128 protein-coding genes and 1 tRNA gene (2 of these 129 cut by a window edge) are annotated in these 108,111 nt (G+C 61.0%); 61 read left to right on the plus strand and 68 right to left on the minus strand.

Going from position 1 to position 108,111, the window contains the following annotated elements; genetic code table 11:
• Positions 1-192 carry the 3' end of a 3-mercaptopyruvate sulfurtransferase gene (sseA, locus tag E9677_RS12330; protein WP_136558404.1) on the plus strand. Its footprint begins 1,233 nt before the window's first position, so the window shows 192 of its 1,425 coding nt (coding positions 1,234-1,425); its start codon lies beyond the left edge, outside the window; the stop codon is at positions 190-192.
• Between the two features lie 20 nt (positions 193-212).
• On the opposite strand, the gene E9677_RS12335 is transcribed toward sseA, so the two are convergent.
• Positions 213-1,133: a DUF4344 domain-containing metallopeptidase gene (locus E9677_RS12335; RefSeq protein WP_136558405.1), complete on the minus strand. Its 921-nt coding sequence runs from the start codon at positions 1,131-1,133 to the stop codon at positions 213-215.
• 163 nt (positions 1,134-1,296) lie between these two features.
• Between E9677_RS12335 and E9677_RS12340 the strand changes: the two genes are divergently transcribed.
• The 3 genes from E9677_RS12340 to E9677_RS12350 all read left to right on the plus strand — a co-directional run bounded on the left by E9677_RS12340 (position 1,297) and on the right by E9677_RS12350 (position 3,584).
• Positions 1,297-1,794: a DUF1203 domain-containing protein gene (locus E9677_RS12340; protein WP_136558406.1), complete on the plus strand. Its 498-nt coding sequence runs from the start codon at positions 1,297-1,299 to the stop codon at positions 1,792-1,794.
• A gap of 76 nt (positions 1,795-1,870) precedes the next feature.
• The gene (locus E9677_RS12345; protein ID WP_136558407.1) at positions 1,871-2,422 is read left to right on the plus strand and encodes an OmpA family protein; all 552 of its coding nucleotides are present in this window, start codon (positions 1,871-1,873) and stop codon (positions 2,420-2,422) included.
• Positions 2,423-2,642: 220 nt separating this feature from the next.
• Entirely contained in the window at positions 2,643-3,584 is a 942-nt protein-coding gene (locus tag E9677_RS12350; protein WP_235882939.1) for a DMT family transporter, read from the plus strand.
• A 116-nt stretch (positions 3,585-3,700) separates the two neighbouring features.
• On the opposite strand, the gene ald is transcribed toward E9677_RS12350, so the two are convergent.
• A complete protein-coding gene (gene ald / locus E9677_RS12355; protein ID WP_136558408.1) occupies positions 3,701-4,819 on the minus strand; it encodes an alanine dehydrogenase in 1,119 nt (372 codons plus the stop codon).
• Between the two features lie 159 nt (positions 4,820-4,978).
• Here ald and E9677_RS12360 point away from each other — a divergent pair, with 159 nt between their 5' ends.
• From E9677_RS12360 to E9677_RS12370, 3 genes are all read left to right on the plus strand, one after another.
• Complete coding sequence (locus E9677_RS12360) at positions 4,979-5,440, plus strand: Lrp/AsnC family transcriptional regulator (RefSeq protein WP_006728606.1); 462 nt, start codon at positions 4,979-4,981, stop codon at positions 5,438-5,440.
• 91 nt (positions 5,441-5,531) lie between these two features.
• Positions 5,532-5,867 carry a PilZ domain-containing protein gene (locus E9677_RS12365; RefSeq protein WP_136558409.1) on the plus strand — a complete coding sequence of 112 codons (336 nt, stop codon included), beginning with the start codon at positions 5,532-5,534 and terminating at the stop codon, positions 5,865-5,867.
• Between the two features lie 169 nt (positions 5,868-6,036).
• A complete protein-coding gene (locus E9677_RS12370; RefSeq protein ID WP_136558410.1) occupies positions 6,037-6,366 on the plus strand; it encodes a PilZ domain-containing protein in 330 nt (109 codons plus the stop codon).
• A 15-nt stretch (positions 6,367-6,381) separates the two neighbouring features.
• On the opposite strand, the gene E9677_RS12375 is transcribed toward E9677_RS12370, so the two are convergent.
• A complete protein-coding gene (locus tag E9677_RS12375) occupies positions 6,382-7,179 on the minus strand; it encodes a hypothetical protein (protein WP_136558411.1) in 798 nt (265 codons plus the stop codon).
• A gap of 200 nt (positions 7,180-7,379) precedes the next feature.
• Here E9677_RS12375 and E9677_RS12380 point away from each other — a divergent pair, with 200 nt between their 5' ends.
• Positions 7,380-9,368 (plus strand): bifunctional 2',3'-cyclic-nucleotide 2'-phosphodiesterase/3'-nucleotidase, encoded by a 1,989-nt coding sequence (locus E9677_RS12380; RefSeq protein ID WP_136558412.1) that lies wholly within the window; start codon positions 7,380-7,382, stop codon positions 9,366-9,368.
• Positions 9,369-9,434: 66 nt separating this feature from the next.
• On the opposite strand, the gene E9677_RS12385 is transcribed toward E9677_RS12380, so the two are convergent.
• On the minus strand, positions 9,435-10,373 hold the full coding sequence (locus E9677_RS12385) for a LysR family transcriptional regulator (protein ID WP_136558413.1): 939 nt from the start codon (positions 10,371-10,373) through the stop codon (positions 9,435-9,437).
• A 129-nt stretch (positions 10,374-10,502) separates the two neighbouring features.
• Between E9677_RS12385 and E9677_RS12390 the strand changes: the two genes are divergently transcribed.
• Positions 10,503-11,117 carry an FMN-dependent NADH-azoreductase gene (locus tag E9677_RS12390; protein WP_136558414.1) on the plus strand — a complete coding sequence of 205 codons (615 nt, stop codon included), beginning with the start codon at positions 10,503-10,505 and terminating at the stop codon, positions 11,115-11,117.
• Positions 11,118-11,176: 59 nt separating this feature from the next.
• Here E9677_RS12390 and amt read toward each other — a convergent pair whose 3' ends face one another.
• Positions 11,177-14,419, minus strand: coding sequence for an ammonium transporter (gene amt, locus E9677_RS12395; protein ID WP_235882940.1), 3,243 nt, complete (start codon positions 14,417-14,419; stop codon positions 11,177-11,179).
• A gap of 99 nt (positions 14,420-14,518) precedes the next feature.
• Complete coding sequence (locus E9677_RS12400) at positions 14,519-14,839, minus strand: HlyU family transcriptional regulator (RefSeq protein WP_136558415.1); 321 nt, start codon at positions 14,837-14,839, stop codon at positions 14,519-14,521.
• A gap of 117 nt (positions 14,840-14,956) precedes the next feature.
• Here E9677_RS12400 and E9677_RS12405 point away from each other — a divergent pair, with 117 nt between their 5' ends.
• Positions 14,957-15,946 carry an alpha/beta hydrolase gene (locus E9677_RS12405; RefSeq protein ID WP_136558416.1) on the plus strand — a complete coding sequence of 330 codons (990 nt, stop codon included), beginning with the start codon at positions 14,957-14,959 and terminating at the stop codon, positions 15,944-15,946.
• Here the strand turns inward: E9677_RS12405 and ilvA are convergent.
• A complete protein-coding gene (gene ilvA / locus E9677_RS12410) occupies positions 15,939-17,153 on the minus strand; it encodes a threonine ammonia-lyase (RefSeq protein ID WP_408014730.1) in 1,215 nt (404 codons plus the stop codon). The two genes, E9677_RS12405 and ilvA, sit on opposite strands and share 8 nt — an antisense overlap.
• A gap of 132 nt (positions 17,154-17,285) precedes the next feature.
• Between ilvA and E9677_RS12415 the strand changes: the two genes are divergently transcribed.
• Together E9677_RS12415 and E9677_RS12420 are read left to right on the plus strand one after the other, a co-directional pair.
• On the plus strand, positions 17,286-18,740 hold the full coding sequence (locus E9677_RS12415) for a TrkH family potassium uptake protein (RefSeq protein WP_136558418.1): 1,455 nt from the start codon (positions 17,286-17,288) through the stop codon (positions 18,738-18,740).
• 96 nt (positions 18,741-18,836) lie between these two features.
• Positions 18,837-19,436: a hypothetical protein gene (locus E9677_RS12420; protein WP_136558419.1), complete on the plus strand. Its 600-nt coding sequence runs from the start codon at positions 18,837-18,839 to the stop codon at positions 19,434-19,436.
• Between the two features lie 30 nt (positions 19,437-19,466).
• Here the strand turns inward: E9677_RS12420 and E9677_RS12425 are convergent, their stop codons facing one another.
• The 3 genes from E9677_RS12425 to E9677_RS12435 all read right to left on the minus strand — a co-directional run bounded on the left by E9677_RS12425 (position 19,467) and on the right by E9677_RS12435 (position 22,272).
• A complete protein-coding gene (locus E9677_RS12425) occupies positions 19,467-20,285 on the minus strand; it encodes an ABC transporter permease (protein WP_136558420.1) in 819 nt (272 codons plus the stop codon).
• On the minus strand, positions 20,282-21,070 hold the full coding sequence (locus E9677_RS12430) for an ABC transporter ATP-binding protein (protein ID WP_168801199.1): 789 nt from the start codon (positions 21,068-21,070) through the stop codon (positions 20,282-20,284). Before E9677_RS12430 ends, E9677_RS12425 begins: the two co-directional genes overlap by 4 nt.
• Positions 21,071-21,237: 167 nt before the next feature.
• A complete protein-coding gene (locus tag E9677_RS12435) occupies positions 21,238-22,272 on the minus strand; it encodes an ABC transporter substrate-binding protein (protein WP_136558421.1) in 1,035 nt (344 codons plus the stop codon).
• Positions 22,273-22,481: 209 nt separating this feature from the next.
• Here E9677_RS12435 and E9677_RS12440 point away from each other — a divergent pair, with 209 nt between their 5' ends.
• On the plus strand, positions 22,482-23,516 hold the full coding sequence (locus E9677_RS12440; RefSeq protein WP_136558422.1) for a bifunctional helix-turn-helix transcriptional regulator/GNAT family N-acetyltransferase: 1,035 nt from the start codon (positions 22,482-22,484) through the stop codon (positions 23,514-23,516).
• Here E9677_RS12440 and E9677_RS12445 read toward each other — a convergent pair.
• Positions 23,485-23,569, minus strand: a tRNA-Leu gene (locus E9677_RS12445). The genes E9677_RS12440 and E9677_RS12445 overlap by 32 nt on opposite strands.
• A gap of 195 nt (positions 23,570-23,764) precedes the next feature.
• Between E9677_RS12445 and E9677_RS12450 the strand changes: the two genes are divergently transcribed.
• Entirely contained in the window at positions 23,765-24,139 is a 375-nt protein-coding gene (locus tag E9677_RS12450; protein WP_136558423.1) for a hypothetical protein, read from the plus strand.
• Between the two features lie 181 nt (positions 24,140-24,320).
• Here the strand turns inward: E9677_RS12450 and E9677_RS12455 are convergent, their stop codons facing one another.
• The 5 genes from E9677_RS12455 to E9677_RS12475 form a co-directional block, all read right to left on the minus strand.
• Positions 24,321-25,082, minus strand: coding sequence for a hypothetical protein (locus tag E9677_RS12455; RefSeq protein ID WP_136558424.1), 762 nt, complete (start codon positions 25,080-25,082; stop codon positions 24,321-24,323).
• A gap of 630 nt (positions 25,083-25,712) precedes the next feature.
• Positions 25,713-26,045: a hypothetical protein gene (locus tag E9677_RS12460; RefSeq protein ID WP_136558425.1), complete on the minus strand. Its 333-nt coding sequence runs from the start codon at positions 26,043-26,045 to the stop codon at positions 25,713-25,715.
• Positions 26,026-26,487: a hypothetical protein gene (locus tag E9677_RS12465; RefSeq protein WP_136558426.1), complete on the minus strand. Its 462-nt coding sequence runs from the start codon at positions 26,485-26,487 to the stop codon at positions 26,026-26,028. The genes E9677_RS12460 and E9677_RS12465 overlap by 20 nt, the downstream gene beginning before the upstream one ends.
• Entirely contained in the window at positions 26,484-27,014 is a 531-nt protein-coding gene (locus E9677_RS12470) for a 3TM-type holin (RefSeq protein WP_136558427.1), read from the minus strand. Before E9677_RS12470 ends, E9677_RS12465 begins: the two co-directional genes overlap by 4 nt.
• A 37-nt stretch (positions 27,015-27,051) precedes the next feature.
• A complete protein-coding gene (locus tag E9677_RS12475) occupies positions 27,052-27,999 on the minus strand; it encodes a glycoside hydrolase family protein (protein ID WP_136558428.1) in 948 nt (315 codons plus the stop codon).
• Between the two features lie 128 nt (positions 28,000-28,127).
• Between E9677_RS12475 and E9677_RS12480 the strand changes: the two genes are divergently transcribed.
• Both E9677_RS12480 and E9677_RS12485 read left to right on the plus strand, forming a co-directional pair.
• A complete protein-coding gene (locus tag E9677_RS12480) occupies positions 28,128-29,123 on the plus strand; it encodes a hypothetical protein (RefSeq protein ID WP_136558429.1) in 996 nt (331 codons plus the stop codon).
• Between the two features lie 178 nt (positions 29,124-29,301).
• Positions 29,302-31,332, plus strand: a complete 2,031-nt coding sequence (locus tag E9677_RS12485; RefSeq protein ID WP_136558430.1) for an acyltransferase family protein — start codon at positions 29,302-29,304, stop codon at positions 31,330-31,332.
• A 48-nt stretch (positions 31,333-31,380) separates the two neighbouring features.
• Here the strand turns inward: E9677_RS12485 and E9677_RS12490 are convergent, their stop codons facing one another.
• From E9677_RS12490 to E9677_RS12570, 18 genes are all read right to left on the minus strand, one after another.
• A complete protein-coding gene (locus E9677_RS12490; RefSeq protein WP_136558431.1) occupies positions 31,381-32,136 on the minus strand; it encodes a hypothetical protein in 756 nt (251 codons plus the stop codon).
• On the minus strand, positions 32,136-32,933 hold the full coding sequence (locus E9677_RS12495; protein ID WP_136558432.1) for a hypothetical protein: 798 nt from the start codon (positions 32,931-32,933) through the stop codon (positions 32,136-32,138). Before E9677_RS12495 ends, E9677_RS12490 begins: the two co-directional genes overlap by 1 nt.
• A 1-nt stretch (position 32,934) precedes the next feature.
• The gene (locus tag E9677_RS12500; RefSeq protein ID WP_136558433.1) at positions 32,935-33,750 is read right to left on the minus strand and encodes a hypothetical protein; all 816 of its coding nucleotides are present in this window, start codon (positions 33,748-33,750) and stop codon (positions 32,935-32,937) included.
• Between the two features lie 62 nt (positions 33,751-33,812).
• A complete protein-coding gene (locus E9677_RS12505) occupies positions 33,813-35,912 on the minus strand; it encodes a phage tail protein (protein WP_235882941.1) in 2,100 nt (699 codons plus the stop codon).
• Positions 35,912-36,316: a DUF6950 family protein gene (locus E9677_RS12510; RefSeq protein ID WP_168801200.1), complete on the minus strand. Its 405-nt coding sequence runs from the start codon at positions 36,314-36,316 to the stop codon at positions 35,912-35,914. The genes E9677_RS12505 and E9677_RS12510 overlap by 1 nt, the downstream gene beginning before the upstream one ends.
• Positions 36,301-36,867: a hypothetical protein gene (locus E9677_RS12515; RefSeq protein ID WP_136558434.1), complete on the minus strand. Its 567-nt coding sequence runs from the start codon at positions 36,865-36,867 to the stop codon at positions 36,301-36,303. The genes E9677_RS12510 and E9677_RS12515 overlap by 16 nt, the downstream gene beginning before the upstream one ends.
• Positions 36,867-37,586, minus strand: coding sequence for a hypothetical protein (locus E9677_RS12520; protein WP_136558435.1), 720 nt, complete (start codon positions 37,584-37,586; stop codon positions 36,867-36,869). The genes E9677_RS12515 and E9677_RS12520 overlap by 1 nt, the downstream gene beginning before the upstream one ends.
• Positions 37,577-39,541, minus strand: a complete 1,965-nt coding sequence (locus E9677_RS12525; protein WP_136558436.1) for a phage tail length tape measure family protein — start codon at positions 39,539-39,541, stop codon at positions 37,577-37,579. Before E9677_RS12525 ends, E9677_RS12520 begins: the two co-directional genes overlap by 10 nt.
• On the minus strand, positions 39,531-39,695 hold the full coding sequence (locus E9677_RS25175) for a hypothetical protein (protein ID WP_168801191.1): 165 nt from the start codon (positions 39,693-39,695) through the stop codon (positions 39,531-39,533). Before E9677_RS25175 ends, E9677_RS12525 begins: the two co-directional genes overlap by 11 nt.
• 2 nt (positions 39,696-39,697) lie before the next feature.
• Positions 39,698-40,111, minus strand: a complete 414-nt coding sequence (locus E9677_RS12530) for a gene transfer agent family protein (RefSeq protein WP_136558437.1) — start codon at positions 40,109-40,111, stop codon at positions 39,698-39,700.
• A complete protein-coding gene (locus tag E9677_RS12535; RefSeq protein ID WP_136558438.1) occupies positions 40,111-40,560 on the minus strand; it encodes a phage tail tube protein in 450 nt (149 codons plus the stop codon). The genes E9677_RS12530 and E9677_RS12535 overlap by 1 nt, the downstream gene beginning before the upstream one ends.
• Positions 40,561-40,579: 19 nt before the next feature.
• A complete protein-coding gene (locus E9677_RS12540) occupies positions 40,580-41,008 on the minus strand; it encodes a DUF3168 domain-containing protein (protein ID WP_136558439.1) in 429 nt (142 codons plus the stop codon).
• On the minus strand, positions 41,009-41,434 hold the full coding sequence (locus tag E9677_RS12545) for an HK97-gp10 family putative phage morphogenesis protein (protein ID WP_136558440.1): 426 nt from the start codon (positions 41,432-41,434) through the stop codon (positions 41,009-41,011).
• Positions 41,418-41,603 (minus strand): hypothetical protein, encoded by a 186-nt coding sequence (locus tag E9677_RS12550; RefSeq protein ID WP_136558441.1) that lies wholly within the window; start codon positions 41,601-41,603, stop codon positions 41,418-41,420. The genes E9677_RS12545 and E9677_RS12550 overlap by 17 nt, the downstream gene beginning before the upstream one ends.
• Before the next feature lie 9 nt (positions 41,604-41,612).
• On the minus strand, positions 41,613-41,972 hold the full coding sequence (locus E9677_RS12555) for a head-tail adaptor protein (RefSeq protein WP_136558442.1): 360 nt from the start codon (positions 41,970-41,972) through the stop codon (positions 41,613-41,615).
• Positions 41,973-41,979: 7 nt separating this feature from the next.
• Entirely contained in the window at positions 41,980-42,309 is a 330-nt protein-coding gene (locus E9677_RS12560; protein ID WP_136558443.1) for a head-tail connector protein, read from the minus strand.
• Complete coding sequence (locus E9677_RS12565) at positions 42,309-43,169, minus strand: hypothetical protein (RefSeq protein ID WP_205910137.1); 861 nt, start codon at positions 43,167-43,169, stop codon at positions 42,309-42,311. The genes E9677_RS12560 and E9677_RS12565 overlap by 1 nt, the downstream gene beginning before the upstream one ends.
• Complete coding sequence (locus E9677_RS12570) at positions 43,169-44,515, minus strand: phage portal protein (RefSeq protein WP_136558444.1); 1,347 nt, start codon at positions 44,513-44,515, stop codon at positions 43,169-43,171. Before E9677_RS12570 ends, E9677_RS12565 begins: the two co-directional genes overlap by 1 nt.
• A gap of 152 nt (positions 44,516-44,667) precedes the next feature.
• Between E9677_RS12570 and E9677_RS12575 the strand changes: the two genes are divergently transcribed.
• A complete protein-coding gene (locus E9677_RS12575) occupies positions 44,668-44,880 on the plus strand; it encodes a hypothetical protein (RefSeq protein WP_136558445.1) in 213 nt (70 codons plus the stop codon).
• A 144-nt stretch (positions 44,881-45,024) separates the two neighbouring features.
• On the opposite strand, the gene E9677_RS12580 is transcribed toward E9677_RS12575, so the two are convergent.
• The 5 genes from E9677_RS12580 to E9677_RS12600 form a co-directional block, all read right to left on the minus strand.
• Positions 45,025-45,306 (minus strand): hypothetical protein, encoded by a 282-nt coding sequence (locus E9677_RS12580; RefSeq protein ID WP_136558446.1) that lies wholly within the window; start codon positions 45,304-45,306, stop codon positions 45,025-45,027.
• A gap of 62 nt (positions 45,307-45,368) precedes the next feature.
• Positions 45,369-47,363 (minus strand): phage major capsid protein, encoded by a 1,995-nt coding sequence (locus E9677_RS12585; protein ID WP_136558447.1) that lies wholly within the window; start codon positions 47,361-47,363, stop codon positions 45,369-45,371.
• A gap of 34 nt (positions 47,364-47,397) precedes the next feature.
• Positions 47,398-49,098 carry a terminase large subunit domain-containing protein gene (locus E9677_RS12590; RefSeq protein ID WP_136558448.1) on the minus strand — a complete coding sequence of 567 codons (1,701 nt, stop codon included), beginning with the start codon at positions 49,096-49,098 and terminating at the stop codon, positions 47,398-47,400.
• Positions 49,085-49,573: a helix-turn-helix domain-containing protein gene (locus tag E9677_RS12595; RefSeq protein WP_136558449.1), complete on the minus strand. Its 489-nt coding sequence runs from the start codon at positions 49,571-49,573 to the stop codon at positions 49,085-49,087. The genes E9677_RS12590 and E9677_RS12595 overlap by 14 nt, the downstream gene beginning before the upstream one ends.
• A 72-nt stretch (positions 49,574-49,645) precedes the next feature.
• Positions 49,646-49,906 carry an HNH endonuclease gene (locus tag E9677_RS12600; protein ID WP_235882942.1) on the minus strand — a complete coding sequence of 87 codons (261 nt, stop codon included), beginning with the start codon at positions 49,904-49,906 and terminating at the stop codon, positions 49,646-49,648.
• 186 nt (positions 49,907-50,092) lie between these two features.
• Here E9677_RS12600 and E9677_RS12605 point away from each other — a divergent pair, with 186 nt between their 5' ends.
• Positions 50,093-50,632 carry a hypothetical protein gene (locus E9677_RS12605; RefSeq protein ID WP_136558451.1) on the plus strand — a complete coding sequence of 180 codons (540 nt, stop codon included), beginning with the start codon at positions 50,093-50,095 and terminating at the stop codon, positions 50,630-50,632.
• A 151-nt stretch (positions 50,633-50,783) separates the two neighbouring features.
• On the opposite strand, the gene nusG is transcribed toward E9677_RS12605, so the two are convergent.
• The gene (gene nusG / locus E9677_RS12610) at positions 50,784-51,434 is read right to left on the minus strand and encodes a transcription termination/antitermination protein NusG (RefSeq protein WP_136558452.1); all 651 of its coding nucleotides are present in this window, start codon (positions 51,432-51,434) and stop codon (positions 50,784-50,786) included.
• Positions 51,421-52,647, minus strand: a complete 1,227-nt coding sequence (locus tag E9677_RS12615; protein ID WP_136558453.1) for a hypothetical protein — start codon at positions 52,645-52,647, stop codon at positions 51,421-51,423. Before E9677_RS12615 ends, nusG begins: the two co-directional genes overlap by 14 nt.
• A gap of 125 nt (positions 52,648-52,772) precedes the next feature.
• Here E9677_RS12615 and E9677_RS12620 point away from each other — a divergent pair, with 125 nt between their 5' ends.
• Positions 52,773-53,948 carry a pentapeptide repeat-containing protein gene (locus tag E9677_RS12620; RefSeq protein ID WP_136558454.1) on the plus strand — a complete coding sequence of 392 codons (1,176 nt, stop codon included), beginning with the start codon at positions 52,773-52,775 and terminating at the stop codon, positions 53,946-53,948.
• An 89-nt stretch (positions 53,949-54,037) separates the two neighbouring features.
• Here the strand turns inward: E9677_RS12620 and E9677_RS12625 are convergent, their stop codons facing one another.
• The 4 genes from E9677_RS12625 to E9677_RS12640 are packed head-to-tail and all read right to left on the minus strand — an operon-like array spanning position 54,038 to position 56,476.
• The gene (locus E9677_RS12625; RefSeq protein ID WP_136558455.1) at positions 54,038-55,519 is read right to left on the minus strand and encodes a hypothetical protein; all 1,482 of its coding nucleotides are present in this window, start codon (positions 55,517-55,519) and stop codon (positions 54,038-54,040) included.
• Complete coding sequence (locus E9677_RS12630; RefSeq protein WP_136558456.1) at positions 55,516-55,761, minus strand: hypothetical protein; 246 nt, start codon at positions 55,759-55,761, stop codon at positions 55,516-55,518. Before E9677_RS12630 ends, E9677_RS12625 begins: the two co-directional genes overlap by 4 nt.
• Positions 55,758-56,015 carry a hypothetical protein gene (locus E9677_RS12635; RefSeq protein ID WP_136558457.1) on the minus strand — a complete coding sequence of 86 codons (258 nt, stop codon included), beginning with the start codon at positions 56,013-56,015 and terminating at the stop codon, positions 55,758-55,760. Before E9677_RS12635 ends, E9677_RS12630 begins: the two co-directional genes overlap by 4 nt.
• Positions 56,012-56,476 (minus strand): phage regulatory CII family protein, encoded by a 465-nt coding sequence (locus E9677_RS12640; protein ID WP_136558458.1) that lies wholly within the window; start codon positions 56,474-56,476, stop codon positions 56,012-56,014. The genes E9677_RS12635 and E9677_RS12640 overlap by 4 nt, the downstream gene beginning before the upstream one ends.
• Before the next feature lie 438 nt (positions 56,477-56,914).
• Here E9677_RS12640 and E9677_RS25180 point away from each other — a divergent pair, with 438 nt between their 5' ends.
• Positions 56,915-57,052 carry a hypothetical protein gene (locus E9677_RS25180; RefSeq protein ID WP_168801201.1) on the plus strand — a complete coding sequence of 46 codons (138 nt, stop codon included), beginning with the start codon at positions 56,915-56,917 and terminating at the stop codon, positions 57,050-57,052.
• An 11-nt stretch (positions 57,053-57,063) separates the two neighbouring features.
• Here the strand turns inward: E9677_RS25180 and E9677_RS12645 are convergent, their stop codons facing one another.
• Positions 57,064-57,318, minus strand: a complete 255-nt coding sequence (locus E9677_RS12645) for a hypothetical protein (RefSeq protein WP_205910138.1) — start codon at positions 57,316-57,318, stop codon at positions 57,064-57,066.
• A 12-nt stretch (positions 57,319-57,330) separates the two neighbouring features.
• Here E9677_RS12645 and E9677_RS12650 point away from each other — a divergent pair, with 12 nt between their 5' ends.
• A complete protein-coding gene (locus E9677_RS12650; protein WP_235882943.1) occupies positions 57,331-58,182 on the plus strand; it encodes a S24 family peptidase in 852 nt (283 codons plus the stop codon).
• Here the strand turns inward: E9677_RS12650 and E9677_RS12655 are convergent, their stop codons facing one another.
• Positions 58,183-58,671: a hypothetical protein gene (locus E9677_RS12655; RefSeq protein WP_136558459.1), complete on the minus strand. Its 489-nt coding sequence runs from the start codon at positions 58,669-58,671 to the stop codon at positions 58,183-58,185.
• A 233-nt stretch (positions 58,672-58,904) separates the two neighbouring features.
• Here E9677_RS12655 and E9677_RS12660 point away from each other — a divergent pair, with 233 nt between their 5' ends.
• From E9677_RS12660 to E9677_RS12745, 19 genes are all read left to right on the plus strand, one after another.
• A complete protein-coding gene (locus E9677_RS12660; RefSeq protein WP_136558460.1) occupies positions 58,905-59,126 on the plus strand; it encodes a hypothetical protein in 222 nt (73 codons plus the stop codon).
• Between the two features lie 2 nt (positions 59,127-59,128).
• Positions 59,129-59,536, plus strand: coding sequence for a hypothetical protein (locus E9677_RS12665; protein ID WP_136558461.1), 408 nt, complete (start codon positions 59,129-59,131; stop codon positions 59,534-59,536).
• Positions 59,537-59,539: 3 nt separating this feature from the next.
• Entirely contained in the window at positions 59,540-59,680 is a 141-nt protein-coding gene (locus E9677_RS25185) for a hypothetical protein (RefSeq protein ID WP_168801202.1), read from the plus strand.
• A 9-nt stretch (positions 59,681-59,689) separates the two neighbouring features.
• The gene (locus E9677_RS12670) at positions 59,690-59,872 is read left to right on the plus strand and encodes a hypothetical protein (RefSeq protein ID WP_136558462.1); all 183 of its coding nucleotides are present in this window, start codon (positions 59,690-59,692) and stop codon (positions 59,870-59,872) included.
• Complete coding sequence (locus tag E9677_RS12675) at positions 59,869-60,192, plus strand: hypothetical protein (protein WP_136558463.1); 324 nt, start codon at positions 59,869-59,871, stop codon at positions 60,190-60,192. The genes E9677_RS12670 and E9677_RS12675 overlap by 4 nt, the downstream gene beginning before the upstream one ends.
• Complete coding sequence (locus E9677_RS12680) at positions 60,185-60,772, plus strand: hypothetical protein (RefSeq protein ID WP_136558464.1); 588 nt, start codon at positions 60,185-60,187, stop codon at positions 60,770-60,772. The genes E9677_RS12675 and E9677_RS12680 overlap by 8 nt, the downstream gene beginning before the upstream one ends.
• Positions 60,769-61,350 carry a hypothetical protein gene (locus E9677_RS12685; protein ID WP_136558465.1) on the plus strand — a complete coding sequence of 194 codons (582 nt, stop codon included), beginning with the start codon at positions 60,769-60,771 and terminating at the stop codon, positions 61,348-61,350. The genes E9677_RS12680 and E9677_RS12685 overlap by 4 nt, the downstream gene beginning before the upstream one ends.
• Positions 61,347-62,252, plus strand: coding sequence for a hypothetical protein (locus E9677_RS12690; RefSeq protein WP_136558466.1), 906 nt, complete (start codon positions 61,347-61,349; stop codon positions 62,250-62,252). Before E9677_RS12685 ends, E9677_RS12690 begins: the two co-directional genes overlap by 4 nt.
• Positions 62,245-62,439: a hypothetical protein gene (locus tag E9677_RS12695; protein ID WP_136558467.1), complete on the plus strand. Its 195-nt coding sequence runs from the start codon at positions 62,245-62,247 to the stop codon at positions 62,437-62,439. The genes E9677_RS12690 and E9677_RS12695 overlap by 8 nt, the downstream gene beginning before the upstream one ends.
• Positions 62,436-62,978, plus strand: a complete 543-nt coding sequence (locus tag E9677_RS12700) for a hypothetical protein (protein ID WP_136558468.1) — start codon at positions 62,436-62,438, stop codon at positions 62,976-62,978. Before E9677_RS12695 ends, E9677_RS12700 begins: the two co-directional genes overlap by 4 nt.
• Entirely contained in the window at positions 62,978-63,202 is a 225-nt protein-coding gene (locus E9677_RS12705; RefSeq protein WP_136558469.1) for a Lar family restriction alleviation protein, read from the plus strand. Before E9677_RS12700 ends, E9677_RS12705 begins: the two co-directional genes overlap by 1 nt.
• Complete coding sequence (locus E9677_RS12710; RefSeq protein ID WP_136558470.1) at positions 63,192-63,746, plus strand: DUF1643 domain-containing protein; 555 nt, start codon at positions 63,192-63,194, stop codon at positions 63,744-63,746. The genes E9677_RS12705 and E9677_RS12710 overlap by 11 nt, the downstream gene beginning before the upstream one ends.
• Positions 63,743-64,171: a hypothetical protein gene (locus E9677_RS12715; protein WP_136558471.1), complete on the plus strand. Its 429-nt coding sequence runs from the start codon at positions 63,743-63,745 to the stop codon at positions 64,169-64,171. The genes E9677_RS12710 and E9677_RS12715 overlap by 4 nt, the downstream gene beginning before the upstream one ends.
• On the plus strand, positions 64,164-64,367 hold the full coding sequence (locus E9677_RS12720) for a hypothetical protein (protein ID WP_136558472.1): 204 nt from the start codon (positions 64,164-64,166) through the stop codon (positions 64,365-64,367). Before E9677_RS12715 ends, E9677_RS12720 begins: the two co-directional genes overlap by 8 nt.
• On the plus strand, positions 64,360-64,587 hold the full coding sequence (locus tag E9677_RS12725) for a hypothetical protein (protein ID WP_136558473.1): 228 nt from the start codon (positions 64,360-64,362) through the stop codon (positions 64,585-64,587). Before E9677_RS12720 ends, E9677_RS12725 begins: the two co-directional genes overlap by 8 nt.
• A 1-nt stretch (position 64,588) precedes the next feature.
• On the plus strand, positions 64,589-64,825 hold the full coding sequence (locus E9677_RS12730) for a hypothetical protein (protein ID WP_136558474.1): 237 nt from the start codon (positions 64,589-64,591) through the stop codon (positions 64,823-64,825).
• Positions 64,822-65,088 carry a hypothetical protein gene (locus E9677_RS12735; RefSeq protein WP_136558475.1) on the plus strand — a complete coding sequence of 89 codons (267 nt, stop codon included), beginning with the start codon at positions 64,822-64,824 and terminating at the stop codon, positions 65,086-65,088. The genes E9677_RS12730 and E9677_RS12735 overlap by 4 nt, the downstream gene beginning before the upstream one ends.
• Entirely contained in the window at positions 65,057-66,130 is a 1,074-nt protein-coding gene (locus E9677_RS12740; RefSeq protein ID WP_136558476.1) for a tyrosine-type recombinase/integrase, read from the plus strand. The genes E9677_RS12735 and E9677_RS12740 overlap by 32 nt, the downstream gene beginning before the upstream one ends.
• Positions 66,131-66,202: 72 nt before the next feature.
• Positions 66,203-67,243 carry a pentapeptide repeat-containing protein gene (locus E9677_RS12745; RefSeq protein WP_136558477.1) on the plus strand — a complete coding sequence of 347 codons (1,041 nt, stop codon included), beginning with the start codon at positions 66,203-66,205 and terminating at the stop codon, positions 67,241-67,243.
• Positions 67,244-67,476: 233 nt separating this feature from the next.
• On the opposite strand, the gene E9677_RS12750 is transcribed toward E9677_RS12745, so the two are convergent.
• The gene (locus tag E9677_RS12750) at positions 67,477-67,740 is read right to left on the minus strand and encodes a PilZ domain-containing protein (protein ID WP_136558478.1); all 264 of its coding nucleotides are present in this window, start codon (positions 67,738-67,740) and stop codon (positions 67,477-67,479) included.
• A 166-nt stretch (positions 67,741-67,906) separates the two neighbouring features.
• Positions 67,907-68,503, minus strand: coding sequence for an NAD(P)H:quinone oxidoreductase (gene wrbA / locus E9677_RS12755; protein WP_136558479.1), 597 nt, complete (start codon positions 68,501-68,503; stop codon positions 67,907-67,909).
• 187 nt (positions 68,504-68,690) lie between these two features.
• Here wrbA and E9677_RS12760 point away from each other — a divergent pair, with 187 nt between their 5' ends.
• The 5 genes from E9677_RS12760 (at position 68,691) to E9677_RS12780 (ending at position 73,408) form a co-directional block, all read left to right on the plus strand.
• The gene (locus E9677_RS12760) at positions 68,691-69,476 is read left to right on the plus strand and encodes a competence/damage-inducible protein A (protein ID WP_136558480.1); all 786 of its coding nucleotides are present in this window, start codon (positions 68,691-68,693) and stop codon (positions 69,474-69,476) included.
• Between the two features lie 104 nt (positions 69,477-69,580).
• Positions 69,581-70,423, plus strand: a complete 843-nt coding sequence (locus E9677_RS12765; RefSeq protein WP_136558481.1) for a universal stress protein — start codon at positions 69,581-69,583, stop codon at positions 70,421-70,423.
• Positions 70,424-70,649: 226 nt separating this feature from the next.
• Positions 70,650-71,147, plus strand: coding sequence for a xanthine phosphoribosyltransferase (gene gpt / locus E9677_RS12770; protein WP_112247723.1), 498 nt, complete (start codon positions 70,650-70,652; stop codon positions 71,145-71,147).
• Between the two features lie 165 nt (positions 71,148-71,312).
• The gene (locus tag E9677_RS12775; protein WP_136559053.1) at positions 71,313-71,750 is read left to right on the plus strand and encodes a DUF2231 domain-containing protein; all 438 of its coding nucleotides are present in this window, start codon (positions 71,313-71,315) and stop codon (positions 71,748-71,750) included.
• Positions 71,747-73,408, plus strand: a complete 1,662-nt coding sequence (locus tag E9677_RS12780; protein WP_136558482.1) for a PQQ-dependent sugar dehydrogenase — start codon at positions 71,747-71,749, stop codon at positions 73,406-73,408. Before E9677_RS12775 ends, E9677_RS12780 begins: the two co-directional genes overlap by 4 nt.
• A gap of 82 nt (positions 73,409-73,490) precedes the next feature.
• Here E9677_RS12780 and E9677_RS12785 read toward each other — a convergent pair whose 3' ends face one another.
• From E9677_RS12785 to E9677_RS25190, 3 genes are read right to left on the minus strand one after another with little or no spacing between them, the layout of a single operon-like run.
• The gene (locus E9677_RS12785; protein ID WP_136558483.1) at positions 73,491-74,024 is read right to left on the minus strand and encodes an SRPBCC family protein; all 534 of its coding nucleotides are present in this window, start codon (positions 74,022-74,024) and stop codon (positions 73,491-73,493) included.
• A 2-nt stretch (positions 74,025-74,026) separates the two neighbouring features.
• Positions 74,027-74,386, minus strand: coding sequence for an ArsR/SmtB family transcription factor (locus E9677_RS12790; protein ID WP_136558484.1), 360 nt, complete (start codon positions 74,384-74,386; stop codon positions 74,027-74,029).
• Between the two features lie 60 nt (positions 74,387-74,446).
• The gene (locus tag E9677_RS25190; protein ID WP_168801203.1) at positions 74,447-74,605 is read right to left on the minus strand and encodes a hypothetical protein; all 159 of its coding nucleotides are present in this window, start codon (positions 74,603-74,605) and stop codon (positions 74,447-74,449) included.
• Between the two features lie 122 nt (positions 74,606-74,727).
• Here E9677_RS25190 and E9677_RS12795 point away from each other — a divergent pair, with 122 nt between their 5' ends.
• On the plus strand, positions 74,728-75,555 hold the full coding sequence (locus E9677_RS12795; protein ID WP_136558485.1) for a DUF1206 domain-containing protein: 828 nt from the start codon (positions 74,728-74,730) through the stop codon (positions 75,553-75,555).
• A 25-nt stretch (positions 75,556-75,580) separates the two neighbouring features.
• Here the strand turns inward: E9677_RS12795 and E9677_RS12800 are convergent, their stop codons facing one another.
• The gene (locus E9677_RS12800) at positions 75,581-76,210 is read right to left on the minus strand and encodes an NAD-dependent epimerase/dehydratase family protein (RefSeq protein WP_136558486.1); all 630 of its coding nucleotides are present in this window, start codon (positions 76,208-76,210) and stop codon (positions 75,581-75,583) included.
• 168 nt (positions 76,211-76,378) lie between these two features.
• Positions 76,379-78,289, minus strand: coding sequence for a methyl-accepting chemotaxis protein (locus E9677_RS12805; protein WP_136558487.1), 1,911 nt, complete (start codon positions 78,287-78,289; stop codon positions 76,379-76,381).
• Positions 78,290-79,126: 837 nt separating this feature from the next.
• On the opposite strand from E9677_RS12805, the gene E9677_RS12810 reads away from it, so the two are divergent.
• The 3 genes from E9677_RS12810 to E9677_RS12820 all read left to right on the plus strand — a co-directional run bounded on the left by E9677_RS12810 (position 79,127) and on the right by E9677_RS12820 (position 85,353).
• Positions 79,127-82,906: a vitamin B12-dependent ribonucleotide reductase gene (locus E9677_RS12810; protein ID WP_136558488.1), complete on the plus strand. Its 3,780-nt coding sequence runs from the start codon at positions 79,127-79,129 to the stop codon at positions 82,904-82,906.
• Positions 82,907-82,926: 20 nt separating this feature from the next.
• On the plus strand, positions 82,927-83,727 hold the full coding sequence (locus E9677_RS12815; protein WP_136558489.1) for a hypothetical protein: 801 nt from the start codon (positions 82,927-82,929) through the stop codon (positions 83,725-83,727).
• A 1,314-nt stretch (positions 83,728-85,041) separates the two neighbouring features.
• Positions 85,042-85,353 (plus strand): DUF1883 domain-containing protein, encoded by a 312-nt coding sequence (locus E9677_RS12820; RefSeq protein ID WP_136558490.1) that lies wholly within the window; start codon positions 85,042-85,044, stop codon positions 85,351-85,353.
• 22 nt (positions 85,354-85,375) lie between these two features.
• Here the strand turns inward: E9677_RS12820 and E9677_RS12825 are convergent, their stop codons facing one another.
• The 3 genes from E9677_RS12825 to E9677_RS12835 form a co-directional block, all read right to left on the minus strand.
• Positions 85,376-86,689, minus strand: coding sequence for a replication-associated recombination protein A (locus E9677_RS12825; RefSeq protein ID WP_136558491.1), 1,314 nt, complete (start codon positions 86,687-86,689; stop codon positions 85,376-85,378).
• Positions 86,686-88,092 carry a DegQ family serine endoprotease gene (locus E9677_RS12830; protein ID WP_136558492.1) on the minus strand — a complete coding sequence of 469 codons (1,407 nt, stop codon included), beginning with the start codon at positions 88,090-88,092 and terminating at the stop codon, positions 86,686-86,688. Before E9677_RS12830 ends, E9677_RS12825 begins: the two co-directional genes overlap by 4 nt.
• Before the next feature lie 110 nt (positions 88,093-88,202).
• Positions 88,203-89,270 carry a serine hydrolase domain-containing protein gene (locus E9677_RS12835; protein WP_136558493.1) on the minus strand — a complete coding sequence of 356 codons (1,068 nt, stop codon included), beginning with the start codon at positions 89,268-89,270 and terminating at the stop codon, positions 88,203-88,205.
• 147 nt (positions 89,271-89,417) lie between these two features.
• Between E9677_RS12835 and E9677_RS12840 the strand changes: the two genes are divergently transcribed.
• The 3 genes from E9677_RS12840 to E9677_RS12850 are packed head-to-tail and all read left to right on the plus strand — an operon-like array spanning position 89,418 to position 90,827.
• Positions 89,418-89,783 (plus strand): lysozyme inhibitor LprI family protein, encoded by a 366-nt coding sequence (locus tag E9677_RS12840; RefSeq protein WP_235882945.1) that lies wholly within the window; start codon positions 89,418-89,420, stop codon positions 89,781-89,783.
• A 31-nt stretch (positions 89,784-89,814) separates the two neighbouring features.
• The gene (locus tag E9677_RS12845) at positions 89,815-90,096 is read left to right on the plus strand and encodes a DNA polymerase III subunit beta (protein WP_235882946.1); all 282 of its coding nucleotides are present in this window, start codon (positions 89,815-89,817) and stop codon (positions 90,094-90,096) included.
• A 56-nt stretch (positions 90,097-90,152) separates the two neighbouring features.
• Positions 90,153-90,827, plus strand: coding sequence for a glutathione S-transferase family protein (locus E9677_RS12850; protein WP_136559055.1), 675 nt, complete (start codon positions 90,153-90,155; stop codon positions 90,825-90,827).
• A gap of 21 nt (positions 90,828-90,848) precedes the next feature.
• Here the strand turns inward: E9677_RS12850 and E9677_RS12855 are convergent, their stop codons facing one another.
• A complete protein-coding gene (locus tag E9677_RS12855) occupies positions 90,849-91,748 on the minus strand; it encodes a LysR substrate-binding domain-containing protein (protein ID WP_136558494.1) in 900 nt (299 codons plus the stop codon).
• A gap of 117 nt (positions 91,749-91,865) precedes the next feature.
• Here E9677_RS12855 and E9677_RS12860 point away from each other — a divergent pair, with 117 nt between their 5' ends.
• Together E9677_RS12860 and E9677_RS12865 are read left to right on the plus strand one after the other, a co-directional pair.
• On the plus strand, positions 91,866-93,002 hold the full coding sequence (locus tag E9677_RS12860) for a TauD/TfdA family dioxygenase (protein ID WP_136558495.1): 1,137 nt from the start codon (positions 91,866-91,868) through the stop codon (positions 93,000-93,002).
• A complete protein-coding gene (locus tag E9677_RS12865) occupies positions 92,999-93,763 on the plus strand; it encodes a class II aldolase/adducin family protein (RefSeq protein ID WP_136558496.1) in 765 nt (254 codons plus the stop codon). Before E9677_RS12860 ends, E9677_RS12865 begins: the two co-directional genes overlap by 4 nt.
• A gap of 8 nt (positions 93,764-93,771) precedes the next feature.
• On the opposite strand, the gene E9677_RS12870 is transcribed toward E9677_RS12865, so the two are convergent.
• The 3 genes from E9677_RS12870 to ilvD all read right to left on the minus strand — a co-directional run bounded on the left by E9677_RS12870 (position 93,772) and on the right by ilvD (position 97,329).
• Complete coding sequence (locus E9677_RS12870) at positions 93,772-94,200, minus strand: VOC family protein (protein ID WP_136558497.1); 429 nt, start codon at positions 94,198-94,200, stop codon at positions 93,772-93,774.
• 76 nt (positions 94,201-94,276) lie between these two features.
• Complete coding sequence (locus E9677_RS12875; RefSeq protein WP_136558498.1) at positions 94,277-95,371, minus strand: acyltransferase family protein; 1,095 nt, start codon at positions 95,369-95,371, stop codon at positions 94,277-94,279.
• Between the two features lie 122 nt (positions 95,372-95,493).
• Entirely contained in the window at positions 95,494-97,329 is a 1,836-nt protein-coding gene (gene ilvD, locus E9677_RS12880) for a dihydroxy-acid dehydratase (protein WP_136558499.1), read from the minus strand.
• A 228-nt stretch (positions 97,330-97,557) separates the two neighbouring features.
• Between ilvD and E9677_RS12885 the strand changes: the two genes are divergently transcribed.
• The 3 genes from E9677_RS12885 to msrQ all read left to right on the plus strand — a co-directional run bounded on the left by E9677_RS12885 (position 97,558) and on the right by msrQ (position 99,924).
• Complete coding sequence (locus E9677_RS12885; RefSeq protein ID WP_136558500.1) at positions 97,558-98,163, plus strand: thermonuclease family protein; 606 nt, start codon at positions 97,558-97,560, stop codon at positions 98,161-98,163.
• Between the two features lie 157 nt (positions 98,164-98,320).
• Positions 98,321-99,271 carry a protein-methionine-sulfoxide reductase catalytic subunit MsrP gene (msrP, locus tag E9677_RS12890; RefSeq protein ID WP_136558501.1) on the plus strand — a complete coding sequence of 317 codons (951 nt, stop codon included), beginning with the start codon at positions 98,321-98,323 and terminating at the stop codon, positions 99,269-99,271.
• A complete protein-coding gene (gene msrQ, locus E9677_RS12895; protein ID WP_136558502.1) occupies positions 99,271-99,924 on the plus strand; it encodes a protein-methionine-sulfoxide reductase heme-binding subunit MsrQ in 654 nt (217 codons plus the stop codon). The genes msrP and msrQ overlap by 1 nt, the downstream gene beginning before the upstream one ends.
• On the opposite strand, the gene E9677_RS12900 is transcribed toward msrQ, so the two are convergent.
• A complete protein-coding gene (locus E9677_RS12900) occupies positions 99,921-100,343 on the minus strand; it encodes a ribosomal maturation YjgA family protein (protein ID WP_136558503.1) in 423 nt (140 codons plus the stop codon). The genes msrQ and E9677_RS12900 overlap by 4 nt on opposite strands.
• 52 nt (positions 100,344-100,395) lie before the next feature.
• On the opposite strand from E9677_RS12900, the gene E9677_RS12905 reads away from it, so the two are divergent.
• The 4 genes from E9677_RS12905 (at position 100,396) to E9677_RS12920 (ending at position 103,623) form a co-directional block, all read left to right on the plus strand.
• Positions 100,396-101,268 carry a DUF817 domain-containing protein gene (locus E9677_RS12905; protein WP_136558504.1) on the plus strand — a complete coding sequence of 291 codons (873 nt, stop codon included), beginning with the start codon at positions 100,396-100,398 and terminating at the stop codon, positions 101,266-101,268.
• Positions 101,269-101,381: 113 nt separating this feature from the next.
• Positions 101,382-101,819, plus strand: coding sequence for a YciI family protein (locus E9677_RS12910; RefSeq protein WP_136558505.1), 438 nt, complete (start codon positions 101,382-101,384; stop codon positions 101,817-101,819).
• 6 nt (positions 101,820-101,825) lie between these two features.
• Complete coding sequence (locus E9677_RS12915) at positions 101,826-102,254, plus strand: VOC family protein (protein WP_136558506.1); 429 nt, start codon at positions 101,826-101,828, stop codon at positions 102,252-102,254.
• Between the two features lie 52 nt (positions 102,255-102,306).
• Positions 102,307-103,623, plus strand: coding sequence for an RNA polymerase sigma factor (locus E9677_RS12920; RefSeq protein WP_136559056.1), 1,317 nt, complete (start codon positions 102,307-102,309; stop codon positions 103,621-103,623).
• A 90-nt stretch (positions 103,624-103,713) separates the two neighbouring features.
• On the opposite strand, the gene rplQ is transcribed toward E9677_RS12920, so the two are convergent.
• From rplQ to secY, 6 genes are all read right to left on the minus strand, one after another.
• Positions 103,714-104,136: a 50S ribosomal protein L17 gene (gene rplQ / locus E9677_RS12925; protein ID WP_062282936.1), complete on the minus strand. Its 423-nt coding sequence runs from the start codon at positions 104,134-104,136 to the stop codon at positions 103,714-103,716.
• A 116-nt stretch (positions 104,137-104,252) separates the two neighbouring features.
• Positions 104,253-105,263, minus strand: a complete 1,011-nt coding sequence (locus tag E9677_RS12930) for a DNA-directed RNA polymerase subunit alpha (protein WP_112247662.1) — start codon at positions 105,261-105,263, stop codon at positions 104,253-104,255.
• A gap of 100 nt (positions 105,264-105,363) precedes the next feature.
• Positions 105,364-105,753 (minus strand): 30S ribosomal protein S11, encoded by a 390-nt coding sequence (gene rpsK / locus E9677_RS12935; protein ID WP_015915761.1) that lies wholly within the window; start codon positions 105,751-105,753, stop codon positions 105,364-105,366.
• Positions 105,754-105,883: 130 nt separating this feature from the next.
• On the minus strand, positions 105,884-106,252 hold the full coding sequence (gene rpsM, locus E9677_RS12940; RefSeq protein WP_006728664.1) for a 30S ribosomal protein S13: 369 nt from the start codon (positions 106,250-106,252) through the stop codon (positions 105,884-105,886).
• A gap of 231 nt (positions 106,253-106,483) precedes the next feature.
• Entirely contained in the window at positions 106,484-107,134 is a 651-nt protein-coding gene (locus E9677_RS12945; protein WP_136558507.1) for an adenylate kinase, read from the minus strand.
• Positions 107,131-108,111 carry the 3' portion of a preprotein translocase subunit SecY gene (gene secY / locus E9677_RS12950; RefSeq protein WP_136558508.1) on the minus strand. It continues 360 nt past the right edge of the window, so 981 of the gene's 1,341 nt are visible here — the last part of the coding sequence; its start codon lies beyond the right edge, outside the window — the gene reads right to left on this strand; it ends in the stop codon at positions 107,131-107,133. The genes E9677_RS12945 and secY overlap by 4 nt, the downstream gene beginning before the upstream one ends.

Genomic DNA, 108,111 nt, shown 5'->3' on the forward strand with positions numbered 1-108,111 from the left:
CTGCTGCAATGTCTCTATGCCGCCTGGACCAGCAATCCGAAGAAGGTGACGGTCACCACCAACACGCTCGACCATCCCCGCGCGCTGCAGCTCTACCAGCAGTTCGGCTTCTCGCCTGTTGGCACCCATGAAGCCCTGGTCGATCCGATGACCGACCAGGAGCTGCTGGCACTGATCAAGCGCGACGGCTGAGACCGGACTTTGGGGGGCGCTCAGTCCTTCTTCTTGAGCTTCACAGTGCTGACGCCGGCCTCTTCAGAGGTCTCGTCAGCACTGTCGTCTTCGGCAACCGCGTCGTCGCCGGTCTCTTCCTCCGCCTGGTTTTCGAACCAGTTGGCAATCAGCCCCGCATGGAAGGCTGCCATCTCGTAGCAATAGGTGATCTCGCGGTCGCCTTCATACCAGAAGGCGTTTTCCGTGCCGCAGGCCTTGCCCGTCAGCTTGATGCCGTCCTTCAGGTCGTAACCTTCGCCGAAGACGGTCGCGATCGTCTCCAGCACGTTCGCTGACTTCATGAGATCGGCGAAACCCTGCAGATCCTCATTGCCGGCGGGCTCGTAGGTCACTTCGAACTTCGTCTTGCCGCCTTCCTTCATATTGGCGGCAAGAAGGCTCATCCAGCTGTCGCGAGCCCTCTGATATTCGAAGGCGCATTCCTGGCGGCGCTCCTCGGGGAACTCGAGCGAATCGGCGAACTCCTTGAAGAAGTCAGCATTGGCGCCGGTCATCATGCAGACGATCGCGTAGGCGCGCTGGCGGTCCAGTCCATGGGTGCCCATGAAGTCGTCTTCCTGCGGGCCATCTTCCTTCGCCTCGTCGAGCAGGAACCAGCCATCGGCGCTGTCCTGCATGGTCGTGTAGAGCTCCTCGTCCTCGGCGCCGAGCAGAAGCACGGAGGAGAGCGCATCGACGGCATCCTCCTCACGCCCGAGCACCGGCAGGCCGAATTCCGAGACCAGCATGTGACCGGCCTCGTGAAAGAGGATGAAGATCGCATTGTTGACGACGAATCGCTGCCCCTCCTCGACCTGTTCCTCGGTCAGTTCGGCGGCCCTGACCGCGGCAGACGGCTGGACGAGACATGCGGCGGCCGACGCCAGCACGACCGCTGCGGCAGACTTAAACGAAATCATGGGAGCCCCTCACCCGAATTTGGATCGCCCATTATCTAGCCCAGAGGTTAAGCGACAGAGAACCGCCATTTTTGGGAACGCGGGCGCGTGCAGGAATCGGGTGGCGACGAGGGGCAGTGGCGAGGAAGGTGTCGACTGACCCAACCAACCACGAGAGGCCTTCATGACATCCGAGATCCGCTTCCTCCCCATGCCCGCCGACGAAGCTGCCGCCTATCGCGCCGGCGCGCCTGATGCCTACGGCCTTGCACCCGAACGGCGTCTGTCGCCGGGTGGTTACCCCTGCCGTCACTGCCTCGCCGAAATCGCCGAAGGCGCGCCCTATCTGACGCTCGCCTATCGTCCTTTCCCGACGCTCCAGCCCTATGCGGAGACCGGCCCGATCTTCCTGCATGCCGAGGCCTGCCCAGGCTACGAGGCTTCGGACATCCTGCCGCCGATGCTGACCAGCCCGGATTACATCGTGCGCGGCTATGGAAACGACAACAGAATCGTCTACGGCAGCGGCGGCGTGGTGGCGACGGAGGCAATCCCCGGGCGGGCCCGGGAGCTGCTGACCGACCCTGACATCGCCTATCTCCATGTCCGCTCTGCCCGCAACAATTGCTACCAGTGCCGGATCGAACGCGCCGGTGACAGTCCCGCGATGAATGGTGGCTGAGCGATGGCTTCAGTTGCAATTCATCGGGATCGTGGCATGCCTGTCGTCACAAGACTTCGAAGATGGAGGACATGGCATGGAAAGACGGATGTTTTTGATGGTGCTGGGTGGCGCGCTGGCTTCACCCGTGGTCGGCTTCGCACAGGAGGCGCCTTCCGAGGACATGATCATGCGCCGACTGGACGCAGCACCGCAGCGCCAGATCGCACCGCGGAACCGGGTCACGATCGACGAGTTCAAGCGGCGGCCGGAGCTTCGGCGTCAGGCCCCCTCGATCGATATCCAGGCGATCAACTTCGCCACGGGCTCGGCCGACATTCCGCGTTCGGAGTTTCGCAAGGTCCAGCAGATCGCCCGCGCCATGGAGCAACTGCTGCGTCGCCGGCGCGCCGTTCGCTTCCTCATCGAGGGGCACACGGATGCGGTCGGCTCCGCCTATTCCAACCAGATCCTGTCGGAGCGCCGGGCGGCGTCTCTGAAAATGGTTCTGGTGCGCGAATTCCGCATTCCGGCCCGGGTGCTGGAGACGGTCGGCTATGGCGAGGACTTTCTGCTGGTCCCCACGGAACGTTCCGAATGGCGCAACCGACGCGTGACGCTGCGCCGGATCGACGACTTCATCCGCTGACGAACCCTGCGGGCCCGACGTTTAACCCGACGTCGGGTCCGGCCCAACTCGGCCAGAAGCCGGTTGCGGAATTCGACCGGCTCAAACTGCGCGAGGGCGGCTGGCCGGAAGAACTGGCAATTGACGAGGGTCTGCCGGATGTTATGGCTGGAGACACGGGGCTAGGCCAACGACGCTCAGATCGTCCTTTGGCAGCGGCTCAAAACGCCAGGAGCCGTTCATGACGACATCACCATCGATGAACGCCCGCGACTGGCTCATGCTGACCGTGCTTTCGGTGATCTGGGGTGGGTCCTTCTTCTTCACCGGGATCGCCGTCAGGGAATTGCCACCCTTCACCATCGTCGCAGCACGCGTAGGCCTTGCCGCTCTCGCGCTTCTCGTCGGCCTCAAGCTCGCCGGGATCTCCATGCCGCGTGCGCCAAAGATCTGGCTCGCATTCTTCGGCATGGGACTGCTCAACAACATGATCCCCTTCTCATTGATCGTCTGGGGCCAGGGCCATATCGCCAGCGGCCTCGCCTCTATCCTCAATGCGACGACCCCGCTGTTCGGGGTCGTGGTGGCGCATCTGCTGACCCGCGACGAGAAGATGACGGGAGGGCGACTTGCCGGGACAATCGTCGGCTTTGCCGGTGTGGCCCTGATGATCGGGCCGTCTGCCCTATCCGGCTTCGGCTCGCATCTGATAGCGGAGCTCGCGGTTCTCGGGGCCGCCCTCTCCTATTCCTTCGCCGGCGTGTACGGCCGACGTTTCAAGGCGATGGGTATCAATCCGATCGTCACCGCCACCGGCCAGATCTCCGCATCCGCCGTGCTGATGATCCCCATCGCACTCGTCGTCGAACAGCCGTGGACGCTTGCGGCACCGGGGCTGCCAACAATGGCCGCGCTCGTCGCGATCGCGCTGATCTCGACGGCGCTTGCCTATATCATCTTCTTCCGGATCCTCGCCTCGGCCGGTGCGACCAACCTGATGCTGGTCACGTTCCTCATTCCGGTGAGTGCCATCCTGCTCGGCTGGCTCTTCCTCGGCGAAGTGCTCGCACCGCAACACTTCATCGGCATGGCGACCATCGTCGCGGGCCTCGTCCTGATCGACGGCCACCTGCTACGGCGAATGTTCGGTCCGTCGACGCGCGGCGGCTCCCTGCCAAACTGAGTCTTACCGCTGGACAAAAAAATGGGCCGGCCGATGGGATGGCCGGCCCAGATGGCCGCGTTTACACAATACATGCGCGGACCTGACGCCACGTGAGGCGACCGGAGAGTGCGACCTTACGCTACGTTCAACACGGCTTCCGGCGCATGGGCCGGATAACCCAGAGCTTCCGCCACCGGCTTGTTGGTGATGCGGCCCTTGTGCACGTTCAAACCGTTGCGCAGGTGCCGGTCCTCGGCAATCGCGCGCAGGCCGCGATCGGCGAGCGCCAGACCATGCACCAGGGTCGCATTGTTCAGCGCATGGGCCGAGGTGATCGGAACCGCACCCGGCATGTTGGCCACGCAATAATGCACGACGCCGTCGACCACATAGGTCGGGTCAGAGTGAGTCGTGGCATGCGAAGTCTCGAAGCAGCCACCCTGGTCGATCGCGACGTCGACCACGACCGCACCCTTCTTCATGCCGGACAGCATTTCGCGGGTGACCAGTTTGGGAGCCGCGGCTCCTGGGATGAGGACCGCGCCGATGACGAGATCTGCGGAGAAGCTCTCCTGCTCCAACGCATCGATCGTCGAATAGACGGTGTGGACACGGCCGCCAAAGATGTCATCGAGCTGGCGCAGGCGCGGCAGCGAGCGGTCGAGGATGGTGACGTCGGCACCGAGGCCGACGGCCATCTTGGCCGCATGCAGGCCGACGACGCCGCCACCGATCACCGTGACCTTGGCCGGCAGCACACCCGGCACGCCGCCGAGGAGGATACCACGGCCGCCATGGGCTTTTTGCAACGCCGTCGCACCCGCCTGGATCGCGAGGCGTCCGGCGACTTCCGACATCGGCGCCAGAAGCGGCAGGCCGCCGCGCTCATCGGTCACTGTCTCATAGGCAACGGCGGTGACGCCCGAGTCGAGCAAGCCCTTGGTCTGCTCCGGATCAGGCGCGAGGTGAAGATAGGTATAGAGGATCTGGCCATCGCGCAGCTGCACCCATTCGGAGGGCTGCGGTTCCTTGACCTTGACGATCATGTCGGACTTTTCGAACACGTCCTTGGCTGTGGCTGCGATCTTCGCGCCAGCGGCGATATAAGCGTGGTCGTCGGCGCCGATGCCGGCGCCTGCACCCGTCTCGATCAGGACATCATGACCATGCGCCACATATTCCCTGACGGCACCGGGGGTCAGGCCGACACGATATTCATGGTTTTTGATTTCCTTCGGGCAACCGACACGCATGAAGCGTTCCTCTCTTTTATCCGCAGCCTTGGGCCGCTTGGTTTCAATCGTGAAATTCAACCATTCCCGGTGCAAAATGTCCTTGCAAAGTGACGCCCGTGGCGCGAGACATTTCGCAGCTTCTTGCGCAACATAGGCATTTTACGGAGAATCCTGCGAATGGCGGAACTGGATGCCATCGATCGTGCCATTCTGAAGGCCTTGCAGGAGAATGGTCGCATGACCAATGCGGAGCTCGCCGAGACGGTGGGCCTCTCGCCCTCCGCCTGCTCGCGCCGCCACGACATGCTGGAAAAATCCGGCGTGATCAGCGGCTATCACGCGCGCCTGTCGCACAAGGCCATCGACTACAAGATGATGGTGATCGTCCATATCTCGCTGTCGGGCCAGTTCGCCAAGACACTGACCGAGTTCGAGGCGGCCGTGAAGCGCTGTCCCAACGTGCTCGTCTGCTACCTGATGTCGGGCGAGTATGATTACATCCTGAGGGTCGCCGCCAAGGATCTCGAGGATTACGAGCGCATCCACCGCGACTGGCTGTCCGCGCTGCCTCATGTGGTGAAGATCAATTCGAGCTTTGCCCTGCGCGAGATCATCGAGCGTCCCAATGTGGGGCTTTGAGCAAGAATCCCGAAAATCCTAATGATTTGTTTTAGTTCGTCCTCACAGATCGCGCGTAAGCTCGTCCTATTGTTTTCATCAGGACGGCATCATGAGCAACAATCTCGGCATGGATGTTCGCAATTCCCCCCGCAGTCGCTGCAGGATCGACAGCAAGGTCCATTATTTCAAGCAGGAGGCGAATGGCCGCGTGATCAATATCTCGCGCAGCGGTCTGGCTCTGGAACTCACCTCCAATCTCCCCGCCGCTGCCGGCAGCCCTGTCGTCATCGAAAATGCCGACATCGGCCTCCTGGAAGGCGTGGTTCGCTGGAATTACGGCGGGCGGATCGGCATCATGTTCAAGCCGAACAGCAATTCGATCGCCAAGGTCGCGGCCTATTTCCGCAACTTCCACCAGGAAGTCCGGCCGGTCCTCACGCGCTGAGGCGCACTTCCTCCTGAAATTAACGGTAAATCCGCGGGATAACAGGTCGAATACCTGAAATCTCCCAGGGCGGACGCTCGCATTCTAACGAACTTGGCCAGATGCCGTTAAGGCGCCTGGCCGAGGTTTCCTGCGTTTCTTTCAATCAATTTTGATGGAGCGCAGTCAGATGCTTGCTGCCAATCTCAATCCGGACGGTCGTCGAACCCAACGCATGCGTTGTCATATTAGGGGCACGCTGGAATTCCTGGGCAAAAGGCTGGACGTGCGCATTCTCGATATCTCCCGGACCGGCATGGCCCTGCAACTCGAAGGCTGGATCGAAGCGAAGCGCGGGGCAACCGTCATCGTGCGCTGCGCGGAGCTCGGGCATATCGAGAGCACGGTCCGCTGGTACAGGGCCGGCAAAATGGGCTTGGAGTTCGAGCAGACCACGAACACGGTGGCGCAGATCACCGCCTATTTTCGCAATTTCCATCGCGCGTCATCGAGCTTCTGAAGCCTTGGCCGCGTCTCACTCGACGCCTGCAGCCTTCAGTTCGAGGTCGAATGGCTGTATCGCGTTGTTGCCCAGGATGTACCGGAAATCGTTGATGTAATTTCGGCTTTTGGTGACCTCAAGGGAGTATGTTTCCGACGCTGTGCCGTCGGTCGATGACTTCAGCGAATCGAGCGAGAACTGTGCGCCGTTCGCATCGGGCACGCCCGATAAGATGGCGGTGGTCGCATCGTTCGGCACTTCGATCGTGGACGCGGAGTTGCCTCCCACCTGTTCGGAGGAAAGAACGTTTCCGGACGAATCCTGGAACACCACCCGACAGTCCGGACAATCGCCGGCGATCGCCTGCGTATCGAAAGTCAACTGAGGTACAGGCATTCCCTGGGATGGCAGGTTTTGGGCATGACCCGCCGTGATAAGCATTGCGCCCAGGTATCCCAGGATGTCCGTCTCGGGCTGAGAAACCTCCATGCTGACCGCCTGAACCTTGGTGTCTTTGACGACTTCATTCGCTGGGGCAATCGCGCCAACGGTAGACAGTATGAAGGCTGGCGCCCCTATGCCGAGCATGAATGCTTTGCCGATGTTCGGCTCATTGCCATAGTGGGCCACGATCCCTCCAAGAAGACCCAACAACAACAGAATGACGATCGAAACGGCTACAGGAACCAGGATGGAGATCCATGGCTCTTGCAGAAGCTTTTCAATCCAAACGGCGAAGTGCCCCCCTTGAGCCCGAACGAGAAACCGCGCCAGTTCAGGCGAGATCCCACCGATTGCGCCTGCAATGAATGCCGTGTTGAGCCAAGGCATGTGTCGATCCCCCATCGATGACGGGAGGAACATACCTCGCAGATAGCGGAAAATCAACTATCGCGATTATATTCAACTTATATCTACCCTGAATTGTTTTCAGTCACCCGATGTCTCACCCCTGTCATTTTCCAGGTGCAAGCCTCTCGAAAGCGACTTAACCTCCGTCGCTTTCAGAACCAGTTCTTCGTGAGGCCCCCATGCCGTCTTTGCTCGATCTCCATCCGATTTCCCGCCGGTCCTTCCTCAGCGGCATCGCCGCATCGGCCGCCCTCGTCACGCTCCATCCCTTTGCCGCCCGCGCCAATGGCAACCAGGCACATCTCAGGCTGATGGAAACGACAGACATCCACGTCAACGTGATGCCTTACGACTATTACGCCGACAAACCGAACGACACGATGGGGCTGGCGCGGACCGCGAGCCTGATCGACAGCATCCGCGCCGAGGCCGGAAACTCCATGCTGATCGACAATGGCGACTTCCTGCAGGGCAATCCGATGGGCGACTACATGGCCTATCAGAAGGGTATGAAGCCCGGCGACGTGCATCCGGTGATCAAGGCGATGAACGTTCTCGGTTATGATTGCGGCACGCTCGGCAATCACGAGTTCAACTACGGCCTCGACTTCATGTTCAATACGCTGGCCGGGGCGCAATTCCCCTTTGTCTGCGCCAACCTGACCAAGGGCCAGCTCGCCGCAGATCCGAAGCAGGACCCGCTCTACTTCAAGCCCTACCACATCATCGAAAAGCAGATCCGCGACGGCTCGGGCGCGGTAAGCTCTATCAAGGTCGGCTTCATCGGTTTCGTGCCGCCGCAGATCATGCTGTGGGATGCGAAGAACCTCGAAGGCAAGGCGATGACCCGCGACATCCTGCAGGCGGCCCGCGCCTGGGTGCCGCAGATGAAGGAGGACGGCGCCGACATCGTGATTGCGCTCTCCCATTCCGGCATTGATGGCCATGGCGAAAGCGAAGGCATGGAAAACGCCTCGCTCTATCTCGCCGGCGTCGAAGGAATTGACGCGATCTTCACCGGTCACCAGCATCTCGTCTTCCCCGGTCCAAAGGATTTCGAAAACGTGCCCGGGGCGGATGCGGTGAAGGGCACGCTGCTCGGCAAACCCGCCGTGATGGCCGGCTTCTGGGGCTCGCATATGGGTCTGATCGACCTTTTGCTCGAAAAGGACGGTTCGAGCTGGAAGATCGTCGACTTCACCTGCGAGGCCCGGCCGATCTACCACCGCGACGACAACCGCAAGGTCGTTGCCGACGTGGAGGACAAGCCTGAAGTGGTCGCATCGGTCGCGACTGAACATCAGGCGACGCTCGACTACGTGCGCACGCCGGTCGGCAAGACGTCCGCGCCGCTCTACTCCTACTTCGCGCTGGTTGCCGACGACCCGTCGATCCAGATCGTCTCGATCGCGCAGTCCTGGTATATCAAGGAGATGCTGAAGGACGGCGATCACAAGGACCTGCCGGTGCTCTCGGCTGCCGCCCCGTTCAAGGCGGGCGGCCGCGGCGGCGCCGACTATTTCACCGACGTGCCGGCCGGCGATATCGCGATCAAGAACGTCGCCGATCTCTATCTCTATCCGAACACGATCCAGGCGGTAGCGATCACCGGCGAGCAGGTGAAGAACTGGCTCGAAATGTCGGCCGGTATGTTCAACCAGATCGAAAAGGGCGCGACGGACGCACCGCTCATTAACCCGGACTTCCCGTCCTACAATTACGACGTCATCGACGGCGTCACCTACCAGATCGACCTCACCAAACCCGCCCGCTACGACAAAGACGGCGTCGCCGTGCATCCGGAATCGAGCCGCATCGTCAACCTGCAATTCGACGGCAAGCCGATCGACCCAGGCCAGACCTTCGCGGTCGCGACCAACAATTACCGCGCCGGCGGCGGCGGCAAGTTCCCCGAGATCGCATCGGACAAGGTGATCTTCATCGGGCCGGACACCAACCGCGACATCATCGTCCGCTACATCGTCGAGCAGGGCACGATCAATCCCTCAGCCGACGGCAACTGGTCGTTTGCCCCGATCGGCGACACGACCGTCATCTTCGAGACCGGCCCCAGGGCGCGCGAGCATCTCGCCGGCTTTGAGGGCGCGAAGATCGAGGATGCCGGGGAAGGCGCAGATGGTTTCGCGACGTTCCGACTGACGCTCTGAGGACAGAAGTCCGCCACGTTGCGGAACCGCAGGTTGGGAATCGATTCAAAGGCTTGAATCGATTCCTTAAACCGATTCGGCAAGAAGAGCGGTCGGGACGTCGACCGGGCAGTTCGACAGGCGCTCCTCGAAGGCGCGGATGAGCCAGGTGCCGGCCGGTCCCGGTGGCGTGTCGGTCCGGCGGATAGCATGGAGATTGTAGGAGCCCTGTTCATAGGCCGGCAGATCGAGATGTACGATCCGGCCTCCTGCCAAGTCCTCGTGGATGATCGAGGCCGGCAGTCCGCCCCAACCGAGACCGCCACGGATGAGCTGGTGCTTCGTCGCCATGTCGCTCACCCGCCAGGTCTTGAAGGACAGGACGTTGAAGTCGCGGCCGTTCGTCAGGTCCGATGCATCGCTGACGACGATCTGTGTTTCCTCCCGCACGTCCTGCAGCGTCAGCGTGCCCTTGCGGGCCGCCAGAGGGTGGTCGGCGGCTGCGGCCGGAAACAGAAAATTGTGGCCTATACGATCGAAGATCAGGGTATCGTCCTGACCGGGCAGCGCGCCACCGATCCCGATCGTCGCCCGGCCACTCACGACCAGATCCACGAGGCGACCGAGTTCGCCCACTTCGAGCCTGAGGGAGACGGAGGGAAACTCGGTTTGGAAATCCCGCAGCACGGCCAGCAGGGCCGGCGTCGGCACGAGAACGCTGATGGCGATAGACAGCTCTGCCTCCAGCCCCTGACGCATGCTGCGGGCCTTGGCGCGCATGACCTGCAGGTCGCCGACAATGCGCCGGGCGTCGGTGAGCATGGCCCTGCCCTCCTCGGTCAGCTTTGGCTGGCGCGTGCCGGTCCTCTCGAAGAGCGATACGCCGAGCTGGCTCTCGAGATTGCCGATGGTGTAGCTCACCACTGACTGGGCGCGGTTGAGCAGACGGGCGGCGGCCGAAAAGCTGCCGGTGTCGGCCACGGTGAGAAAGACCTGAAGCTGGTCGAGGGTGGGATTGGCATCCATGGCTTTTGGGCATCCATCCAATTATTCGATATGATCGATCTACATTATCACAGTTTCATCGATGGATGCTTGGGCATACATGCATGGCAGGCCTGCTCCCAAGGGCCCTCAACATTCGAGGAACTGCACATGTCTTCCATCCTTCTCGTCACCTCCAGCCCGCGCGGCTCCGAATCCCTCTCGAACGCGATCGCGACCGAGCTCGCCGAGAAGTTCGCCGCGCAGACCGGCGGCGCGCTGATCCGTCGTGACCTCGTCGAAACCCAGCTCGATCATGTCGACGGCGCCTTCACCACCGCGATCCGCAAGCCAGCCGATGCCCGCACAGCTGAAGAGGCAGCCTCTGTCGCCGTCTCCGACGCGCTCGTCGCCGAACTGATGGCCGCCGACACGATCGTCATCGGCACCGGTCTGATCAACTTCAACATCTATTCGTCGCTGAAAAGCTGGATCGACCACGTCGCGCGTGCCGGCCTCACCTTCACCTATACCGAGAACGGTCCGGTCGGTCTCGCCAAGGGCAAGAAGGCCTATCTCGTGCTGGCCGCCGGCGGCGTCTATTCCTCCGGTCCCGGCGCGCCGATGAACCATGCCGAGCCCTATCTCAAGACGGTCCTCGGCTTCCTCGGCATCGAGCTGGTCGAAACGGTCTATGTGGAAGGCCTCGCCTATGGCCCGGAAGCTGCCGAAAAGGCCGTGGCCGCTGCCCAGGCAAAGGTCGTGGAACTGGCCCAGGCCGCCTGATCTTAAACCACAAGCGCGGCGACCTCGCCGCACTCGCTTTCCGCAAACGGCAAGGACCTTCAGTTGCCGTTTGCCGCCAGGACAAGCGCTGTCTCGTTCCCCGCCCGGGACAGCCGCTTGTCCCGATGCGCTGAAAGCCGCGCAATCCGCGTCAGTTCGGTGACCACAGTCTCACTGATTTCACGGGCGATCCTGTTCACCGGCAGCGGCCGACCGAGCAGATAACCCTGGAGCTCGTCGCAACCGGCAGCGCACAGGTAGCCGGCCTGTTCCACAGTTTCCACCCCCTCCGCTACGACCCGCATGCCGAGCCCGTTGCCGAGCTCGATGATGGTCCGGACGATCGCGTTCGCGGTCTCCTCTTCGCCGAGAGCCGAGACGAAGCTGCGATCGATCTTGATGACGTCGAAGGGGTAGCGGCTCAGATAACTGAGCGAGGAATAACCGGTCCCGAAATCGTCGAGCGCGATCTTCAGCCCCAGGCTTTTCAGATGGCCCAGAATGAGACGCGCCCTCTCGTCGTCGATCAGCACGCTTTCGGTGATCTCCAGCTCCAGTTGCTGCGGTGCGACTGAGGTCTCCTTCAGAATTGCCTCGATACGGCCGAGGAAATCGGGATGACGGAATTGAACCGGGGAAACATTGACGCTCAGGTGAACCTCAGGCGGGAGTTCGACGGCCAGCCGGCAGGCCTCACGTAGAACCCATTCGCCGAGACCGATGATCTTGCCGGAGACTTCTGCGACGGGAATGAAGTCGCCGGGGTGCACCATGCCGCGCTCGGGGTGGTTCCAGCGCAGCAAGGCCTCGTAACCGATGATCGAGCCATCAAGCGCGGAGACTCGCGGCTGTAGGTAGAGCTCGAACTCGTCGCGCTCCAGCCCCCGCTCGATATCGGCCTCCAGGGCACGCCGCTTCTCGATCAACTCGTCCATGCCTTTGCGATAGGCGCGAAACGTGTTCCGACCTGACTTCTTGGCGTGGTAGAGCGCGACGTCGGCACGGCCGATCAGTTCGTCCAGTGCGGTTGCATGTTCGGGAAACAGCGCGCCGCCGATACTGATGCCGCATTTGATGCGCTCTCCCTGCCCCGTGTCGAAAGGTTGCCGGAAGGCCTCGATCAGCCGGCGGCTCAGATCCTCGAGCTGTGCCTCGAAATGGCAATTGCCCAGGATGACCGCGAATTCGTCGCCACCCAGCCGGGCCGCCTTATCGGCGGGCCCCAGGGACGCCGACAGCCGCCGGGCGGTCTCGCGAATGACTTCGTCGCCGGCCGGATGCCCGTAGAGATCGTTGACGTCCTTAAAGTGGTCCAGATCGACCAACAGCACGCCACAGCCCCAATCGCGATTTGGCCGACCGACATGGGCCGACAGCGTCTCGGTAAAGAGCGCACGGTTGGCGAGACCGGTCAGCGGATCATGCTGCGCGAGATGGCGCATACGTCCCTCGACGGCCTTGCGCTCACGCAAATCCACCAGGCAGCTGATGCGGATATGGCGACCGCGGTATTCGATATTTCGGCCCCTCGCCTCGATCGGGATGCGCGTTCCGTCCGGCCGCACGATGTGGAATTCCCGCGAGACGTTGGGTGCCGGGTTCGGATCCTCGATCAGCATGCGCCGACCTTCCACATCCACGAGATCGAGGATCGAAGAGCCCACGAGGTCTGTCAGATTTCGTCCCGTCAGTATTTCGAACTGCTCGTTGCCGTCGATGATCGTGCCATTTTCATGCATGACGATCGCCTCGAATGTGGCATTTGCGAGCGCCGACACGCGCTCGGATTCCTCCTCGTCACGGACTTGAACCTCGAGTTCGTGGCGGCTGCGCTCCTGCTGCTGGATGTTGTCCATCAGGCCATTGAACAGCCGGGTGAGCTTTTCCGCCTCGTCGCCCGGATCGACCGCCAGGCGATCTCCGAGATCGGCACTGCCCGAGACCAGCTTCGACAACGCGTCTTCCACATGGCCGACGCCCAGGCGCGTACCATGTTCGGCGACGTTGAGGCCGATGTCCTCGACCTCGGCGGTGACGCGGATCGGCACGAGCTTGTCGAGGGTCCAGAAGAAGGCGTAGCCGAGGCCGAAGGCCCAGTAGAAATTGAGGGCCGAACCGAAGAGCTGGATGTAGAGCTGATCGAACCGTCCGCCGGCCGGAAGCTGGTCGACGGGTGCGAGAAGAGCAAGCGCGAGCGTGCCCGCGACCCCGGCAAAGGCATGCACGCCGACAGCACCGACCGCGTCATCGACCTTCAGCTTCTCCTCTACAAACTTGTTGCCAAAGACAGCGACGATCGAGCCCAGGCCGCCGGTCAACAGCGCGCCTCCAGGTTCGAGCACATGGCAGCCGGCGGTCACCGCCACCAGCGCGCCGAGCATGCCGCTAAGAGCCTTTTCCGGCAGAATGACCCCGTCTTGCTTCGCGCCGATGACGTAACCGACGCAGGTGCCCATGCCACCCGCCAGGACCGTATTCAGGATGATCGGCGCGACGTCGGCATTGGCGGCGAGCGTGGAACCGCCGTTGAAGCCGATCCATCCGAAAAACAGGATCAGACCTCCGGTCGTCGCCAGCACCGGATTGTGACCGGCGATCCGGACGGGACGGCCTTCGGCATCGAAACGCCCTTTTCTCGAACCAATGACAAGGCAGGCCGCGAGCGCGACCCAGCCACCAGTCGCATGCACCACCGTTGAGCCGGCGAAATCGACGAAACCGAGATTAGCGAGGAAGGCGCCGGAATTAGGAGCGATTGCCGTTCCCCAGACCCAATGGACGAAGACGGGATAGATCAGGGTGGAGAGAAAGATCGAGCCGAGCACATAGGTCGACAGCGTCATGCGCTCGGCAACCGCCCCGGACACGATGGTCGCCGCAGTGCCACAAAACATGACCTGGAAAACGAAAAAGCCGGCGAGCCAGCTGTCGAGATCCTGGAGCAGGAAATAGTCCATATCGATGCCGACGGGCAGGACGCCGGACGCGCCGAAGGCCAGCATGAAGCCAATGGCCGCAAACCCCACCACGCCGAAGACGAAATCGAGCAGGTTCTTCTCAGCGACATTGATCGAGTTCTTCGAGCGGACCATGCCGGCTTCCAGGAGCAGGAAACCGATCTGCATCATCATCACCATGCCGGCTGCCGCCATCAGCCAGGCAAGGTCGGCGGAAGCCTTCGCCGCCTGAGCCGCCGCAGCGGGCTCGTCGGCCGCAACAAGCGCCTCCGCCATCCCGAGAAGGATGCCCGATGCGATCAAACCAATGCGGGGCGAGAAGGCGGAGCGAAACGCAATAATCACATGAAAAACCCGAGCAATATCTCGGATCCAGTGTTGCGCTGCATCATTAATTTTCAGTGACCGCGAAGAAACAATTCTTCGTGGTAATCCGGTAGTTCGTCAGACGATCCGCGTCTCTTCCCCGTCACCGAAGAGAGCCGGGCCATTCTGGTCGATGATCTGCTGCGCCTTGCGGAACGTGCAGTCGAGCGCATCGTCGAGCGAGGTGAAGACGTCGGCGCGGATGAACTTCCGTTCGAGAACGCGACCTTCCACCGTCTGCAGGATACGCCCGGCGAGTCGGTACTGGCTGCCTTCGCGCATGGGCTCGGCGTGTATGACGCAGTCCTTGTAGGTCTGCGGCTCGGCCATCGGCTTGGCAGGGCTTTCGGACGAAGCGCCACCGGTGAAAACGGAAAGGATGCTGGACAGGATCGACATGTGTTTTCCCCTAGCACAGGGAGCGGCGACGCGGAAGAGCGGGTCAAGCGCCTTTCCCTCGGTGAACGGCATGGTAAGTTCGGCACCGGACGGCCGGGACCACCGGAGGAAAAGGAGATGCGGAGCTTCATGGGTCTTACGCTTGCATTCATCGCTGCCGCGGTCGTAACGCTCGTGGTCCTCTACCGGATGCCGCCGGTACTTGCGCTGGAGCGAGAAGCACGAATCGCAGCTGGCTCCTCCCTCGAAGCGGTGGAAACACTGATCGCGGAAGGCGAGGACAAGGCAGGCGCCCTTCGCCGGGGCCTCACCAAGCAAATCGTCTGGGCAGATCCGACCCGTCGCCAGAAGACGCCGATCAGTGTCATCTATGTCCATGGCTTTTCAGCCTCGCCCGCCGAGGTGCGCCCCCTGCCCGATCTCGTGGCGACGGCGCTCGGCGCCAATCTCTTCTTCACGCGGCTCGCCGGCCACGGCCTCGACGACCCCGATGCTCTGGGTCTCGCGACGATCGAAGACTGGGCGGGGGATATCGGCGAGGCGCTGGCTGTGGGGCGCCTGCTCGGCGAGCAAGTCGTGGTCATCTCGACATCCACGGGTAGCTCGCTCGTCACCTGGGCACTCGCCCGCCCCACGCTTGCGGACCAGGTGGCGGCCGCCGTCTTTCTCTCACCGAACTACGGCGTGCAGGCCTCCGGAAGTTTCCTTCTGACCGGGCCTTTCGGCACGCAGATCGCGCGCCTGCTGCTCGGGGAACGACGGGGCTTCGAGCCGATCAGCCCACTCAATGCGTACAACTGGACCACCGATTACCCGGTCACGGCACTCATCCCGATGGCGCAGTCGGTCAGGCTCGCGGCCCATAGCCCGGTCGAAGATATCAGTGTTCCGGCCCTGTTTATCCAGTCGGCGCATGACAAGGTCGTGCGGCCGGACCGGACGGCAGCCGTCGCTGCCCGCTGGGGCGGGCCGCACCAATTGATCGATCCCGGCCCGACAGGTGACGCCAACAATCACGTGCTCGCCGGCGACACCTATTCGCCTCAGACAACCTTACCGATTGCAAACACGATCCTCGACTGGCTCAGCGAACAGGGTGTCAGATGATCAGGTTGGCGAGGATCTCGTTTTCGGTGATGTCCTCGAAGCCGAGCCCCGCCTGATCGAACCGCTCGAAGAGATCAGCGAAATTCTCGCGCTTGCCCGTCTCGATGCCGATCAGGATGGAGCCGAAATTGCGGGCTGACTTCTTGAGGTATTCGAAGCGGGCGATATCGTCTTCGGGGCCGAGCAGATTGAGGAAGTCGCGCAGCGCACCGGGACGCTGCGGCAGGCGCAGGATGAAGTACTTCTTCAGGCCCGCATAGCGCATCGCCCGCTCTTTGACATCGGGCAGGCGCTCGAAATCGAAATTGCCGCCGGAGACGACCGCGACGATCGTCCGGCCACTCAGTGCCACGCGCGGCAAAAGATCGAGGGCCGCGAGCGCCAAGGCACCTGCCGGCTCCAGCACCACGCCCTCGACATTCAGCATGTCGGTCATCGTCACGCAGATCGCATTCTCAGGCACGATCAGCACCTGATCCGGGCGAAAGGCCTTCAGCGCCTCGAAATTGTGGTCACCAATCCGGGCGACGGCGGCACCGTCGACAAAATTGTCGACCTTGGGCAGCGTCACCACCTTGCCAGCTTCCAAGCTCTTCTTCAGGCTCGGCGCGCCCGCCGGTTCGCAGAAGATCATCGCCTCGGACGAGACGCGATCCGCCATATAGCTGGTCATGCCCGACGAGAGACCACCACCGCCGACCGGCATCACCACGAGATCGGGCGTCACGCCGTCCGGCAATTGCTGCATGACTTCAGCCGCGACCGTCGCCTGTCCCTCGATGATGTCTGGATGGTCGAAGGGCGGCACCATGTAGCCGCCGATCGCTTCGACATGTTCGCGGGCTGCTGCGTAGCACTGGTCGAAGATGTCGCCGATCAGCCGGATGGTGATGAATTCGCCGCCGAAAATGCGGGTCTTGTCGATCTTCTGCTGCGGCGTCGTCACCGGCATGAAGACCACGCCCTCGACGCCGAAATGGCGGCAGACATAGGCGAAGCCCTGTGCATGATTGCCGGCGGAGGCGCAGACGAAGGTGGTGCCGGAGGGGCTGTCGGCAACAATCTTGCGGAAGAAGTTGAAGGCGCCGCGGATCTTGTAGGAGCGGACAGGCGTCAGATCCTCGCGCTTCAGATAGACATTGGCACCGTAACGGGCGCTCAAATGTTCGTTGAGCTGCAGCGGCGTTTCGGGAAAGAGGCCGCGCATCGCCTCCAGCGCTTCGTCGACTTGACTGGGGGTCACGTCAGCCTCCGTTGAATTTTGAACCGAGCCCCGCTATGGCATACACATCGGGCGGAGACAAAGCCTCTTTGCGCCGCAACAGACGGAAGACATTGCTTGAATACCAATCTGCTCCGCTCCGTCGTCTACATCGCGGCCCTTTGCGGGCTCTATCTCTCCACGGCCATGCTGATCCCGGCCATGGTGGACCTCTATTATGGCGATCCCCACTGGTCTGTCTTCACCGTCTCTGCGGCCATGGTCGGCGGGCTGTCGGTAACCGCGGCCATGGCGACGCGGGGGCCACCACCCGCCTTTTCCAAGCGCATGGGCTTCCTTCTGGTGAATGTGCTCTGGGCGACCTTCTCGCTGGTGGGTGCGGTCCCGCTGTACTTCTCAGAACTTGATCTGACCTTCGCGCAAGCGCTGTTTGAATCGGTCTCTGCCATCACCACGACCGGTTCCACCGTACTCGTCGGGCTCGACGACATGGCCCCAGGTCTCCTGGTCTGGCGTTCCCTGCTGCAATGGCTGGGCGGCATCGGGATCGTGGCGCTCGGCCTGTTCGTCCTGCCGTTTCTCCGGGTCGGTGGAGTCTCCTTCTTCAAGATGGAATCCTCCGACATCGGCGACAAGCCATTCGCCCGCATTGCGACCTTCACCCGCGCCTTTGTGGCCATCTATGTCGCGATCACCCTCATCTGCATGATCGCCTACGATATCTTTGGCATGAGCCATTTCGACGCGCTCAATCATGCGCTGACGACGATCGCGACCGGCGGCTTTTCGACCCATGACGCGTCCTTCGGCTATTTCGACAGCTATGCCCTACGCTGGATCGCGACCTTCTTCATGACGGTCTGCAGCCTGCCCTTCTCGATCCTGATCGTCTTCTTCATCAAAGGGCGCCTCGATGCGCTGCGCGATCCCCAGATCCTGGTCTTCCTCGCCTATCTCGGCGCCTTTGCGATCGCGGCTGCGCTCTACAACCATTTGCGCAACGGCGTCGATCTGCCGCTGGCCCTGTCGCATTCCTTCTTCAATTTCTCCTCGATCCTGTCGACGACCGGCTATGCGAGCGAGGACTACACGCTCTGGGGACCCTTTGCGGTCGCCGCCGCCTTCTTCGCCACCTTCATGGGTGGCTGTTCCGGCTCCACCGCTGGCGGTATCAAGGCCTATCGCTTCGTCATCCTCTTCAACATCATCCTGACTGGCATGAAGAAGCTCATCTATCCGAACGCCGTCTATTCCGTGCGCTATGGCAACCAGATCGTCGGCGCCGATACGCAGCGGGCCGTTTTCCTGTTCTTCAGCGCCTATATCTTCATCTGGGTGATGGGGAGCCTTGCCATGGCGCTCGCCGGATACGACTTCCTGACAGCCTCTTCCGCGGTGATCACGGCGCTCTCGAATGTCGGCCCCGGCATCGGATCATTGATCGGACCGGCCGGCAATTTTGCCATGATGGCCGACCCGGAACTCTATATCCTGTCGCTCGCCATGCTGCTCGGCCGTCTCGAAGTGCTGACGGTGATGGTGCTGCTCATGCCGATGTTCTGGCGCTCCTGACGATCAGCCCAACGTGATCCGGGAGAGCGGATGCGGCGCTTGACGCATCGTGTCCGTTCTTCCCACACTCCCGCAATTGCAACGCGGGAGAATCACGTGTCCCTGAAATACCCCGGCCCATTCCGCTTCGTCTCCGCAGCCGCCCTTGGTGCATGGCTCATCGCATCCCCGGCCTTGGGCGGGCCGCTTCTCGACGCAGCGATCGAGGCCGAGCGGCTTGCGGCACGCAACGATGCCGCCGGTGCCTTCGAGGCAATGCGCTCCGGGCTTGCCGCCTTCTCCCAGACGCTACCGCTAAGCGTGCCACGCGCGCTCTTCGTTTCCGAGGTGCCGAATGCTTACCGCGCCTATGCAGCTAAGGCGGAGCCGGTCTTCCTGACCGGAGAAAAACTGATCACCTATGTCGAGGTGACCGGCCTCAGATGGAATCCGTCGGCGGGCGAGCAGCGGCAATCGCATTTTACCGTCGATCTGGAACTCACCGACGACAAGGGCAAGACGCTGGCGCTGCAGAAGGAATTCGGCAATTTCACCTTTACCAGCCATTCGGATGCGGTCGAGGTCTATACCCATCTCACCCTCGACGTTGATGGCGCCAAGCCCGGCGGCTATGTGCTGCGCTACACGATCAACGACGTCATTGCCGAACGCTCGACGCCGTTCGAGCTTCCCTTCACGCTCAAGGAAAAGGGCTGAGCGCGGCCGATCCGCACCCAGCCGCCAACGTCAGTTTGCCATGGTCGAGCGATGCGCCCAGCCGGTCATGCGCTTCTCGATCCAGGCCATCAGCGCATACATGGCAATGCCTTCGATCGCGAGCATCAGCAGGCCGGCAAAGACCAGCGGCACGTTGAACTGGCTCTGCGCCGAGCTCATCATGTTGCCGAGGCCGTAATTCGAGGCGACCGTCTCCGACACCACCGAGCCGACAAAGGCCAAGGTGATCGCGATCTTCAGCGAGCCGAAGAAATAGGGCATGGACCTGGGAATGCCGACCTTCAGCATGATGTCCATCTTTCGCGCCCCGAGCGCCCTCAGCACGTCCTCCGTTTCCGGCTCGATGGTGGCAAGCCCTGTCGCCACGTTGACGACGATCGGAAAGAAGGAAATCAGGAAGGCGGTCAGCACCGCCGGCACCGTGCCGATGCCGAACCAGATGACGAGGATCGGCACGAGCGCCACCTTGGGGATGGCGTTGAAGCCGATCATCAGGGGGTAGAGCCCGGCATAGATGGTCTTCGACCAGCCGATGAAGAGGCCGAGGCCGAGGCCTGCGACGACCGCAATCAGGAAGCCGAGCGTCGTCGTGTAAAGCGTCTGCAGCGAGTTCTTCCAGATCGGCGACCAGTATTGCACGATCGCCTCGAAGACCCTTGATGGTGCCGGCAGCAGTGTCTGCGGCAGGGCAAAGACGATGACCGAGAGTTCCCAGATGACGAAGAGGCCGAGCGTATAGAGGAAGGGAGCCGCCCGCACCCAGTTGATCCGCTGCGTGAGCGGCTTGACCACCGGGCGGGTCGGCACTGTGTCTGATATCACGCTCATGCCACCACCCTCGCCTTTGCGATCTCGCCATGCAGGACATGCACCATGTCGTTGAAGGCGTTGTCATAAGTCAGTTCGATGTCGCGCGGCCTCTCGAAGGGCACGGTATGCTCCTTCACCACCTTGCCGGGGCGCGAGCTCATCACAAAAATCCGGTCGGCGAGGAACACCGCCTCGCGCAGGTCGTGCGTGACGAGCACGATGGTCACACCTTGCGCCGCATGCAGGTCGCGGATCACGCACCACAGCTCTTCGCGGGTGAAGGCATCGAGTGCGCCGAAGGGTTCGTCGAGCATCAGGAGTTCCGGCTCGTGGATCAGCGCCCGGCAGAGATTGGCGCGCTGCTGCATGCCGCCAGAGAGCTGCCAGGGAAACTTCGAGCCGACCCCCTTCAAGCCGACGATCTCCAGCAGGTTTTCCGCCTTCTCGACATATTCCTTCTTGTTCGCCCTGAGACGATGCCGGTGACGCTCAACGATTTCAAGCGGCAGGAGAATGTTCTCAAGCGTCGTGCGCCAGGGGAGCATGGTCGGGTTCTGGAAGGCCATGCCGACGATCGAGACCGGTTTGGTCACCTGCTGGCCGGCGACGATCACGACGCCCGACTGCGGGATATGCAGCCCCGTCACGAGCTTCATCAGGGTCGACTTGCCACAGCCGGACGGCCCGACGACAGCTGAAAACTCGCCCTTGTCGACCCGCATGGTGAGGCCGGACACGGCAAGCGTACCGTCCGCGCCGCCATAGCGCATGTCGACATTGTCGATGGAAACGAGGTGGGACATGGGGGCTCCTTTAAGCCTGTCTTCCTCTTCTCCCCAGCGGGGAGAAGTGCCGAGCGCATGCGAGGCGATGAGGGGGCGTCAAGGCACAAGGTGTGCCAGCGTCGTTGCTTCGCCCCCCTCATCCGGTCCTGCGGACCACCTTCTCCCCGCTGGGGAGAAGGGGAAGATTACGGCAACATCCGCTCTTCCTTGGCCGGCAGGAAGCTCGCGTCGAAGACCTGCTCGGCCGCGACATTGCCCTTCAGACCCATCGACACTTTCAGCGTCTCGATCGACGCTGCGAGCCGCGCCGGATCGATACCGCCGAAGCCGTTCTCGACCACGTAAGGCGTCTTGATGTTCATGGCATTGGCCATATCAAGACGTTCCTTCTCGATCTCAGGGTTCAGCGTCTCGTTGCGCTTCAGAACGGCGGCCACACCCTCTTCCGGATTGGCGACGGCGTCCGCAAAGCCCTTGGCCAGCGCCTTCAGGAAGCCCTTGACGGCGTCAGGGTTCTCCGTGGCGAAATCGGTGTTCACCAGCACGCTGTTGCCGTAGAGGTTCAAGCCATTGTCCGCCATCAGGATGGTGGCGATGTCGTCGTCCGCAATGCCTTGTGCCTTCAGGTTCAGGATGACCGAGAAGGCGAAGCCGAAGACGGCGTCGACATCACCCTTGGCGAGCATCGGCTCGCGCACGGGGAAACCGATCGATTCGATGGTGATGCCGCTGTCATCGATGCCGGCGGCCTGCTTGAAGGCCGGCCACTGGGCAAAGGCGCCATCCGGCGGCGGCGCACCGAGCTTCTTGCCTTCCAGCGACTTCGGATCCTCCGTCACGCCGAGCGACTTGCGGCCGACGACCGAGAAGGTCGGCTTTTCATAGACCATCATCACGGCCTTGACCTTCTGGGTCGGGTCTTCGTCGAGGAACTTGATGACGGAATTGATGTCACCGAAGCCCATCTGATAGGCGCCGGTTGCCACACGCGGGATCGCCTCGACAGAGCCATTGCCACTGTCGATCGTCACATCCAGGCCTTCCGCCTTGAAATACCCCTTGTCCAGCGCCAGCAGGAAGCCGGCGGCCGGGCCCTCGAATTTCCAGTCGAGGGTGAACTTGATGGCTGTCTCGGCATGCGCTGACGTGACCGGCAGGGTCACGCCGGCCATCAGGCCCGCCGCGAGGACGGCGGCCGAAAAGAGACGTCTTGTGATCATGGTTTCTTGCTCCCTTTGTTTTTGATGGAGGCCATCAAATCAGGAATCGAAAGTGGCGCAAAGCGGAAAATGCTCAAACTTTCGCCAAATGTGGGTGCGCCCCTTTTTTAATCATAGAACACCAGCATTCCCGAGACCCCATCATTCTTGCCTTCGCCTCGCCTGCAGTTTATTAGTTGCATGAATCAACCAATTGCGAGCGAACCAGGATGCTGCTCTCAGACATCGACGTCGATTCGATCCGCTCGACCTCCCGGCAGCTTGTCCGCCGATTGGGCTTTTTGCGCTCGGACCTCGCCGAAAGTGGATTGCCGCCCTCTTCAGTTCATGCCCTGATCGAAATCGGCACAGGCACCGACCTCTCCGGCCGGGATCTGTCGGAGATCCTCGGGCTCGACAAATCCAGCATCAGCCGACTGCTCGGGAAACTGCAGTCTGCAGGCCTCATCACGGAGACGGTTGCGCCTACGGACGCACGGACCAAGCACCTGTCGCTGACGGCGGACGGGGCCAAACGGCTCGTCGCCATCGAGGCCTTTGCCCGTGACCAGGTGCGGACGGCGCTTGCGCGGCTCACCACGCAGGAACAACACATCGTGCGCACCGGCCTCGAGCTCTATGCCGGCGCAATCGGCGGCGGTAGTGCTGACGGTAACGGAGCGACGGCTGTATCTGTGAACCCGGCCACGCCGAGAATGGCCTCGGTGCAGTCCGGCTGGAGGCCCGGCCTTTTGGGTCGATGCATCGAAATGCATGCCCGGCACTACAGCGAGACCAGCGGCTTCGGCGGTCAATTCGAAGCGATCGTGGCTGGCGGACTGGCCGAGTTCGCCACCCGCCTCGATCGGCCTTGCAACGCGATCTGGGCCGGGCTGATCGATGAGCGCATCGTCGGCACGATCGCCATCGATGGCGAGGACCTGAAGGGAACGACCACATCCGCGAGCGGCGCGCGCCTTGCGCATCTCAGGCTGTTCATCGTCGACCCCTCGGCCCGCGGCAGCGGCCTCGGCAAGGCCCTGCTGCAGGAGGCGCTGCAGTTCGTCGATACCCAGGATTTTTCGGAGACTCATCTCTGGACATTTCGTGGCCTCGACACCGCGCGACGTCTCTACGAGGCCTCCGGTTTTCGCCTGGTCGAAGAGCGCCCAGGCAGCCAATGGGGCGCCCATGTCCTGGAACAGCGTTTCGTGCGGGAGCGGAACGGAAGACTGGTGCGGACGGCGGGGATCGAACCCGCATGACCTAGGCCGAGAGATTTTAAGTCTCTTGCGTCTACCAGTTTCGCCACGTCCGCGCGTGAACCTTTTCAAAGGTTTGGAGCCGAAAAGCAAGAGGATGTTTTGCAGCTTCTCTGTCGTGTTTTGCAAAATGCGTTCGTCACGTGTTCCGCCGGCGGGTCCACGTAGGTGATTCATTTCACCAGACACATTGAAATCGGAAGATCGCCTGCTCTAAATCACAAGGGATGCTCTGGACGGAGGATAAGGCATTGAAAGACAAACTCGCTACCGATGAGACGATCGAAACAGTCCTGCCCCATCTCTCAGATCCAGATGGGTACGTTCGTCGAGTTTTTCGCGAAATGCATACTCATGAGGACATTCGAGATCGCCTCAGCGTGAGGATCGGCGTTCAGGGAACCGGCCAAAAACCCTACTTCAGGATCGTTCTAGATGCGGTTGCGGGACAAGAGGACCGTGACGATCAAATCATCGGTGCCTTCTATGATAACGGTGATCCACTGAAAACGTCTGCCAATACGAACTCAAATTGGAGCACTGCAACGACAACCTACTCAGGGGTCAGAGCCATTTTGGAAAGATGGATGAACCAGCGAAAGCAAGAGCGTTCGATCAGAACGTGAAACGGTTTCACTCCCTGTAGGTGAGCCACCTGCAAGAAATCTCAGTTACTTGACCTTGGCCCGTGGTCGCACCATGGCCTTCGGATAAGTTACGGAAATCCCGCGTCCCGGTCGCACTTCCAGGGCGGCACAGCGAGAACGCAAAGCAGCCCCGTCACCGCGCAAGTCAACTTTCGCCAGCTCATAGTTCAGCGTCAGCTACGAATGGCAGCGGGGCAATAGCCTGGTGATTAGACGACGGGATATGCCAAAAGCGGACATCGAAATGCAGCTTGGACGCGTCTTGAACAGTTGCCTCAACCTCTTCCGGAAGCATGGGAAAGGTGACTTTAGGCGCTGTGCGCTTTGGCACTGCAAAGATGTAACGGTACTCATTCCAACCAGTCTGAAATATCAGGGGCTGATCTGGCTGGTGAGGTAGCTTAGGAAGAATCAGCGCAGCCTGTTGAACCAGAAAATCCGCAATGAGCGTCACGTCGTCAGCCCGCAGATCGGTTTGGCGGAAGTGACCGTAATTGACGGCGGCTGACAGAAGTCGACGAAACTGTTCGATTAAGGCCGCAATGGCACCCAGTCGGCTATCTAGCTCGTCCCTTCGCTCCTGAATTTCTGATAAGGATTTAAGGACTGCAGTCGGCACTTGACCGCTAGCAAGCAGACTCGACAGCTCTTTTTCTAGGGCCCCGCACTCTTCCGCAAGCGCATCCGCGCGATCCTTTTGAATGCGGTAAGGCGCCGCGATAACATTCCACGCGAAGATAAGCAGTACACCACACACTGTTCCGATGAGGCCGACCACTACCCCCGGCATCTCCTCAACGGCCGATTGCTGCCCCTTCCAAAGGAACAGCGCAACTAAAGATGCACACCCAGTAAAGGCCGCCAGTATCAACGCCCAAATATGAGATACGGTGTCAGAGAAGGCGCGACGAATAAAGATCATTCCGGCAAGCTGCACCAAAAGTCACGGCTTGTGGAGTCATCTGCTCAATAATCTCCATAATGAGATCCACGGCTATGCAGCCGACCAACGCGTCTCAGGCCCTCCGGGCCTACCAAATTTCTTAAATATCAAAGGCATTTAGGTGTCGGTTAGCCACCTCTGTTCCCGTTGTCTTCCGGCGAACCGGCTAACCGATCCTCTTGCCCGTCGCCCACGGCAGAGCCATATGCCTTCACAAGGTAAGCGCCTGAGGGGCTTTAAGCGATGCGTTGGGAAATCGTTCTGATCAGTTTCGTGCTGGCCGCAACAGTCATCTCTGCCGGTTGGCAGATATGGAGCTTGTTCACTTGACCCATAAGGCAGTGAAAGACCCCGCCCCGACGCTAGGCATGTTCAAATTGCCGGAGATCGACATCGACTGCTCGGAATGTGGGCGGCGAGGCCGATACAATCGAGACCGCGCGATAGAGCGTCACGGCGCGGACATGACAATGAACCAGTTCATGAGGCTGATGGCCAATTGCCCGAGGGAAGGCAACGAACGAAGGCCATGCCGGGTCGGCTGCTCTGAACTTCTCTATATGTTTCAAGGTGCGCCCTTCACAGGGAAGTACCAGGGCGACTGAGCACTCACCTATCCCTTCGGATCTCGCGATGGATCCGCAGCTCCTCCCGAATGCGATCTGTCTCCTGAGCGAGAAGCTTCAGGCTCCGGTTTCCGTCATGCACTTCCTCGGTCAGTTCGCGCAGCGCTTCGGTATGCGCTTCGAGCGCCAGTGAGGCCCGGTTGAGCGCTGTCGGATCGACCACGACAGCGGCAACCTGCGCAGTGGCCGGCGAATTCACGGGTGAAGATTTTTGCCCCTGCATGAGGCCTAAGTGACGAACGGCGAATATGACTGCCAGGACCACGCCGAAGGAGATCAGCGCCATCGGTGGCAGGTTAGCTATCTGCTGTTCCATTCCTGATTTCCCCCTCGTCATGCGCGGCGCGATGGATGTTGACCAGCTCACCCACCGCAAACAGCGGATAGATGGCGAGCCAGGTCGAGACGACATCGGAGGAGTAGAACCCGAACGTGATGCCTGCCCAGATGATGCAGCCGATCGCGGCTGACAGCTGCCTGATTTGCGGCGTCACGTTCTTGCGGGCGCCGTTGATGATGAGCCCGACAATGCGAAGCATGCCGACCCCGAACATGATCCACCCCAGAAGGTCTTCGGAGGGGAAGAGATCGCGAAAAGCCTTCCAAGCGGGCTGATTGAAGGTCTGTGTCGGCATCAGCAACACGCAGCCGAACATCATCATGTGCGCCGCCATGAACCATTCCATCATGCGAGGCCCGAAGCGATGCTGGATGCGGATCCAGATCCCCGGCCCTCTATAGCCGTTGGCCGGCATCATGACCGCTTCGCCTTCTCGACGGCCTTCATCACCGTATGCCCGCCCATGTAGAGGCTGGTATAGATGGTGAAGATCCCAAAGAAGTTGGCGAGGTCGATGCCGGCTTCGATCTGGATGCCGGGAACGAGTGCCCAGAGGATCGCATTCACAACAGGCAGAACAATCATGAGCCAGGCGACGCAGGCTAACATCAGCCACATACCAGCTGGACGCCACGCCCAGCCGAACCAGTGCTCCTTCTGCATCTCGGCAAGCATCAGCTCATTGCCGAGCTCCTGGCTGCGAGCCTGCGCAAGTATCAGATCGGGCGATTCTTCGACCTCTTCGATCGCGCGCTCGAGGCGATCTGCCGGAAGCTGCGGCAACTGTTCAGGCTGCACGCCGGCCTGCTTTGCGATCGCGTCGATCACGGCCCCGCCAGCCTCGCCCGCGATGCCACCAACGTGTTTTTCCAGCAGCGCTTTGACGAGGGGAGCGCCGATCCGCGCGGCGACCTCGATGAGAACGGATGTCAATATGCTCATCATGCTTGTTCCTCATGAAGGTGTTCAGCTTCTGTCGCCGTCAGACGACGGCTTCCCGGCCGCGCCAGGTGTTCATGCGCCGCGCGATCACATCGCGCTTCCGCCACGCCACATAGACGACCAGGCCAAGCACCCCGACGCCTGCACCCGCTGCAATCCAGACCCAGGGCAGCCCGCTCGCGAGCGCAGCGCCACCGGCCGCCACGCCGCCCGCGACGCCCTTGGTCGTCGCTTCCGTCGTCACCGTGGCCTCGCGCCGCAGCTGCGCCAGTGTCGCCGGACCAAGAATGCCATCTGCCTTTAGGTGCGGATGCGCCTTCTGGAAGGCGAGGATTGCCGTCGTCGTCTTCGGCCCCATCCAGCCGTCAACTTTGCCGGGATCGAAACCAGCCTTCACGAGCAGCCCTTGCGCTTCGCGCACGACTTCGTCCGGTCCGGAAGGTTTCACTGGCTGTTCGACGCGCTGCACGCCTTCCGGCTTGGTATAGCGATGGTCTCCATAGTCGCCCCGCAAAAAGAGTGCGGCCTCTTCCCTGCGACGGCGAACCAGCCCAGGGAGCTTCCTGCCACCGGCGGTGTTGTAGTTGCTGCCTAGGATAGATCCTGCAGACGAAACATTACCCCGACGCCATGCCTCCGCCCAGCGCCAGCCCATCGCACCCGTGCCGAGGTTGAAGATCGCACTTGTGGCAGCATCCATCTGGTACTGCGTCCGGTCAGCGGGAGAGTTCTTCACAACAGCGGGCTCGAACTCTTCGGCCAGAACAGCCGCAAAGATCGCATCGTTCTGCGCCATGGTGATCTTTGTCTTGCCAGGCACAAGCCTGGTGATCCCGATCCTTGCCAACTCGCGCCGCACAGCAGCGCTGCGCATGGTGAAACCATTGCCGATCGTCGGAATGCCGACGGGATCGAGGTAGCAGGTCAGAACGGTGCCTTCATGGCCACGCGTAAATGCGCGGCCACGTGGGGACGTGGTCGTGATCATGGGTGATCCTCTGTTGGAATTAGGCAGGTATCGGCTACTGATAGGGTCAGGGAACTCGCCATCGATTGACGTTGACTGGCTCCAGTGATCTAACGCGGCGGCATGGATTAAACCGGGAGTTGATCTTAATGTTTTCCAAGATCAGGCAGTGGGCGAGGCGCGTCGACAGCAACAGCAGAAAGACGCTGGAGCGCCTGGAAGCACTGGAGAGAAGCTTGAAAGGCCAGAAGCCTTCCACAAAGAGTATGCCGGACAAGCCAGGGGATCAATCAAACTCAAAGCCCTTGAACCTTGACGGCGTGGAAGACGACACCGCTCAGTGGGTCCGAAAACTGGTGAGCACGCGCTTGCCCTGGCTGGCGCCGGAGACGCCTTGGTTCACCGCTTCATCCGTCCTGTGGCTCGAGGCAAACCTGCAGCAGTCTGATCGCGTCCTGGAATACGGCGGTGGTCGCAGCTCCATCTGGTGGGCAAAGCACGTCGAGGCGGTGACCACGGTCGAAGCATCGGCAGACTGGGCCGCGGCTATTCTTGCCAACGCCATGTCTCGTCCGGATCTCCTGAAACGTCTTCGCATTTATATGGCGCCTGCAGATTGGAACCCATCATTCAACTCGGGACTGAAACCCTATTGGAAGCAGAACGACGTCCTGTCCGAGAATGACGCTCTGCTAATGGAGAGAGACCTGCTGACGCCGACATTCGACGGCCATAATGTTTGGGCCTTCGATGGCGCAGTTCGTCCATTGGTCATGATGAAGAGGATGAACGATGACACCAGCAACGTCGACATCATCGTGGTCGACAATACGGAGTCTCAATTCAGCTCAGCGCTTGCCGACGAGCTGATCCCGTCTGATCACTTCACACGTCTGGATTTTTGCGCTGGCCCCGGAGACCCGATCCCTGACCATCAAGAGGGCAAGCACATCACCTCCATTTTCGTTAGGCCAGAACGGTTGCGTTCCGCCAAGATTGTTGAGACCCCCTACCCTACGACGCTGACCAGCGAGTTGAGGCTTAAGCATCAGACGCCATCCGACTTGCCGGATGACGGCCTGGAGGGCGCCTTGGAGAAACTCACGCACCGGTTGACACAGATACAGGCGCTAGGCAGGGCTTGAATAGCCTGAGCCATGGTTTTGCGCTCGGCAGCCGACATGGGGACCAACGTTGTTGAGGCTTCCCTTGCGCCAGCTGTGACACAGACGAGTGTTTCACCAAACCCGAGGGATCGGCAGAGAACACACATTGCTCTGCGTCGGTTATGACAGTAATGACCTACCCAGTTGGGGGTTATCCATGCAGGTCAAATCGGCGCCCAGACGCGGCGACTTCTTTCCCATAGTTGATGCATTGAGAGCGGTCGCGGTAACAGCAGTGGTCGGCTATCACGCAGGCCTGCCTTTCCTTCCCGGCGGATACGTGGGAGTCGACATATTCTTCGTGATATCAGGCTTCCTGATCATAAGTCATATCCTCGACGAGCAGAGGCGCGGCGTTTTCCGCTTTTCCACATTCTACGCCCGCCGGGCGCTCCGGATCCTGCCACCATACTTTCTCGTGATATGCACATGCATGCTCGTCGCCCCCTTTGTCTTGGTCCTCCCGAGCGAGTTTGAGGAGTTTGGCAAGGAGGTCATGTGGTCCGCCGGCATGGCGGCAAACTATCTGTTCCTGAGCCAGCAAGGATACTTCGACGCTGATGCGAACACGAAAGTGCTGCTTCATTTGTGGTCCCTGGCGGTGGAAGAGCAGTTTTACCTATTCATCCCTCTCCTAATCGCCGGACTGTGGGCAGCAGGCCGTTGCCTCGCGCCCATAACAGCAATTCGCTTTGGCTGGCTCGTGGTGTTGGCGACCTTCAGCTTATCGCTTTTTTGGTGCATTCGTCTAACTGACTCCGAGGTCAATCACGCGTTCTACCAGATGCCATTGAGGGCATGGGAGTTGATCGCGGGAGGCTGCCTAGGATTTGCAATACCAATCGTCAGCCGTTTGCCACGCGCTGCCTTGCAGATCTTGTTCTTGGTCGGCCTTGGCCTGATCATATATGCCATTGGATGGTTTTCACACGAGACACCTTTCCCTTCATTCTGGGCAGTCATTCCCGTTGTCGGAGCCTGCCTCTTAATCCTGTCGGGCATCGCAAACCCATCCTGGCTTCCGGTCAGGGTGATGACCATACGCCCTGTGTTGTGGATCGGCCTGGTGTCTTACAGTTGGTATCTCTGGCACTGGCCCCTGCTTAGCTTCACACGCATCTATAACTTTGGTCAGGCTGAACTCACACGGGACCTCCTAACGGCCGGATTGTCTCTAATGTTGGCCGTTGCGACATACCACTTCGTCGAAGTGCCGATTCTACGTCTGCGAAAGCAAAAGAAGCTACCAACAGACTGGAGACCAACAATCGTCGGCGCCGGCTTTAGCTTGGCTGCTGCCGCAGCAGGCATTTTTCTTTCATCGTTTGCCGCGCCAGTTGCCATCAAGACCGAGGCACAAGCTGACCAGCCAGCATCTCCTTGCGCCATAAGGGAGGGAGGCCTTGCGGACTGCCGCAGAGGGTTGCCGCTAAAAGGTTTGGTTATTGGCGATTCTCATGCGGCGGCAAGTTATCCTGTCCTTCGCCAGCTTGCTCACGGTTTCGGTCATGAAGCACTGTTGTCGGGGACTGGCAGCTGCCCGCCCATCTTTGACGTTGAGATCAGGAGCAATCCAACTAGAAATATCGAGTGCACTGCAACTAAGAAGGCCGTCCGCGAGGCCCTATCTAGGAAGCTCTTTTCTCCAGAATATGCTCTTGTTGCCGCCAGGTGGCGAATATATGCGGATGGAAAATCCCGCAGGCTTACGCCGAGCAGCGCCGCTAGAGAAGGACTTTCAAGCCGCGATCTCTTTGTTCAGCAGGCAAGAAAGACTCTTCAGGAACTCACAAGTCGAGGCATTTCTCGAATAATCGTACTGGCGCCGGTCCCGACGATGCCAAAAGATTCGACAGCCTGTGTGCTAAGGTCTTGGCACAATTCGGTCCCATTTAAGGAAAATTGCTCGGCAAATCAAAATGACGAAGACAGGAAACGGCAACTGGTATTGAACTGGCTGAAGGACGCGGTATCTGGCTTTCCGCAAGTTAGAATCATCGATCCTTTTCCGCAGTTCTGCACGGGAGAACGTTGCGACCCAGTGATCGAGGGGCAGCTAGTTTATACAGACGATGATCATATAAACAACGATGGCATGCGGCTGATCATGAAGTCGCATTGGGATGATTTTCAATGGCTAGTGCATGGCCAACCACAGTCATTGCCGAAGAACGCCTCGCTACGGTGAATCGATAAGAGGCAGGCAGCATGACAAAGGCCGCCTGCGCCCCGCTCTTCAAGCCGCCGCCCCACGTGAAAGGCCGGTTCCAGTCGGCATGCCACGAGCGTTTGGGTTTACCAGATTCTTCGCCCATGTTCCCGTTTCCGACATTGCACGAACCGTCTCGTAGCCGGCATGGAACTGCGAAAGACCGGTGAAGTGTGTACCGTCGACGGTGGGGAAATACCCAATGCCGGCAAACCCGGCGCGCGGGTCATTATCTGCGATGTCCTTCAGGACCGGATTAATCAACGGAGAGTTCGCCCAACTCGTCTCGGTAATGATGATGACAGTGTTAGCGTCAATGAACCCGTCCGCCGTCAGCAGATCGAGCAAATCTGCAAACTTGGCCGGGTAAGCAGCAGCGCTTGCGTTATCAGCGCTGCCTTGGTTCCAATCGAAAACATCGTACGGTCGAGTGATCGCGACGGTGTCGAGAACTTCCTTAAGGCGCGTGTATTGTTCGCCGAACGTCGTGCCGTTGTGCCAATAGTCAATGCTTCGACCGTTTCGACCACAGGTGACAACTCGCTGACCTTCGCCCGTGATGTTGGCCACCACACTTGCCGCCTGAACAGTTTTGTGGTTGCCACCCAAAAAAAAGGGGTTGGCATTCCGATCAGGAATTTCCCAATCGTCGCCCAGCAGCGTAGTGTCGTCTCGGTTTGTAGCGTTGTTCCAGACGCGAACAAGACTACTGATATCGAAAGGTCCACCCTGACTGTCACCCGCAACGTTGCTCGATTGTCCTGCAGAAAGCCAATAGCGCATCAGAACCACCTTCCGATTGCCGTGAAGTAGGCAGATCGAGCAGTGCTGTCGGAGCTGGTAGAAAAATATCGAGCCGTGACGCTGGTTGCGCCGCGAGTGCGAATATTCAACCAGCCACTGGTGGAATTTATCCATGCGTGGATCCGGTTCGGCACACTGGCAGTCATGTCGATCGGCAAGTTCCATGTAATGTCACCGACAAACAGACTGCCCTGCGCACCGGTCGCATTACCGGACGCAGTTCCCCAACAAACCACCTGACCATCGGCATACTTCATGTATTCGCCGTTCCCATTGGAACCATATTCAACCAAGCCCGCTTCTGCGATGATGTCCCAAGTTGCACCGTTGCAGCGGAACCTTGCAACTTGGCCGACCAGGCGCATGACGAATGTGTTCACGCCCTCGATAAGCTCGGATCCATCCCCCTTGACGGTTACGGAAAAACCGCTTCCGAGCTGAGAAATTCGAACCGAAACTTCGTAACCGTCACCAGCGGTCGCAGCAGCCGGCAGCGTGATCGTGCGGGAAGCCGCGCCCGCGTCAACGTTCACCAGCTTGTTCCGGTCACCCGTGACGAGCGTCGTGTTCGCGTTGACCGTGCGGGTTGGGGCGCCACTTTCGCCTTCTGCAACGAGCGGATGTCCGCCAGGCGTGACCCCATCATGAAGCCGAGCAAGGCGACGAACCGGATCAACTGTGAGCTCGCGTGCCGGTCCCACATATGCGTCAAACGCTGTTGCATCAGGAATATCGGCAGCGCCGATGCCTGCCATCCTTCTGGGAATACGCGCCATATCAATCGTTCCAATCATATCCTGGAGTTGCGGGATCACTATCAAAATTGAAGTCGTAAACGGCAGCGCCGACCATCACGGCGTATGCCAACGCTTCGGTTGCCGCAGCTTGGGCGGCGTCTCGGATCGGCTCTACTGCGGCGATCAGCTCCGCTTCCGCCTCATCCACGATCTCTTGTACGTCCACAGCCAGACCTTCAATCTGCGTCAGCAGAGCCGCACTGGCCTGGTCCGACCGCATGAAGAAGAATTCACCGATTTTGACGCCCGACACCGGCATCCCCGCGATCAGTCCGCCCACTGCCGGCGAATTCCCAGACGCGGTCTTGATGGTGAGTGGAGGGTCGCCGTCGAAAGAGATCGTGACCGTACCGCTGGTGTTCGTGATAGGGACGACGAACTCCACGAGTGCCGCCCCATCTCCGAAAGGCAGCCGCGGATTTGTCTCCATAGTAAAGGCGTTGACGACACTCTCGGTATCCGTCGCCGTTACAAATTGATATCCAGGCAGGAAGGTGGTGATCTGGGACCAAGAACCGGAGCCAGAGGCTCCCACCTTAACGTAAAGCCCGTTGTTTGCGGAGGCACTGTCGTCATAGACGACGCCAAGTGAACCATCTCCATAAGCCAGATCTGCGTTGAGCCCAGAACGCGTTGCCTTCCAGGTTGCGCCGCCAAGACCGCCAGCGTCTATCATGTTCTCGACAAACGTTCCCCAGCTGCGGAGTTGAGACTTTCGGATCTCGTGCGAGCCTGAGGACGGCACCCCGTCTGTCACGAAGTCCCGTGCGACCTCACTCATTTTGGGTACAGTCATATCATCCTCATGGGAAATACCTTCGGCAATTGCCAAGGTGGGGCGGAATAGAAGCTTTGAGCTTAGCTGACGGTGAAGCTGCCGGTCGCGACCGCTGAAGAGGCGATACCGGATGAATTCACGCTAGTCAGAAAGCCGTATTTGATGCCGGATGTCAGGCCGGTGACCACGCGACCATCGGCGATGTTCGGCGGACCATATTCGGTGGCGACAAGCGTGGCGCCGGAAAAGCTGTTTGCGGTGTTGATGTAGATCCGCACGGCCGCGAAGTTTGGAGAGTTCGGCGCCACCCAGGAGAAGCTCCCCTGCCCGGCGCCCCCGGTGACGCCGGCGCCCGTTACCACCCCAGGCGCGACAGGATCAGCGACAGCCGTGACCAGTTGATAGTCAGTCCATTCCGAAGGCGTTCCGCCACCCCATGCGCGGAGCCTGACACGATACTGCTGGCCATCGACGAGATAACCGGAGCGAACAAAGTTTTCCGCCTCCCCAGCAAACACAGATTGCACCCCCGTCGAGCCGCTGGTGCGTTCGTATTCCATCTCGTAGCGAAGACTGCTGTCGCCGGCGGTCCACTGACCACGCAAATAGGCTGCGGTCGAGCTGCCCGTGATGACCTCGTTCAGAACAGTCACTGTAAACCCAACAGGCGCCGGGACGCCTTCAGACTCGATCGGCGGAGGCGATGCACCAGGAACCCCTTCTTCCGTTCCCGCATCGAAACCATACAGGCCCTCGGTCACGAGAATTCCGCTGAAGCTCACCCGCATGTTGCGCAGGTCGAGCGACACTGTGGATGTTATCTCGACGATCGCCTCGACGAGCCCGCGGCTGGGATAATGGACGCGAATGAACCTTTGATAGGCGCAGTTCTTTGCGGCGCGGTAGTCTGCCGTGACGGTGACCCGTCTCGCATTCGCACGGACATAAGTCAGCTTCTGCTTTCGCTGGCAGTGGTTGTGCGACTGGACAGCGGCATTGTCGAAGGTCTTCGTGCGCTCGGTCTCATCGAACTCGCCGTATGGGTCTCCATAGAGAGAGGCATCCTCTGTATTGTAGTCTTTCGCGGCGTTCTGGTAGCGGCCCCGCACTGCAAGCACGGTCGAAGCCATGCGTTTGTTTTTGTCGACTTCGATCGCAAAGATGCTGTCCTGCGTCAGTCGAACAGAAGGCGCCACGAACTCGCCGGCATGCACGCCGATCTTCCCATCGCTACGCTCATAGACGACCAGCTCGGCGGCCTCATCGAGCGTGCGCCCAACCTCCACTGGATCGTTGTTCGTCCGGAACCAGAAGCCGCCCCAGTAGCGGCGCTCGTTGCCGCCACTGCGATTGGTCACGATTTCGTCGCAGACATCGGCGGCATGCATCCAGTCCGGCATATACATGCGTCCATATCCCAGCTTGCCGCCAAAAGGCTGCGCCAGGTGATCCAGTCGCATCAGGGCCAGATTTCTTGAGAATTCCCACGTGTTCGGGTTCGCGTGTCGGTGAGCGCCTGAACCGCCGGGCTGAGTTGAATCCTTGCGCGGGTCATAGAGCAGCGCCCCGTCCCCGATGGCAGAGTGCTCAGGCATCTGGTTGGGAAAGATCCGCAGGTAATACTGATCTTCAGGCGTTTTCGCACGCATGCGGACAGAGGCAAGGCCGTCGCCACGATGATTGCTCGTCCACGCGCCAGGGAAGGCTGAAACCACATCTGAATAAGCCGTCTCATCATTCAGGCCGACCCTGCTCACAATGTTCACATAAGAGGTTCCGCTTCGAACATACGCGTTGGTGACATTGCCAGATCCGTCAAATGCAAGCGCCTTGTCGTGCCCATAATGCGTGACAAAGCCTTGAATGCGACGGCCGCACCAAACGATGATGTGATAGGCGACCCCATTTTTTTCCTCGAGGAAGACGTAGTCACCACCCTTCTTGACCCGACCGTAGACGATCGGAAGGGGCGGCACATTCTGTTTGAGATTGTAGGAACCATCCTCTGGCCGCGGAACCGAAGGCTTCTGCACCAGCAGCGACTGAAGCATCCCGGCACCATAGGCCAGACCGCCATAGAGTGCCGCCATCGTCCCGAGATAGATGAGGTTCGACGCGATGACGCTCGTCGTGCCGATCGACGCCACGATCGTCAAGGCAATGGATTCCAGAATACCCACTAAAGCCTCCAGATCGCCAACGGCTTGGCAATGATGCGTTTGAAGCCGTCTGGCGCGCGAGTCAGCCAACCCTCGCCATCGTGGATCACGCCGAATTGGCGAGTCATGTTTCGAGAACTGCCGACAGCGCCAAAGTCCCCCAATTGAGGTTCATCGACCATGGTCGCGCCAATCGAAAGCGCGCACTCTTCAATCAGGGACACAGCACCACCCCGAGCAGCTAGAATATCGAGCTGCCCCTGCCCCGCTTTGTAAGCCCCACGCAGATGCTCTGCGGCGTCGGGATAGCCGAGCCACTTCGCCCATTCGGCGATGACAAGACAGCAATCCACTTTGCCACCGGGCGTCCATGGCTCGTGCTCATAGGCGTCAAGAAAAGCCCGCAAACTCACCAGCTCGGCCATCTGATTTTCTTATCCCTCAGTCCAGGAACCCGTTCAGCGAACCGATCGAGGGCAGCGGAAGGGTTCAGCCTCTTTGCCCGCTCTTTTTGGTCGACGTCAGAGAGGACAGCCCCATTGTTGAGAACGCGGAGCGTGAAAGCGTTGACGACCTCGACAGTCACGACCGACTGGGACACCTCTTCCATCGCCTGGTCGGCCACCTTCATGTTGTCGATCGTGCCGGTGAATTTTACCTCGGGCTCGCCGACCGGCTGCTCGAAGTCGTCGAGCTCCTGGATCTTGATGACGACGGGAGAGCCGACGACGCTGCTGGTCTCGTCATAGTCCCAGACCTGGTCGCCAGTGGACGTATCGATATTGATCAGCGACAGCGTGAGGGTAAAGGCCTCCCCGTTGATCGCCGCCTCGATACTGTCCAAACTCCCTTCCGCGAACTGCGCCGCGCGATAGATCTCGCCCGCCTCATCGATAAAGGCTCCGCCCGACCCATCCCAGAGACGCAGCACCGTATCCGGCAACGTGATGTCGACGAGTATCTTCAGCGACGCCATCAGACCAAACCCAGGGCAAGAGCGTTCCAGTAGTCCGTCGCCTCGACGAACCGCAGGGATGGATAGGATGTCCGCGATACGGCCTCCTGGGTCACATCCATCCCGCGATCGTCGGCGAGATGGCACAGGCAGGTTGGCCGGTCGAATTCCAGATCACAATCTGCTGGGATCAGTTCGCGCACCGTGGGCGAGATTGGAACCTCCCACACATCGCCATCGACACTGATAACGGGCCCCGTCTCATAGAGAGCGTGATTGCAGGAGAACCGCACGCCCACCAGATTGCTATCTGCATGGATAACCCGCAGACGAATGGTGGTTGCTCCAATGGCCGTCACGCCGACCGATTTTACACTGATCGCGCCCTGCACATAGAGAGAACCATCGCTAAAGGTCGAGCCGTCGCTATGTTTGGTCTCTGGCATAGGTTCGAACGACCCGGAAACGTACGGAGCCGACAAGGCAGAGCGCACAGGAACGGCGATCAAACCCGATCGCCCGCCAAGCTTTTGCCGTATAGCCTGCCACGTCTGCCACTGCGCTTTGTGGCGGTTCTGCAGGATAACGTTCATGTAGTCGATCGACCAAAAGCCGAGGTCAGTCCGATAAGACGGCGATATGCCGCCCAACGTGGCACCGCCGGACCGCGTGAATGGAACCAGGTTCGCCGCCACTTGCTGCGGACGCAAGACACAGTGCGGCCAAACGATCATCGCCATTCTGCACCTGCTTTGTCGTTCTGATATCGGGCCATCGTAGGAACAACGCGCTGCGTTGACTGCTGAACGGCGACTTGCACGATGGTACCGCTTGCCGTCTGGATCTGCTGGTCAGCGGTCTCGGCGATGACGGAGCGGTCTGCGGCGAGATTAACCGTGATCGTCTCTGCGCTGCCCGACATCCTTCCCCCGCGCGGGATGACGACTTCGCCGCGCTGGAGTATCGCCGGCACCTCACCAGGTGCCAGACCGGCCACGCCTCCGGAGTGATAGCGCTTCGCTCCGCTGAAGACGGATGGAGAGACCGCGCGCCCATGCCCATAGCCATCCTTGCCAGCGACACCTCCGGAATGCAGTATTCCTGGAATAATGAAGCCACCAAGAAGACCACCACTACGGCCGCCGCCCGCGCCGCTGAAAATGGAACTGATGAGCTTATCAAGACCGCCATCAATGGCCTTGCTGAGTATGCGATCGAGGGCGTTGGCCAGAATATCCGCCCCACCCTTGCCAGCCCGAAGATCTGAGATGATGCCGCCAAGAACATCCTTCGCTACACCCTGAAGCTCCTGCATTGCGTCTTTGTTGGCTTTCAGCGCATCCCGTTCGGCATACGTCGCCTCGACCAGCTGCTCAATCTTGGCGCGCTGCTCGTCAGTCGCTGCCGATCCGGCGCGCCGAAGCGCGTTGGCGACCTCGCGCTCGACGTCCGTCGCTCCGAGGATGCTTTGTTCGAACTCCAGCTGCTCTATGAGATCGGCGACAGCCTTCTTTTCGCGCTCGGCATCGCTGATCGCTTTCGAGCGTCCGCCGCCGCCGCGCGCCTTAGGCAGGCCCGTCAACTCGATCAGAGGCCGCGATTCCGGCGTCGGCCCATTCTCCGGGGTCATGAAACCGGGATTTTGAATATTCCCTTCCGCACTCCGATCCACACCGCCATAGGCACCGCGAGTAGGGTAGAGCGCCGTCGTTGCCGCACCACTGGCCGCGTTCAACTGCTGGACACTGCCCGCCGCGGCAAGCGCCGAGGCCGACAACTGGTCGAACATGGCGCGGAAAGCATCGAGCGCAGGAATGCCGGTGCTATTGATTGCCGCAGCCAGTGCGTCCTGAACGCGCTGGACATCCTCGACGCTCAGGGAGCCATCTTCTGCAGCTGCCGCGAAATCGTTGAATGCGCTTTGCAGCCCGAGGATGACATCGGTCTCTTCGCCGGCTGCCTGAAGCTGGCTGATGAGATCGCTCATCTCCACGCCGACGCTTGCGATCTCTGCCCTGGTGCTTTCCAAGGTCCCGGCGTTGATGATCTCAATGCCCTGCCGCAGTTCGGAAAGCTTCTGCGTGCGCTCCAGCTCGTCGGCATACTCGCGCAGGGCCGGAACAGCGTCACCCCAATCACGGGCAATCTGCTGGATAAGCTGACCTTGTTTCTTCAGAGCCTCGGCAGACTTGTCGCTCTCAGAAAGCAGGCTCGTGAAATACTGGATAGCAGAGCCGCCCAGCGCGATGATCGCAATTGTCGCCAGCGAAACCGGATTGAGCAACGACGTAAACGCTCCACCAAGCGCCGCTACAGCACCACGCGCTCCGACGCTGCCAAGGGCCTGGTTGATCTGCGAGCCCTGCTGAAGCGCAATCAGGAACGGCGACTGCCCACCCGCAAGCTGGACACCGATATCATTCAATTGTGCGGCAAGGTTACCGGTCTGGACCGTAGAGGCCTTCATCGCCTCCTGATATCGGCGCCCGCTATTTGCAGCGGTGTTGAAGGCCCTGTTGCTGTTGGCGGCCACGCCATCAAACGCAATACCTGCAGCCTTGTCTATTCCGCCGAAAGCCTGCTCGATCGCCTTCGTATCGCGCTGCGTCTGTCCGACCAGGCCCTTCAGCTGCCGCTGGATCTGGCGCACGTCGGCACTGATGCTCAGCACCAGCTGTTCATTGTCAGTCGCCATGAGGGTTTCCGTTCAGCCAGGTCCAGAGCTCGTCCTTCTCGGACTCGCTAAGCTTCTTGTCGCCCTCTGGGTCATTGGCTTGGATGAAGCCATCGAGAGCGGCGAGGTATTCAAAGATCGAAAGGCCCATCACCTCTTGCGGTGACAGCCCCATCGCTATTCCGTTACCGATGATGGCGGCAAATCGGAGTTTTCCGTTGGGAAGTGGTCGCTCCCCGCCTCCGGACTTGCCGCCGCCGATTTTTTTCCGACGTCTTCCTCCGGCGTGCCAACGACACCGGCGCCGAGGACGCGTTGGGCGACGACGAGGCTTTCGAGCGGAGGCCGCTTTTCAACTTCGGAGGCCACCAGGTCCAGCGCGGTTTGTGTGTCGACACCCGCTCCAATCAGGCCCCATTTGATGACCTCAGAAATGTCCTGAAGCTTCCACCGACCCGTCAGCAGTCTGTCGAGAACGACATAAGGCCCGGCATCGCAAGCCTCCTGGATCTTCATCAGCTCCCGCCACGCGAGGCGGAAGAAAGTCTTCTTCCCGTTGAAAGGGACCTCGCATGAACCGTCGCGACTCATCAGGGCGTTGCCGGCGTGACGGTGCGGACCATTTCGCCATCGGACTGCATCGACACATTCAGCGTCGCACGGCCGGCATTGGCGGCACCAGCCTCAAGGCTCTCGATGTGCATCGAGCCGGTCCATGTGATGGTCTTCGTCGGAAATTCCCATTCGACCTTGGCTGGAATAGAATCGATGCTGTCGTAGCCGTCGAGCCAGATCTCGACGCTCTGCTCGGCAAGGACACCCTCGCCACTGATCGACATCGAGAGCGAGGTGGCATCTCGGCCAAGCCAGTCGATCTTGTCCGGGTCATCGCAGTCAGGAATATTGACCTCTTCCAGCCCCTTGTTCAGCGTGATCGAGCGCTGCGTGAAGCCGCACGGCGCGGCATAGACGATGGGATCGGAATCGTCACCGAGCAGGACGCGGAATTTGCCGCCCTTGATGGTAGTTGCCTTGGCCATAGCTGTCTCCTGGTGGCAGTTAAGGTTGTTCCGCGAAGCCTTCGAAGGTCATCACGGCATGCGAGGTGAGCCCATCCGGATCACGGAGGAACCGCGTCTGCCGGTGGCGAAAATCCACGAGTGCATTTGTTGGCAAGGTGAGATCCGGCGACTTCAGCGCCTTGCGGATCTCGTCACTGATGCGTTTCGCCTCCGGAAAGCCGACGGCGCGCGACCAGACATCGATATCGAGTGATATTTCGAAGCCATCGATACAATCAGCATCGTCGCTGGTCTCGTCGCCTTCTCCAACGCTGATGTATGGCCATCCAGCTCCCGTCTGAGCTATGCGCAGATCTTCTTTAGGCACTGAATCATAGACCCTTCCGTTGACGGAGGCCGAGAGGCCAGCCCATGCCTTCAGTCGCGCAACGATTACGCCTTGCAGTTCCAGCGACGGTGAAGCCATTTACTTGCTCTTCGCTTTCTTCACAGCCTTGCGGACCGCAGCAGCCATGTTGCGCCGGACCCGTTTCCGCTCCTGGCGCCAGGTAGGGAAGATATGCGGGCGCTTCGACATCTTGACGGTCCCAAACTCCAAGAAGCGCCAGATGAAGTCGGCAAACACGCCGGTTGCGCTCGGATCCTTGGTGTCGCTGTTCGAGGCGCCACCACCCAGTGCGCGCTCCTTTGGCCGATCTGCCAGACGCGCTGCCTGAATGCTGGCCTGATAGCCGCCCGTGCGCGGGCCAGGAGCGCGAGGCTTGATCTTGTTCGCCACCGACTGCGCACCTTCGAGCTGCGCCTTGGCGAGCTCTTCTTCAGCCTCCGGGACAATACTCCGCAACATCCGTGTCACCTTTTCGCGGCCCAGCATCTTAGCCTTGATCGCCATCGGACACCTCGTTGGGGCTGGCTCGATCGAGCGAGACCGCCTTTCCGGCAGCGATCGCGCGTTCCGCGCAATCGCGCTTCACCGTCTTCTTCATTCCGGCCCGATACCCAATCGTCACCTGCGGCGTTGGCTTGTAGTCGAAGTCATAGGTGAACAGGACCCGGGCCACCGATAGCTCCTATGCCGCAACGCCGCTCTTGACCTGGAAATAAACAAAGCCGGGCATCGTGATCCCGTCTGGCTGCGCAGTGATGGCGTAAGTCCGCGCCACGCCGTGGTCATTGATTACGGCCTGCCATTCAGAGGTTATCTGACGGGTCTGCGTCGACGAGCGCACATACACATGCAGCACCTGCGTGCCTTCGAGGCGAGCGGCAGCGACGGCCTCGGACAGACCGCCAGGGCGCAACGCCGCCCAGACCGTGAACTTGTCCTCGAATGGCCCGGAAATCTGATTTCCGTATCCATCGTCAGAAATGCTCCGCGCCTGAAATCGTACCTTTCGGTCGAACTCCGGCTCCGAAGGTGGTTTTGCCATTTCTCACCTATGATAGCGCGGGATCTCGGAGTGGTTTCAGGAGGGCTTTGACAGATGGCGGCAGCTCATCGCCGGCAAAATCCTGCCTTAGGTCGGCCGGTCTATACCAGTGCCGGAGCAGCAGGATCACCGCGACCTGGAGGACTTCCGGAACGACGGCGCCTTCTGGCAATTCGCCATCGACCAAGCCGAGAACGATACCGGCACGAGCGTCGAGGTGGTTGATCACCGCTCCCGATGCGGCGGGGATATACACGTCCTGCAGCAGCTCGTCGTCATCCGAGCCATCCACGCGTAGCGCATCCTTAACACTCGGCAGGGAAACCAGAGAGACCATCAGCTGCCTCCTGCGGGAATGCCGACGCGAAAGGGCTGGGCGGCCTTGGCTTCCTTAACCACACCATCCTTGCCGTCGCGGCCGCGCTTCACTGAGAGGCGCCAATCATCGCCGGCATCCGGCTTAGCTGAAGTCTCTTTCTGCGCGATCCAGACGCTGCCCGCCCAGGTCACGGCATCGCCGGCCTTGTAATCATTACCCTCCCGATAGACGCCGCGGTCGATGACAACCGGCATTACGAAGGGAAATTCCTTGACACGCTCGCCTTGAACGAACCGCAGCGTGAAGGTTTTCTCCCCATCGTAGACCACATCGAGGTCATCAAAGCCGAAGCCGTCCAGTCCCGGCTTGCCTTCTCCGTCCCTGCCGACGACCGTGCCGAGGCTCTTGGTAGCGCCATCAGTCAGCGTCACGACAAGCTCACCGTTCCGATCGATCAGAGCGCCTGCCAAGCCCACCCCGTCTTTCCCATCGATACCGTCCTTGCCGTCTTTCGCTACAGGAAGCTCGCTGACCCGCCTCTCGACTTCGGAGGCAATGATGGGCGCTAGATCCTCGACAGGCACACTCTTGCCGTTCTGAGGGACGGGGATGACTGAAACAGCCGCCTTCACCGCTTCACCGATCATGGCGGGGAAGTCAGGAAGCTCTGGCAACTGCGGAATTTCGGGGATGACAATCCCTTCCAAGGCAGCCTTGAGTGCTTCGAGATCGCCCGAGAGATCAACAGGCGCCGGTATGGCTTCAAAGTGCTTTTCCAGCGCATCAATGCGTGAACGGAGCGGTGCCATCTCCTTTTCGAGATAGCCCTTGACCACGCCGACGATCTCCGCGCCGAAGGCCTTGCCGTCGAAAGTCATCAGCGGAGTCCTTTGTAGATTTCGATGAGCGCGGCGCGAGCCTCAGCTTCGGCAGCATTGTCATTGGCAGCCTCTGCAGGCTCCGGCGTTGCCGCTGGAACAGTGCCGAACGGGTCGGCCTGAGCATCACGCTTGGCGAGAGCCTCAAGGCTAAAGTTCTGCTGTTGAAGCATGGGGCTATCACCGCCGGGCTTTGGCTTGAGTTCGAGCCGCTTCCTCTGCTCATTCGGAGACATGATGCCCTTCGACTTATCGAGCATCTCCATCTGAGTAACACTGTCCATGCGAAGAAGATTGTCGGTGTCAAACTCGGTTCCGATGGTCTCGACCATGCCGAGACCTTCATCCAGGCAGAGTTCGATCGACTCCAGAAGAACCTGAAGGCACTGGGAATAGTATTCGACGTTCAAGCTTTGGACATTGTTTGCTGTTGGCACGGGTCCAAGGCCGATCTTGTAAGGCGGCACGTGGTAAGTCGAGCAGACGACCTCGCCGGACCATTTCAGCTGTTCGATCAGCTGGGAGTCGGTCGCCTTCGCCCTCATCGCCTCATACTTGAGTCCATCGCCAAGGACCGCGACCTTTCCAGAGTTTTTGCCGGAAAAGTTCGCGTCCCAGTATGCCTTGAGCCTGTCGGCCGTGTCCTGTGCAATCGAGCCAGGAGCGGTCAGGACGCCCCCTGGTCGAGCGCCATTCTGGAAGAAGAGAGTACTGTCGTTCTGGACGGCGATCCCCTGCATGGCAGCAAGGCCGCCGGCGAAGATGGGAGAAAGACCGACCAGAGGATGAAAGAAGCAATTGAAGCGGTCGTGGATAATTTCTCGCGCGGGCACGATCACGCTTTCCTCTACGCCGCCGAGGGGGTCCTTGCTCAACTGATAGAAGACACTGCCATTCTCGGAAACCAGAGGCGTCACCAGCATAGGATCGAGCACGTAAAGCTTGACCACGACACCGCGGCCGTCGCGTTGCTTGAGGATGTAGGCGTTGCCCCGCTGCAGCTTCGATAGAACCCAAGCCTCCATGAACTGGATGCGATTCTGGAAACTGTTCGGCTTGCGCAGAACCGGCGAATACGCCGGATTGCTGGTTTCAGTCCAAATCCCGTCGCCGTCTTTCGCGACAAGCTTGATACGCAGCTTCGAGATGTCCGAGGCGATCAACGTCCTACAGGCGAAGTCGGCGTGGTTCGACAAAACGGAATCGTAATTGATCTCGACGTTCTGCTGCCAGGCGCCTGCGTAGGACTCCAGGACGCTCCACCAGCCACGGCGCCCGCTACTCACTGGCGACATAGATTTCTGTGCCGCTCGACTGCGGGTAATGTCCATGCCGAAGAGACGCATACGTCATCCACTTTCAGTTGACGATCGAAGTTGAAGGTCCAGATGCGCCAAGGCGCGATTGTTGACTTATCAAAGCCGGCTCATTGCAGGATCCTGCAATAGACAGACCCTGCCCCTTGTGGCCTCCTGCCCGAAACAGGAGCCCCAAGCCCATGGATGACATCACCCACGCAATTCAGGTCGAGCCCGGTCGCTGGCGCGTTTACGTGGCCCGCGAGAACATGCGCCAGGTCAGGATCATGACCGCCCTGCAGTTCTCCCGGCTGCTCGCCGGGGAGCCCCATGAAGTGGAATTGACCTTCATGGAATGGGAAGACGAAGGCGCAGATGACCTCATCGAGGGCCGGTTGCTGTTGAAGGACTGATCACGCCATTCTTGATGGGGCTGGCGTCGTAAGCGATATTGTTCTCGCTCTCGAACTGGACGCCACGTTCGCCGTCGCCTGGCGGTGTCCGCGACACGCGATAGCCAAGGCCCCGCCTTGTGATGAGGTAGACCTTCTTTGCCATCAATCTGCCTCTGCCAACTTTGCTTCGATAGTTGCGGCATCCCATTGACGGAAGGGGCGCTTGCCTGTCTTCGTCTGGTATTTCTTCCGAAGGGCCGTGAGATTGTCCGACGCCTCTCGCTTCAAGCTGCCGCCTTTCCTTCCGTCGCCATCGTGGTCGAGCGGATGAGAGGTTTCAGTGACCACCAAATCCCGCCGCTCATACCCGAGCTTTCCGAGAATGTTCGCAAACCGGGGATCGCGGGCGCGAAGGGCGCGGGTCATATAGGAATGGCTTTTCATGATGCTCTCCTTCGGTTCAGAAGAAGGGCGAGCCGAAGCTCGCCCCTCATGATGAGCCGAAATCAGGGGGTGACGACCGGATCACCCCAGGTGATGTTATCCATCCATGCGACAGCCGAAGCGCGACGGCGTGCCCAGTTGATGGTGCGCTCAGCACGGAACGCGACGCTGTTCGTCTGGAACATCGAGACGAGTTCAGCGGGCGTCGGCGTATCCGAGTTGTGAGCCGGAGCGCTGTCCATTTCCAGCGAAGCTTCCGTGGACATGGCGATGTCGACACCGCCCTCGTCGGCAACCCAGATATCCTCAGCATTCACAAGAGCGACATAGTCGGTCAGATAGTTGGACACGACGACGGGAAGTTCGAAGAATGTGCCGCCCTGCATCGTGATGCCGGGGAATTCACGCTGACCGAGAGGGTTCAGCATCATCATGAGCCGAAGCGCATAGGTCGCGGACATTACCCAGACGCCGGACTGCAGAGCGTTGTTCGCCGTCACGAATGCGCCGATCAGAGCCTGCACATCTTCGCGAACGCCATCGGCGCCCGTCGCCGCGCTGTTGGTGATCGCGGTAACGCCATTGAGGATGGAGCCAGGACGAACGCCAGCCGATGGCGCATTTGTCGGGTCGATGAAGGACAGGTCCGACCGCTTTGCGATCGCCTTTGCGAGCGAGTTGCGGATCAGGATATCCGATGAAGGAGAACTGTCTCGGATCAGTTCCATAGTCTGAACGGCGATGGTCGCGATCTTGAGCGGATTGAGTTCGGTGCGGCCGGCCGTCATGCGGGTGAGCGGCTTTGCCTTACCTTCGCCAACCCACTGCGCATCGGTCTCAGACGCTTCGCTGATGAGCGGGACACGGAAGGGGATGCGGGTCAGACTCGGGATATTGCCGGTGCCAAATCGCCCGAGAACAGTCATTGGGCGAAGGAACTCGACAAAGTCTGCGAACCCGCCTTCGTTGCCGATCAGCTCGGCAGTGTTGCTGGTCGTCATGGCAGAAACTGCTGCCTTGACGATGTCGATCAGATCCGGGTCGGTCTTGCCGTAGAGCTGCTCGGCAACGCCGACGATCGGCTGGTGGGTCTTGGTGGAGATCGCCAGGCATTTGGCGTAACGAGCGAAGCGGATGCCCTTGTCAGGTTCGTTTGCCTTGATCTGGACGCCATTGCGCAGCGATGTGCCGAGCTCTGCCGTCTTGATCTGATTGGCGATCACAGGTTTCGCACCGGCCGCCTGCATCTTCTCCATGGTTCGGAGACGCTTCAGATCGCCGTCGATGGCGTCGACCTCGCCGGAAAGCGTGTCGAACTCTTCCTGTTCGGACTGGTCGGTCGAGCGACCTTCATCCATGGACTTCTGCATAACTTCCGACATGCGTGCGGACTTTGCCTGCCGGGAGGCTTCCAGCGCCGCGATCTGTTCAGCAATGGTTTTCATAGCTGTGACTTCCTTGATTGTGAGATTGATGGAGTGTTGGGATTTTCCCGTGGCGCCGGGAGTGACATTGGCAGGACGCTCGATTTTGCCTGTCGCGGCGGGAGCGTTCGTATCGAAGGACTTGATGACCGCGACACCTGCCGCGTCCATGTTCTTGATGCTGGTCATGACGGCTTCGGGCTGGGCCGGAATGGTTACCGCCGACAGCTCGTAAACTTCAGACTTAATAAAGCGTATGCCACCCTCATCCAGGAAGGCGTATTCGACGGCCCGAAAGCCGATCGAGACGGCGCGCACGAGGCCGATCTTGATGGACTGCCAAGCCTCATCGATTCGATCCTTCAACTTGCCGTCTTCGGCAATCACGGGGATCTCGGCTTCGAAAGTGATGCCGTCTGCCGTGGGCTTATCGAACTTGACGGTGCCGATCGGCTGGTGCGCGTCATGCTGCCAAAGGAACGCCATCGGATTGGTGAACTTGACGCCCAACGGTTCAACGATGTCACCGACGCGATCAACGGCCGGCGTAGTCGCGATGCCACGAATGATGCGCTTTTCCTCGTCAACTGCTTTGATGGTCAGGGACGAATATGCGCGGCGCGTCACTGTCATGACGACCTCCAATTCTTAGATGGATGTGGATGACTTAGCCGAACACCAGCATCTGGTAAGCGGCCTCTTGTTTGGCCTCAGGGTTCTGAAACATCAGCATGGCGGCGTTGAAGAGCGCCATGAGCATGTCGATCTTGGCGGCACCCGAGATCTGTTTCGTCACCACGTAGTTACTGCCCTTGAGTTCCTGTTTGGCGTTGCCCACAGACCAGGACATGATGGACTGATCGCCATGCAAGAAGCGCGAATCCTCAAGCTTCAGAGGGACCGACGAGATAGCCGTCTGCAGCTTCCAGCCCTGAGCCACCGCCTGAACCAATGGCTGCTCAAGCTTTAACTCCTCGAGGGCGTCGAGCAGCAAGGCGATACCAGCACTATCGAGACCTATGCCAGCCTGCTCGGGAAGTAGACCGGAGTCCGCTACACGCTTGCAGATCTCGGCGGCAGATGCGGCCTGCTCTTCACCTGTGGCGGACACAACCAGGTCACCAGCCTGCTCGAACTCCCTGAGCCGAGAGGCGATCGACTTGCGCTGCTCGAATACGGTGTTCCGGCCCCATGCGCGCCCCCAACCAAGCCACCGCTTGGTGCGCTTCTCGCGCCCGATCACGTAGAGCGCGGCCAGGTCGTCCGCACCGCCCCAGTCGATCCCGATGGTACAGACCTCCGACCGTGCCAATAGCGCATCAAGTCCGGTCAGGCTTCCATCGATGCAGGACGACCAGTGAAGAGCGCCCGACCAACCGTCACCGCCGAGGCCGACGCCAATCTCGATGTTTAGATGCTGGCTTGCCCAGATCTGCTCGGTCTCTTTGTTGACCTTGCCGTTGTTCTCGTAGTCGTCGATCAAGGCTTGCGGATCGATCGAGCGCCCCAGGTTCGGAAGAATGCACTTCCAGTTCTGCTGGTCGCGCCAATAGTCCTGATTGACCTGTTGCTCACGCGGGAACTCGTAGAGCACCGGTAGCATGATTGGCGATGCGCCGGCCTTGCCGTCCCTGATGGCGCGGGCCTTGTCCAGTTCGGTTCGCCAGATCCCCGCCGGCGCCTCATCGGACTGCGTCGTGATCATCAGCACCTGGCCGCGCTGCTTGGTGATCCCGCCGCCCCGGATCTGCTGCATAACCCTGGTAGCCTTTGCCGCCTTCCCCAGCTCGTGCAGCTCGTCGATGATCGTGAGGATCGGGATTTCACCGGTCACGATCGACGTGTCGAAGGTCTTAACGTCCAACTGAGTGCCCGTCTTGCGGCGGGTGATGCACTTCAGGTGCTCCTGAACCTTGAAAATCTCGGCCAGCTTGTGGTCGCTCTGGACCATCAACTGGGCTTGACCGAAGCACCGCTCAGAGATGTTCTGGCTGGGCGCGACAATCAGCATCTGCCGGTTCGGCGCTTCTTCCATGAAAAGCGCGGTTAAGCCCAGCGCCGCCACATAGGTGGTCTTTGAGTTCTTCTTCGGAACCATGCAGAGGAGTTCCCAGACCAACCGCTGCTTCGTGTCGGGATCTTCGCTGGCGAGGAACGCACACAGGATGTCGCGGAACCAGTCACCGCAGGCCTCAGCCAGCGTCGGATTGCCCGGAACGTCCGGCAACCGCAGGCGATTGAAGAAGGCGAGAGCCTTGGCGGCCTTTTCCCGATTGAGCGGGACATCCGCCATTGGCGTCTCGCAAGCCTGAAGCTTCTCCCACCAGTCCGGGCAGGCAAACCGAGGCTGATCCTCAGTGGTGTGCATTCTGCTTTGCTTCCAACTCCAGCTCAGACATCAGCGAGGCATCAGCGTCGAGTGCCCGCATCTCATCCATAACCTTCTTGCCGACCCGCTCTGCTGGTGCCGCCTTCTCATCGCGTTTAGGAGCCGTCGCCAGCTCTCTCTCCAACTCCATCCGATCGTTACGCTCCATCAGCTTGGCGAATTCACGCATGGCGCCGACGTTGCCAGCCTTTGCGAGATCCCAAGCAAGATCGAGGCGAGCCGCTTCAAGTCTGTCGCGCGCCAGGTCTCGGCTTCTCAGCTCCTGAAAATAATTCTTCCGCAAAGTCGGCTGAGTGATGCCGAGCGCGCTTGCAATGCGCGAGTTGGTCCAGCCCATGGCTAGCAACAGCATGACTTTGTTGCGGTTTTTCTCAGTGGCAACATGCGGCGGTCGCCCGCGCTTTCCCCAACCGTCTGGAATCGGATCGCCGAGCAGGTCAAAGTTCGTGCTCACGAAAATAAAATCTCCGAATGAGAGGGGCGCGGGTGGGGAAACCAAGGGTCTCTGAACTTTCGACCCTCCCCCCTACCGGAGGCCGGCCCGCTCTTGCTTCTGCTTTTCGCTATCGTGGTAGGCTTTGCTGACCGTCTCGATGTTCTCAAGATCCCAGAACAGGACAGGGTCGCCACGATGGGGGATCTTGTGGTCGGCCACTGGGCTATTGTCGGAGGGATACTTGCCGATGCAGAGCACGCCCGTCTTCTGGCAGCGATAGTGATCGCGAGCCCAGACTTGTCGCCTCAGCTTCTTCCAGCGCTCAGTGCCGTACCAGCTGCGCCACGGCACCTGCTGATCTCTAAGTCTTAGCCGAGTTTCTTCGTCGACGGATGACGTCTCAAGGCGGGGCTTAAGAAGAGAGAGCCTGTGCTTTAGAGACCTCAAGGGCCGCCTCGGGCATTTTGCTGATCTCTTCACTGAGCACCTATTCTTAACTGTGCGCGAGTTAGTGAATTCAAGCAAAAGGAGTGCACGATGGCCTACATTATCGATCGAAAACCACTTGGGTTCTTAGCGGTTGGCGACTCCAGTTTTTATATACAGCACGCGCGTCTGGACTTGCCAGATGTCACCAGGCTGTTCGAGCCTAAGTATGATTGGCATCCGCCTATCATTATGACTCGGGCGATTGTTCGGCGAATCAACGACGTCCTTAACCAAAAGTTCGGATCGTCGGTGCGCCTCGTTGACGGACATGTCGTTGACGGATCGATTCGCTATCAAGATGGACAGCTGATCATTGAGGGAAAATTTCTTCAGGCTGCTGTTGTCGGCATTTCGTTGGTCAACGGCTATGCAACCACCGTTGAATCTATCGAATTGATTCTAGGTCAAGTTCATGGCGCAGTGACATTTGCGAGCGAACAACTTGGCTTGGATGACTTTAGAACTACGTTCAAGGACCCGAGATTAGTGCAACGAGAGCTCGATCCGTTTTTGCCACCTGAACGAAGACTTCAACCTAAGACCTTCGATATTCGTAACCGCTACGATGACCTGATCGAGTTCGAATAGCTTTCGCACTGGCCTTGAATCGATGTCCGCATCTGGGACAGTCAAGGCTGGGGCTGACCGGTGTACCGACCTCGGGATTGCTCCCCGCTTTCTAGGCGTTCTCAGAGGCTCACTAGCTGGATCATCAGCTCATCCAATGGACGGATGACTCTCACAGTTTTTCGAGGATGGCAAGCGGCAGCAATGCAGGCGGCACGTTGAACTCTGAGAAGAACTCGACCACCGCATCACCCAGCCCGTCGCCTCGCGCACTCACGATCTTCCCCTCGGCTCCCTTGAATGGCCCATGCGTGACCTTCACCTTCGCATGCAGCTTCAGCTCAGGCGACCGTCGTGACCAGTCAAACCAGCCATTGCGCGATCGCTCCTCGAATTGCTTTACTTCCGAATGAGTTATCGAACGAGGTGAAACCATTCCACCAACGACGCGATCGACGAATTCCAGCCCGCAGACACCGAGGAAAGCATCGACAGAAGGCTCAAAGCGCACCAGCACGTAGCCGATCATGACCGGGATCGTCGGCAGCACCAGACGCCCACGGCGACGGATCTCACGCCCCTTTCGCATCGGCACCAGGCATTCGATGCCATGTTGCTTCAGATCGTTTTCCACAGCCAGTTCTCGCCCCGGCATCACCTTGAGAGCGAACCACGGCGAATCATCCGCCGCATGATTGGCTGCAGCAGCGATGCAACGCTCGCCGATTCGGCGATCGCGGATCGCCGCTTCCCTCTTCGCAACAGCACGATCGCTGATGATGATCGTCCCGTTTTTGAAGGCCGTGTCCCTATGCTGCATCATCGCTGATCCCTCTGCCTGTCGCCTCGTTCAGTTTCGCCTGCAGCTCCGCCATCGCCGCTTCTGTTTCGCCTTCCGGCAGCCACAGCCATTCGGGCGTGGGCTCCGGCAGCCATGGCCAGCCCATGCGCTCGTGCATCGCCTTCCAGGCAGCAAGCTCGTCGCTGTCGCGATGCATCTTCACGAAGCCCTCCGAGATCCCGACAAGCGGCCCCGGCACGAGCGATCCGACCCGCCTGCCCGCTTTCTCGTGCATGTCGGTCACCTTCGGCCAGCCATAGCGCGCCATGCGCTCCCGCTGGATCTGCCGAGCCATGTCGGCATCGCGAGATTGCGCCGTCTGGAACTGGCTGAGAGCCGGCCAGCCTTCCCGGCGCATCGGCTTGCTCAGCTCGGACAGCCTCAAGGCCATCCAAGCACGGGAGAACGGATTGAACAGCGAAGGCGGAGCGACATCCGACTTGGGATCGTCCAGCCGTTCCCACATCCGATCGGCGAGATAGGTGCTGGCAGCGCAGAACTTCGTGCGTCCGAGCCCCTTCACGGCAGCCACATAGGCCGGCGTCTTGGCAAGGCAGGCCTCGCGTTCCTCGTCGCTGAGCGCAAACCACGCCTGCCGAGCGTTGCCCTCGCCGTCCGAGATCATCGTCGGCCACATCGGCCACCATTTACGGAAGCTGCGCTCGATCTTCCTCTTCTCCTCTCCCGAAAGCTCGCGCGTCGCGCGCTCTCTCGCTTGTTCTGCAGGAGGAGTTAAGCAAGAGGTATTTAACATAGGTGCCGGTCTAGGATCGGCAGGGGGTGCCGACTCTGGACCGGCAGGGGGTGCCGGTACACCGGCAGGGGGGTCGATCTCCGAAGCCTCCCCGATAGGACCGTATTCCTTGTCTTCATCGTCGAGATATGCATCGAAATCATAGCCTTCAGGCGGCGGAGCGTCGTAAACGACGCGATACCAGTGCGCGCTGTCGCGACCGTTGTCGCTGATGACCTCCCGACGTTCCACGGCCCCGATCTCGACCAGCCGCGCGATCGAGGCCTGCACGGTCGACCGTGCGCAGCCGAGCTGCTCGGCAATCTTCACCTGGCTGCGCCTGGTCCAGCCATGTCGCCGGTTGGCATTGAGGCCGAGCGTGCAGAGTACCTGCAGATCCTTCCCCCTAAGGGCAGAATGCAGGATCACCCAGCCGGGAATGATGGACAGACGCGGCGTCATGCGGACACACTTTCCGGCTTCACGCTGGACTTACCATAGCCATGCTGGAGCGCCTCAAGAAATACCACTTGCAAAGATTGGAAAGGCGCAACATTCTGTAAACGTTCAACTAACCGGATCCGAACGTGACAACCATCTGGAAACGAATAAGCTCGCTCGACGACAAGGCGAAACCGTTCATCCGGGCCATCCAAGACAGTGCTACAGGCCATCTGGCTGCATGGATTGTCGCTTTTGGCACAGCGCTTTCTATCGTCTTCACGACCATTCAAGTGCTCGAGGACCTCTCTGACCGTCGGGAAGAACGACAGGTACGGAAGGAGGAACGGCATGAACGAGCCTTTTCCCGGCTCCTGATGCCCGCTGACGGAAACATTGGCAAGGGACGGGCGCTGATGGTCCTTGCCCAAGGCGATGCGCTGCCCGGCTCTCTGGACCTTTCCTGCGAGTTGCGCGGGCGTTGGGACAGCGTAGAAAAACGGTGTGTCGCGCCCCCCATTTTCTCCGATATTGAACTGTCTACCGGGAGGACTAGGCGGTTTGCCGAAGAGTATCTGCGGCATCTCGAAGGGGGTGAGTTCGTACCCTACACCTTCAACATTCTGGGTCCGCTTCAACTCGAGGGAGAGCAAGAGTATTCCGCTGACGCCGACGCTGCTTATTCCGCAGACATCAGAACGTTCGCCGGCGCAACAATCGAGGACTCTAGCTTCTCCGGAAATAGGATAAGTGGAGACATTTTTTCCGGAACCCGGGTCGAAACGTCGAGTTTCGAAAACGCGCTCATTGGCGGACTTCCCGACCAAGCTCATTTCAGCCGCTGCGATCTGACCGGTTCCCTTGTATTCGAGGAGTGGGGAAACGAGGAAGATCGGGCGACGGTTCGGCGTTTTACGCTGACAAGTTGCAACCTCAGTGGCGCGATTCTGGTGAACTCCGGCAACAATACGTCCATCTTTTTCCCGCATATGGATCCGCAGAATCCTCGAGATCGCCGGGACGCGAGAAATTGGTTTTGGGCTGACAATCCGCCGCGTTTGTCGGACGGGAAGTCGGTTCGCAGGCTCTCCGAGATCGAAATGCAAGACTTCAGAATATGCGACCCCAAAAAAAGACCCAAGAGACCAAGAGTTGCCAAGCTCGAGGAATACTTCGCAGCCACCTCGCAGTTGCGGTTTGTGCGGGGTGTGACTGAGGTTATGATCAACGTTGAGCAGCAAATACCCAACGAAGAAGTTTGCAGCCTCAGCTTCAAGGTGGCTGCTGCGCGCTATCCAAACGAGTACAATCTCCAGCGATAGCACTCTACGCTCTTGCGCGGCCACCGCACACAACTTGCTCAGCAAATCACACACAGGTTGGGCCCGGTATATTCCTGATCTAATGCGGGTCATGCAGCTACTGCCTTTTCCACGTCCAGCGCATCGATCGCAACCGCGCCGGCGCAGGCCCTGAGTGCAGCCCAGCCATCACCGGTGATCCGCCAGACATCATCGAATTGCGCGATGTAGCCCCGCTCGCCGAATTCCGCGATCAGCGCATCGACAGTAGAGCTGCGCAGGCCCAGGCCGCGGCGCATCGAGGCGCTCGTGAAACCGTCCTGCTCTGCGATCCAGATCAGCGCCCGAACGCGCTCCTCGTCGACGCGCTCGTCGAGCGTCTTGCGTGGTGTCTCGCGGGTGAAGTCTTCGTCCGGGCGGATCTTGAGCGGAGAGACATGCCCGCCCTCGCCCGGCGGCAAGGGGTCGGCAGACTGCAAGGCTTGCCAGTCGATGCGGATAATTTCGGGATAACCCTCGTGGTCATAGCGCGTGCCGCCCAGCTCGCGCTCCCATACGAACCAGCCCGTGTTCATCTGGCTCGAAGCCTTGTTTCCCTCCCAGCCGTCGCGATGCATCATCGGCAGGCGGCGGGTGAAGACGTAGATCCGGCTCGGCGGGTTCTCATCCATGCAGAAGCAGCGATCCGGATCGTCGAAGCCGGCAAGGAAGTTCAGGTTGAGCAACATCGCCATCTTGCCCGGGCGAAACTCGCTCAGGGCATGGGCGATATAGGCGTTTGCGATCCCGTATGGTGGATTGGTGATGATGTCGGGGCTTGAGCGCATGCCTGCGGCAAAATCCTCGTCCGCGCGCATCTGCAGAAAATCACCGACCCCCTGGACTTCCCCGTCCTGCGTGCTGATGCCGCGCTCGACTGCGTCGGAGATCCGCACGTCGTACCCAGCCGCTTCCAGTGGCCGGAGGATAGCCCCTCGCCCCACGCTCGGCTCCCAGACATGGCTGACGAAACTTTCCAGCGCCAGCAGCGCCCGCACCGCCTCGATTGGCGTCTCGTATAGATCGTCGCCACGCTCGTCCTTCGTCGCGGTCTTGGTCCCAACCGCATGTCCCGCCGCCTTCTTCAGGCTCGCGCGGCTCGGCTCCAGCCCCTCAGAGAGACGCGCCTCGATGACGTCGTCGACGAACCCCGGATTGGCCTTTTCGGCGTTCCGCAGCTTGCGGGCCTGGTAGAGGTGGTCGCGATCGATGCCAACATCGACCAGGGTAAAACTGTCGTCGCCGTCGACGGTTTTTGGACGCCCGCCGCGCGAGATCGCACCCTTCTCCTGAGCCTCGTCGACAGCATCCGCCATGGCGCAATAGGATAGCGCCTCAATCCTAAGCGCATCTGCCTGCAGCCGCCTTGCCTTGTCGACGAGCGTACGGCTTGCCTTGACGCGCTCGGCATAGCCGCCTGCCGCCTTGGCCTGGTCATACGCGCCCGAGGCCAGCATCAGCGCCGCATGCGCATCACCGTCGGCGAGCAGCGCCTGCGCCCGCTTGATCGTGGTCACCAGTTCGGAGGATTCGAGAGTGGCGAGATCGTTCATGCCCCGCCCTGCCCCTTCGCCTGAATCGTCCAGAGTTCGGCACAGAGCTTGGAGCGGTCGCCGCAGGGTCGCTCCACCTCGATCTCCTCGCCGCGTGCGATGAAGACGGCACCGCAGGCGAAGATCGCCCGCGTCTCGTGCCATTGCGTCGGCAGCGTGTGTGCCTGGCGAGGCCCGTCACAGGCCGGGCATGTCTGCCGCGTCTGTATGTTTTCGATCAGGCAAACCAGCGTGCCGCTCATGGCCGGCCCCCCTCTGCCAGGATCTCCGCCCGCCGCTGCAGCCAGAGTGCCGCCAGTGCCTTTCCGCGCCGCCTTGCACGCGCACGCCGGTCGCGATTGCCGAAGAGGTCGCGTTGTCGCTCAATCACGCCGGTCACCCGGCCCTCGGTCATGCCGAGTTCCGCCGCGATGACGATCGTCTTTGCGCCCTCATCCCAAAGCCGTTTCAGTCTGGCAAAATCATCTTCGGTCCATCCGGCAGGCAGGCTGGTCATGCGCCGTCCCCGAGCTTGCCCTCGATGACGGCGATCTGCGCCTTGAGATCCGCCAGCTCGCGCATCAGGTCGCGCTTTTCGCGCGCATCGATCTTGCCGTCATCGAGCGCTTCGATCGCCAGCCGCGACACATCCCCGACCTCGGCATTGAGGGCCGAAATGTCGCGATGCGTCAGCCCCGCTTCCGGCTCCTCCGCCTCGTCGCGCACCAGACGATAGCCCTGCAACTTGGCCATCATTTCGGTGATGATCGGCGATCCGGCTTCGAGATCGGCCTCGACAGCGACGTCGATCGGCACGAAGGTTTCCATGTGCTCGTCGCCGGCCAGGCCATATTTCGACAGCTGCCCCTGACGAACGCGGGTCGCCTTCTGAAACTCTTCCGAGCCGCCGGCGCCATCGACCGATAGCCGCGTCGCAGCCTTCAGCTTCTTCAGGTCTCTCTCGGAAATAACGCGCACGAAATCGCTCCCCGGTTCGTCAAGGAATCAAAGGCAAAAAATCATTCGGTGATGGGACGCCGCGCAGCCCTTAAGGCTGCGCTACGAAACAACGCATGGAGGTCCGCATGACAGCGGTAACGAGACGGCAAGACGGGCGAGCGGCGCAACCGCGCAAACACGGCCCGCCCATCCGCCACAACCAGCCAGCGCGGGTACGGTCGCGCGGCTGGGATCTAAAAAAACAGGCGCGGGAAGTCCGGATGCCGAAAGGAGAAAGCATCCGGACCCCGGCCCGCCCTGCGCCGAACGGCGCATCTTCGATACCCTCCCAAGGGCGCATCGAACTGGAAGAGAAAGGCCCGGAGCAGCGACAGGCGCGCTCCGGGCAGGCGACGCACCGAGGTCAATCAGGCGCGTGGGGAAACGAGAAAAGCTGCTGCGGGTGTGGTTCGTCCGATGGCGGCGGCTGTCCACGCCCGCAACAGCCTTGCAGCCGACCTCTCCACGAAGCCGGACGGTTTCGCCTGCCAGGGCGCCATGGATTGGAAGGGGCATGGCCCCCAGGCAGGCGACGGGCAAATGCCCGAGGGGTGAGAGGCGGGCGCTCATTCGGCAGCCTCCTGATGAATAACGGGGCGGTCGATGCCCTGAGGCCAGCACAGTTCAGCCGGCCAATTGACGGCAAACCACACAACTACCTCGTCGTATTTCTTGACGGTGAAAGTCTTGCCCTCGCGAATCCGCGAGAAAAACCGACCATCTGCCGCGCAGAAGCGGCCGACGGTGGATTCGTTCAATTGGCAGGCAGCGCTGTAAGCGCCAACGAGCTGCAGCAGATGTGAAGCGAGAGCCTTTTCCATAAGCTTCTCATAATGGGAATTTTCCCATCTTTCAATGGGAAATTTCCGATTTCCCCACTCGATAGGATTTTTCCTACAATGTCACCTATGGCGACTCTGAAAGACATCGTAACTACAAGGCTTGAGCAACTGGACATTGGAGCTGTCGAGGCAGCAACCCAGGCCGGCATCGAGCGAACATTCATCCGCGACATCGTCGAGGGCCGGAAGAAATCCGTCCGAAGCGACAAGGTTGCGGAACTCGCGAGGGCACTCAGCCTTGATCCGGATGCGCTCGCGCGAAACGAGCTCCGCGTGGCCGGGCCGGAGACCCGCAAAAGTCTGGTCTCTTCATTCGACCCCGACGCAATGGTTGAACACGACGGATATCATGATGTAGCCTACTCGCGCGAAGGGTGGCAGCCTGCCATTGCAGGCGCTCTACCTGAACTGGATGGGCGCCTTGGCGCAGGCCAGGGCACCGTCGGTGAGATGATCAATCTGCCGGTACAGAATGGCGTCGTGTCGGGACATCGGATAGTGGCGGAATGGCTCATGCCGCAGAACTATCTCCGTGATGAAATCAAGGCCTCGCCCGGCCACACCATCATCATGGAGGTTATCGGAGACTCGATGACACCAACTTACCAGCCAGGCGATCGCGTCCTTATCGACCTGCAGCAGAACACCTTTGCCTCTGATACCGTCTACGCAATCAGCGACGGATTCTCCGAGCCACAGATCAAGAGGCTGCAGCGCGTTCCCTTTTCCAATCCGACGCAGGTCCGCATCATCTCCGACAATCCGGCGCTGGAGACATTTACGGCCGATCTGGAACAACTGACGATCATCGGCCGCATCTGCGGTCATATCGCTCGGAAGTAATCAGAAACAATAATCCAGCGCCTGCTCGGCTACTTTCGTCGAGCCGCGAAGCTTGAAAGCCTCGGCCTCGGCTTCGCCGATCTTGAGATAAAGCGCCTTCTTGCCTTCCCGCAGTTCGGTCAGCAGTCGGCGCGCTGAGTCGGCTTCCCGCTCCATATCCACGCCGATATTTCCGGTTCCAAGCATCGTTGTCGCACCAAAGCCAAGATGCTCTTCGCCCTCGTCGACGATCAGCCGAACCGTCACGACTTCCGCTGGCGGAGACGCTTGATCATAGGGAAACATGCTGGCACGGCGCAGAATGATCTTGCCGCTATCCTGTTCGCACATGATGAGAACGCCCGTTTCTCGGCTGTCCATTATGGCAATGACCAGCCGGCCTTTTTTGTCGAATGGATCGTCCTTGATGTCGACGCTCCATTGACCAAAGCCCGCGAACGCGGGGCCCGCAGCAAGCACCCCTGCCAGCAATCCCAAAATGCTTCTCATAGTCCCCTGCCCTGCCACTCGACGTTGTGCAGCACCAAGTTCGCACAATGGCGCAGTTCGCGTAAATGGGAAATTACCCATTATTCATGTTGACGGGTGGGAATAATCCCACTATTGATACGCTCATCCGCAGCACTCCTCCTCCCATCTGCGGATGACCGCAAGACCGTCGCCGGTGCCCACACCCCCAGGGCACCGGCGACGGCGGTCAGGCGGGAGGCCAGGAGGTCCCCATGATCGAGTTCGCAACGACTACCCCACCGCCTGCCCCGCGCCCCTCCTGCCGGCATATCGCCGTTGGCCGTTTGGCCGATATCATCTGCGAATTGCAGGGATCGGGCGAGCCGGTGACCGAGGAAGAACTGACCGCGCGCAACATCCCGCTGTCGATAGCGACCCGATACCGCGACCAGGCGCTCGAAGCCGCCCGCCGCAACTTCGTCAAGCAGGTGTGACCATGCGCGCACTCACCCTGCCCGCCATCACCCGCACCGACGACGTGAGCCTGCAGCGCCGCATGCACGCCGTCGAAGGCTCCATCTCCCTCGACGATTTCGAACCGACCCGACACGAGCCCCGCGACCCCTACGACTGGTCGCTCGCTCGCCCCGGCTCCGAATATCACATCGAGCCCGTGATCCAGCACCCACCGCCGGATCTTGATACGCATCTGGCCTATGCGCGCACGCCGCTCTCCATCCGGCTCGCCGCCTCGCGCCCGACGCGCACGGAGCATGCCCGCGCGACGATGATCGGCTTTGCGGCTGCCACCTTTCTGGCAGCGCTCGCCATCCTGACCATCACCGCCGCAGCCATCCGCCTGCCCGCCATCGAGCAGCAGCTCGCCGATGCAGCAAGGGTCTGAGCGATGAGCCGCCTCACCAAGCATTCCCGTCTCACCCGTGCGGCGGCCTTTGTCCTGATGCTGATCGGCTGCGGCTGCGTCTGGATGCTTGCCGCGATGGTGTTGATGTCGTCCGTCCAGCCGTCAAGCCATCCGCCATTCTGAGGGAAACCCATGCTCACCTTCAACGTCCATTTCACCCGCGTCGATGGCACGGCCGATAGCAAGCGGATCGACGCCGAAACGCCAAAGGACGCCGTCGCCGGCATCCTCGCGAATTTCCCCGGCGCAATCATCGGCAAGACTAAGCGCTGGAAGGCGCAGGCGGAAGCGCAGCAGATCGGCGGTGACGCATGAACTTTCGACCCTCGGTGATCGTCAACCTCGACGCCTACAGGCCCAAGCCCGTCGGCCAGCCCCAGCCTCATTTCGAGACCCTCGAAGCACTGCAAGAGGCGGAGCGCTTGGTAGGCCTAGCCAGCGACGACATCCAGGGCGGCATCTGCAACGCGGTATCAGGCGCGCGCAAGCTTGGTGGCCTGACCGATGGCCGCACCTTGTCTTTCGCCGTCCGTCTCTGCCTGAAGCTCATGCACTTGAGAACCCACCCGGCCGATTGCACGCTCAGGCTCGCGCTTGAGGAATGGCTGTATCAGAGAGGCAACGGCAATGGCTGACCGCCCCATCCTGTTCTCCGCCGTCATGGTCCGCGCATTGCTGGACGGCAGAAAGACGCAAACCCGGCGCATCCTAAAGCCTCAACCGACGCTCAACAGCGCGGGTCTTATGATCTGGGACCACGGCCGGGACTTCATACAGGGGACCCCGGCCGACGTCGCCGCCGGCCAGCTCATCAAGGCTGGCGATAGGCTCTGGGTCAGAGAGAGGACCCATATCGATGGGCGGCAGGCGAATTATGCAGCAGACTTTCACCCTGAGCATGACCTGTGCGGCCTGGGATATCGCCCCTCCATCCACATGCCGCGCTGGGCCAGCCGCCTGACCTTGACGGTTACCGAGGTTCGCGTCGAGCGCCTGCAGGAGATCATCGAGAATGATGCTGACGCTGAAGGATGGCCCGCGCCAGAAAACAGGGCCAAGTCCGGTGTAGCCGAAATTCGAGATGCCTACCCGATCGGCTGGTATGCTTGGCTTTGGGAAACTATCAACGGCCCCGGCGCTTGGGACGCGAACCCATGGGTCGTCGCCTACACCTTCACCGTCGAACGCAAGAACATCGACGAGGTGACGGCTTGAACCAGCACACCCGCCGACCTGAGCAAGATCCACCGCCGCGCCGCCTGACGGATTCGGAAAAGGGTCTCGTCGCTTTGGCGGGCGACCTGGTGCCGCTTTTGCCCCCGGCTTGGACGCACTTCTACAATGCCGAGGAACAGCGCCGCGAGATCTACATCGAGGGCGACACCGGCCCCATGGCGAGGCCGCTAGCGATCCTCACCGACGACGCCGGCTATGCCGACATCGAGTTCCTGATCAGAGGCGCACAGATGCTCCATGCCTTGGTCGCCGCCGGCCGTCGGCAGAGGTGGATCATCTACCAGCTGGAAGCCGAGATCCGCCGCCTGAAGGGCGAGCCGGATCCGGACGCGAAGAAGTTCAGCCACGTTCAGCAATGCGGCACCTACTGCGGCCGCGCCGATTTCCAGCAATGGCTGCGCGATATCCACGGCGCCGACATAGCCGACGCCAACCGCATCGCGACCCACGTCCGCAACATGCTGCGGGTGAAAAGCCGCGCCGAACTGGACGAAAACCCGGAAGCCGCCGCCCGCTGGCAGAGCCTTCTGAAGAGCTTCAAGGAGAGAGCAAGATGACCGAACTGCTGAAATGCCCGATCTGCGACAAGCCTTTGCTGCCGGACGATCTCTGCGCTTCGGACATCGAGATGGGCGCTTGCCACGCCGAGTGCCTGGAAGGATCACCCGTCGTTGACCTGGATACCGGCGAGGAAATGCCCGGCAGCAAGGCCGACACCTTCCGCGCCCGCGCGATCATGGAGCCCGGGCGCCAGCAGCGTGACAAGTTTGAATCCGCAGTCGTGAAGTGCCTGCACAAAAGCGGCTTTCTTGAAGTCGAGATCCGCACGGAATGCCTAGCGCGCGTTGGCCAAGGATACCAGGACGAGGTCATCAACGCTGGCTGGCACTACTGGAACGAGGCTCTATGGCAGAACATCCCGCTCGTCGATCCCGTCCTCGGTCGCAGCCCAGACGGCCTGGACTTTGCCACGCCCGACGAGGTCTTTGACAAGGGACCGGAAGCCGTCCGGGAGTGGCAGGAGGCTCGTGGCCGAAAGCCAGAGACCCCACCACCCTCATCACATGTGGCGGCGCTCGACGCGCACTCGCAAAGCCTCTTGGCAGCGCAGAAAAACGTCATCGACGGCCTTAAGGCAGAGAACGATCGGCTGCGGAAGATGCTCGCTGGCTGCGATTGGTATTGGCCGGAGGACGATACATCGTCGAATGCATGCGCGGACGGGCCCTGGCAGATCGCCGAGAACCACGACGTGAAGCCGGGTGAAGTGTTTGGCTATTCGCGCGGCGGCGTGGTGGAAACTCGCTACTACGGCTTCCTCGAAGCGGCGGAAGACTCCGACAGCGACGATCAGTTTGAAGCTGACGAGCCGACACGGGAGGCGGCAGAGGCGAAGATTGCCGCCGAGGTCGAACGCCGCGCCGCCCTCGCCACCACGGAGGGCTCGACCGATGACTGACGGACCACGGCAAAACGAGCGCCTGCTATCGATGGAAGAACGGACCTATGACGTGGCCCTGTTCTCTGGCGACAAGGGCATGTGGACGATCTTCGAGATCGTGAAGCGACCGGTGGCACAGGCCCCGAGCGAAGGGGCTGCCAAGCGCATCATCAAAGCCCTGATGTCTGAAGGGAAAAAGCCATGACCGAGTTTCAGAGACGCCTTGAGGCGAACATCCGCGAGAGCCTGCGCTTTGCAGTCGGCGAGGTCCAGGAGGATGCCGTGGCCAACATGGTGGCCGGCGTGAATGCCGTGCTCGATCATCCGAGCGCACCAGCGCCCGAGAAACATGTGGCATGCCCATGCACGCTGATCGAGCAGGACGAGGATTGCCCCGTTGGCTATCCGTCGATGCTGTGCGGCGTTTGTAAGGGCACCGGCAACACGACTTCGGAACAGGTCACCGCGCTCGCCTGCGAGATGATCAAGATTGCCGGCGACACGGGCGGGCCGGAAGATCCGTTCGCCGCATGGGAAAGCATCGATTTATTGAAGAGCCAGCACGAGAAGATGCGGAAGGCGCTACAGCCATTCGCGAAATTTTCCAGCGTCCTGAGCGCTACGCAGCAACATCGGATGTTCTTGCAGTTGCTTGTTTGCCCCGTCGGTGATGGTCACCCTGACGACTACGGCCAGCACATAGAAGCGGCTCGCGCCGCCCTCGCCACCACGGAGGGCAAGTGATGGCTACCATGCAGAAGCTGAAGCCGTGCCCGAAGTGCGGCGAAACTGATCTCCCCATCTACAAATACGAGCACGGGTGGCAGCACGTCGAATGCGACGAGTGCCAGTACCTCGGACCAGGCGCTGGCAGCCGGATCGACGCGGCTCGCCAACACAATGCAGGCTACGAGGCCGCGAAGGCTTCGTATGCCGCCACCACGGAGGGCTCGGGCAATGAACGTTGATCTATTCCAAAACGCCGTCCTCGACGCGCCGTTCATGCTGAAAGAGGCGGTGATTTCAGACTGCACCTTTTATCGCTACGAGCTGCGCCGGATCTGGGACACCGGCAAGCCGATGCTGGTCGTTTGCATGCTCAATCCCAGCACCGCCGACAGTTCGATCAATGACCCAACGGTTCTTACGCTCATCCATTTCGGCAAGCTTTGGGGTTACGGTGGTCTGCTAATCGTCAACCTCTACGCCTTCAGGTCATCCAGCCCCGCCGAGATGTTCTCCAAGGGCGCGGATGCTATCGGCCCCATGAACGAGAAGTACACGTTCGCGGCGGTCAAATACGCCAAGGAGAACGGCGGCAAGCTGCTCGCAGCCTGGGGAAACGGCGGCCACGAAAAGGCAATGTTCTTCGCCGAGCGCGTCAACTGCGCCGGCGTCGAACTGATATGCCTTGGCAATACCCAGAGCGGCGCACCTAAGCATCCCTTGGCGCGCGGTAAGCACCGCATTCCACGCGATCAGATGCCGATCGTCTGGAGGGCTGCAGCATGACCGATAACCGCAAGACACGTACCTACGGTGAACCCATGCCGCTCCACAGCCAGCGGGCCACCTATGACGGCTTCCGATCCGTGCGCCTTCTCAATGACGATATTGGGCTGGCCACGACGACCTACTCCTACAAGCTCAGTTACGACGAGGTCGAGGAAGCAGCCGAACGCATAGCCTTGATGTGGAATCTGCATCTTGGCGAGAGCGTCGAAGAACTGCGCCATCGCTATCTCGACACCCCATCGCCCCAACCGAATGTGGCGACACTTGAAAAGGCGCTGAAAGACGCGAGAGCGCTGCTATCCGCTGACTATGGCACAGACGGTCGCGTTGTCGGAGTTAGCCATGAGATGGACGGCCTGCGCCGTATGGTCGGCATTCTGGACGCCGCCCTCGCCACCACGGAGGGCAAGGACAATGGCTGATCACGGCACAGGACCAGTTAAGGTGACGGTGTCGGACCCGGAAACCGGCAAGGTCTTCGAAGAGAAGATCGTCAGCAACGATTACGTCATCATCTGCAACGGACGCCGCTACCTCAAGTCCGTTCAGGTCATGGGAAAGACCCACATGCTCGCCGTCGCGTGGGAAAAGGCAACGGAGGGATCGACCGATGGCTGACATTCTTGATCAGATCCGGTCGGCTTTTGATGGCGAGGACACCCCGAGAAAAAACCTCGCGCTGCGCAAAGCCCACGATGAAATTGAACTGCTTCGGGTGGCGTTGGTTCGCTACGGCGACCGACTTCGGATGAGCACGGTTGAGCCTATGGCTCTCCAGCAGGCGATTGACGCAGCATTCGAGAGCACCCCATCGCCCCAACCGAGGGAGGTGGGGTGAGATGACTGCAGCTCACGTCGATAAGCTGGTCGCAACCGAAGCCTGTCCCTGCTGCCGAGCCCCGGGGTTCGACCTCGTCTCGCGGCACGGTGTGACCCACTACGCCCGCGCCGACTTCGAATGCGGCGCGAGCTTTTTGAAAGCAAATGACCGTATCGCAGTCGGCAACCCATGCCTCGACGCCTCCCGCCTCGCGGTGCATCTCATGAACCTCGAAGTGGAAGGAAAGGCGCGATGACCGCCACCGACATGCCCTATTGGCCCGCCGCGATGAACCGCAAGATGGCAGCTGCCTATTGCGGCATCTGCGTCGACACCTTTGATGCCGTCTGCCCGGTCAAGCCGCTGCGCTACACCGATTCCGCGCGCGGCGAGCGGTATCTTCGCCAACGCCTCGACGAATGGATGCTCTCGCTTGATCCGAACAAGCAGGATAATATGCCCCGTCGGAAATTCGGGGATCGACTGAATGGTGGTGAAGGTGAAGCTCGAAGGGCTTAACATTGTCCGCGCGCGCGGCCGCTTCTACGTCTATATCCGTGGCACCAAGGAGAAGCTTCTCGGCGGCTTCGACGGCACGCGCGACGAGCTGATGAAGCGCCTGGCGATGCCCGACATGATCGCGCTGTATAACGCCCGCCGTATCCGCGACCTGACCCGTATCTACCCCGAGGGCACGCTGGGCTCGATCGTGCAATGGTACGAGACCGACTGCCCGAAATATCAGACGCTGTCAGAGGCGACGAAGAAGAGCTATTCCTCCGCTTTCAAATACCTGAAGCCGGAATTCGACTACCCGGTCAACGAAATCACCCAGGCCGACATTTACGACATCCGCGATCGCTGCGCCCGGGAGAAGTGGCCGCGCTTCGCCGACAACATGGTCGCCGCTCTCTCCTCGATGTTCAGCCAGGCCGCGCGCCGCGGGAAGATCGCAATGAACCCGGCCAAGGGCCTCGACAAGGCTCACAAGGCCTCGAAACAGGCCAACCGGGAATGGATGGCCGACGAGGTCAAGGCCGCGATCGACGCCGCCCCTGACCATATCAAGCGAATCCTCTATCTCGCCCGCTATGCCGGCTTCCGGGGTCAGACGATCGCGACGCTCACTTGGCGCGAATATCAGGACGACGCGTCCTATGGGAAATGCTTCCGCACCGTCACCCGCAAGAACGGCGAGATCCTCTGGGTGCCGGCGGCGATCGAGCTGCAGGATTACCTGAAGGCCTGCCCCAGGTCGGCGCTGCACATCGCAACGAAGGCGAGCGGCCAGCCATGGGACAATGAAGTCCAGATGCAGACCGAGGTCAGCCACTTCCTGCGCAAGCTTGAGAAGGATGGATTGATCGGCGCCAAGACGACGCTCCACGGCCTGCGAGTGACCTACGCCGCCGACCTCCGGAGATCCGGCGCCGACGCCGGTCAGGTCGCCGCCGCCCTCGGCGATAAGTCCGAGCGCATGGGCGCGCACTACACCCGCCACGTCGAGAACGAGGCAAAAGTTATTCAGGCGTTCAAGGGTAAGAAAAACGGCAGCGCTTGATTCGTGAAAATGCCATTGCGTTTCTGATCGAGATACTGAACCATCTGGTCCTGACAAACAACAGGACCACCCATGATCCCGATTCTACCTAAAATGAATTGGCTTTCCAAGTTCCGTGAATTCGTTTTTGTTGTCGATATAGTCGCAATACCGATAGGTGTTGTAGCGATTATTCAATCAAGTGCCGCTATCAACCTCCAAGTCCAGTCTAACGAAGATCAGCGAGTGGCAGCGGCATGGTCTCAGGTTGCGAACCGTGCGACCGGCAATTCGGGAAAAGGCGAAGCCTTGAACTTGCTCTTCGAGAGAGGTGAGAAGCTCTCGGGCCTGCTCATCGATTGCGAATCCATGGGTGGGAGATATGTAGACGATCCCGTCCGTAGGTGTAAGGGAGCGCCCTACATCGACGGCCTGCGGCTAGTTGCTAGCGATACCCAGATATCGGTCGACGATATCCATTCACGTCTCAACAGTATATCGTTGAACCCTGACCTTTGCGACACGGGCCGCCTAGACATCATCGACGCGGACTTTTCTGGAGCAACCCTTGCTTCGAGCGTTATCTACTGCGCCATGATGATAGATGTGACGATGAAGGATACTTGGTTTTCTGAAACGATCATCGCGAACAGCTGGTTGTACAATGCCGATATTTCCGGAGCAAAGGACTTTATACTGGCGGGAAACCGTTACGACGGGCTTGTGGCCGAGGGAGCGGTGTTCACTGAAACAGACTTCAAGGAAACTCAGGCAGCAGGAATAAACTTCTCAAACGCCAAATTTGATAAGGTAAATTTTCGCGGAATGGAGGGTGGGGATTATAACGTAAGTGGTGCACACTTCTGCTTCTCCAGCAACACGGCGTACCCCCCGTCAGAAGAACACTGCGTTGTGGACCTTCCGGAATCTGTTCTGAAAGAGATGTGGGCTTGGAGCGACATGCCTCCGATCGGTATAGGCGCAATTAACGAGAAACTAGCGATGATCAAACGGTGCCCTGCGGAACTGCGAACTGCAACTTTCGGCAAAGAATACGCAGACTACGGGTTTGTGTATGATCGCGGCTATAAGGCCCCGGATGCATGTGCAGCCGATAATCAATCAGACGGATAGAGGGCGGGACCGGAGCAGATGTTTTGCAAAATTGATCTTTTCCGGTCGTTCTAAGATGCTTCAGCGAAAGCTGTTTGCTCAAAAAACGAAGATATTTCAAAAGGTTATGTGGATTTTAAGTCTCTTGCGTCTACCAGTTTCGCCACGTCCGCGCGGGCCTTGTTTCGGCCAGTTCGGCGGACGCGTCAAGGGCGGGGAGCGCCGTCCAAGCCCTGCCCCGTGTCATCGATCACTCAACTCGCGATGGCGTCGAGGAATTCCACGCCGAGCTCGCGCTCACGTCGCCATTTGACCGCGCAGTCATGCGTCGTGCCGTCTTCCAGCCGCAGGCGAAAGCTTGCGGGGATGTCGATTGTCGATTCGAAGGTCACCTTGGCGCCAACCGGCGAGAGATTGCGAATCATGCAGTCGAAGGTCGAGTGGCCGCCGGCGAGAATGGCGCGGCCGGCCTTGAGTGCCCGCGTGCGGGGCTGGCGACGGCGTTCTTCCTGGTCCATGGCTTGCATTCCTTTCAGTCCTTGCAACCGAAAGCATGCGCCCGAAGGCTGAAGGGACACTTGCAGGAACAGATCGCATTTTAACGATCGAGCCCAGGAGAGAACAGCCGAGACGAAAAAGGCGGAGCTTGCGCCCCGCCCTTGACGATCGTCAATTCTGTAGTGCTCAGACGAGCTTGGCAGCAAGCTTTGCCACATGGGCGCCCTGGTAGCGGGCACCTTCGAGTTCGATCTCGGAGGGCTGACGCGAGCCGTCGCCGTCGGTGATCGTCGAGGCGCCGTAGGGCGAGTTGCCCATGACTTCGCTCACACCCATCTGGCCCTGGAAAGCGTAAGGCAGGCCGGCATAGAGCATGCCGTGATGCAGGAAGGTCGGGATGAAGCCCATGATGGTGGTTTCCTGGCCGCCATGCTGGGTCGCGGTCGAGGTGAACATCGAGCCGAGCTTGCCGGTCAGCTTGCCCTGCGCCCAGAGGCCGCCGGTCTGATCCCAGAAATTACGCATCTGCGAGGCAACCGTGCCGTAACGCGTGCCGGCGCCGACGATGATCGCATCATACTGGTCGAGTTCGGCAGGCGAAGCGATTTCGGCCTTCTGGTCCATCTTGTAGTAGGAGGCCTTGGCGACTTCCTCGGAAACCAGTTCCGGAACACGCTTGACGGTGACCTCGGCGCCGGCGGACTTTGCGCCTTCGGCAACGGCATAGGCCATGGTTTCAATGTGACCGTAAGCAGAATAGTAGAGAACCAGTACCTTGGCCATGTCGTATCTCCCTTTGGAACATGCGGCCCCGCCGCACTGATTGATGACCCCCATGTAGCGCATTCCGCGTCGGGAACCAGTCAAGCCTGTGGGAACGCAGTGTTCAATCAATGATGGCCTTTACTTCTCTTCGCGGACACAAAACGGTAATCTCTCCACGCGCCTGCCCCATTCCATAGGATTTTCCATGACCTCCACGATCAAGACCGCCGCGATGCTCGCCATCGGCGACGAACTCCTGTCCGGCCGGACCAAGGACAAGAATATCGGCCATCTCGCGGATCTGCTGACGGTGGCCGGCATCGATCTGAAGGAGGTCCGGATCGTCGCCGACGAAGAGGATGCGATCGTCGAGGCGCTGAATGCTCTGAGGACGAAGTATGATTACGTCTTCACGTCAGGCGGCATCGGCCCGACACATGACGACATCACCGCCGATGCCGTCTCCAAGGCCTTCGGCGTTCCCTGCCTGCACGACCCTGACGCCATGAAGCTGCTCGGTGACATGTATGCCGGACGCGGGCTGGAATTCACCGAGGCCCGCCAGCGGATGGCGCGCATGCCGGAAGGCAGCCGCCATATTCCGAACCCGGTCTCGACCGCCCCCGGCTTCATCATCGGCAATGTGCATGTCATGGCCGGCGTGCCGCAGGTCTTCCAGGCGATGATGGCACATGTGATCGAAACTCTGCCGGCCGGCCAGCGGGTCCTGTCGCGCTCCATCCCCTGCCCCTTCGGCGAAGGCGATATCGGAACGCCGCTCGGCGCGATCCAGAAGGCGCATCCGCAGACCTCGATCGGCTCTTATCCGCATTTCGACGGCATTCGTTTTTCGACTGAACTCATCGTCCGCGCCCGCGACCAGGTAGTCGTCGATGCGGCAGCGGCCGATGTCGAGGCGATGATCGCGGCCCTGCGTTCGGAAAAGGATGCGGCCGCAAAGCGCGACCTCGGCACCGGCGAAGTCGCCTAGCCGTCAACGTGTTCCGACTTGACTGAGGTCAAGGCGGAACATCGTACCGGAACACATAGTTATCTCATGCGGACGATGAATAAGGGCCGCGAGAGGAGACGACCATGGGTTACCGGACAGTTCTTTCCATATTGGACACCCCGAAAACCACGCGCCAGGTGACGGATTTCACCGTCGCCATCGCCAACCAGTTCCAGGCGCATGTGATCGGCGCCCATGCGGAGGCCGTCGCCATGGTGCCGCTCGTGGCCCCGATGGAGATCCCCGATCCCGCAACAGTCCAGGCCTTGCAGGACATGGCGCATCAGGAGACCGAAAGCGTGGAAAAGATCTTTCGCGAGATCGGCACCCGCGAGGGGCTCTCCCATGAGTGGCGCAGCTTCGTCACATCCTCGGGCTTCAACTCGGCCTCGCTGATCGACAGCGCCCGCAGCGTCGATCTGGTCATCGCCGCCCAAGGCGAAACCGGCATGCTGTCGGAGACCCGCTCGGAGCTCGAAAGCTTTCTGTTCGAAAGCGGACGCCCGGTGCTGCTGATCCCGCATATCCTGAAAGACCCTAAGCCGATCCGCCGGGTTTTGGTCGCCTGGAACGGTTCGCGCGAGGCGGCCCGCGCCACCTTCGATGCGCTACCCTTCCTCAAAGCCGCCGAGATGGTCGAAATCTTCACCGTCGATGCGAGCGACAATGCCGGTCAGAGCGCGCCGATGGCGGGTGCCGAGATCGCCGCCTCGCTTGCCCGGCACGGCATCAAGGTCACGCTGACCGCGTCGGAAAAGACCGGTCTCGATCCGGCGATCGCGATCGAAAACCGGCTGTCGGACAGCTCCATCGATCTCCTGGTCATGGGCGCCTATGGCAACAAGCGCTGGTGGGAAATGCTGTTCGGCGGAGTCACCCGCACGCTGCTCGATTCGATGACGGCGCTGACGCTGCTCTCGCGCTGATTGACAGGGCGACCAGCGAGGGAACACAGGCCTTGCCAGAGGCTTCGGATTCCCGCTAATAGCAACGGCCAAAGACTGGAGCCCTCCAGGGGACGAGCTTCGCGCGGTATCTGCCGCGCGAAACGCGTTTCGGGACCCGCGAAAAGGCGGCCCGCCGCAAGGGATCCGGTCCATGGCGCCGCATACCGGCGCGGACGACATATCCAGCCAGCGGAGCCTTCTTCCCATGTCTCTTCCCGATAAAGCCTTCCCCGTCTCCTGGGACCAGTTTCACCGCGATGCCCGCGCGCTCGCTTGGCGCCTTGCCGGCCTCGGCCAGGAGTTCCGCGCCATCGTCTGCATCACCCGCGGCGGCCTGGTGCCCGCGGCGATCATCTCGCGCGAACTCAACATCCGCCTGATCGAGACGGTCTGCGTCGCCTCCTACCATGACTATGTGAACCAGGGCGAAATGAACCTGCTCAAGGGCATCACCGCAGAGCTTTTGGTGAATGGCGGCGAAGGCGTGCTCGTGGTCGACGACCTCACCGACACCGGCAAGACCGCTCTTGAAGTCCGCCAGATGATGCCGAAGGCGCATTTCGCCTGCGTCTACGCCAAGCCGAAGGGCGTGCCGACCATCGATACCTTCGTCACCGAAGTCTCCCAGGACACCTGGATCTATTTCCCCTGGGACATGGGCTTCACCTATCAGGAGCCGATCGCCAAGGGCTCGAAGGGCTGATACGCCCTCCTCCTGCATGATTTCCAAGAGCCCGCGCCATCGGCGCGGGCTTTTTGCAGCGCGCCTGTCGCTCACATCACAATCAGCCGGTGGTTGCAGTATGGAACAAAAGGCGGCGCTCGACCGTATGGCATGGGTATCCCATCCCTCAAGATCGAGATCGCCATGGCCATTCACTCTCCGCCCGCCGCCGGCAACGCCTATCCGTTTTCGGCGCTCTTCGCCCCCTTCCCCTTCGTCTGCTTCACGCTGACGCTGATCACCGACATCCTCTATTGGCGGACGTCGCATCTGATGTGGAGCAACTTCTCCGACTGGCTGTTGTTCTTCGGCCTGGTTTTCGGCGCATTCGCCGTGCTTGCCGGACTGATCGATCTCGCCCGCCCAGCCACCCGTGCGCTTCGTCCACGCTGGCCGGCCTCTCTCGCCTTCATCGGCATTCTCGTCCTCGCCATACTCAACAGCTTTATCCATGCCGGTGACGGCTGGACCGCCATCGTCCCTTACGGCCTCATCGCCTCGACCGTCACCGTGATCGCCATGATCGCCTGTGTCTATCTCACGGCCGACCAGCGCGCCGCCGATGCCTGGAGAACCCCATGAACCGCCCCACCCTGCGCCGCGCGGCGCTTGCTTCGACCGCTGTTCTCGTTCTCGCGCTCGCCGGCTGCAGCGACGACAACGGTGATTTCGACGTCACAAGCCAGATCGGTCCCGATCCTGTTCTGCCTGAGCCGAGCCAGTCCCTCGTGCCCGACCTCAAGGTCGCGGAAGTCGTCGGATGGGGCGACAACGAGACCCCCGACGTCGTCGACGGGTTCACCATCACGGCTTACGCCAAGGATCTCGCCAATCCGCGCACCGTGCACACGCTGCCGAATGGCGACGTGCTCGTGGTGCAGAGCAAGGCACCGCCCGGCAAGCCGGTCGAGCGGCCGAAGGATGTCATCCGCGGCTTCATCATGTCCTTCGCCTCGGGCGGCGGCGGCAACGACAAGCCGACCAATCTCATTACGCTGCTGCGCGATACCGATCGCGACGGCACCGTTGACGAGCGCCACGATCTGCTCACCGACCTCAACTCGCCCTTCGGCCTCGCCTTCGTCGAAGACACGCTTTACGTCGCAGCGGCCGATGCGGTGCTCGCCTATGACTACCAGCTCGGCCAGAACGAGATCACCACGCCGCCGCGGGTCCTGTCTCCCTTGCCGGGCGGCCCGATCAACCATCACTGGACCAAGGATCTGGCGCTCAGCCCCGACGGGCGCTTCCTCTATGCCTCGGTCGGCTCCAATTCGAATGCAGGCGAACGCGGGTTAGAGGCCGAAAAGGGCCGTGCCGCCATCTGGCAGATCGATCGCGAAACCGGCGCCTCGCGCGTCTATGCGTCTGGCCTTCGCAATCCGAACGGCCTCACGATCAACCCGGAAAGCGGGGCGCTCTGGACTGTCGTCAACGAGCGCGACGAACTCGGGCCGAACCTCGTGCCCGACTACATGACCTCGGTCCAGGATCGCGGCTTTTACGGCTGGCCCTGGAGCTATTATGGCCAGCATGTCGACCCGCGCCTGCATCCGCCGCGTCCAGACATGGTCGAGCAGGCGATCAAGCCCGACTATGCACTGTCCAGCCATGTGGCCGCCCTCGGCCTCGCCTTCTCGCTCGGCATGGCCATGCCGGCCGAGTATGAGAACGGTGCCTTCGTCGGCAATCGCGGCAGCTGGAACCGTGATCAGTTCAACGGCTACAAAGTGCTTTACGTGCCCTTCGAAAACGGCATGCCCTCAGGTGAAGCCCGCGACGTGGTGACCGGATTCCTCAATCCTGATGAAGAAGCCCGCGGCCGCCCCGTCGGTCTCGGCTTTGACGGAACCGGGGCGCTTCTGATCGCCGATGATGCAGGCAATACGGTCTGGCGCCTCGCCGCCGAAGGTGCTGCACCTCTCGCAGAGCCGATCGGGACGGACGAGATGCCGGCAGGCTCACCAGCAGCCGAGGCCAATTCGACGGCCGAGGAAGCAACGGAGACCGAGCCCGGCGGTACCATTCAGCCCGCTGCACCCGTCGATCCCACCGTCGCACCCGCAGAGGATCCGGCGGCTGCTCCGACGCCCGATGCCCCGGCCGATCCGGGCAATGGCACGCTGGCACCGCCGTCGGTCAATCCGCCGCAGACCGATGTCCCGGCCACAGGTCCGGAAGGTGCGGTGCAGGATGCCGAGCCCCCGACACCGGGCTCCACGCCAGCGCCTCAGCCCTGAGGCACCGGCTGACAGACGACAAGAAAAAGGCCCTCCCCGTCGCCGGGGAGGGCCTTCCTTCATGGCGCCGCAGGCAAGCGGCTCAGCGAGGGATGCGCTTGTCGTAGTCGGCCTTCAGGCGCAACCAGCCATCCCAGAACGGCTCCGGCGTCTTGCCCCTGAGCCTGGCTGCCAGAATGTCGAGATGCATGTGCCAGCCAGCGCCGACCATGAGCAGGTTCGCCCGGTCAGAGATCCGCCGGTGTGTGACAGTCATGAGGACTTCGTCACCCTCCGGCCTGAGGTCGATGCAGACTTCGCCGGTCTCCTGCCAGGTGAAGACGAGGCGCTTGTCCTTCTGGACTTCCAGAACCCGGCTCTTCATGCGCATTTCCTCGCTGAAGCCCTCGGGGCGCATGCCCGGCGGGTCGGTCAGTTCCTCGTTGCGCCAGACGAGTTCGAATGGCGCTCCCGCCTTTGCCTCCATTACACCGTCGGCCAGCCAGAGCTTTCGCTTGTCTGCATCGATGAGATAGCTCCAGATCCGCGAGGGCGGCCCGGGCAGCTTGCGTTCGATCACCAGCGTCGCCGGTTCCGCCACGCGTCCATAAGTGTCCATTTCCAGTAGTTCCGTCATCGTCATTCTCCATCCTTGTTGTTGGCAGATGCGGCGTCCTCCGCTCGGAGGAGCCGTTCGAGAACGTCCAGCCGGCCGGTCCAGAAGTGCTCATAGCTACTCAGCCACTGGTGGGCGCCGGAAAGCGGCGTCGGGTCCAGACGGCAGAGATGGGTTCGTCCCCTGATCTCGCGGCGCACGAGGCCTGCCACTTCCAGCACCTTGATGTGCTTGGACGCCGCTGCCAGCGACATGGCATGGGGCTCCGCCAGTTCGCCGACGCTCCGCTCTCCCTTGGAGAGGTCGAAAAGCATCTGGCGACGGGTGCGGTCACCAAGTGCGTGGAAGATCGTATCGAGGATCATGTCAGTTTGCTCAACCATGTGGTTGAATATCTGCCGACAGGCATGGATTGTCAACCATCTGGTTGAGGATCGCGCAATTTACATGAGCAGGGCACTTCCGATGACGAGGATCAGAAAGATCGTGACGATCGCCAGTGACCACCAGGACAGCACACTGCCGCTTCTGGGACCCGGATGATCTTTGTCCCGATAGCCGGTCTTCCGGTCTCCGTCATGGCTGGTGCGTTCGTCTTTCATGGCAATCTCCCTGTCATCCGAAAAACACCGCCTTGTCCCCGGAGGTTCCGTGCGGAGCGCTCTTTCGACGGAACCCGTTGCGCGCCCTTTCCGTTCTCTCCCGACACGAAAAGAGGGTTTCCATGAACACGCGGTCGAAATTTCACTTGTTGGCACGGGCGGGCTACAGCGCACGCGGCGTCGTTTTTCTGCTGATTGCTGCTCTTGCTCTGTTTTCCAGCTTTGCTGGCGGCGAACCAGATACGCAGTCGGCGCTCTCGGCGATCCTGCAGCAACCCTTCGGTCGGATCTGGATCGGCCTGATCGGGCTTGGGCTTGCCGGCTTTGTTGTCTGGCGGCTCGCCCAGTCGCTCGCCAATGCCGATGGCCAGGATGATGACCTGAAGGGCTACGCGATCCGTGCAGCCCTCTTCGGCAGCGCCATCACCTATGCAGGCCTTGCGGTCACCAGCCTGATGATGGCCTTGCAGATGTCGGGCGGCGGCGGCTCCGGTGGCGAAGAGGGTCTCGCCGCTTGGGCCATGGCCCAGCCCTTCGGCCGCTATCTCGCCGGCGCCATCGGCTTGGGCTTCGTCATCGGCGGCGTGATCACTGCCATGAAGGGGATCAGACGCCGGTTCGGACGCTATCTGGACCTCGATGCGGAAAAGAACTCGCCGGCCGTTCTCATCTCCATCTACGGCCTCGTCGCCCGCGGCGCGGTTTTCGCCATCGTCGGCGTCTTCTTCCTGTATGCCGCCTTCACCGTCGACCCGGAGCAGGCCGGCGGCATGGCGGATGCGCTGGCCTGGGTGCAGAGCCTTCCGTTCGGCGGCGTCATCTATGCCGTGGTCGCAGTCGGCCTCGCGGCCTTCGGCATCTACAACTTCGTCGAGGCGCGCTACCGTCGCATCAATGCGCCTGATGTCGGAGATATCCGCCGTCAGCTTCCGCTTGCCCGCATCAACTGAAGCCTGCGACAGACCGTCGATGCGGTCAAAGCAGGTCCTGCGATGGCACGACGGTCACGCCCGGCACCGCGGAGATGGCGGCCTCGAGCATGGCGCGGGCGATTGCCTCTGGGCGATTCGCCTGCATGGAGGGCGGCAGGATCGGCTTCAACACGGAAAGCACCCTGCCCGCCCATTGCTCCATGGGACGCGGTTCGGGACGCGGACCGTCGATCAGGCCTGGACGGACCAGCACGGTCCGCGCGAAACCGAGCTCCAAGATATCCCGCTCCGTCTCGCCCTTCACTCGGCTATAGAAGAAGAGCGACTTGACGTCCGCCCCTTTGGCGGAATTAAGGACGAAGGTCTTTGCACCATGGGCCTTCGCCAGCCTGGCGATTTCGACCGGATAGTCATGATCGACGCGGTAGAAGCGCTCGCGCGATCCGGCGGACCTCAGCGTCGTACCCAAGGCACAGATCACCGCATCGGCGGTCCAGATCGACGGATCCTGCGGAAGCTCGTCGAAATCCAATGTCGGTGCGGACAAACCCGGTCGTGATGGCAGCGGCCGGCGGGTCGGTGCGGTCACCCCTGCCACACGCGGGTCGGCGAGCGCCAGGTCCAGGACACGACTGCCGACAAGTCCGGTGGCGCCCAACAACAACAGCTGCATGATCCCGTGCTCCTTCACCTGAACGGCAGGCCCTGATAGGCCGGACCTCGCGCGTCAGCGCGACAAGGCTCAATGTCTGGCCACACTGCCCGTTCCATCGCGCAAACGCAAAAGGCGCCGCATCGCTGCGGCGCCTTGTCTTGTAACCGGTTTCCCGGATCCGTCAGCTCAGGCTGCCGTGCGGTATCCGGTCGAGCCAGAAGATGCGCCACCTTCGAGCTTGAAGCGGGCGAGCTGCGCCTGCAACTGGCGGGCTTCGCCGGCCAGAACCTGGCTCGCTGCCGTGGTTTCTTCGACCATGGCTGCGTTCTGCTGGGTCATCTGGTCCATGTGGTTGACCGATGTGTTGATCTCGCCGAGGGCTGCCGACTGTTCTTCGGCCGCGCGGGCGATCGTCACGACGTGGTCGTTGACGCGGTTGACCAGCGATTCGATCTCCTTGAGCGCCTCACCGGTAGAAAGCACAAGCGAAACGCCGCCCTTCACTTCCTCGGCCGAGGTGTTGATCAGCGTCTTGATCTCCTTGGCGGCATTGGCAGAGCGCTGGGCGAGTTCGCGCACTTCCTGGGCGACGACGGCGAAGCCACGACCGGCTTCACCGGCACGCGCTGCCTCGACGCCGGCGTTCAGGGCCAAGAGGTTGGTCTGGAAGGCGATCTCGTCGATCACCGAGATGATCTGGCTGATCTTCTGCGAGGACTGCTCGATGCGGCCCATGGCGTCGATCGCGTTGCGGACGATGTCGCCCGACTTGCCGGCGCTCGACTTGGTCTCGTCGACCATGTGCGAGGCTTCCTTGGCGCGCTGGGTCGAGGTCTTGACCGTGGTCGTAATCTCCTCGAGGGCTGCGGCTGTCTCTTCCAGCGAGGCTGCCTGCTGTTCGGTGCGGCGGGCGAGCTGGTTGGCAGCCGACGAGAGTTCACCGGAATTGTCGGTGATCGTGCCGGCGGCCGACAGGATGTTCTGCATGGTCTGGCGGAGAACCGCCATGGTCTGGTTGACGTTGCCCTGCAGTTCGGCAAAGGCGCCCTGGAACTGGCCGTCCATGTCGTGGGTCAGGTCTGCATCGGCGAGGGCTGCGATGACGCGGCGGACTTCGGTGATGCCGCGGTCGACGCTTTCGACCAGTTCGTTGACTGAGCCTGCGAAGCGCTGCAGGTCGGCATCGTCATAGGTCTTGGAAATGCGCTTGGAGAAGTCGCCGGCAGCAGCGGCCGCGACGATGCCGCTGATCGAGGTCTGCAGGTCCTTGCTCTGGGCGGTCAGGGCCGCTTCCTGAGCTTCCATGGCGCGCATGTGTTCTTCATTGGCGCGGAAGACTTCGAGCGCGCGAGCCATTTCGCCGATTTCGTCCTTGCGGTCGGTGCCGGGAATGGAATTGCCGCGCTTGCCGGAGGCCATGTCGGACATGATCGCCGTCAGGCTGCGGATCGGGTTGACGATGCCGCGGCGGGCGAGAAGGAAGCTGATCGCGACGCCGGCGAGAATGCAGACGGCCGCAGTCACGACCTGGACCAGCATGGTGAAGCCGGAAGCCGCGAGCGCGTTTTCACGCGAGCCCTTGAGGCTCTCGGCGGACGAGGTCGAATATTCCTTGACGACTGCGGTCACCGTCTTCTGGGCTTCGAGCGCCTTGTCGAGCTCGGTCTTCATCACGGCAAGGTCTTGGCCGGCAGGCGTGGCGGCAACGGCCACCATGGCGCGGATCTGGTTGAAATAGGCATCGAGCGCCGTCTTGGTGCGGTCGAGGATCTGTGCTTCGGCCTGGCTCGCCGTCGTCGCGATCTTCGGCAGGCGGGCGAGCATTTCGGCGGCACGCTTGTCGGTCTCGGCTGCGAAATCTGCCGCCTTTTCCGGTGCCAGCGCCAGCTGGTAGGTCATGCGGGAAATGGCGATGATGTCGACGCGCAGGTCCATGGCTTCACGGGCGACTTCTTCCCGCGCACCGGTATCCTTCAGGGCGGAGCCCAGCGAGGACAAGCCGCTTGCACCGACAGCTGCGATCGCGGCCGCCGCAACGCCCATCAGGACGACCACGAGGCTGACCTTCTTCAGAATGGAAAGATTGGCAATAGACATGGACAACTCACTCCGTGCGACCCGCCATCCTGGCAGGCGGCCTGTCGCGGCCAGGCATGGAGCTCATTCCATACTGTTCTTCCCTTGTCCTAGCAGCGACATATTGCCATTTCGTTGATGAGAGATACCGATATATGCACTGCACACTGGAGTCGGCGGCGACGTCTGGAGCCAGCGGCCCGATATCGTGTCAAGCGCCTCGACGCCCGCGACTCATCCCCAGAATTTTCGAGACGCATCCCAAATCTTGTGGCGGCGTGTCTTCGGCGCATCAAAACCCGTGAAAGCGGCTCGTTTAGGCACGAAATGTACCCGGAACTTTTTCACACGCAGCACTACATTTCGTGGCCCGCGCGTCACACCGGCGGAGAAAGCCGTGTCATTCCCGTGACTTCGCGCTTTTGCCCGTTATCCACAACCTGGCACCACAACATATAGCGTTAACATTTCCTTCACAGACCACCCCTTGACGGAATCAGTCTAGAAGATGTTAATGAGGCCAGTTGCGGCGGCGACTGGACCGGGCATGAACGAGGCCGGGTTTCATCAAACATTGTAGCGGCTTTCTTTAATGCGGAATGGCGTTTTGACGACGCTCTCCGCGATAGAAAATTTGTGCGATTTTGACCGCCGAACAGGGGTTCTGGGGCTAGCTGCAATAAACTGTTAGTACTATATTTAGTGTTTGCAGCCACCATCTCCACAAGATACAGGGTCCTCATCTCCGGATGAATCACCTGACGGATGAACGAGTGAACGGCTGCGCGGCCCACCGTGCGACCGAACGGAATTATTCGCGCCGAATTTCCGGCGCATCAGATCGAGGGACACAGGCAGATGCGCATTGAACGTCGCTTCACCAAACCGGGGCAGTCCGCTTACGCGGAGATCGAGTTCCGCAAGGCCATCAGCGAGATCAAGAATCCCGACGGCTCAATCGTATTTCGTCTTGCCGACATCGACGTGCCCGCCCAGTTCAGCCAGGTGGCGGCCGATATTCTCGCCCAGAAATATTTCCGCAAGGCCGGCGTGCCGAAGCTGTTGAAGAAGGTCGAGGAAAACGACGTTCCTTCCTTCCTCTGGCGCTCTGTCGCCGACGAGAAGGCGCTGGCCAACCTGCCCGCCGACGAACGCTACGGCTCGGAAACCGATGCCCGTCAGGTCTTCGATCGCCTGGCCGGCACCTGGACCTATTGGGGCTGGAAGGGCAAGTATTTCACCTCTGAAGAAGACGCCTCCGCCTTCAAGGACGAGCTCGCCTACATGCTCGCCACCCAGCGCGTTGCGCCGAATTCCCCGCAGTGGTTCAACACCGGCCTGCACTGGGCCTATGGCATCGACGGCCCCGGCCAGGGCCATTTCTATGTCGACCCCTTCACGGCTAAGCTCGTCAAGTCGAAGTCGTCCTACGAGCATCCGCAGCCGCATGCCTGCTTCATCCAGTCCGTCGAAGACGATCTGGTCAATGAAGGCGGCATCATGGACCTCTGGGTCCGTGAAGCGCGTCTCTTCAAGTATGGCTCCGGCACCGGCTCCAACTTCTCCTATCTGCGCGGCGAAGGCGAAAAGCTCTCGGGCGGCGGTCGCTCGTCCGGCCTCATGTCCTTCCTGAAGATCGGTGACCGTGCAGCGGGCGCCATCAAGTCTGGCGGCACCACGCGCCGTGCGGCGAAGATGGTCGTCGTTGACATCGACCATCCGGATATCGAAGCCTATATCGACTGGAAGGTGAAGGAAGAGCAGAAGGTTGCGGCGCTGGTCACCGGCTCCAAGATCGTTGCCAAGCACCTGAAGGCGATCATGAAGGCCTGCGTCAACTGCGAGGCTGACAACGGCGCCTGCTTTGACCCGAACGAGAACCCTGCCCTCAAGCGCGAAATCAAGGCCGCGAAGAAGGACCAGGTTCCGGAAAACTACATCAAGCGCGTCATCCAGTTCGCCCAGCAGGGCTACAAGGATCTTGATTTCAAGACCTATGACACCGACTGGGATTCGGAAGCCTATCTCACCGTTTCGGGCCAGAACTCGAACAATTCCGTCTCGCTGAAGGACGACTTCCTGCGCTCGGTCGAGACCGATGGCGACTGGAACCTCACCGCCCGCAAGGACGGCAAGGTGATGAAGACGCTGAAGGCCCGCGATCTCTGGGAAAAGATCTCCTATGCCGCCTGGGCATCGGCTGATCCTGGCCTGCACTTCAACACGACGATGAACGACTGGCACACCTGCCCGGCCGCCGGCCCGATCCGCGCGTCGAACCCGTGCTCGGAATACATGTTCCTCGACGACACGGCCTGCAACCTCGCTTCCTTGAACCTTCTGCAGTTCAAGGATCAGACGACCAAGAACATCGACATCGCCGATTACGAACATGCCGTTCGTCTGTGGACCGTCGTGCTCGAAGTCTCCGTCATGATGGCGCAGTTCCCGTCGCGCCAAATCGCCGAACGCTCCTACGAATACCGCACGCTCGGCCTCGGCTATGCCAATATCGGCGGCCTGCTGATGTCCTCCGGCATCCCGTATGACTCGGCCGAAGGTCGCGCCATCTGCGGTGCGCTCACCGCCATCATGACCGGCGTCTCCTATGCGACATCAGCCGAAATCGCTTCGGAACTCGGCCCCTTCCCGGGCTTTGCGCCGAACCGCGACAACATGCTGCGCGTCATCCGCAACCATCGCCGCGCAGCCTACGGCCTGTCGGAAGGTTATGAAGGCCTCTCCGTCGATCCGGTGCCGCTGGTCCATGCCGAATGCACCGACCCTGCCCTCGTCGCCCATGCGACGGCCGCCTGGGACAAGGCGCTCGCGCTCGGCGAGCAGCATGGCTACCGCAATGCCCAGGTCTCGGTCATCGCGCCCACAGGCACGATCGGTCTCGTCATGGACTGCGACACGACCGGCATTGAGCCCGACTTCGCGCTGGTGAAGTTCAAGAAGCTCGCCGGTGGCGGCTACTTCAAGATCATCAACGCTGCCGTTCCGGAAGCGCTGCGCACCCTTGGCTATTCGGAAAGCCAGATCGCCGAGATCGACGCCTATGCGGTCGGCCATGGCAACCTGAACCAGGCGCCGGGCATCAACCCCTCGACGCTGCGTGCCAAGGGCTTCACCGACGAGAAGATCGAGGCCGTCAACGGCGCCCTGAAGGCCGCCTTCGACATCAAGTTCGTCTTCAACCAGTGGACGCTCGGTGCGGACTTCCTCAAGGAAACCCTCAAGGTTTCCGACGAGCAGCTCACCGACATGAGCTTCAACCTGCTCGACCACATGGGCTTCTCGAAGAAGGACATCGAGGCTGCCAACATCCATGTCTGCGGTGCGATGACGCTGGAAGGCGCCCCCTTCCTCAAGAACGAGCATCTTCCGGTCTTCGATTGCGCCAACCCGTGCGGCAAGATCGGCAAGCGTTACCTCTCGGTGGAAAGCCACATCCGCATGATGGCAGCGGCCCAGCCGTTCATCTCGGGTGCGATCTCCAAGACGATCAACATGCCGAACGAAGCCACCGTCGAAGATTGCGGCTCCGCCTACATGCTGTCCTGGAAGCTGGCACTCAAGGCCAACGCGCTATACCGCGATGGCTCGAAGCTCTCCCAGCCGCTCAATGCCTCGCTGATCGAAGACGAGGACCATGAGGACGGCGTCGAGGAACTGCTGGCCCAGCCGCAGGCTGCCCAGGCCGTTACGATCACGGAACGCATCGTCGAGCGGATCGTCGAGCGGATCGTGCGCGAACAGGAAAAGCTGCCGGCCCGCCGCAAGGGTTATACCCAGAAGGCCAAGATCGGCGGTCACACCATCTTCCTGCGCACCGGCGAATATGACGACGGCCGCCTCGGCGAAATCTTCCTCGACATGAACAAGGAAGGCTCGGCTCTGCGCGCCTTCATCAACAACTTCGCCATCTCCGTCTCGCTCGGCCTGCAGTATGGCGTGCCGCTCGAGGAATATGTCGACGCCTTCACCTTCACCAAGTTCGAGCCGGCCGGCATGGTCACCGGCAACGACGCGATCAAGAATGCAACGTCGATCCTCGACTACGTATTCCGCGAGCTTGCGATCTCCTACCTCGGTCGCAGCGACCTCGCCCATGTCGACACCTCCGACTTCTCCACGACCGCGCTTGGCCGTGGCGTCAAGGAAGGCAAGGCGGACGTCGTCTCCAAGGGCCTGACCCGCGGCTACAAGCCGACGCTCGTCTCCAGCCACATGCCGGCAGCGGCCGGGCCTGAGCCCAAGGGTGCAGCAACAGCCGCCCCCGCCAAGGCCTCGACGGTCACCGCTTTCTCGTCTGCAGGCAACACTGCCCGCAAGCTCGAAGTGACGACTGCGATCGCCACCTCCGAAGTCGTGTCCTTCAAGCGCGACTACGAGGAACGGGCCGTGGAACTGGCCGAGGAGATCGCCGACGAAGGCCTCTTCTCCGACACGTCCGCCGACGAGGCCGCCAAGGCCAAGGCGGATGCCAAGCAGCTCGAGGCGACCCGCCGCATGCGCTCCATCGCGCAAGGCTATACGGGCAACATGTGCTCGGAATGCCAGAACTTCACGATGGTTCGGAATGGGACTTGCGAGAAGTGCGACACGTGCGGCGCGACGAGTGGGTGCAGCTGATTAGCTGAGGCGCTCAGTCAATGAGCATCTTTGACACGAGTTCAGTGGAGGCGGGCCATCGAAGGCTCGCCTCTTCGCTTTCTCAGTATACTGCGGCATTGGAAGCCACAGGAGTTCTGGTTGATGCGGCACTTCTCCGCCAGAATTTTGTAAGGTCAGATGCCGAGGGACAGATTCGGTTTCTTGCCCTCTCCCAACTCGGATTTCGTCTCGTCAATGATATCGGTGCTGCGATAAAACTGCTCGAAGCGGGATATTTCGTTCAAGCGGCCGCATTCGGGCGGGACATGGCTGAGATCGGGATGCTAGCTATCCATTTTGCTGGAAATCCGGATGACCTGCTCAAATGGGCGAGACTAGAAGGTAAGCAACGTTACCGGTCATTTGGACGATCTCAGTTAAAGAATGCAGCAGCACCGGAACACTTTACCTACTTTAACAATCGATTTGACTTCTTCTTAGAGTTCGGGACCCATCCCTCTTTCCAATCAATCGCGGCACATCTAGATGGAGAGCGGTTGCATGTTGGGCCACACATCAACCAATCGCTTTTTCAGAACACCTACAAAGATTTAGCAAATCTTGCCTGGCGCGCAGCTGATATCGGAGGCTTGGTTTACAAGGCAGTGTTTGACCTCTCTGTAGCAGAACTGCTGCCAAACGAGTTCGCTTCGTTCATGCATCACGGTGGCGTTTTGAGGAACCTTGAGATCAAGGATATTGAGCACGAGACGTTCACGAAATCCGCCGCAGACGACGAGTTCATTGGAGACAATCCTACCTCCCCCCATGCGGGGGAGGACGGAAAATCGAAGGTTTAGGCGAGCGTAAGCCGCCTAAACTTCAGATTTTCCTGGAGAGGGGCACAGTTCCGTGGGCGCTCACCTCACCGAGCCCCTCTCTTGCGAAATCTGAGGTTTGGCCCTGATCGGCCAATTCCTCGATTTCGCTTTCTCCCCCGCAAGGGGGGAGATAGGCCGTGAGTGCCTCGGCCTTAGAACTATGTCCACCGATGTGCTCGAAACAGCCGCAACGTTAGCCGGATGAAAATCTAGGCCGCAGCCCCTACCTCCCCCCACGCGGGGGAGGACGGAAAATCGAAGGCTTAGGCCAGCGCAAGCGGCCTAAACTTCAGATTTTCCTGGAGAGGGGCACAGTTCCGTTGGCGCCGACATCACCGAGCCCCTCTCTTGCGAAATCTTAAGGTTTGGCCCTGAGCGGGCCAATTCCTCGATTTCGCTTTCTCCCCCGCAAGGGGGGAGATAGGGCCGCGCAAGCCGCCAAATCCTTCAACATCCGCAGTTCGAGGGGGACGACTTCCAAAAATCCCCCAACAAAATCAACGAAACAAACTTTTTTCATCCCCCACCATTTCCACCCCCTTACCCTAGTCCCCGTCCCGCCCTCGGATACACCTGACGATGCGATGTCAGGCGAGGCGGGGTCGGCGCCGGGGTGGCGTGCTGTCGCAGGCACAAATCCCCGGCCCGCTGCAACGGTCTCCCTCCGGACGAGGGGCTGGACGAAGGTTTTGGGCGGCGGATGCCCCAGGACCGGATACCCCGATCGGAAGGACGTGCCTCAGAGGCACACAGACAAGGCGCCCACGCCGTCGCGAACACACCAGACGGCGGGGCGGACAAAACGGCGGGGATGCGCGCCGGGCCGCAAATGGCCAGACGATCACCCCCCCGGGCGAGGGTCCCGGTCGGATTGGTGCACCATCCGACGGGAACCTCCCGGGCCACCGGCCAGGCTCTGGCAGACACTCCGCAAGGAGGACTCTGCCTCAGCCGGACCCTACGCCCGGTCGAACGTCGGACTTCGGTCCCGACGCCCGTCGCCGCCTTGCCAGAGAGACGCATGCAGCGGGACAAAAACGCCGAACGAGGCGCCGGGAGGAGCCACATAAAACTACTTAGACAGGTTGCTTCTGGCGCCTCGTCCGAGACAAGCATGACCATCCCCGGAGGGAGTTGATCCCGACCGGTGGCGAAGCTTGGGTTTTTTGACAATCAGGCATCGTCCCAAAAAAGGCCGTGCAGCACCGTTACCGCGGCCGCAAGGCAAACGCTTCCTTAACGGCCTTGGTGTAGATTAGAACACCATAAAAGACCGGACGGAGAACAGGCAGAATGTCCAAACCGACTTTCCGCTTCACCCATTACGACCTGAAAGACCAGCGCGCCGGCACGATCATCGAGGTGACGCTCTCGGCCGTGAACAATGTGCGTCTGATGACACCGACCAATTTTCAGCGGTTCAAGGAAACGCTGGACTTCAAGTTTCTCGGTGGCGTGGCGAAGAAATCGCCGCTCAAGATCGTCATTCCGGAAAGCGGCCACTGGCACATGATCGTCGACATGGAGGGCCATCACGGGTTGGCCGAATCCAAGGTCAAGATGATCGCGGCACCGGCCGTGCAGCCGAAACAGAAGGCGTCGTGAGGCTGGCCTCGACGGCGCGCCTTCAGCCGCCGCCCCGCTCGCGCCTCAGCTTCGCCCACCAGTCGAGGCGCTTCTTGATTTCGCGTTCGAAGCCTCGCTCCGGCGGATCGTAGAAGGTTTTGCGGCCCATCTTTTCCGGGAAATAGTCCTGGCCGGAAAAGGCATCCGGCTCGTCGTGGTCGTAGCGATAGCCCTCGTTATAGCCTTCCGCCTTCATCAGCTTGGTCGGGGCGTTGAGAATGTGCTTGGGCGGCAGAAGCGAGCCGTGTTCCTTGGCCGCCCGCATCGCCGCCTTATAGGCGACATAGACGCCGTTCGATTTCGGTGCGGTCGCGAGATAGACGCAGGCCTGCGCCAGCGCCAGTTCGCCTTCCGGCGAGCCGAGATAATCATAGGCGTCCTTGGCCGCATTGCAGACAACAAGCGCCTGCGGGTCGGCCAAACCGATGTCCTCGACCGCCATGCGCACCAGCCGCCGCCCGAGATAAAGCGGATCCTCGCCGGCATCGAACATGCGGCAGAGATAGTAGAGGGCAGCATCTGGGTCCGAGCCGCGTACCGCCTTGTGCAGGGCCGAGATCAGATTGTAGTGGCCGTCCTGGCCCTTGTCGTAGACGGGGGCGCGACGCTGGACGATACGCCCCAGGCCCTCCGTGTCGAAGATCTCGCCCGGACGGGCGGCGCGCCAGACTTCCTCGGCGAGCGTCAACGAGGCGCGGCCGTCGCCATCGGCCATGCGGATGAGCGCCTGACGGGCGTCGGCATCCAGCGGAAGCGGTTTTGCCTCGGTTTCCTCGGCCCGCGTCAAGAGCGTCTCGATGCTCTCGGCATCATGGCTCTTGAAGGTCAGAACCCGCGCGCGCGACAGAAGAGCGGCGTTCAGTTCGAAGCTCGGATTTTCCGTCGTGGCACCGACGAGGATGACGGTGCCGTCCTCCATGACGGGCAGAAAACCGTCCTGCTGGGCACGGTTGAAGCGGTGGATCTCGTCGACGAAGAGCAGCGTCTGGCGGCCTTCCATGCGGCGGAGCCGCGCGCTTTCGAAGACCTTCTTGAGGTCGGCGACGCCGGAAAAGATCGCCGAGATCTGCTCGAAGGCAAGACCCGCCTCGCCCGACAGAAGCCGCGCGACGGTGGTCTTGCCGGTGCCGGGCGGCCCCCAGAAGATCATCGAGCCGAGCGACCCTGCGGCGATCATCCGGGCGAGCACGCCGTCCTCGCCGGTCAGGTGTTCCTGGCCGGTCACTTCGGCCAGGTTCTTCGGCCGCAGGCGATCGGCAAGCGGGCGCCGCTCGGCCATTTCCTTCGACATCTGCGGCGCGAAGAGATCGCTCATCGGAAAATCTGCCGGATGCGTTGACCGCCGCGCTCGACCTCGACGCGCCAGAAGCCCGGATCGCTTTCGGCGATTTTCCGCAGATCGTCGACAGAACCGATCTCCTCGCCATTTATGGCGACGATGATGTCGCGCGGTGCAAAGCCGAGACGGGCGGCCGGCGAACCACGCAGGACTTCGGTCACCACGACACCGGTGACTTCGGAGGCCATCTTCAGCTCATAGGCGAGACGCGGCGACAGATTGCCGGCGCGGATGCCGGCAAAGGGGCTGCGGCCCTCGATCAGCTGGATATCGCGTGGCCGGGTTTCGGGGGCCGCGGCCAGCGTCAGCGGGATGGTTTCCTCGCGACCGTCCTGCTGGACGGTGAGTTCGGCGGCCTTGCCGAGGCCGGCGGTGGTCAGGCGGTACCCCAGTGCGTCCGGATGCTCGACCTCGATACCGTTGACGGCGGTGATCACCTGCCCCGGCTTCAACCCGGCCTTCTCTGCCGGGCCGCCTTCGACGGTGCTGACGACCAGCGCCCCGCGCACGGTCTCGAGCCCGAGCGCTTCTGCGACATCCGAGGTCACCGGCTCGAAGCTCGCACCAATATAGGGGCGTTCGAAGCTCGTATCGCCGCGATCGGCGGCATCGAGAAAGACACGGACGAGGTTGGCTGGGATGGCGAAGCCGACGCCGTTGGAGCCGCCGCCCTTGGAAAAGATCGCCGTGTTGATGCCGATCAGTTCGCCCTTCATGTCGACGAGCGCGCCGCCGGAATTACCCGGGTTGATCGCGGCATCGGTCTGGATGAAGAAGCCAAAATCGCCCTCCGTCACCTGGTTGCGGGCGAGTGCCGAGACGATGCCCGAAGTGACCGTCTGGCCGACGCCGAAGGGATTGCCGATGGCGAGCACGAGATCGCCGACCTCGGTCGCGTCGGAATCGCCGATCGGCAGCGTCGGCATGACTTCGGTGGTCTCGAACTTCAGCACCGCGAGATCGAGGCGGTCGTCCTTGAGCACGACCTTGACCGGGAATTCGCGACCGTCGGCCAGCGCCACCTTGATGTCGTCGGCGCCGTCGATGACGTGGTTGTTGGTGACGACGACACCGTCGGCTTCGACGATGACACCGGATCCCAGCGAGGACTGTTTTTCGGTGCGGTTGGGCATGCGCTGGCCGAAGAACTGCTCGAAGAAGGGATCGCCGGCAAAAAGGTTCGGGCGTCGCTGAACAAGCCGCTCGGCATAGACATTGACCACCGCGCCGCGCGTCTGCTTGACCAGTGGCGAGAAGGAGAGCTGCATCTCGAGCTGGCTCTGCGGCACGGCCTTGTCCTGGGCCAGGGCGGGAGCCGCCAAGGGCGTCAGCAGAGCGGCGATCACGGCAATCGGTTTGAGGCGGTCGAAGCGCGGCATGTGCGATAAATCCTTCATGCGATCATGGACGTTCTAGACCCGGTTCCTGCGTCCTGAAATAGGCAGAAGCAAGGAAGATCGATCGCAGATGGGGATAACACCCGCTCGGCTCAAGTCTTCACGGTTTCGATGATGCGTGTCATCAGGCCGTGGAGCTCGTCTCGGTAGCCGGTGCGGGCCGAGGGGGCGCTCTCGTTGGAGGTCATCGCGACCGTGAGTCCGAGGCTCGGTGTGATGTAGAGCATCTGGCCGCCGTAACCCCAGGCATAGTTCACCTGCTCGCCACCCATTTCCTTGAGGAACCAAGCATAGCCGTAGCCATCGCCGTTGAAGACCGAATTGGTGCGGCGGATCCAGCTTGCGCGGATCCAGTTCTCCGAGATCAGTCGCGTGCCGTCCTCGGTCACACCTCCACGGCGATAGAGTTCGCCGAAGGCATGCAGCGAGCGCGGCGTCATGGCCATCTGGTTGCCGCCGAGATAGTAGCCTTGCGGGTCGCGATCCCAAGAGCCGATGCGGAAGCCTTCGAGCGGCTCGAGCCACTCCCGGGCGAGCGCCAGCGTCGGCTTTCCCGAGACCTTGGTGAGGATGACGGACAGAAGGTGTGTGGAAGCGGTCGAATAGAGCATGCCGCCGCCGGGCTCGTCGATGAAATCGGCGGCGAGCGCGAAACGTGTCCAGTTGCGGCTGGCCACCCAGCGGCCGTAGTTGGGGCCTGACATGCGATCAAGACCTGCGCGCATGGACAGGAGATGGCCAATGGTGATCTGCGACAGCCGGGGATTGGGATTGGAGGGGAATTCCGAGCGCAGCACGGTTTCGATCTTCTGGTCGATGCCTTCCAGCAGGCCCTTGTCGATGGCGATGCCGACCAGCGCGGAGACGATGCATTTCGAGGCCGACTTGATGTTGGTCGAGCCGGTGAGCGAGCTATTGCCATAGGCACGTTCGGCGAGCGTTTCCCCGTTGCGGGTGGCGATCACGGTCTCCAGCGTGTCGAGGCGGCGGGCTTCGTCGAGCAGCGTCGCGATGCGCGGGCGGAGCGCTTCGAAATGCGCCGGGGGCGACGCTTCGGCGGCTGGCACGGCGACGGCTTGCTCAGCCGATTGGGCAAAGGCGCGGGAGGTGGAGACCACCGGCAGGGTGGCGATGGCGGCCAGGAGCGTTCTTCTGTTCATGGTGCTGAAGTTAGGCATTACCGCCGCCAATAACAGGACCTTTGCCAACTTTCACCGGAACGTGAGAGGCTGGCATGCGCGGATTGCATGGAACGATGCGGAGGCTCGGGACGTTGCCCGCATGAGTCCAGACAGAACGAGGTGACCATGTCCGATACAACAGCCGCCGCACGCGCCATCCTGTTTGCGATCTTGGCCGGCCCCGTGCTGGCGGGCGGACTTCCCGCGCAGGCCGCGAGTTTCGACTGCCAGCAACCGGAGCTCGCCGCAGACGAAACCGCCATCTGCGAAACCCTGTCCCTCAACGATCTCGACGTGAAGATGGTCACGACCTTCGAACTGCTGTCCGGCCTGCTCGCCATGGGCGCGCGCGGAGAATTGCAGGATCAGCAGATCGAATGGCTGACCAAGCGCGGCGAATGTGAGGGTGACATCGCCTGCCTCACGGCCGCCTATACGGCGCGGATGGCGCAGCTGGCGACGGTGTACCAGGATGTGCAGCGGCCGAAGTGACGGGCAACATGCTGTGTGCCAACATCCATGCATGAAACAGGTTGAAGCTATCTCGCGGCACAATTGGCTTGCACCCAATGTCCGGGGCGGCCTCGCTCTTCATCTTCGGCTCGACGGCGGGCGACAAGCGACACCAACAAGTGATCTGGACCTATTCATTGATCATGATCCAGCCCAGAAATTTTCCCTGATCGAACTCATCGGCATCCAGCAGTTTCTGAAGCAGGAACTTCGATCGCGATCGATCTCACGACATAGCCTGCACCCCATGCTAAGAGCCGATATCGAGCAGTCCGCGCTTGGGGTGTTTTGACTGGTTCAGATACATCAGAAATGGGTGCATGAGGAGCGAAGGTGACGGAGCCTACAATCACAGACCGGCCTCAGCTCTACGGCGCCGATTACAGTGTTTACGTCCGCATCGCCCGCCTTGCTCTGCTGGAAAAAGGCGTGGCGCATGACCTGGTGCCGGTCGACATCTTTGCCGAAGGCGGAATGCGCGACTCTCACCTGGCGCGGCATCCCTTCGGCAAGATCCCGGCCTTCGAACACGGTGATTTCCATCTCTATGAGACCGGCGCCATTACCCGCTATGTCGACGAGGCTTTCGACGGGCCGGCGCTTCAGCCCGCCGATGCAAAGTCGCGGGCGCGGATGAACCAGATCATCAGCATTGCGGACGGCTATGTTTATCCGCACCTGGTCTGGGGGCTCTATGTGGAATGCATCGAAAAGCCGAAGCGTGGGGAAGCCCTGGATGAGGATCGCGTGGAGAGTGCACGCGGCGTCGCCCTGATCTCGCTCACCGTGCTCGCCGGTCTGCTTTCCGACCACCGATGGATGTGTGGAGACAGGCTGACGCTGGCGGATCTCTATCTGGCGCCGATGATCGACTATGCCGTGGAGGTGCCGGAGCTTCGCGAGATGTTTGCGGAACACCGCAACCTCGGAGATTGGTGGCAGAGGGTGACGGCGCTCGACAGTTTTCGGGACACGCAGCCCTCATCGTGGCGCCAAAAATCCGCTAATTTCCTATTTGCCTAATTTCCTATTTTCTCCGCCCTGTCATGGGGCGTTCTCTGCTCCCTCCCCCAGCCAGGCCACGAAAGCCTTCACGGCCGGACGTTTCGCCGCCGCTGGCGAGACCGTGGCGAAATAGGCGGTGCCGAGGTCCAGCGCCCCGTCGGGCCAGGACCTCAGGCTGCCGTCGGCGACGAGGGTGTCGGTGATCGAGCGCCAGCCGAGCATCAGGCCACGACCGTCGAGGGCCGCTTGAACAGCCTGGACGTAGTTGTCGAAGATGTGGGATGGCCCGCGCGGCTTGGGCAGCTCGCGTCTCGCAAGATAATCGGTCCAGCCTTCCCAGTGACGGCCCTCGACGGTGCGGACATGGATGAGCGGGGCGGCGTTCAGCCCCTCGCCTTTTGCCAGCAGGCTTTCGACCAAAGCCGGGCGACCGACGGGGCAGACGGTCTCATCGAAGAGGCGCAGCGTCGTGCCGTCGGTCCAGGTGCCGCGGCCGTAGCGCAGGACGAGATCGGTGCCGGGCCACATCTGCGGCAGGTCGGTGGGTGGGACCTGGACATTGACGACATAACCGGGATGGCGGGCGTAGAAATCGCTGAGGCGCGGCATCAGCCAGTGGGTGGCGAGGCCCATGGTGCAGGCGACGGTCAAGCGCTGATCTTCGAGGCCGGTGCTGGTGCGGATTTCCTCGATCGTGTCGGCGATCAGGTCGAGGCCGTCGCGGGTGGCGCGGGCAAGTTGCTGGCCGGGCTCGGTGAGCCTTGCGGGCCGCGTCGAGCGGTCGATCAGGACGGCGCCGACATGGTCCTCCAGCGCCTTCAGCGCCTGCGTGACGGCGGGCTGCGTGACGTTCAGGGCGCTTGCTGCCTCGCGCATCGAGCCGAGCCGGGCGACGGCTTCGAAGGTGGTCAGAAGACGCAGGGGCGGAAGACGGCTCAACTTAACCTCCAGCTTAACTCAGCATAAGCATAATCGCTCTGGCTTCACCCGCAAAGTCGGATGATGATCGTCAAATCAGATCATCATTTTCGCCGCCAAGACTTAAGGAAATCCGCAATGAACATGCATGTTGCGACCGGGGCCGTGACGCTTGCCGACAAGGGGCTCCACCTGCCGCTTTCCGAGGGCAAACAAGCCTACTTCAATTACTACTGGCTGCGCGACAATTGCCCCAGCTCCTTCGACAGCACGACGCGTGAGCGCAGTTTCGATATCTTTCATCTATCGGCAGCACCCCGTGCCGATAGTGCCGAGATCGAGGACGGGACGCTTGTCATCCGCTGGGCGGGCGAAAACCATGTGTCGCGCTATCCGCTCTCGCTGCTTGAACTTTACACTGACGGCAAACATCGGCCGGATCCCGCCGACCTGCCGCGCAAGGCGTGGTTCAGCGATCATTACGCTGATATCCCGCGCTTCTCGCAGCCGGAGCTGATGCGTGACCCACAGAAGGTTGCGGAATGGCTGGAGGCGATGATCGTCGAGGGGCTGACGATCGTCACCGACATGCCCGACAGCGATCAGGGGCTGACCGAGACAGTGAAGCTGATGGGCCATGTGCGGCCGACCTTCTTCGGCGACTATTTCGACGTGAAGACGCATATCAACCCGACGAACACTGCCTATACAGCGAAGGCGCTGGAGCTGCATACCGACACGCCGGCGGAGGAGCATGCGCCGGGCATCCAGTTCCTGCATTGCCGGGCCAATAGCGTCGAGGGCGGGATGAGCATCTATTCGGACGGCGTGGCGGTGGCCAATGCTTACAGAGAGATCGATCCTGATGGATTCAAGCTGCTGTCGGAAATCGACATTCCGTTCTTCTGCGAGCACGACACCTATGACATGCGCTCGCGGCAGCGGGTGATCGAACTCGACAAACATGGCGAGGTCTCTGGCCTGACGATCAGCCAGCACATGGCGGATCTGTTCGACCTGCCGCAAACCGTGCTCGACGATTATTATCCGGCCTTCTGCCGCTTCGGGAAGATGTTGCAGGATGACAAGTTCATGATGCGCTTCCTGATGAAGGCCGGCGACTGCATGGTGTTCGACAACCACCGGATCGTGCATGGCCGCATGGCCTATTCGGCGACCAGCGGTGACCGCTATCTGCGCGGCTGTTATGCCGATCGCGAGGAGATGCGCTCGACCTATCGCGCGCTGACGACGGAAGGACGGTTCAAGGCATGAATATTTCTCCTGCTGTCAACGACATGCTCGACGAGGCGTCGCTGACCACGCTGCGTGAGGATCTCGCGGCGGCGTTTAGGCTCTGCCATCGCTTCGGCTGGAGCGAGTCGGTCGGCAATCATTTTAGTGCTGCGGTCTCCGCCAATGGACGGAAATTCCTGCTCAATCCGCGCTGGCAGCATTTTGCCACGATCAAGGCCAGCGACCTTTTGCTGCTCGACGCCGATGATCCCGATGTGATGAACGGTGAGAACGCGCCAGATCCGTCGGCCTGGACCGTGCATGGCACGCTGCACCGGATGCTGCCGGAGGCGCGCGTCATCCTGCATTGCCATTCGCCCTATGCGGTGGCGCTATCCTGCCTCAAGGATCCGACGCTTCTGCCGCTCGACAACAACACGGCGCGGTTTTTCGGGCGGATCGGCTACGACCTCGATTTCGGCGGGATTGCCGATGCGGCGGAAGAGGGTGAGCGGCTTGTCGAGATGATCCGGGGCAAGGCGGTGCTGGTCATGGGCAATCACGGTGTGTCGGTTGCCGGCGAGACGGTGGCGGATGCCTTCGAGGACCTCTACTTCTTCGAGAAGGCGGCGCAGACGATGGTGCTGGCGCTGTCGACGGGACAGCCACTGGCGGTGTTGTCGGACGAGATCGCGCAGGGTACGTCGGATGGCTGGATTCCCTATCGCGGCATGGCGGAAAAGCATTTTGCCTATTTGAAGTCGTGCCTGGACAAGGAAGACCCGTCTTATCGGGATTGAGGCAGGACTCAGGCCCGACCATCCGGATATTCCGCCGGGCCCTTGATCTCGATCGTGTTTCCGAAGGGGTCCTTCACGTAGAAGGAATGGCCCATGCCGCGGGCGCCGCCATGCAGGGCTTCGCGATCGATCGCCACACCGTGGCGGGCGAGATGGGCCCGCAGTTCGTCATGGTCGAAGGGGCCGGTTGCGATGCAGACATGGTCGACATTGCGGCCGCCGGCGACGGGCGGGGCAGCCTTCTGGCCGCCGGGATGGGTGATGTCCCAAAGTACGATCAGGGCGCTGCCGCACCAGACCTGCTCCATGCCGAGCGCCGGATAGGTATAGCCGGGGCGGCAGCCGAGGACGTCGTGATAGAAACGGAGCGCCTTTTCCATATCGTCGACGATAAAGACGACATGATCGATGCCGACGAGGCTGAAGGGGACGGTCATGGCGGCTCCTGAAAACAAGGAATTTGGGTTAGCGGCTGGCCGGCGGAGACGGACGTGCTGCCGAAGCAACCATCGGTCAGCGGCTTGCAGGCTCCTGACCGAACCGTTCGACGGTTCCCACGGCTGGTTGTCTGAGGCGACGCCGACGGAGATCGATGCCATTGATGAACCTGCGCGCAGGACCTTCAATCAACAGGTAACTGCCGATGGCGCAGCACAAGGCAGCCATGACAAGCACGACGACATAGATCAAACCCATTTCCCGGAAACGGCCGGCCGCGACATAAAATGGCTGCTGCCAAAGATAGAGGGAATAGCTGATGAGGCCGACCCAAACGAGCGGCCGGAAGGACAGCGCCTCCCTAACCATTTTCGGGGCAATGTCGAGCGTATTGACGCTCCAAGCCAGCAAGAGCGTCGCCACGCCGTATTTCACATATCCCGGAGCCTGTTCGGCAAACATCATCAAGGCACATGGTACGGCAAGCAGCGTGAGTGCGGGATGCATGAAGCGCTTGAGGTCAAACTCGCGAATTGCGAGATAGATCGAGGCGGAGATCAGGATGGAGGCGATGCGGACATCCGTGCGCCAATAGGCCAGCTCTTCGCGCTGACCGAAATGCTCGCTGGAAATCACCCCGTTTGCCACGCACAGGATCGCTGCACCCATCATGCAATACATCGCCAGCCGCGCATTGCGGCGGGTGAACCAGGCGAGCATCAGAAGGATGAGATAGCTGTGTTCCTCGACTGAGAGCGACCAGGTATGGGCGAACATCAGGCCGCGGGAAAAGAAAAACTCGAGATAGCTTGCGGTGAAGGTGAGTGCCGCGACTATGTCGGGCAGTTGTGCCAGCGGCTCGCGTGTGTGCATCAGTTCCACGCTCAGCAAGGCCGGGATGCTGACGCAGGAGACGAAGACCAGCAGAGCCGGATAGATGCGCGAAAAGCGGCGCCTGAGGAACTCGACGGCATCCAACCTGCGAACGAAGAGGATCTCGGCCATCAGCCTGCCGGACAGGACAAAGAAGAGCTCGACTCCAAATGAGCCAAACTCCATGCCCGGCACCGGGAAGAAGTGGCCGATCATCACGGCAATAATGGCGAGCCCCCGCCAGCCGTCGAGAAATGCCAATCTCTCGCTGGTGGGTTTTATGCCGCTCGTTGTCATGAACCATCTCCCGGGTATCCAGGCGATATATCCAATCAAGCGGATTTTCGAAAGCTTGACGTTAAGAGGTGGTTAACGAGCAACCCGTCGGTCAGGCCGACGGGTTGCCGGGTGCAGAACCGTTATTCAGGCAACTGACGTACCGCGCCCTTGTCGGCAGACGAGGCGAAGGCGGCGTAGGCCTTGAGAGCCGTCGTGACGTTGCGCTTGCGCTTTTCGGCGGGGAACCAGCCCTTGGCATCCTGCTCGGCGCGGCGGCGTTCCAGTTCGGCCGGATCGACGACGAGGTTGATCGTGCGGTTGGGAATGTCGATGTCGATCATGTCGCCCTCGCGGACGAGACCGATGGCGCCGCCCTGGGCGGCTTCCGGCGAGGCATGGCCGATCGAGAGGCCGGAGGTGCCGCCGGAGAAGCGGCCGTCGGTGATCAGCGCGCAGACCTTGCCGAGGCCCTTCGACTTCAGATAGCTCGTCGGGTAGAGCATTTCCTGCATGCCTGGGCCGCCCTTCGGGCCTTCATAGCGGATGACGACGACGTCGCCAGCCTTGACCTCGTTTGAGAGGATCGCCTTGACCGAAGCGTCCTGGCTTTCGAAGACGCGGGCCGGGCCGGAGAATTTCAGGATCGATTCATCGACGCCAGCGGTTTTCACGATGCAGCCGTCGAGCGCGATATTGCCCTTGAGGACGGCCAGACCACCATCCTTGGAGAAGGGATGCTCGACCGAGCGGATGACGCCCGTTTCGCCGTCCGTATCGAGGTCTTCCCAGCGCGAGGACTGCGAGAAGGCCTGGGTGGTGCGGACACCGCCGGGGGCGGCCTTGAAGAAGTCACGCACGGTTTCGGAATTGGTGCGGGTGATGTCCCAGCGGTCGATGGCGTGGCCAAGCGTTTCGGCATGCACGGTTGGGCAATCCCGGTTGATCAGGCCGCCACGGTCGAGTTCGCCGAGGATGCGCATGATGCCGCCCGCGCGGTGAACGTCTGCCATGTGCACGTCCTGCTTGGCAGGCGCGACCTTGGACAGGCAAGGCACCTTGCGCGACAGCCGGTCGATGTCGTCCATGGTGAAATCGATGCCGCCTTCATGGGCCGCCGCCAAGATGTGCAGGACTGTATTGGTCGAGCCGCCCATGGCGATGTCGAGGGCCATGGCGTTTTCAAAGGCTGCCTTGGAGGCGACGTTGCGCGGCAACACGCTTTCGTCGTCCTGCTCGTAGTAGCGGCGGGTGATGTCGACGATCAGGTGGCCGGCCTCGACGAAGAGGCGCTTGCGGTCGGAATGGGTGGCGAGCGTCGAGCCGTTGCCGGGCAGCGAGAGGCCGAGCGCTTCGGTCAGGCAGTTCATCGAATTGGCGGTGAACATGCCGGAGCAGGAGCCGCAGGTCGGACAGGCAGCCTTCTCGATTTCGTCGACATCGGCGTCGGAAATCTTGTCATCGGCAGCAGCGACCATGGCGTCGACGAGGTCGAGGGCGACCTTGCGGCCCTGCAGGATCGCCTTTCCGGCTTCCATCGGGCCACCGGAGACGAAGACGGCGGGGATGTTGAGGCGCATGGCAGCCGAGAGCATGCCGGGCGTGATCTTGTCGCAGTTGGAGATGCAGACCATGGCGTCGGCGCAGTGGGCGTTGACCATGTATTCGACCGAGTCGGAGATGATCTCGCGCGAGGGCAGCGAATAGAGCATGCCGTCATGGCCCATGGCGATGCCGTCGTCGACCGCGATGGTGTTGAACTCCTTGGCGACACCGCCGGCCGCTTCGATTTCACGGGCGACGAGCTGGCCGAGATCCTTCAGGTGGACATGGCCGGGCACGAACTGGGTAAACGAGTTGACGACCGCGATGATCGGCTTGCCGAAATCGCCGTCCTTCATGCCGGTCGCGCGCCAGAGGCCGCGGGCACCGGCCATGTTGCGGCCATGGGTGGTGGTTCTCGAACGATAGACGGGCATGGGTGTCACCTCGGTAGCTGTTCGCCGCCATGCCTGCACCCTCGGCGCCAGGGCAAGGCGGCCATTTTGGAACTGGTCTAAGCCATGCATCCCTGCCTGTCACTAGCATCCGAAGGCATTTCGGTACGCTCGGGAGACCGTCGGGCACCGTTTTCAATCGCATTTGAGTGATCGGCTTAAGGCCGTGGCAAGGTGTGTTTATTAGAATTTACAGCGGAAGGAGGCGTCATGATGACCCGCAAACCTGCCCGCGTGATTCTGTTGAAAGATGCCCGCCAGAAGCTCAATCCCGAGCCTCCACCGCGCTGGAACCCGTTTGCCGCGCTCTACCGTTTCAGGCGCGCGCTGATGGCGGCGGGGTTCGCGGCACTTGCCGTCATTCATTTCGAAAAGCTTCCCTATTCCTACCTGGTTGTGCCGGCGAGCAACAAGTTGATCGACTACGGCATCACCGGGGCGGTCGCCCCTCGCCCGGAGCCGATCGAGGGGCGCTTCACAACCTGCGCCGGCGCGCAGCGGGTCAATTGCGTCGTCGATGGCGACACCTTCTGGTATCGGGCGGTAAAATACCGGATATCCGACATCAACACGCCCGAGATCGGGCGACCGGAATGCGAGACAGAGCGGCGACTGGGCCTCGAAGCGCAAGTGGCACTGCTCGACAGTCTCAATTCCGGCGGGCTGACCATGGAGCGACGAGAGCGGCGCGACGTGGACCAGTATGGCCGAAAGCTGCGGGTGGTGCTGCAGGACGGTCGCTCGGTGGGCGACGCACTGGTCGCGCGCGGGCTCGCCCATCGCTGGGAAGGCCAGAAACTCGACTGGTGCGGCTGAAGGCCGTCGCAGCAACCGGTAAATTCTTACAGGGCGGCACCGCACACAAGCTACACGAAATTGTTCCCGGTCACCGTCTTTTCGGCAGCGTGAAACTCTGGTCTCTATCCTTGCGTCTCCTATCTAGAGAGACACAGAGAGCCTGACGAGGTCTACCATGCCCCACTACCAGCCGCCGAGAATTGCCAGTTCAGAGATCACACCGAAGTCGCTCTACATGAGGCGGCGCGAATTCATCGGGGCTGCGGCCGGCGGCCTCGCGGCCGTGGGGCTCGGCTCTCAGGCGCTGGCGGCGCCGCTCGCAGCGAAGCCGAGCATCTACAAGCTCGACGAAAAGCTGACCTCCAAGGAAGACGTGACGACCTACAACAATTTCTACGAGTTCGGCACGGGCAAGGATGATCCGGCGCGCAATGCGGGATCGCTCAACACCCGCCCTTGGACGATCGAGGTCGGCGGGATGGTCGCCAAGCCGCAAGTGATCGACATCGAGACGATCCTGAAGGAAATCACGATGGAGGAGCGCGTCTACCGGATGCGCTGCGTCGAAGCCTGGTCGATGGTGATCCCGTGGATCGGCTTCCCGATCTCCGCCATTCTCGACAGGGCCGAGCCGCTCGGCTCGGCGAAATATGTCGCCTTCGAAACGCTGGTCCGGCCCGAGGAAATGCAGGGACAGGCGGGGCTCTTCCAGGCGCTGGAATGGCCCTATGTCGAAGGCTTGCGGCTGGACGAAGCGCGCCATCCGCTGGCGATCCTCGCAACCGGGCTCTATGGCGAGACGCTGCCGAACCAGAACGGCGCGCCGATCCGGCTCGTCGTGCCGTGGAAGTACGGCTTCAAGGGCATCAAGTCGATCGTCAAGATCACGCTCACCGAGCAGGAGCCACCGTCGACCTGGAACAAGTTGCAGCCCTCGGAATATGGGTTCTATGCCAACGTCAATCCCGAGGTCGACCATCCGCGCTGGAGCCAGGCGACCGAGCGGCGGATCGGCGAAGCAGATGGACTGTTCGGCGGGGCCCGCATCGATACGCTGCCGTTCAACGGTTATGCCGACGAGGTGGCAAGCCTCTATGACGGCATGGACCTCAAGACGTTCTTCTGATGGCATCGCTCGCAATGCCCGCCCTGCCCGCACTACCCGCCCGCTATCGCCCGGCCTCCGTCTGGGCGCTCTATGCGGTCGGGCTGTTGCCGGGCCTCTATGCCTTCTATCTCGGGATCTTCGGGGGGCTGGGTGCGGACCCCGTGCGCGCCTTCGAACATCTGCTCGGGCTCTGGGCGCTGAGATTTCTCTGCCTGGGGCTCGTGGTGACACCGCTCAGGGATCTCTTCGGCATTAATCTAATTGCCTACCGGCGCGCACTCGGTCTTCTCGCCTTCTATTATGTGCTCGCCCATTTCACCGTCTATCTGACGCTGGACCGGGGTCTGATCCTGTCGTCGATCGCCGGCGACATCCTGAAGCGGCCCTATATCATGCTCGGCATGGCGGGGCTTCTGATGCTGATCCCGCTGGCACTGACTTCGAACCAGTGGTCGATCCGCAGGTTGGGGCAGCGCTGGAACAAGCTCCACAAGCTGGTCTATCCTGTGCTCCTGGTGGCGATCCTGCATTATGCACTGTCGCTGAAGGTGATCGATCCGGAGGCCGCCTTCTATATCGTCGTGACGATCCTGCTGCTCGGTTACCGGCTCGTGCGGCCGAAGATCATGGAACGGCGGCGGGCGAAGCGGATGGCGGGCGCGGCCCGCTAGTCGGGCGACCGGCTGGAGCGGGCGAAAAGCCGCGCTTCGACCAGCGCGGCCAGCACGATCCCCAGGGTATAGGCCGCGATGTTCCACCAGGAGAAGATACGGCCTAGCAGAAGAGCGCCTGCCAGCGTCAGGCGGAAGGCATCCAGCCAAGGCGTATGGTAGAGGCGGCTGAATTCGGTGAGGGCTGCAACGACGATGGCGATGAGCGCCAGTCGGGCAAGCGGCTGCCTCGGCAGGAGCGTGGCGAGCACGAAGAAGACCATGGCGCCCCAGAGCGCCGAGCCGCCATACTTTACCAGCAGATACGGCAGACCGATGTCGTAGCCGCCGAGCCGGAGCGCAAGGCCACAGGCAATGATACCGACAGCTATCCCCAGCCGTCGGATACGAAGTGACGTCGATGCCTTGATTTCGTCCATGGCCGCTTAGTAGTGAGGTTGCAATGGAATGCAACAGCGAAGGCGGTCGGCGATGACACTGGTGGCAGATGGACGAAACGGCCTCCTGAGCGCACTCGACCGCAGGCTAATCGACCAGACACCATATCCCGAGCTCACCGGCTTTCGTCGCTTTGTCGTCGAATTTCTGCTTTTCGGGATCAAGGAGGCGCGGGCCTGCCTGTTTGCCGGACTGTTCTTCGTCTCGATCTTCGTCGTGCCACGCGCGGGCCTCTTCGGCATTCCGCGTTATGACGTACTGCTGATCATTGCGCTTGCCATCCAGATCTGGATGGTCTGGACCAAGCTCGAGACGATGGACGAGCTGAAGGCGATCTGCCTCTTCCACGTCGTCGGTTTTGCGCTCGAAGTGTTCAAGACATCGGGGGCCATCCAGTCCTGGTCCTATCCTGATTTCGCCTATTCCAAGGTGCTCGGCGTACCTTTGTTTTCCGGCTTCATGTATGCGGCCGTCGGCAGCTACATCATCCAGGCCTGGCGGCTCCTCGATGTGCGCATCCGCCATCACCCGCCCTACTGGATGGCCATCGGCGTGGCACTCGCGATCTATCTCAACTTCTTCACCCACCACTATATCGGCGATTATCGCTGGTACCTGGCGGCACTCGCGATCGGGCTCTATGCCCGCACGACCGTCACCTTCCGGCCCTTCGACCGGGATCGGCAGATGCCGATGCTGCTCGCCTTCATCCTGATCGGCTTCTTCATCTGGGTGGCGGAGAACATCTCCACCTTCTTCGCCATCTGGCATTATCCGAACCAGCTCGGCGCCTGGTCGACGGTACATCTGGGCAAGTGGAGCTCGTGGACGCTGCTCGTGATGATGACCTTCACCATCGTCGCCTCGCTCAAGCATATCCGGGCGACGATCCACATTCCGAAGTGAGCAAGGCAGATTGCGAAAGATTTTTTTCGCATGGCGTGTCGAAATCGGTTTAGCTCGTTCGTTGGGAGAACAGGATCGCCAAAAGGGATCCTGACAACGAGAGGAGTGAAGACATGCGTGTCATGGTGATGGTGAAGGCGACGGAAGACAGCGAAGAAGGCATCATGCCGCCGGCGAAGCTGTTCGAGGACATGGGCAAGTTCAACGAGGAACTGGTGCAGGCAGGCATCATGATGTCCGGCGACGGGTTGAAGCCGTCGAAGATGGGCAAACGCGTCGCCTTCGACGGGCCGGACCGCCGGGTGATCGACGGACCCTTTGCCGAGACCCGGGAGCTGGTGGCCGGCTACTGGATCTGGGAGGTGAAGGACATGGACGAGGCCGTCGCATGGGTGAAGCGTTGCCCGAACCCGATGCTGGGACCGAGCGAAATCGAGATCCGGCCCTTCTATGAGATGGAGGATTTCGCCGAGATCGCGACGCCCGAGGGCCAGGCGAGCCATGATCGCGCGGCCGAAGGTCTCGCCGCCCAGCAGAAGACGAAGGGCTGAGGCATTATGAGCAAGATAATCTTCATCAACCTGCCGGTCACCGATCTCGATGCCTCGACCCGCTTCTACGAGGCGCTGGGGGCGACGAAGAACCCGCAATTCTCCAACGAGAACGCGGCCTGCATGATGCTCTGCGACACGATCGGCGTGATGATCCTGACGCATGACTTCTACCGCACCTTCACCAGCCGGCCGATTGCAGATGCCAAGGCGACGAGCCAGGTGCTGCTCGCGCTGACGGTGGAGGCACATGCGGATGTCGACCGCGTGCTGGGTGCGGCCACCGCCGCCGGTGGGCGGGCCGATCCGAACCCGCCGCAGGATCACGGCTTCATGTGGAGCCGGTCGGTGGAAGACCCGGACGGGCATGTCTGGGAGATCTTCTGGATGGATCCGGCGGCTGCCGCCGGCGATACGACCGGTGTCGACGCCTGAGCTCCTTTCCTCCGAGGTTGACCAGCCGGGGAACGCGTCCATACTCCGCTTCATGACACGGGACGGACAGGCGGTAGCCCCCTCCTCCCGCCGGCATGGCGACGGCGCGGAGGCAGCGGCTCGGGACATCGAGGCAATCTATCGCATGGAGCGGGTCCGGCTCACTGCCGGGCTCGCGAGGCATGTGGGCGATCTGGGTCTCGCCGAGGACCTGGCGCAGGAGGCGCTGATTTCAGCGCTTGCGACCTGGCCTCGAACCGGCACGCCGCCCAATCCCGGTGCGTGGCTGATGACGACCGCCAAGCGGCGCGGCGTCGATCTGTGGCGCCGGCGTCGGATGATGGCGCGGCACGAAGCGTCGCTTGCCCATGACATCGAGACCGGCCGCGCGGACGAGCATGAGGCCGTCGAGGCGACGCTCGACGACGAGATCGGTGATGAGCGGCTGTCGCTGATCTTCACCGCCTGCCATCCCCTGCTCTCGCGCGACCAGCGCACGGCGCTGACCCTGAAGGTCATCGGCGGACTGACGACGGAAGAGATCGCACGCGCCTTCCTCACCCAGGAGACCACGGTCGCGCAGCGGATCGTCAGGGCGAAGAAGATCCTGCGGGATGCCGATATCACCTTCGAGGTCCCGATGGGGCAAGAGCGCGACGCCCGCCTCGCCTCGGTGCTGGAGGTCATCTACATCATCTTCAACGAAGGTTATGCCGCAAGCCGCGGCGAGGAGCTGATCCGAGTGCAGCTTTGCCAGGAGGCGATGCGGCTCGGTCGAATTTTGGTGGGCCTCGCGCCGCTTGAACCGGAGGCGCATGGGCTCTTAGCCCTGATGGAGCTGCAAGCCTCGCGCTTCAAGGCGCGGGTAGCGCCTGATGGCAGCGCGTTGACGCTGGAGACACAGAACCGGGGGCTCTGGGACCGCTTGCTGATCCAGAGAGGGCTGGAAGGCATGGCGGCGGCGAAGCGTCTCGGTGGCGACGACGGGGTCTATGCGCTGCAGGCGGCGCTGGCAGCGGTGCATGCGCGGGCGGCACGGTTCGAGGACACAGACTGGGCGCTGAGCGCTGCGCATTATGATCGGCTGCTGGAGCGGGTCCCCTCGCCTGTTGTTGCCCTCAACCGCGCCGTGGCGCATGCCATGGCATTTGGACCAGACCTGGGGCTGACGCTGTTGGCGGACATAGAGGGTGAACCGCAACTGGCGGACTATCCGCCGCTCCATGCTGCGAAGGGTGATTTCCTGATGCGGTTGGGTCTGCTGGCGGAGGCGCAGGTGGCGTTCGAGCTGGCGGCTGGATTGAGCGGCAACGAGACCGAGCGGGCATTTCTGATGGCGCGGGCGGAGGCGTGCGAACGGGAGCCCTAAACCCGACCTGCCATTCAAGCGCTACAATACCAAAAAGCCGGGTGATCGCTCACCCGGCTTTTTATCATCCTACCCTTGCGGGCAGGAAACTTACGCTGCTTCAGCTTCGGCTTCAGCGGCGACGCGGGCCTTGTCGGCTGCGCCCTTGGCATCAACGTCGCGCTCGACGAACTCGATGACGGCCATGGCGGCGTTGTCGCCCTGGCGGAAACCGGCCTTCATGATGCGCAGGTAGCCGCCGTTGCGGGTGGCGTAACGCGTCGCGATGGCGTCGAACAGCTTGGCAACGACGGAAACGTCGCGGATCTGCGAGATCGCCTGACGGCGAGCATGCAGGTCGCCGCGCTTGCCGAGGGTGACGAGCTTTTCGACGATCGGGCGAATTTCCTTCGCCTTCGGCAGGGTGGTCACGATCTGCTCATGCAGGATGAGCGAAGCCGCCATGTTGGCGAACATCGCCTTACGGTGGCTGGCGGTACGGTTCAGCTTGCGGCCGGCTTTCTGGTGGCGCATTGCTATTCTCCTTTGAGTGCAGGCTCTGTCTCAGAGGCTGCCGTTTCCTGACACATACGGGCATTCGCCCGCAGTTTGACGGGGAAAGGCAGGCTTAGAGGCTGCCTTCACTGTTATTAATACTGGTCTTCGTAACGCTTCGCGAGATCTTCGATGTTCTCGGGCGGCCATGCCGGTACTTCCATACCGAGGTGCAGGCCCATGGAAGCGAGAACTTCCTTGATTTCGTTCAGCGACTTGCGACCAAAGTTCGGCGTGCGCAGCATTTCTGCTTCGGTCTTCTGGATCAGATCGCCGATATACACGATGTTGTCGTTCTTCAGGCAGTTTGCCGAGCGGACAGACAATTCGAGTTCGTCGACCTTCTTGAGCAGAGCCGGGTTGAAGGCGAGTTCGGTGACCGACTCTTCTTCGACTTCCTTCTGCGGTTCGTCGAAGTTGACGAAGACGCCGAGCTGGTCCTGGAGAATGCGGGCCGCGAAAGCGACTGCGTCTTCACCCGTGACCGAGCCATCGGTTTCGATGGTCATCAGCAGCTTGTCGTAGTCGAGAACCTGTCCTTCGCGGGTGTTTTCCACCTTGTAGGACACCTTCTTGACCGGCGAGTAGAGGCTGTCGACCGGGATGAGACCGATCGGTGCATCTTCCGCGCGGTTGCGCTCGGCCGGGACGTAACCCTTGCCGTTGTTGACCGTGAACTCCATGCGGATCTCGGCACCTTCATCGAGGGTGCAGATAACATGGTTGGGGTTCAGGATCTCAATGTCGCCGACCGTCTGGATGTCACCGGCGGTTACAACGCCCGGACCCTGCTTGCGGACAACCATGCGCTTGGCATCGTCGCCGTCCATCTTGATGGCGATTTCCTTGATGTTCAGGACGATGTCGGTGACATCTTCGCGAACGCCCGGGATAGACGAGAACTCGTGCAGAACGCCGTCGATCTGGACAGCCGTGACGGCTGCACCACGAAGCGACGACAGGAGAACGCGACGCAGGGCGTTACCGAGCGTCAGACCGAAGCCACGCTCGAGCGGCTCGGCGACCAGGTTCACCTTGGTGCGGCCGGAGGAGGAAAATTCCACCTTGTTCGGCTTGATCAGTTCCTGCCAATTCTTCTGAATCATGATTTTACCTTCCGTTCGCCATCACCATTCAATCGTGACGGCCGAATATGAGAAGCACCGGCAAGGCGCGCAAACGCCTGGCCGGCAAAACGAAGAATGATTAGACGCGACGCTTCTTGCGCGGACGGCAGCCATTGTGCGGGATCGGCGTCACGTCGCGGATCGACGTGATCATGAAGCCGGCAGCCTGGAGGGCGCGCAGAGCGGATTCACGACCCGAACCCGGACCGCAGACTTCCACTTCGAGGGACTTCATGCCGTGTTCCTGGGCCTTCTTGGCGCAGTCTTCAGCAGCGATCTGGGCAGCGAACGGGGTCGACTTGCGCGAACCCTTGAAGCCCTTGGCACCAGCAGACGACCAGGCAATGGCATTGCCCTGTGCGTCGGTGATGGTGATCATCGTGTTGTTGAAGGTCGAGTTGACGTGGGCAACGCCCGACGAGATATTCTTGCGTTCGCGACGGCGGACGCGTGTGGCTTCCTTGGCCATGGTCTTCCTTTCAGTTGATCTAAGCACCGCCGTAGTTCCAGCGGCTACACCAATCGAGGCAACAGGATGAAGGCAGTGGGCACCAGGTTACCCTGACGCCCACTGCCCATATTCCGAATGCCGCGAAAAATTACTTCTTCTTACCAGCGATCGCCTTCGCCGGACCCTTGCGGGTGCGGGCGTTGGTGTGCGTGCGCTGACCGCGAACCGGCAGACCACGACGATGGCGCAGGCCACGGTAGCAGCCGAGGTCCATCAAGCGCTTAATGTTCATCGCGGTATCACGACGCAGGTCACCTTCGACCTGGTAATCGCGGTCGATGGTTTCGCGGATCTGGAGCACTTCAGCGTCGGTCAGCTGGTGAACGCGCTTCTCGGCCGGAAGACCGACCTTTTCCATGATTTCCGATGCGAACTTCGGTCCAATCCCGTGAATATAGGTCAGCGCGATAACAACGCGCTTCGCAGTCGGGATGTTGACGCCAGCGATACGTGCCACGCCTATTCTCCTTGCTTCCAGTTGCCATCCGGCAAGTGGTGTCTCGTTACACGGCCCAGATGGACCGCAATTACAAATCGGGTTCACGACAAACCAAAACGATCGAACCCGGTCTCCCAGCGTTTTGGAAGAACGCGCCGATCGCAGTCATCTCGCGAGTTGGCGCGGTCTTTAACGGAATCGATCGACAAAAGCAACCGACCCCGCGAAGATTCTTGGATTTCGCCGGCTTCAGAGCCTGGCGAGAATGGCTTCGATCTCGCCGGTTACGGCATCGATCTCACCCATGCCGTCGACGGAATGCAGCTTACCCTTGGCGTGGTAATAGCCGATCAGCGGCGAGGTTTCCTTGTAGTAGGCCTGCAGGCGGGTGCGGACCGTATCCCGGTTGTCATCGGGACGACGCTTGAAGTGAGTCGAACCGCACTTGTCGCAGACACCTTCGGCCTTCGGCTTCAGGTTCTCGTCGTGATAGCCGGCGCCACAGTTGGCGCAGGTGTAACGACCGGCGATTCGGTCGGCCAGGATCTCGTCATCGACGCGGATCTCGACCACCGCCGACAGGTCGAGCTTCTTGCCTGCAAGCATCGCCTCGGTGGCATCCGCCTGGACCAGGGTCCGCGGGAAACCATCGAGGATGAAGCCATTGGCACAGTCGGGCGCATCGATGCGCTCGGAGACGATGGCGATGACGATATCATCAGAAACGAGCTTGCCGGCGTCCATGACAGCCTTGGCGCGCTTGCCGACCTCCGTGCCGGCCGAAACGGCTGCACGAAGCATGTCACCGGTGGAGAGCTGCGGAATACCGTGCTTCTCCACGATCCGCTGGGCCTGGGTCCCCTTACCCGCGCCCGGCGGTCCTAACAGAATCAGTCTCATCGTCCCCTCTTTCCTCCACGCAACTTCGACTTCTTGATCAGCCCTTCATATTGCTGGGCGATCAGATGTCCCTGAACCTGTGCTACAGTATCAAGGGTCACGCTGACAACAATCAAAAGCGAAGTACCACCAAGGGCTAATGGGATCCCGGTGCGTGCGATGAGGATTTCAGGCAGGACGCAGACGAAGACGAGGTAGACGGCGCCGACCACGGTGATGCGGGTCAGGACGTAGTCGATATATTCCGCGGTGCGGTCACCGGGGCGAATGCCCGGGATGAAGCCGCCATGCTTCTTCAGATTGTCGGCCGTATCCTTCGGGTTGAAGACGATGGCCGTGTAGAAGAAGGCGAAGAAGGCGATCAGGGCCGCGTAGAGCATCATGTAGACCGGATGGCCATGCTGCAGCGCTGCAATGACGGTCGTCGCCCAGCCCGGAAGCTGGCTGTTACCAGCGAAACCTGCAGCCGTTGCCGGCAGAAGCAGCAGCGACGAGGCGAAGATCGCCGGAATGACGCCTGCCGTGTTGAGCTTCAGCGGTAGGTGCGAGGTGTCGCCCTGGAACATGCGGTTGCCAACCTGGCGCTTCGGATACTGGATCAGAAGGCGACGCTGCGCACGCTCGACGAAAACGATGAGGGCGATGACGCCGATCGCGACCACGATGACGGCGAGAATCAGCAGGGTCGAGAGCGCGCCGGTGCGACCGAGCTCGAGGGTGTGCGCGACGGCCGTCGGCAGGCCAGCGGCGATGCCGGCGAAGATGATCAGCGAAATACCGTTGCCGATGCCGCGCGAGGTGATCTGCTCACCGAGCCACATCAGGAACATGGTTCCGCCGAGCAGGGTCAGAACCGTCGAGATCCGGAAGAACCAGCCCGGATCGGCAACGATGCCCTGCCCCGATTCGAGGCCGACCGCGATGCCGTAGGCCTGGAGCGCACCCAGCAGCACTGTGCCGTAGCGTGTGTACTGGTT

This window comes from Peteryoungia rhizophila, assembly GCF_004912145.1.
In the GTDB taxonomy this organism is placed as follows: domain Bacteria; phylum Pseudomonadota; class Alphaproteobacteria; order Rhizobiales; family Rhizobiaceae; genus Allorhizobium; species Allorhizobium rhizophilum.

Coding starts and splice junctions, on each gene's coding strand:
- E9677_RS12335 (WP_136558405.1), bottom strand. CDS start 1,133: ATGATTTCGTTTAAGTCTGCCGCAGCGGTCGTGCTGGCGTCGGCCGCC.
- E9677_RS12340 (WP_136558406.1), top strand. CDS start 1,297: ATGACATCCGAGATCCGCTTCCTCCCCATGCCCGCCGACGAAGCTGCC.
- E9677_RS12345 (WP_136558407.1), top strand. CDS start 1,871: ATGGAAAGACGGATGTTTTTGATGGTGCTGGGTGGCGCGCTGGCTTCA.
- E9677_RS12350 (WP_235882939.1), top strand. CDS start 2,643: ATGACGACATCACCATCGATGAACGCCCGCGACTGGCTCATGCTGACC.
- ald (WP_136558408.1), bottom strand. CDS start 4,819: ATGCGTGTCGGTTGCCCGAAGGAAATCAAAAACCATGAATATCGTGTC.
- E9677_RS12360 (WP_006728606.1), top strand. CDS start 4,979: ATGGCGGAACTGGATGCCATCGATCGTGCCATTCTGAAGGCCTTGCAG.
- E9677_RS12365 (WP_136558409.1), top strand. CDS start 5,532: ATGAGCAACAATCTCGGCATGGATGTTCGCAATTCCCCCCGCAGTCGC.
- E9677_RS12370 (WP_136558410.1), top strand. CDS start 6,037: ATGCTTGCTGCCAATCTCAATCCGGACGGTCGTCGAACCCAACGCATG.
- E9677_RS12375 (WP_136558411.1), bottom strand. CDS start 7,179: ATGCCTTGGCTCAACACGGCATTCATTGCAGGCGCAATCGGTGGGATC.
- E9677_RS12380 (WP_136558412.1), top strand. CDS start 7,380: ATGCCGTCTTTGCTCGATCTCCATCCGATTTCCCGCCGGTCCTTCCTC.
- E9677_RS12385 (WP_136558413.1), bottom strand. CDS start 10,373: ATGGATGCCAATCCCACCCTCGACCAGCTTCAGGTCTTTCTCACCGTG.
- E9677_RS12390 (WP_136558414.1), top strand. CDS start 10,503: ATGTCTTCCATCCTTCTCGTCACCTCCAGCCCGCGCGGCTCCGAATCC.
- E9677_RS12400 (WP_136558415.1), bottom strand. CDS start 14,839: ATGTCGATCCTGTCCAGCATCCTTTCCGTTTTCACCGGTGGCGCTTCG.
- E9677_RS12405 (WP_136558416.1), top strand. CDS start 14,957: ATGCGGAGCTTCATGGGTCTTACGCTTGCATTCATCGCTGCCGCGGTC.
- ilvA (WP_408014730.1), bottom strand. CDS start 17,153: ATGCGCGGCCTCTTTCCCGAAACGCCGCTGCAGCTCAACGAACATTTG.
- E9677_RS12425 (WP_136558420.1), bottom strand. CDS start 20,285: ATGAGCGTGATATCAGACACAGTGCCGACCCGCCCGGTGGTCAAGCCG.
- E9677_RS12430 (WP_168801199.1), bottom strand. CDS start 21,070: ATGTCCCACCTCGTTTCCATCGACAATGTCGACATGCGCTATGGCGGC.
- E9677_RS12435 (WP_136558421.1), bottom strand. CDS start 22,272: ATGATCACAAGACGTCTCTTTTCGGCCGCCGTCCTCGCGGCGGGCCTG.
- E9677_RS12440 (WP_136558422.1), top strand. CDS start 22,482: ATGCTGCTCTCAGACATCGACGTCGATTCGATCCGCTCGACCTCCCGG.
- E9677_RS12455 (WP_136558424.1), bottom strand. CDS start 25,082: ATGATCTTTATTCGTCGCGCCTTCTCTGACACCGTATCTCATATTTGG.
- E9677_RS12460 (WP_136558425.1), bottom strand. CDS start 26,045: ATGGAACAGCAGATAGCTAACCTGCCACCGATGGCGCTGATCTCCTTC.
- E9677_RS12465 (WP_136558426.1), bottom strand. CDS start 26,487: ATGATGCCGGCCAACGGCTATAGAGGGCCGGGGATCTGGATCCGCATC.
- E9677_RS12470 (WP_136558427.1), bottom strand. CDS start 27,014: ATGATGAGCATATTGACATCCGTTCTCATCGAGGTCGCCGCGCGGATC.
- E9677_RS12475 (WP_136558428.1), bottom strand. CDS start 27,999: ATGATCACGACCACGTCCCCACGTGGCCGCGCATTTACGCGTGGCCAT.
- E9677_RS12480 (WP_136558429.1), top strand. CDS start 28,128: ATGTTTTCCAAGATCAGGCAGTGGGCGAGGCGCGTCGACAGCAACAGC.
- E9677_RS12485 (WP_136558430.1), top strand. CDS start 29,302: ATGCAGGTCAAATCGGCGCCCAGACGCGGCGACTTCTTTCCCATAGTT.
- E9677_RS12490 (WP_136558431.1), bottom strand. CDS start 32,136: ATGCGCTATTGGCTTTCTGCAGGACAATCGAGCAACGTTGCGGGTGAC.
- E9677_RS12495 (WP_136558432.1), bottom strand. CDS start 32,933: ATGGCGCGTATTCCCAGAAGGATGGCAGGCATCGGCGCTGCCGATATT.
- E9677_RS12500 (WP_136558433.1), bottom strand. CDS start 33,750: ATGACTGTACCCAAAATGAGTGAGGTCGCACGGGACTTCGTGACAGAC.
- E9677_RS12510 (WP_168801200.1), bottom strand. CDS start 36,316: ATGGCCGAGCTGGTGAGTTTGCGGGCTTTTCTTGACGCCTATGAGCAC.
- E9677_RS12515 (WP_136558434.1), bottom strand. CDS start 36,867: ATGGCGTCGCTGAAGATACTCGTCGACATCACGTTGCCGGATACGGTG.
- E9677_RS12520 (WP_136558435.1), bottom strand. CDS start 37,586: ATGGCGATGATCGTTTGGCCGCACTGTGTCTTGCGTCCGCAGCAAGTG.
- E9677_RS12525 (WP_136558436.1), bottom strand. CDS start 39,541: ATGGCGACTGACAATGAACAGCTGGTGCTGAGCATCAGTGCCGACGTG.
- E9677_RS25175 (WP_168801191.1), bottom strand. CDS start 39,695: ATGGGGCTGTCACCGCAAGAGGTGATGGGCCTTTCGATCTTTGAATAC.
- E9677_RS12530 (WP_136558437.1), bottom strand. CDS start 40,111: ATGAGTCGCGACGGTTCATGCGAGGTCCCTTTCAACGGGAAGAAGACT.
- E9677_RS12535 (WP_136558438.1), bottom strand. CDS start 40,560: ATGGCCAAGGCAACTACCATCAAGGGCGGCAAATTCCGCGTCCTGCTC.
- E9677_RS12540 (WP_136558439.1), bottom strand. CDS start 41,008: ATGGCTTCACCGTCGCTGGAACTGCAAGGCGTAATCGTTGCGCGACTG.
- E9677_RS12545 (WP_136558440.1), bottom strand. CDS start 41,434: ATGGCGATCAAGGCTAAGATGCTGGGCCGCGAAAAGGTGACACGGATG.
- E9677_RS12555 (WP_136558442.1), bottom strand. CDS start 41,972: ATGGCAAAACCACCTTCGGAGCCGGAGTTCGACCGAAAGGTACGATTT.
- E9677_RS12560 (WP_136558443.1), bottom strand. CDS start 42,309: ATGGTCTCTCTGGTTTCCCTGCCGAGTGTTAAGGATGCGCTACGCGTG.
- E9677_RS12565 (WP_205910137.1), bottom strand. CDS start 43,169: ATGACTTTCGACGGCAAGGCCTTCGGCGCGGAGATCGTCGGCGTGGTC.
- E9677_RS12570 (WP_136558444.1), bottom strand. CDS start 44,515: ATGCGTCTCTTCGGCATGGACATTACCCGCAGTCGAGCGGCACAGAAA.
- E9677_RS12575 (WP_136558445.1), top strand. CDS start 44,668: ATGGATGACATCACCCACGCAATTCAGGTCGAGCCCGGTCGCTGGCGC.
- E9677_RS12580 (WP_136558446.1), bottom strand. CDS start 45,306: ATGAAAAGCCATTCCTATATGACCCGCGCCCTTCGCGCCCGCGATCCC.
- E9677_RS12585 (WP_136558447.1), bottom strand. CDS start 47,363: ATGACAGTGACGCGCCGCGCATATTCGTCCCTGACCATCAAAGCAGTT.
- E9677_RS12590 (WP_136558448.1), bottom strand. CDS start 49,098: ATGCACACCACTGAGGATCAGCCTCGGTTTGCCTGCCCGGACTGGTGG.
- E9677_RS12605 (WP_136558451.1), top strand. CDS start 50,093: ATGGCCTACATTATCGATCGAAAACCACTTGGGTTCTTAGCGGTTGGC.
- nusG (WP_136558452.1), bottom strand. CDS start 51,434: ATGATGCAGCATAGGGACACGGCCTTCAAAAACGGGACGATCATCATC.
- E9677_RS12615 (WP_136558453.1), bottom strand. CDS start 52,647: ATGACGCCGCGTCTGTCCATCATTCCCGGCTGGGTGATCCTGCATTCT.
- E9677_RS12625 (WP_136558455.1), bottom strand. CDS start 55,519: ATGAACGATCTCGCCACTCTCGAATCCTCCGAACTGGTGACCACGATC.
- E9677_RS12630 (WP_136558456.1), bottom strand. CDS start 55,761: ATGAGCGGCACGCTGGTTTGCCTGATCGAAAACATACAGACGCGGCAG.
- E9677_RS12635 (WP_136558457.1), bottom strand. CDS start 56,015: ATGACCAGCCTGCCTGCCGGATGGACCGAAGATGATTTTGCCAGACTG.
- E9677_RS25180 (WP_168801201.1), top strand. CDS start 56,915: ATGGCGGCGGCTGTCCACGCCCGCAACAGCCTTGCAGCCGACCTCTCC.
- E9677_RS12645 (WP_205910138.1), bottom strand. CDS start 57,318: ATGGAAAAGGCTCTCGCTTCACATCTGCTGCAGCTCGTTGGCGCTTAC.
- E9677_RS12650 (WP_235882943.1), top strand. CDS start 57,331: ATGGGAATTTTCCCATCTTTCAATGGGAAATTTCCGATTTCCCCACTC.
- E9677_RS12655 (WP_136558459.1), bottom strand. CDS start 58,671: ATGAGAAGCATTTTGGGATTGCTGGCAGGGGTGCTTGCTGCGGGCCCC.
- E9677_RS12660 (WP_136558460.1), top strand. CDS start 58,905: ATGATCGAGTTCGCAACGACTACCCCACCGCCTGCCCCGCGCCCCTCC.
- E9677_RS12665 (WP_136558461.1), top strand. CDS start 59,129: ATGCGCGCACTCACCCTGCCCGCCATCACCCGCACCGACGACGTGAGC.
- E9677_RS25185 (WP_168801202.1), top strand. CDS start 59,540: ATGAGCCGCCTCACCAAGCATTCCCGTCTCACCCGTGCGGCGGCCTTT.
- E9677_RS12670 (WP_136558462.1), top strand. CDS start 59,690: ATGCTCACCTTCAACGTCCATTTCACCCGCGTCGATGGCACGGCCGAT.
- E9677_RS12675 (WP_136558463.1), top strand. CDS start 59,869: ATGAACTTTCGACCCTCGGTGATCGTCAACCTCGACGCCTACAGGCCC.
- E9677_RS12680 (WP_136558464.1), top strand. CDS start 60,185: ATGGCTGACCGCCCCATCCTGTTCTCCGCCGTCATGGTCCGCGCATTG.
- E9677_RS12690 (WP_136558466.1), top strand. CDS start 61,347: ATGACCGAACTGCTGAAATGCCCGATCTGCGACAAGCCTTTGCTGCCG.
- E9677_RS12695 (WP_136558467.1), top strand. CDS start 62,245: ATGACTGACGGACCACGGCAAAACGAGCGCCTGCTATCGATGGAAGAA.
- E9677_RS12700 (WP_136558468.1), top strand. CDS start 62,436: ATGACCGAGTTTCAGAGACGCCTTGAGGCGAACATCCGCGAGAGCCTG.
- E9677_RS12705 (WP_136558469.1), top strand. CDS start 62,978: ATGGCTACCATGCAGAAGCTGAAGCCGTGCCCGAAGTGCGGCGAAACT.
- E9677_RS12710 (WP_136558470.1), top strand. CDS start 63,192: ATGAACGTTGATCTATTCCAAAACGCCGTCCTCGACGCGCCGTTCATG.
- E9677_RS12715 (WP_136558471.1), top strand. CDS start 63,743: ATGACCGATAACCGCAAGACACGTACCTACGGTGAACCCATGCCGCTC.
- E9677_RS12720 (WP_136558472.1), top strand. CDS start 64,164: ATGGCTGATCACGGCACAGGACCAGTTAAGGTGACGGTGTCGGACCCG.
- E9677_RS12725 (WP_136558473.1), top strand. CDS start 64,360: ATGGCTGACATTCTTGATCAGATCCGGTCGGCTTTTGATGGCGAGGAC.
- E9677_RS12730 (WP_136558474.1), top strand. CDS start 64,589: ATGACTGCAGCTCACGTCGATAAGCTGGTCGCAACCGAAGCCTGTCCC.
- E9677_RS12735 (WP_136558475.1), top strand. CDS start 64,822: ATGACCGCCACCGACATGCCCTATTGGCCCGCCGCGATGAACCGCAAG.
- E9677_RS12740 (WP_136558476.1), top strand. CDS start 65,057: ATGGTGGTGAAGGTGAAGCTCGAAGGGCTTAACATTGTCCGCGCGCGC.
- E9677_RS12745 (WP_136558477.1), top strand. CDS start 66,203: ATGATCCCGATTCTACCTAAAATGAATTGGCTTTCCAAGTTCCGTGAA.
- E9677_RS12750 (WP_136558478.1), bottom strand. CDS start 67,740: ATGGACCAGGAAGAACGCCGTCGCCAGCCCCGCACGCGGGCACTCAAG.
- wrbA (WP_136558479.1), bottom strand. CDS start 68,503: ATGGCCAAGGTACTGGTTCTCTACTATTCTGCTTACGGTCACATTGAA.
- E9677_RS12760 (WP_136558480.1), top strand. CDS start 68,691: ATGACCTCCACGATCAAGACCGCCGCGATGCTCGCCATCGGCGACGAA.
- E9677_RS12765 (WP_136558481.1), top strand. CDS start 69,581: ATGGGTTACCGGACAGTTCTTTCCATATTGGACACCCCGAAAACCACG.
- gpt (WP_112247723.1), top strand. CDS start 70,650: ATGTCTCTTCCCGATAAAGCCTTCCCCGTCTCCTGGGACCAGTTTCAC.
- E9677_RS12775 (WP_136559053.1), top strand. CDS start 71,313: ATGGCCATTCACTCTCCGCCCGCCGCCGGCAACGCCTATCCGTTTTCG.
- E9677_RS12780 (WP_136558482.1), top strand. CDS start 71,747: ATGAACCGCCCCACCCTGCGCCGCGCGGCGCTTGCTTCGACCGCTGTT.
- E9677_RS12785 (WP_136558483.1), bottom strand. CDS start 74,024: ATGACGGAACTACTGGAAATGGACACTTATGGACGCGTGGCGGAACCG.
- E9677_RS12790 (WP_136558484.1), bottom strand. CDS start 74,386: ATGGTTGAGCAAACTGACATGATCCTCGATACGATCTTCCACGCACTT.
- E9677_RS25190 (WP_168801203.1), bottom strand. CDS start 74,605: ATGAAAGACGAACGCACCAGCCATGACGGAGACCGGAAGACCGGCTAT.
- E9677_RS12795 (WP_136558485.1), top strand. CDS start 74,728: ATGAACACGCGGTCGAAATTTCACTTGTTGGCACGGGCGGGCTACAGC.
- E9677_RS12800 (WP_136558486.1), bottom strand. CDS start 76,210: ATGCAGCTGTTGTTGTTGGGCGCCACCGGACTTGTCGGCAGTCGTGTC.
- E9677_RS12805 (WP_136558487.1), bottom strand. CDS start 78,289: ATGTCTATTGCCAATCTTTCCATTCTGAAGAAGGTCAGCCTCGTGGTC.
- E9677_RS12810 (WP_136558488.1), top strand. CDS start 79,127: ATGCGCATTGAACGTCGCTTCACCAAACCGGGGCAGTCCGCTTACGCG.
- E9677_RS12815 (WP_136558489.1), top strand. CDS start 82,927: ATGAGCATCTTTGACACGAGTTCAGTGGAGGCGGGCCATCGAAGGCTC.
- E9677_RS12820 (WP_136558490.1), top strand. CDS start 85,042: ATGTCCAAACCGACTTTCCGCTTCACCCATTACGACCTGAAAGACCAG.
- E9677_RS12825 (WP_136558491.1), bottom strand. CDS start 86,689: ATGAGCGATCTCTTCGCGCCGCAGATGTCGAAGGAAATGGCCGAGCGG.
- E9677_RS12830 (WP_136558492.1), bottom strand. CDS start 88,092: ATGCCGCGCTTCGACCGCCTCAAACCGATTGCCGTGATCGCCGCTCTG.
- E9677_RS12835 (WP_136558493.1), bottom strand. CDS start 89,270: ATGAACAGAAGAACGCTCCTGGCCGCCATCGCCACCCTGCCGGTGGTC.
- E9677_RS12840 (WP_235882945.1), top strand. CDS start 89,418: ATGTCCGATACAACAGCCGCCGCACGCGCCATCCTGTTTGCGATCTTG.
- E9677_RS12845 (WP_235882946.1), top strand. CDS start 89,815: ATGAAACAGGTTGAAGCTATCTCGCGGCACAATTGGCTTGCACCCAAT.
- E9677_RS12860 (WP_136558495.1), top strand. CDS start 91,866: ATGAACATGCATGTTGCGACCGGGGCCGTGACGCTTGCCGACAAGGGG.
- E9677_RS12865 (WP_136558496.1), top strand. CDS start 92,999: ATGAATATTTCTCCTGCTGTCAACGACATGCTCGACGAGGCGTCGCTG.
- E9677_RS12870 (WP_136558497.1), bottom strand. CDS start 94,200: ATGACCGTCCCCTTCAGCCTCGTCGGCATCGATCATGTCGTCTTTATC.
- E9677_RS12875 (WP_136558498.1), bottom strand. CDS start 95,371: ATGACAACGAGCGGCATAAAACCCACCAGCGAGAGATTGGCATTTCTC.
- ilvD (WP_136558499.1), bottom strand. CDS start 97,329: ATGCCCGTCTATCGTTCGAGAACCACCACCCATGGCCGCAACATGGCC.
- E9677_RS12885 (WP_136558500.1), top strand. CDS start 97,558: ATGATGACCCGCAAACCTGCCCGCGTGATTCTGTTGAAAGATGCCCGC.
- msrP (WP_136558501.1), top strand. CDS start 98,321: ATGCCCCACTACCAGCCGCCGAGAATTGCCAGTTCAGAGATCACACCG.
- msrQ (WP_136558502.1), top strand. CDS start 99,271: ATGGCATCGCTCGCAATGCCCGCCCTGCCCGCACTACCCGCCCGCTAT.
- E9677_RS12900 (WP_136558503.1), bottom strand. CDS start 100,343: ATGGACGAAATCAAGGCATCGACGTCACTTCGTATCCGACGGCTGGGG.
- E9677_RS12905 (WP_136558504.1), top strand. CDS start 100,396: ATGACACTGGTGGCAGATGGACGAAACGGCCTCCTGAGCGCACTCGAC.
- E9677_RS12910 (WP_136558505.1), top strand. CDS start 101,382: ATGCGTGTCATGGTGATGGTGAAGGCGACGGAAGACAGCGAAGAAGGC.
- E9677_RS12915 (WP_136558506.1), top strand. CDS start 101,826: ATGAGCAAGATAATCTTCATCAACCTGCCGGTCACCGATCTCGATGCC.
- E9677_RS12920 (WP_136559056.1), top strand. CDS start 102,307: ATGACACGGGACGGACAGGCGGTAGCCCCCTCCTCCCGCCGGCATGGC.
- rplQ (WP_062282936.1), bottom strand. CDS start 104,136: ATGCGCCACCAGAAAGCCGGCCGCAAGCTGAACCGTACCGCCAGCCAC.
- E9677_RS12930 (WP_112247662.1), bottom strand. CDS start 105,263: ATGATTCAGAAGAATTGGCAGGAACTGATCAAGCCGAACAAGGTGGAA.
- rpsK (WP_015915761.1), bottom strand. CDS start 105,753: ATGGCCAAGGAAGCCACACGCGTCCGCCGTCGCGAACGCAAGAATATC.
- E9677_RS12945 (WP_136558507.1), bottom strand. CDS start 107,134: ATGAGACTGATTCTGTTAGGACCGCCGGGCGCGGGTAAGGGGACCCAG.